This is a genomic window from Microbacterium sp. P5_B6, from assembly GCF_056400345.1.
Map to the genome: position 1 here is coordinate 1 of NZ_JBFULL010000011.1, position 87131 is coordinate 87131.

Consider the following 87131-nt stretch of genomic DNA (forward strand, 5'->3'; position numbering starts at 1 on the left):
CTCCCCGGTGAGGTGAGCGTCGATGAATTCAACGAGTCGATTGAGCGCTGCGATCACGGTTCCCCCTTCGACTTCGATCATGCTGATCCGCCTCGAGCCGCACCCTACTATCGCGGTCCGATCCGATCACCGCTCGGCCCGGTGTCGCGAGCGGCCTCGACCAGGTGCGCCAATCTGTGCGTCGACCTCACTGAGCGGGTACCTTCTTTGCAACATGAGCAGCATCGTCAGCATCGAACTCCTGCTCGACCCCGAGACGGAAGAGTTCGTGCGTGCCGATTGGACGCGACTGGTCGAAGCGGGACTCTCGAGCATGGCCGCGCACACCGGCGCGAGCAACAGGCCGCACATCACGCTGCTCGTCCGCGCCACGCTCGATGCCGTGGACTTCACGCACGCCTCCAGGCTGCTTCCGATACCCGTCCAGCTCGGCGAGCCGATCACCTTCCGGCACGGCGATCGAGCGGTGCTGGCGCGAGGAGTCGCGCCGAGCTCGGAACTCCTTGAGTTCCACCGGATCATCCACGAGCTCGCACCGCTGGGCGATGACCTTCCGCACACCACGCCGGGGGAGTGGGTCCCTCACGTGACGCTCGCGCGCAGGCTCCGGGTCGAGGCCCTMCCTGATGCGCGGGCGCTGCTGGGCCCGCCGCGTTCAGCCTCGGCGACCGGGCTCCGCAGATGGGACTCCCTCACGGCGACCGTCACTCCGCTCAACTAACAGTCCCGAACGGAACGCGAGCGTCAGAGCGCTTTGCGCATCTGCTGAGTGACGAGCTCATAGCCGGACGAGCTGTACAGCGAGATGGCGGCACGATTGCGTCCGAACACATTCAGCTCCAGGCCCATTGCTCCCGCTCGCCTCGTCGCGTCCTCGACTGCCGCAAGGAGCGCCCGTCCGAGTCCATTTCCTCGCCGGCTCTCGATCACCTCGATGTCGTAGAGGAACGCGACATCGGGTGTGCCGCGCGGGTGGTCGAGGGCGACCCACGCCCACCCGACGGGTTGACCGTCGGCATCCACCCCTCGAAGCACCAGCATCCGCTCCGTTTCCAGTCCTCGCGGCAGCAGCTGCTCGTTCTCCTCCCGCGCGCGTTGCACTGCTCCCTCTCGCGGCCAGCGGCCGGCGGCGACCTGCTCCTCCGCATAGCCTTCAGCGAGCGTCGACTGCCAGTCGTCATACTCGTCGGGGGTCATCTGACGCACGGTCACCTTCGTCACGCAGCTATGTTTACACGACCGCGCCGGCTGAGGAGGTTCACTTCCACGGTCGCTCGTGCGGGTTCGTCGCAGGGGAGGATGGGACCATGACTCCGCCTCAGCGCCCTGGCATTCGGGTCACGGCGGGGGTCGTGATCCCTGAGTCCGAGCTCTCGTGGCGCTTCTCGCGATCATCCGGCCCCGGTGGCCAAGGGGTGAACACAGCGGATTCCCGCGTGGAGCTCGTATGGGATGCCGCCGGCTCCGGTGCGCTGTCCCCACTCCAGCGCGAGCGAGTCCTCCACCGACTGAGTGGTCGCCTGGTGAGAGGAGTGCTGACGATCGTCGCATCGGAGCATCGTGCGCAGCTTCGCAATAGGGATGCCGCGCGGGCTCGACTGGCCGCCCTGGTCGCTGACGCCCTGCGCCCGGAGTCTCCGACGCGCAGGCCCACGAGGCGCACTCGAGGCTCGAATGAGCGGCGCCTCAAGGCGAAGCAGCGGCGCACCGACACCAAGGGCCTTCGCCGACCGCCCATCGACTGACGAACCCCCTCCGAGGCGATCTGACGCGGCATCCACGCGCACGCGCGAGGGTGCAGGATGGAGCGGCGACAGCATCCGTCGTTCCCTCTGCCAGAGAAGAAGTGCAGCCATGATCGTGCGATTCGAAGAGCTGGACTGGCAGGAGACGCGGATGGGGGAGCTGACACTTCGCCGGCGGGCTGATCCGGCCACAGGTGAGTTGATCTACGAGGTGAAGCTGAAGGACGAGTACCTCATGTCGAGCCTGTTCACCGTGGCCGAGGAGGAGCTGGCGACGCTGGGCCTCGCCGCCGCTGAAGGCGAAGGACTCTCGGTGCTCGTCGGCGGGCTGGGCCTGGGCTATACGGCGGTGACCGCGCTGAACGACGATCGTGTGGCGCGGCTCGTCGTGATCGATGCGCTCCCCGCAGTGATCGGGTGGCATGAGAAGGAGCTGCTTCCGGTATCGGCGCAGCTGGTCGGCGACCCTCGGACGACCCTCGTGCACGACGACTTCTTCGCGGTGATGCGCCGGACGCCAGAGCGAGAAGACGACCGGTATGACGTCATCCTGCTCGATGTCGATCACTCTCCCCGGCATGCGCTCGATCCGAGCCATGCCGACCTCTACACCCCGACCGGGCTCGAATCCCTGGCCCGCCACCTCCGCCCGCAGGGGGTCTTCGCGCTGTGGTCGGACGATCCCCCCGACACGGACTTCATGACCACGCTCTCCTCGGTGCTCGACGACAGCGCCGCTCATTTGGTGTCGTTCGACAATCGCCTCACCGGCGGTACCTCGTCGAACACGGTCTACGTCGCCACTCGCCGCTGACGAGGGGCCGGTCCGAAAGACGAGGCCTCGACGGCGGCTCTCTTGTTGCGCCGATTCCACGCTGATAATGTTCGCCTTGTCGGACGATGTCGTCCGCAGGGGTGCGTTCGAACTTGGGGAGTCTCTCGAGGGATCCGGCCGTTGATCGGCCATTCTTCGAGCGGGCGAAAGGATGCGGCTGATGTCGCTTATCTCGGTCTTCGTCGATGCCGTCAAGAGAGCGTTCGGCCGTAAGCCCACGATCGACATCGAGGACTTTCGCTCATCCGGCGGCACCCTCGGTTCAACCCCTCCGACCGACGCGTTCGACCCRCTGCGCCCGTCTCAACAGACCGGCGCGAACTCTGACGTCAAACCTTCCAGCATCGACGTGGCAAGCGCCGATCCAGAGGAGGGCGGCGAAGTCTTCGGACCCAAGGGCCCGCTGACAACGGAGGGTCCTCCCGCCGCACCCCCATCCCCGTGAGCACGCTCACTTGACGACCCGAGGAGGTCGTGATGGCTACTCGATCCATGGAGCCGGAGGAGTATCAGTTCGCGCTGAGCATCTTCGAACGTGATTTTCCTGTGCGCGATGACATCGAACTCTGTGACGAGACAGGGATCGACGGTCGTCAGTTCGTGCGCCCCACGGTGGTCGGAGATCCCTACAAGATGTACCTCGGCGAGTGGTACGAGGCGCCGCTCGACTTCCGGTCGCACTTCGCGCACGAGCTTACCCACGTCTGGCAGCTGCACCATTTTCCCGTGACGTGGTACGGCTGGCATGCAGTCGCTGACCACGTTCTGGGCGACGACCACGCTTCTTATCTCATCACGTTCGTGGAYGGCCAGGACTTCGGAGACTACGGACTCGAAGAGCAGGCCTCGATTGTCCAGGCGTCGGTCGCGCACTCTGACCCCGTCGTGCACCAGGCGGCGGTTGAGCTGGTCGACCGCACCTTCAAGAGTGCGACGTGGAAGCTCATGATCGGCTCGTCCGGCGCGGACGTTGCGGTCGGCAACGACGGGATCGATGCGCAGGCCATGTGGCTCATCAACACCGGCGGGAGCATCTATCGGTATGCCGTCGACCGCTGGACACCGATGCCCGGCTCAGACGGAGCCGCGATCGCGGTCGGCGGAGGCCGGGTGCTGCTGGTGAACACCGTGGGGAAGATCTATGAGTTCACGGCGGGTGCCTGGCACCAGCTTCCCGGCAGCAGCGGGAGGGACGTTGCCGTCGCCACCGATGGGACGGCCTGGTTGATCAACTCGGCGGGTCGGATCTACTCCATGGTTCCCGGCGCGTCGAGCTGGCATCAGGAGCCAGGAAGCGATGGTTCCCGCATCAGTGCGGGGGCCGAGGTGTGGTTGGTGAACACAGACGGCGAGATGTACCAGTGGGCCGGCGGTTCATGGCAGCGGATGCCGGGAAGCGACGGCCGCGACATCGCCTCCAGTGACGACGGCCACGTCTTCCTCACCAACACCGTGGGCTCCATCTACCACTTCGCCTCGGGTGCCTGGGAGCAGCTCGACGGTTCCGACGGACGCACCCTTTCCGCCGGCGGGGGCACGCTCGTGCTCGTCAACACGGCCGGGGTCATCTATCAGCGCTCGTATGGTGCCGCGAAGCCGGTGAGCGGTCACCACTTCCCGCACGTTGTCAACGTCAACCTCTTCAACGCGTGACCGATGGCAGCTCGCCCGGGCAGTTCGCAGTCCTGGTCCTCGACGGCGATCGGAGCAGCGCCTTCCGGCCCACCCGCGTTATACGCCGTGTGCGCGACCTCGGCAAGCGGGCGCCCAGAGGGCCTCTGTGCCGCACACTGGAGGCATGTGGAAGTTCCTGAAGGCGATCAAGGATCGGGAGTACCGGATCTCGCCGACGACGATGGTGGTCGCCATCGGCGCCGTCGTCTACACGTTCGTGCCGATCGATCTGATCCCCGAGCTCGTGCTCGGGCCGCTCGGTTTCGCCGACGACCTCGGCGTCTGGGGCATCCTGGCCATCCTGTTCGCCCGCGAGCAGCGGCGCTGGCAGGCCGGCCTCGAGTCGAAGTAGCGCGAGGCCGCGCCGTCAGTTGATGATCTCGCCGCGCTCGTGGTTCTGGAGCACAGCGAGCCGGTCCTTCCAGCCCTGCAGCGCCTCCGGTGTCAGCCGAGGCCAGTCGGTGACCTCGCGCACCACCCTGAGGGGTTCGGTGCTCCGGTATGAACGAGTCGGGTTGCCGGGAAACTTCTTGTCGGTCACGTTCGGGTCGTTCTCGAACCAGCCGGTGGGCTCGACCTCGTAGACACGCGGCTCGCCGTCGCCCGCCGCCAGTTCGGCGGCGAGTCCGGCACCCTCCACACGGGCCGTGAAGTAGATGTGGTTCATGACGATCTCGGGCCGATAGTTCGACCGGAAGCCCGCCGTCAGCAGGTCGCCTTCCCGCAGATCGGCTTTCGTGCCATGGAAGAACGGGCCCTCATCCAGCGGTTCGGTCACCGCGACAGCCTAAAGGGACCATGCTCGAGGTGAAAGCCCTATAGAGAGGAGAGACATGCCTGACCACACCGTTCCCGCGGTGCTGACCCACTTGGCCGCGCTGGAGGATCCGCGCGTGCGCGAGGTCAACGAGCGGCACGGCGACGACCACGGAGTCAACCTCAGCAAGCTCCGCGCGCTCGCGAAGGCGATCAAGACCGACCACGACCTGGCCCTCGCCCTCTGGGCCACGGACGACACCCCCGCTCAGCTCGTCGCTCTCCTGATCTGCCGCCCGAGGTCATTTGCGGCCGCAGACCTGGACCGGATGCTGCGCGAGGCGCGGGCGCGAAAGGTCCACGACTGGCTGATCAGCTACGTCGTGAAGAAGAGCCCCCATGTGGAGACACTGCGCCTCGCGTGGCTCGACGATCCTGACCCGACGGTGGCGAGCGCCGGCTGGGCGCTCACGGCCGACGCCGTGGCGAAGCATCCCGAGCTGCTCGATCTCTCCGCCCTGCTCGACACCATCGAAGCCGAGATGAAGTCGGCGCCCGATCGGCTGCAGTGGGAGATGAACAGCACGCTCGCCGCGATCGGCATCCACCACCCGGAGCTGCGCGATCGCGCGGTCGACATCGGCGAGCGCCTCGAAGTGCTGAAGTACTATCCGACACCCCCCAACTGCACCTCGCCCTTCGCCCCGATCTGGATCGGCGAGATCGTGCGGCGCCAGAGCGAGCGGTAACGAGGTCGCGGCCTGTCAAGGCCATCCCTTCGCGCGGTGATTGGCGCGAAGATCGACCCATCGCACGCCGGTGCGTCCGTCGAGAAGGAGGCCGACATGGTGGATTTCACTCCGGAGGAAGAGGGCTCGCGCCCCGGGGAGGCGGTCGTCTTCTGGTCCTGCCTCGGCTTTCTGGCGGTGGGGCTGCTGTACATGATCGCGCTTCCGCTGATGGGGAGGTGACGGCATGCGTTCCATCCGAGACAACGGGCTGAGCCTCTTCTTCGGCGCTCTCTTCCTTCTCACGCTCGTGGGGCAGGCGATCGCCGGGTACTTCGAGAACAATGAGCAGCTGAGTCAGCACGGGATGCCGCTCGAGACGTTCGGTGCTTTTCTCACGTCGTCCGACTTCACGGTGGACGTCGCCGAGAACTGGCAGTCCGAGTTCCTCCAGTTCTTCCTCTTCATCGCCGCCACCATCTGGTTGGTGCAGCGCGGTTCGCCCGAGTCGAAGAAGCCGGGCGACGAGGGCCCGGGTGATGACGAGGAGCAGATGGTGGGGGAGTATGCCGACTCAGGATCGCCGGCGTGGGCGAGGGCCCGCGGCATCCGTCAGGTCATCTACTCGAACTCGCTGCTCATCGTCATGGGCGTGCTGTTCCTGCTGTCGTGGCTCGCGCAGTCGCTCGGCGGTGTGAACGTCATGAACGAGGAGAACGCAGAGCACGGGATGCCGGCGATGACGTGGCTCGAGTACCTCGCGTCGCCGGACTTCTGGTCGCGCACGCTGCAGAACTGGCAGTCGGAGTTCCTCGCGGTGGGTGCGATGATCGCGCTCTCGATCTATCTGCGCCAGCGGGGATCGAGTGAGTCCAAGCCGGTCGGCGCACCGCACAACGTGTCGTCGATGTCGTCCGAGTGAGACAGGGACCCACCCAGGAGGAACACCTTCACTCAGACGGATGCCGTGGGCTGMAGCCCACGGCATCCGTCGTGTGGTGAGCGCGAGCGCTCCGCTGAATGACTAGTACTCGGAGATCTCGGCGACGGTCTCGCCCACGTCCTGAGCCGCGAGCGAGAGAGCGATGTCGGCCTGGCTGATGATGCCCACCAGGTCGTGGCCGTCGATGACAGGAAGGCGGCGCACCTGATAGCGCTTCATGACTTCGAGCGCCTCTTCGATGTCATCGTCTGCGCCGATGGTGACCGGCTTCCCCTCGGCGAGCGACCCCGCCGTCGTGCTCGCAGGGTCTCCACCCTGGGCGAGGCATTTGACGACGATGTCCCGGTCGGTGACCATGCCCTTCAGCCGCTTGTCCTCGCCGCAGATGGGCAGGGCTCCGACATCCAGCTCTGCCATCAGCCGGGCGGCGTCGACGAGCGTGTCATTCTCACCCACGCAACGCGGACCCGGGGTCATGATGTCCTTTGCGACTGTCATCTTTCCGCTCCAATCAGTTGGGCTGTCGACGCTACGGAGGCGGATGCATCGAACGCAGGGGCTTGACACTGCCGGATGCTCCGCTTATCCCCGCGTTCGCACCGGCCGTCAGCGATTCAGCGTCGAAGGCTCTGCGACGGATGCTCGCCGAACTCTGCGAGGTACTGCTGCGCGAACCGCCCCGAGTGCGCAAAACCCCAGCGCAGGGCAGTATCGCGCACCGTGAGGTTGACGTCCTGGCTGCTGAGCAGCTGCTCGCGGGCGAGGCGAAGCCGCAGTCTGCGGAGGAACTGCATGGGGGTCAGGTCGAACCTGCGCCGGAATGCCGCCTGCAGCGACCGGGTCGTGGTGCCGGCAGCCACGGCGACATCACCGACGGTGATCGGCTCCGCTGCGTGCGCCTCCATGAATGCGACGGCGAGTCGAAGCTGGCGGTGCGCGATCGCGGTGTCGGTGCGCGTCTCGAGATCGACGAGCGGGTAGGTGGCCAGCATCGAGACGGCCGCCTGGCGGATCACCCGTGCTCGAAGGAGGGGAGCTGACTGCACCGCACTCTCGGTGAGCAGAGTGCCCTCGAGCAGCGCGAGCGTCTCCGCCGCCAGCACCGGGCTTCTTCGCCGCGCATTGATTCCGTCGAAGCGGAGGCACTCAGGCGGTTCGCCCGTGAGCGACTCCGCAACGTCGCGCAGGTAGCGCTCGGTGAAGCCGGCCGTGCGCAGGTGGGCGCCCGAGAACTCGACCCGCATCTCGTGGCCGGGCGGAATAAGAAAGGGGACGGACCCTGATCCTCTCTCGTCTCCCACCCGCCACTGGTGTCGGCCGCGCACGGCATGGGCGATCATGACATCGGCGAAAGCATCCGTGCCGGATCGCACTCTTCCGCTGAAGCGCAGCGACGCCACCGACGCCGTGCCATCCGCGAACGCCAGCATCTCGTAGGCGAAGCCGCCCTGCCGCGATGCGGAAAGGTCCATCTCGGCGCCATAGAACTCGCTCATGGCGCGCTGCGCGTCATCGACGTCGTCCGTCCGGGCTCGCCGGCGATTGACCTGCCTGCCGGCGCTCATCGGGGCGTCCCGGCGGTCTTCGGCAACGGGTGGACCCGGCATCCCGTGGATCGCCGGTGGCGCCGGTCAGTCCTCGGCGATGGCCTGGCCCGCGAGTGCCACATCTGCCGGCTCGGGCACGACGTAGAGGCCGCTCGGAGAGTTCGCGCTGAACATGAGCGCGTCCAGCCAGGCCCGGTTGAGGTGGGGCGAGCGACTGCCATGGAATTTGAACACGAGGTGCGCATGCGGATGGACCCACACGCTCGTGCGGCCTCCGCCCGAGCCCAGCTCATCGCGCCAGGTGAAGAAGAACGGCTCGCTGCGGCGCAGCTTCGTTCCCATGACCACCTGCAGATGCGCCAGAACTCTGTCGTCGAATTCGATCCGTGCCGTGTCCTCGTACATGAAACGTCCCATGGAGCCTCCCGCGCTATGTTCACGCACACGTCGCAATCGGGCCCTCGAGCAGTCCACCAAGCGCAAGCGCGATCCACTGCGCGAGGTCGTGAGGCGGTCAGGGCGCTCGCAGGCATCGAAAACACCGGCATGTCCCTCCTCGTTCCGCTCAACGCGCGACCACCGTCTCCCGAGGCCGCGGTTCGGGTCGACGGGGTTGACTTCTCGCGACAGCCGCCCCCTTGTCCTCGTGGACGCGTGAGTTACCCCGACACCCAGTGAGTGTCAAGGGCGTATTGCTCAGGACCGGAGGAGCGGATGCTGGAATCTCACCACCGGTTCAGGATCGGAGAAGCGCGGATGCGGGAACAAGAGCGGATGCCGCAACGGGAAGCCGGTCGGCGGCTCACCCCGAGCGAATCCTGCGCATGGCGCGCTCGCCGTCCTCGTCAGGGAGGACGGTCATGGGAAAGCTGATCTACGAAGGGACCGTCAGGGTCGATTTCGACGACCGGACACTGGCGCATCTGCAGCTGGTGATCGGCTCCAAACTCCGTCGTGGCGAGCCTTTCCATTTCACATGGAAAGACGACGCCAGCATCGGCGACGGCCGCACCTCCGTGTGGCTTCACCCGCGCTGCTCCCTCGTGTACAGGTTCTACGGTGGGCGCAGCCCACGCCTGAACGCCGCGTGGATCGACGCGCTCGCCTACACCGCGAACTCGCCCGGCGGGCTCTATCTCGTGCCCGAACCAGCCCAGATGAGTCGACCCGAGCCGGTCGGCGAGCACGCCTCTTCACTCTGAGCCTTCGCTCGGCCTCCCCGCCCGCAGAGCGAGGATCGGCAGCGGCGGCGGGGTTCCTGGACGGCCGTGTCAGCCCTTCACGCCTCCCGCGCTGATCCCGTGGATGATCTGCTTCTGAGCGAGGAAGAAGACGATGATCATCGGGGCCGTGGCGATGACGCTCGCCGTCACGATGAGCTCCCAGTGCCACTCGCCCCCGAATCCGAAGGCGTCGACGAGTGATTTGAGGCCGCGGGGGATCGTGAACGTCGAACTGTCGCGCAGATAGATGAGCGCCCGCATGAGGTCGGTCCAGACCGCCTGCACCTCGAACACGAACGTCACCGCGAGTGCGGGCTTCGTGAGCGGCAGGGCGATCCGCCAGAACACCGCCCACGCCGATGCCCCGTCGACCTTCGCGGCGTCGAAGAGATCGCGCGGCAGCCCGAGCATGAACTGGCGCAGGAGGAACACGTAGAACGCGCTCGCGAACAGGTTCTGCGCCCAAAGGGGTACCAGCGTTCCGACGAGTCCGAGTGCGTTCCAGATGAGGAACGTGGGGATCATCGTGACGGCACCGGGGAGCATCATGCTCGCCAGCACAAGGCCGAACAGCGCTCCGCGTCCGCGGAACCGGTAGTGGGTGAACGCCCAGGCCACCATCGCACTCGAGAACGTGACGGTCGTCGCCGCGAGGATCGTCACGATCAGGGTGTTGAGCAGCCAGAGGCCGAGTGGCGCTTCCTGCCACACCGTGACGTAGTTCTCCCACGTGAAGGTCTTGGGGATGAGCCGGTTGTCGAAGACCTCACCGCGCGGCTTGAAGGAGGCGCTCAGGAGCCAGATGAACGGGTAGGCGAAGACGACAGCGAGCAGTGACAGCGCCGCGATGATGAGGGCACGGCGCACCCGCCGCCCGCGTGAGCCGGCGCCGCGTGCTCGCACCGCCCGGGCATCGCTGGTCGACGGCGCCTCCGGCGATGCCGATGCCGAGGCTTCGCCGGTCGGGGTCGGCTCGATCGGCTCCTGGTGGTGCGGCGTCTCAGGTGGCAGAACGCGAGTCATCGACGGTCCTCCCCTTCGTAGTAGACCAGTCGCCGCGACACGATCAGCTGCACGGCGGTCACGACCATGACGAGCGCGAAGAGCACCCACGCCATGGCGGACGCGTACCCCATGTGCAGGAACTCGAAGGCCTGCTGGAAGAGATAGATGGCGTAGAAGAGCGCCGCATCGTTGCTGTACGTCGTATTGCCGGCGCCGAAGAAGGCCGTATAGGCCTCGTCGAATGTCTGCAGGCCGGCGATGGTGTTCACGACGATGATGAAGAAGAGCGCGGGGCTGATCATCGGAATAGTCACCGAGACGGACTGCCGCCAGAACCCCGCCCCGTCGAGACGCGCGGATTCGTACAGCTCCTCGGGGACGCCTTGCAGTGCGGCCAGCAGGATGATGACGGATGCCCCGACGGTCCAGAGGCTCATGATGATGAGTCCCGGCTTCACCCAGGCGCCGTCCGTCGTCCATGCCGGGCCGTTGATGCCGAACCATCCGAGCACAGTGTTGACGAGCCCGTTCTGGCCGTTGAACAGGAGCAGGAAGAAGATGCCGACCGCCACCGGCGGTGTCATCTTGGGAAGGTAGAACAGAGTCCGGAACGTGCCCGCGCTGCGCCCCGCGCGGTTGAGCAGCAGTGCCAGCGCGAGCGACACGATCACGTACAGCGGCACCTGAATGGCGGTGAAGAAGAGCGTGTTCCCGAGGGCCAGCGCGATCTTCGGATCCTGGAGGAGCGTGACGTAGTTCTGGGTGCCGACGAACTGCGGGTTGTTGATGACGTCGTAGTCGGTGAGCGACAGATACACGCTGTAGATGAGCGGCCAGGCGGTGAAGACGAGGAAGCCGACGAGCCACGGGCTCAGGAACAGCAGCGCCGCGGTCACCTCCCGGCGCCGCGCCTGCCGCCGCGACCGGCGGCGCTCCGGGGTGGGCTCAGCAGTCGTGGGCCGAGGCTGGACGAGAGCGTGCGCCGACATGGGTCACTTCTTCTCGGATTCCAGCGATGCCCACGCCTTGTCGAGCGCGGATTGAGCGCTCTTCTGCGCCGTGGCAAGAGCGTCTTCGGGGCTCGCCTTGCCGTTGAGCACCGAGTTGACCGCGTCGAACAGTGCGGACTTGAACTCCGCATCGGCGGGGTTCGCGGGGAGCGAGAACGTGCTGTCGTTCGCCTCGTACATCTTGGCGACCGCGGTGTCCCACGGCTCTCCGCCGGACGTCGTCATGTCGCGGATCATCGCGTCCGCCTTCGCGTTGCCCGTGAGGATGCCGGTGAAAGGCTTGCCTTCGTCGTCGCGGGCCTTGATCCGCGCCTCCGCCGCAGCCTGCCAGGCATCGATCGAGGTCATGGCGCGCGCGAACCGGCATGCCGCCTCGGGATTGCCGCTGCCGCTCGGGATCGCCCACGCCGAACCGGCGGCATAGGCCAGGGTCTTCCCCGAGCGATCGCGCACCGTGTCGAACGCCATGGGCGCGTCGGGTGACACGTCGTTGAGCACGTTCACGTACCACTGCTCCATCGGCATCGCGCCGAGCGTTCCCGACGCGAATTGGTTGCCCTCGCCGAAGAAGTCGGCGGAGTCGCGATACGCCTTGACTGCGCTGAAGCCTCCCTGGTCTTCGTAGATGGATGCTGCCCAGGTGAGCGCTTCGACGACTGCGGCGTTGTCGAGCTGCGCCGTGCGGCCGTCCTTCGAGATGAGATCGGCGCCGTTCGCCTTGGCCCACAGCGGCAGGAATTCCGGCATCTTCGAGTCGTAGCCGATGACCTGGATCCCTCCGCCGCTGCTCTTCGCGAGTGCCTTGTTCGCCGCGGTCACAGCATCCCAATCAGAGCCGTTCACGTCGTCGATCGTGAGTCCGGCAGCCGACAGCAGATCGCTGTTGGCCATCGTCAGCTGGATCGTGTTGAACTCCGGGATGCCGAACACGGTTCCGTCGAGCGTCACCTGCTCGAGGGCTGCCGGCACGAAGTCTCCGGTGGGGATGGCCTCGCCGTCGATGCAGCGGTCCAAGGGGACGATCGCACCCCGGGCGGCGAGCGACCCGATCTGATCGCGGTTCGCGTAGACGATGTCGGGCGGCGTGCCTGTCGCGACGGCGGAGAGGAACTGCTGGAGGTCGAGATCGCCTTCGGCGAGTTTCACCTTCACGTCGCCGAGCTGCTGCTTCGCGTAGTCGAGGCGGCTGGTCGCGACTTCGTCGACGCCCGAGAAGCCCATGACCGACAGGTCGCCCGAGAGCTTGGTATCGGTGCTGTAGTCGGCGTTGGTGTCGCCGGCACCTCCCGTGCCGACCGCGCAGCCGGTCGTGCCGAGGACGGCAGCTGCCGTCGCCGCGGCGAGAATCAGTCGATTTCCTTTTCGCATGATGCACCTCCCTCGCCCCCGAGAAGTGGGCGGTGGGAACAAAATACGAAGCGGTTCGCCGAAGAGCCGAGGGCCTTGACCGGTTCAGGTCTTCAGCGTATGTATGGCCTCGCATTCACTCGTGCGGCGCGTTCGGCGTACGTGAGGGGGGCCACGTTGTCAATGCGTGGACGAATGCTTCTGGCCTATGTCAGTCTTCACCGAAGCTGTCCGGGGGGGCATTCAATGAAGCGAATCGACATCTATTACGGCGGAGACCAATACAGCGTAGGAGGCAGAGAGTTGGAGGCGCTCCAGCGCGAGATCGCAACCGGTCTCGCCTCTGGTGTGCACTGGCTCGAGGTCAACCAGGGAGAGGGTCGTCGACGGCAGGCGTTCCTTCTGCTCACCGCCGGCGTGCCGCTGTCCATCGTTCCGATACCCGACCTCCCGTCCGAGGACGGTGACGTCTGGGACCCCGCCGACGTCTTCGAGACGTAGGGCGCACGGCCTCGCAATCAGCGGTTATTGCGCGGCTTCGAAGGCCTCGAGAACGGATGCGGGAATCCTCCCGCGCTCTGAGACCTTGTAGCCGTTCGACTTCGCCCATTCGCGCACGGGGCCGTAATCCTGCTGTCCGTTCCTGCGCCGCTTGCGCTCTGCCGCGGATGCCGCGGCACTCCGGGGACCGCGACTGGTCGAGACGGGGCGGGCTGCGTCGATGTAGGTGGCGAATGCATTGCGCAGTGCCGCAGCATTCTCGTCGCTCACGTCGATCTCGTAGGCGACCCCGTCCAGTGAGAAGAGGACCGTCTCACCTTCTCCGACGTCGAGGACGGTTCCGTCGACATCATCGACGAGCTGGTGCACAATTCTTCGGGCCATGCACCGACAGTACCCGCACAATTGACCGCGGCACTATGCGCACTTCCGATTGCGACAATTCCACTCTGAGAATGAATTCCGGCAGTCGCGGGGGAAGCTCAGGGGAGAAGTCCGGCCCGCCGTGCCGCGAGCACCGCCGCGTGTCGGGTCGAGGCATCCAGCTTCGCCATCGCCGATTGAAGATACGACTTCACCGTCGCCTCTTTGAGCGACAGGCTCGCGGCGACTTCGACATTGGTCCACCCGAGGGCGGCGCCCGCGAGCACGTCGAGCTCGCGGGGCGACAGGCGGGCCTTCACCGCCTGGGTCACCGCCGCGTCGACCTGTGCGAGGGACGACAGCCGGCGCTCGAGACCGCCGAGCCGATCGCGCAGCGCGGGGTCGGCCACCGTCGAGGAGATCGCCCGCAGCTGCGCGTAGGTCTCGCGCAGATCGTCGAGCGCGGCAGTCGAAAGCGTCGCCGACTGCTCGACGGCCGGCACGGCTCGGAGCCGCCGCTCGACCTCGTCACGAACGCGGAGCTCAGTCGCCACCTCTTCGGCTGCCCGGAGTGCCGGTGCGACGGCGGCGTCCGCGACAGGCGACGCCGCAGACCACGACCCGCAGTAGATGACGCCTCGGGACTTGCCCGAGGTGACGATCGGCACGGCGAAGAGCGTCCCGATGCCTTCGCCCAGGATCGGGCCGTCGTAGTCGTGAGTGATGCCGCGGGCCACCCGGTAGTCGAGTGCCAGACGGGGACGAGCTTCGATGAAGGCCTTGCCGCCCAGTCCTCGCCCCGCACGGACGACGAGCCCCTCGAGGTTGTGCGTGCGACTGCCCGTGATCGCCGAGATGTGGATCTCGCCCTCCTGGGCGAGGCCGCCGAACACCACGGGAAATGTGGTGCGGCGCGCGAGGTCGTCTACGGCACGCTCCATCAGGAGAGTGTCCGCTCCATCGCTCATGGGTGGGATCACGCACCACCTGCTTCCATCGAACCGGCACGACGTCGTGATCGGTAGCGATGACATTATCACCGGCCACACGGGCTCGCCTTTACGCAGACCGCGACGGGAACGGACGGATCGATGGCCGCGACCGGAACCTGCTCCGCTGACACGCGGTGCGGCCGTAGAACGCGCCGCGGCCGGCCTACCCGGCCGCGGCGCGTTCCAGATCGAGGAGGTGCCGCTTGACCTCGGGTCGCCCCCCGTATTCACCGAGCGACCCGTCGGCGCGCACCACGCGGTGAACAGGCACGATGATCGAGAACGGCGTCGTCGCGCACGCCGTTCCGACCGCACGCGCTGCCCCTGGGCTTCCTGCCGAGATCGCGACTTCGCCGTAACCGGCCGTCTCGCCGTAGGGGATGCGCCGCACGGCTTCGAGCGCCGCCCGACGGAACCCGGTGACCAATCTCCAGTCGAGGTCGACGTCGAACTCGCGCCGCTCGCCTTCGAAGTACTCGTCGAGCTGACGGGCGATATCGCCGCCAGCCTCGTCGTCGGGTACGGGCATGGCATGCACCTGGAGTGCGACGCGAGTGAGTTCGGGGTCGAGCGGCGCCTCCATTGGGTGCAGCGTGATGATGCCTTCAGGGCCCGCGACGATGAGGATCTCGCCGATGGGGGAGGGGTGGACGCGGAACGAGATGTCGGTCATGCGACCATCCTGGCGAGGAGGTGGCGGCGGCTGAGCGCGGCCGCCGGGAATGCGGATGGGAGGTTCTCCGGGGCCCCTGGGGAGGAACGGCTGATCAACCGGCGTGTCGGCAATCCGGCGAAACTCGGACCTGCCTCCCGCGCAGGGCCGAAGCGCCGCATACGCTGGATCGTGTGCGGCGAGCTGACGGAAGCGCCTTGATGGGCGCGGAGGACCACGTGCCTTCGGCACTCGTGACCCCCGGCGACCTGGGTCTTTCCGAACCAGGAGTGACGGTCATGCACATCGCGGAGCCCGAGCGGGAACGTCTGCGCAGAGAGATCGGGATGCTGGGCGGCGCGTCGACACTGCTGCATTACGCCGACTTTCCCGAGACCGGCATCGAGATCACGAAGGCCCACCCCGGAAGTCTTCCGCAGTTCATCACCGGCCGCTCGACCCTGCTGTCCAATCTCTTCCGCGACGAAGTCGCCCTTCGCACCGCCCGCATGGCCGCGGAGCGCCTGACCGCCAAGAACGTCGAGCTGCGCACCGCCCGCGGGCTGGATGCCGTGCGGCTGGGTGTCGGCCTGGCGTCGTGGCGCATCGGCGGGCTCTCGTGCACGGCGCCGGTGCTGCTGCGTCCTCTCGCGATCCGGCGGCATCACGCGGACTTCGAGCTCAAGCTGCACGGCGCCTTCACGGTCAATCCGGAACTGGTGCGGGCCCTCCGCACCCACTTCGGGATCGAGCTCGACGGCGCGTCCCTCGCGGCCCTCGCCTCGGAGGGCGGCGTCTTCAAGCCGCAGCCCGTCATCGATCACCTGCGAGCGCTCACCGCGTCGATCGAGTCGTTCACGGTCCAGCCGCGGCTGGTCGTGTCGAGCTTCGCCGACGTCGGCGGCCCCATGTCGCGCGATGCCGCGAATCTCGATCACCCCATCCTCAATGCGCTCGCGGGCCACCACGACGACCGAGAGCGGCTGACGACGCGCCGAGACGTGCCGCTGCGGACGAACCCCGACGAGCGGCCGCCGGCATCCGATCTCCTCCTTCTCGACGCCGATGCCGAGCAGGAACGCGTCCTCACCCGCATCGTCGCGGGCCAGTCGCTCGTGATCCACACGCTTCCCGGCACGGGCGGCACCCAGACGGTCATCAACGCCGTCGGAGCTCTCGTCAAGGACGGCAAGCGGGTGCTGATCGTCAGCGCACGCCGATCGACACTCGAGGGGGTGCGCCACCGGCTCGCGAGCATCGGGCTCTCGGGACTGGCCGTCTCCCCGCGCGATCTCCAGCGCGACCTCATCCGGGCGATCACGCGCAATGAGAAGGCGGAGCAGCCCAAGGTCTCCGACATCGACGACGCTCTCGTGCGGCTGCGCGGTGTCCTGCGGGACTACCGCGGCGCCGTCACGCGCCGCCATGAATCGCTCGGGGTGTCGATGCTCGACATCCTCCGCACACTCGCCGGTCTCTCCTCCCGCGAGCCCGCTCTCGAGACGGCCGCCCGCTTCGACCTGGCGACGCTCGAGGGTCTCGCCCGCGGACGAGCGGATGCCGCAGCCACACTCGCCGCGGCGGCTCGGCTCGGCGAGTTCAAGGTCGGGCCCGGCGAGTCGCCCTGGTACGGCGTGAGCTTCGCGACCACCGAGCAGGCTCGCGCCGCCCACGGTCTCGCCGGAGCTCTTCATCGCCGTGATCTTCCCGCACTGCTCGAGCGCGCCTACGAGCTCATCGGGCAGACGCGGATGCGCCCGTTCCGCACGATCACCGAGCTCGGTGCGTATCTGCGTGTCCTGCAGGGCATCCGCGACTCGCTCGACCGCTTCAGCCCGACGGTCTTCGAGCGCCCGCTCGATGAGCTGATCCAGGCGCACGGCCCACGCCGCGAGGCTCCCCACCTCACCGGAACGCGCCGCCGGCACCTCCGCCGTCTCTCTCGGGAGTACGTGCGTCCGGGCGTCCACATCGCCGACATGCACGAAGCCCTGCTGCGTGTGCAGCAGCAGCGCGCCGAGTGGCAGAAGCACGTCGACGTCGGCGTGGTGCCCGAGCTCCCGCTCGGTCTCGGCGACGTGCACGTGGCATGGCAGCGAGTGGAGGCCGACCTCGGCCAGCTCGACGGCATCCTCGGCCGCAAGGACGCGGCCAGGCTCGCGACGCTGCCGATTCCCGCACTCGTCCGCACCCTCGCCGGCCTCGCGGCCCACTCCGACGTGTTCGACAACCTCATGGAGCGCGCCGCCCTGCGCAGCGAGCTCGCCGCGCTCGGGCTCGATCCGCTGCTGACCGAGCTCTCGGTGCGCCACGTGCCCGAAGACCGCGTCGGCGATGAGCTGGACTACGCGTGGTGGCAGTCCGCCCTCGAGCACCTGCTGCGCACCGACCGCGCGCTCCTGGGCGCCAACACCGCCGTGGTGGATCGCCTCGAGCGCGACTTCCGGCTGGTCGACGAAGCCCATGCCGCAGCATCCGGCCCTCTGCTGGCCGCCCAGCTGGCGACCCAATGGCGGATCGGGATCGTCGATCATCCTTCGGAGGCGGCCGCGCTGAAGCGCGCGCTGAAGGAGGGTGTGGCGGACCCCGCGCTGCTGAGCGCCTCGGCTCCGACCCTGCTCCGCGCGCTCGCGCCCGTGTGGCTCGCCTCTCCGTATGATGTGCCCGCCATTCCCGAGGAACCCTCTTTCGACGTCGTCGTGATCGCGGATGCCGGCGCCCTGTGCCTGGCGGAGGCGGTGCCCGCTCTGCGCCGCGCCGAGCAGGTCGTCGTCTTCGGCGATCCCGTCACACAGAAGCCCACCCCGTTCCGGGTCGCGACCAGTGTGAGCCGAACGGATCCGATCGAGGAGGAGGGCGCGGCGTTCGATGAGACGAGTGTTTTCGAGCGCCTCGCGGAGCTGCTTCCGGTGGAGACCCTGACCCGCAGCTACCGGGCCGGCGGGGAGGACCTCGCGCGGCTGGTGAACGACGCCTTCTACGGCGGTGAGCTGGTGTCGCTGCCCTGGGCGGGCTCGTACCTCGGCCGCGGGAGCCTCAGCGTCGACTACGTCGAGGGAGGGGTGGGCGCCCCTGATCCCGTCACGGGCGCGGTCGAGAGCCCGGATGCCGAGGTCAACCGCGTCGTCACCCTCGTCGTCGAGCACGCGATCAACCGCTCCTCCGAGTCGCTCATGGTCGTCACGGCGAGCACGAAGCACGCCGAGCGGGTGCGCGCCGCGGTCGAGACCGCCTTCGCCGGACGATCCGACGTCGCCGACTTCGTCTCGCGCGACACCGCCGAGCCCTTCGCCGTGCTGACGCTCGAGGAGTCCGTCGCCGAGAGCCGCGATCGGGTGATCTTCTCGCTCGGATTCGGCCTCACGCGCCACGGGCGCGTCTTGAGCGACTTCGGCGACCTCTCCACGCCGGACGGCGACAGGCTGCTGACCGTTGGCATGACACGCGCCCGCCGCTCGATGGTGATCGTCTCGTCCATCCGTCCGTCCGCGTTCGACGACGGGCGACTGGACCACGGCGCGGCGACGCTCATGTCGATCCTCGGCGGCGTCGCCTCGCGCTCCCGTGAGGCCCGGCTCGAGGATCTCGCCGATCCGCTCACGCGCGCTCTCGCCCACGAGCTGCGGGCTCTCGGCGTCTCGGTGGATGTGCACTACCGAGGACTCCTGCCTCTCGTCGCGCAGTACGACGGCAAGGCCGTCGTGGCCGAGATCGATCCTGAGACGCAGGGTGAATCGCTCCGCGAGGCGCTGCGCCTTCGGCCCCAGATCCTGCGGCGTCTGGGCTGGCACTACGTCCGGGTGCACGCGTTCGATCTCTACAGCGACCCGGCCGCAGTGGCATCCCGCATCGCGGCGCTTTTGGGAGTGGCGCCCGAGGCGGCCATCGCCGAGACCGACACCCAGCCGTTCGATGTCCGGGAGTGACCGTCAGCGGGTCGAGCGCGTCCCCGGCAGTCGCCGCGCGAAGCTGACACCGGCACCGGGCACGACAGGCGAGCCGGCGCCCGCGGACGAGAACGCTGAGATGCCGGCGACGGACGCCGCATCCGGCTCTGAGAAGGGTCCGAACGACGACCGCATGCGGCGGGACGTGCCGCCGCACTGGTGAGCGATCAGGCCCTGGGCGACTGCTTCTCGAGGAGGTCGCGAATCTGCACGAGCAGTTCGGCCTCGGTCGGCAGCGGCTCCTCCTCCGGCTGAGGGATGCCCTTGCTCGCCGCCTGCCGCTCCTTGAGGCGGTTCATCGGGTGAACGAACACGAAGTAGACGACCACCGCGACCGCGACGAAGTTGATGATCGCCGCGATGATGAGCCCGATCGCGAAGTCGGTCGTGCCGCCGCGGATGTTCGGGATGCCGATCACGACGTCGGTGAGGGCATCCGCCTGGAAGATCAGGGCGATGAGCGGATTGATGAGTCCCGCCACGATCGCGTTGACGATGCCGGTGAACGCCGCGCCGATGACCACGGCTACGGCCAGGTCGATGACGTTGCCGCGGAGGATGAACGCCTTGAAGCCCTGGATCATCTCGTGCCTCTCTTGTCGCGGGCGTCAGCCGGTCAGGAGCCCGAGGGGGCGGGGGAGGACTTCGTCTCGGTCTTCGTCGGCTTCGAAGGCGAGGAGTCTCCGCCGGAAGAGCCGCTCGACGTGGACGTCGAACCCTGCGCGGCCGGACGCGAGTCCGTGCGGTAGAAGCCCGAGCCGTTGAAGGTGACGCCGATCGAGCCGTACTCCTTGCGGAGTGCGCCTCCGCACTCCGGGCACTCGGTCAGCGTCGCGTCGGCGAAGGACTGCACTGCTTCGAAGCGGTGACCGCACTGCTTGCAGGCATACGCGTAGGTGGGCATCTGGCTCTTTTCGTGGGTGTGCTCGAACTCAGCGCCGCGCGGGCGTGAGCGTGAGTGTCTGAGTGGGGGTGACGACGCCGGTCACGCGCTGATCGTGGAGATCTCGCGGCACCTCGTCGAGGATCTCGGTGTCGTAGACGACGGCGTACACGGGAGGGCAGCGTTCCATCGACCCGATGGTCTTGTCGAAGAAGCCGCGGCCCCAGCCGAGGCGCATGCCGGAGCGGTCGACGGCCGCGGCAGGGATCACGAGGAGGTCGACGCTGTTGACGGCGATCGGCCCGAGCAGCTCCCCGACCGGTTCGGGGAGCCCGTACATGCCCTCGGCGATGTCGATGTCAGGCGTGGCGACCGACCAGTCGAGCAGGCCGTCAGCGCGGGTCACCGGCAGGAGCACCCGGATGCCGCGTGCCACTGCACGATCGACGAACTCACGCGTCCCCGGCTCGGTGGTCGTCGAGAGGAAGCATGAGAGAGAGCGCGCGCCGACCTTGGCCACGAGCGCATCGAGCTGTTCCGTCACACCACGAGCGGCGGCATCCCGTGCCGATTCCGACAGGAGCTGCCGGCGTTCGCGAAGCTCGGCGCGCAGGGCGCGCTTCGCGTCGGCAATCGCATCGGACATGCACTGATTCTAGGTGGCGGCACATCTCGCCGGCTTGCGCAAGGCCCTCAATGGGGTTGAGCGGTCGCGAAGTAGGATCGGACAATGCCCCATAAGCCCTTCAAGGCGGTCATCCCCGCCGCCGGACTCGGCACGCGCTTCCTTCCCGCAACGAAGGCGATGCCGAAGGAGATGCTCCCCGTCGTCGACAAGCCGGCGATCCAGTACGTCGTCGAAGAGGCGACGCTGGCCGGCATCCGGGACGTCCTGATCATCATCGGACGCAACAAGAACAACCTGTCCAACCACTTCGACTCCGTCCCCGAGCTCGAGCGCAATCTCGAGAAGAAGGGCGACATGGACAAGCTGGCGAAGGTCCAGCAGTCCAGCGACCTCGCTGACATCCACTTCGTGCGCCAGGGCGAGCCGAAGGGTCTCGGTCACGCCGTTCTGCGGGCCCGTTCGCACGTGGGCGACCACCCCTTCGCCGTCCTCCTCGGCGACGACCTCATCGACGAGCGCGACCCGCTTCTGACGACGATGCTCGAGGAGCACGAGCGCACGGGCGCCGCGATCGTCGCACTCATGGAGGTCGAGCCCGACCACATCCACATGTACGGAGCGGCCGCGATCGAGGAGACCGACCGCGAGGGGGTCGTCAAGGTCACAGGCCTCGTCGAGAAGCCCAAAGCCGAGGACGCTCCCTCCAACTTCGCGGTCATCGGCCGCTACGTGCTCAGCCCCGACGTGTTCGACATCCTCGAGCGCACCGAGCCCGGCAAGGGCGGCGAGATCCAGCTGACCGACGCGCTCCAGGAGATGGCCGCCGACTCCGAGGGCCCCGGCGTGTACGGAGTGATCTTCCGGGGTCGGCGCTATGACACCGGCGATAGAGTGGATTACATCAAGGCCATCGTGCAGCTCGCCGCAGACCGCGAGGATCTCGGACCCGAACTGCGACCCTGGTTCAAGGAGTTCGCTGCGACACTGTGACGACACAGTGAGGCTTTCCGCTGAGGGGGGATCGTGGATCTGACCGCTCCCCGCAGGCATGGGCCGGTGTCGATACGACTCGTTCGTCCTCGCGACGCGCGCGTGCTCCAGCAGGAGCTGCTCTCGAACCGGTCCTGGCTGCGTCCGTGGGAGGCCACGAGCCCCGACGGTCCGGTGTCGTTCGACATGCGGCTCGGCATCCGGCGGCTGCTCCAGCAGTATCGCGACGGGCAGGGTGTGCCCTTCGTCATGGAGTACGACGGCGAGATCGCGGGGCAGCTGAACGTGTGGGGCATCGCCAGGGGCTCGCTCGCCTCGGCCACGATCGGCTACTGGGTCAGCGAGCGGTTCGCCGGGCGCGGCATCACCACCATCTCTGTGGCGATGGCCACCGACATCTGCTTCAGCGAACTGCGCCTGCACCGCATGGAGATCTGCATCCGTCCGGAGAACCGGGCGAGTCTCCGAGTCGTCGAGAAGCTCGGGTTCCGGTACGAGGGCCTCCGCCGTCGATTCATCCACATCGATGGGGATTGGCGCGACCACTACGCCTTCGCCCTCGTGCGCGAAGAGGTGCCGGGGGGCATCCTCGAGCGCTGGGTGCAGGGCCGGGTGCCGCAGGACGCCGCGGCGATTCCGCCTGCGGACCGCCTGCACGCCTGACCCGGTTCGCTCCACTGCGCGCGGTCCCGGCCCGTCTGGGGACGACACGCCGGTATATCACCGGCGTCCGACATCACCTCGCCTACCGTGGACACATGGGCGGGCAGGTGCTGGGCGGGGGAGTCATCGTTCTCGTCGCCGTGCTCCTGTGGCTCGTGTACCTGCTTCCGTCGTGGGCGAGCCGTCGCCAGTACGACGCCGCCGAGCGAAATGCCGTCCGCCTCAACCAGGCGCTCCGCGTGCTCGCCGAGACGAGTGAGACGCCGGACGAGGTCAGGCTCGAGCTCAACGCGCGCACCGCACTGGCGCAGCAGCGGCTCGCACGCCGCGCGCTCGTCGAGCGGGAAGACCTCGCCAAGCGCGCGCAGGCCCAGCAGGACCAGGCCGGTCTCGAAGAAGCGCGGGTCGCTCTCGCCGTCGCTCGCGACCAGCCGGCAGCTCGCCGCGCCCGCGCACGGCGTCGGGCCCGCCTGCTGACCACCATGATCGGGCTCCTGGCGGTCGGGCTGGTGGGATGGGGCGCGTTCTCCGCCGCGTGGGGCCTGCTCGCCGTCGGCGTGGGGCTGAGCGTGGTGTGCGCCGCACTCCTCCGCCGGATGGCGCGAGTGGGTCGCCGCGCGATCTCCGGCGTGACAGTGACGGACGCGGCGGTGCGCACCCGGACCGCGGTTCAGGATGTCGCGCTCGCCGCGGAGGAGCGCTCGTGGGCGCCGCGCGAGCTGCCTCGTCCGCTCACGGCGTCGGCAGGGTCGCGCGCAGCGGCCATGCTGGATGCCGCCGAGGCACGTGATGCCCTTCGCGAGGCCGCGCTCGAAGAGGCTCTGCGGGCCAGAACCGAGGCCGAACGGCCTCCGTCGATCACCGCGGCACGCCGTGCACGGGCCTCCGAAACCGCATTCTCACGCATGGGCTTCGTCGATGATGAGCAGATCGAGGCGCATGTGCGCCAGCTCCTCGAGCGCCGTGCTGTGGGCGGCTGATCGGCCTCTCTCCTCGATTCGGAGGCACCTGGCCAGCGTGCTAATGTAGCGGAGGTTCAAGGGCCTGTAGCGCAGTTGGTAGCGCGCCTCGTTCGCATCGAGGAGGTCAGGGGTTCGATTCCCCTCAGGTCCACAGCACAGAAAGAGCACCCCCTGCGGGTGCTCTTTCTTCGTATGGGCTCGACGATGATGCTCACCCCATTCGGGTTGCGCCTCCCGTGCGCGGGGGTGCGTCAGCGCTAGTGTCGGGCCATGAAGAACCCGCTCGTGATCGTCATCCTCGCCGTCTCGCAGTTCGTGATGGTGCTCGACAGCACCGTGATGAACGTGTCGATCTCACAGGTCGCCAGCGACCTCGGTACGACGATCACGGGCATGCAGGCGGCCATCACCTTCTACACGCTCACCATGGCGGCGTTCATGCTGACCGGCGGCAAGCTCGGCGACAAGCTCGGCCGCGGCCGGGCGTTCAAGATCGGCGCGGTCATCTACGGCATCGGTTCGCTCATCACCGGCCTCAGCCAGAACCTCGGAATGCTGCTGTTCGGGTGGTCACTCGTCGAGGGTCTCGGCGCGGTGCTCGTCATCCCCGCGATCGCCGCGCTCGCCGCGATCAACTACACCGGCAAGGCCAGGGTGGCGGCTTTCTCGATCCTCGGTGCGGCCACCGGCCTCGCCGCCGCAGCCGGTCCGCTGATCGGCGGACTTGCCACGACCTACGCGTCGTGGCGCTTCGTCTTCTTCGGTGAGACCGTGATCATGATCTTCGTCCTCATCTTCGCCGGCCGGATCAAGGACGTTCCCGCCACGCCGTCGATCAAGATCGACATCCCGAGCGTGATCCTCTCGGCGGGCGGCATGGCGCTGCTCGTCTTCGGCGTGCTGCAGTCGAAGACCTGGGGCTGGTTCACGCCGCTCATCTCGCCGGAGATCAACGGCGTCGAGATCGCACCGCTCGGGGTCTCGCTCGTGACGTACCTGATCCTCCTGGGCATCGTCGTACTGTGGCTGTTCCTGCGACGTCAGCGCACGCTCGAGGAGGCCGGCCGCAACCCGCTCCTCAAGGTGAGCCTGCTGGGCATCCCGGCGCTGCGCAGCGGGCTGGCCGGGTTCCTCGTGCAGTACTTCGCGATCGCTGCGCTCTTCTTCGTGATCCCGGTGTACCTGCAGACGATGCTCGGCAACAACGCACTCGAGACGGGGCTGAAGATCCTGCCGCTGTCGGCCGGTCTCGTGCTGTGCTCGATCGTCGGCTCGTGGCTCACCCAGCGCCGCTCCGCGAAGTACATCGCCCGCGCGGGCCAGGCCACGATGGCCGTGGGCCTCTTGATCGTGCTGGTCTCGATTCAGCCCGAGTTGTGGGACTGGGCCTTCGCGATCGGGATGTTCGTGATCGGCGCCGGCTTCGGCCTGCTCGCCTCGCAGCTCGGCAATGTGAACATGTCGGCCGTGTCCAAGGAGGACACCTCGGAGGTCGGCGGACTGCAGGGCACCTTCCAGAACCTCGGGTCGTCGTTCGGCACCGCGATCGTCGGATCGGTGTTCATCCTCCTGCTCGGCTCGGGTTTCTCCGCCGCGGTGCAGTTGAACGACAAGGTGACCCCCGAGGTGCAGAGCCAGGTCACCCAGGTGCTCGCCGAACAGGGCGTGCCGATCATCTCGCAGGCCGAGGCCGAGAAGATCGTGCTCGATGCGGGGGCCGATCCCGAGGTTGCGACCGCGGTCGCTCAGGACTACGCCGACTCACAGGTCGAAGCCCTCAAGCAGGCGCTCTTCATCGTCTTCGCTCTCCTGGCGGTCTCGCTCATGCTCGCGCGAAACCTCCCGGCCGAGGTCGTCGCCAAGCCCGAAGAAGAAGAGGCCGAGCCTGCTGTGGGCACCATCTGACCCTGCCTCTGACGCGCAGAACAGCGGATGCCGCGACCCGGCCGGGTCGCGGCATCCGCTGTTCTGCGACTACGCGGTCGCGTGCTCGCGAGCCCGCAGATCCTTGCGCAGGATCTTGCCCGAGGTGGACTTCGGGATCACGTCGATGAACTCCACGCGCCGCACCTTCTTGTGCGGCGCCACGTGCTCGGCCACGTAGGCCATGACATCCTCCGCCGTCAGTCCCGAGTCGGGCACCGCGACGACGAAGGCCTTGGGGATCTCCTGCTTGTCGTCGTCCAGAACCCCGATCACCGCGGCATCCATCACGTGCGGATGACCGAGGAGAAGCGCCTCGAGCTCGGCGGGGGCGATCTGGTAGCCCTTGTACTTGATGAGCTCCTTCACCCGGTCGACGATCGAGAAGTAGCCGCCCTCGTGGTAGACCGCGATGTCACCGGTGTGGAGGAATCCGTCGTCGTCGAGCGTCTCCGCCGTGGCCTCGGGGTTGTTGAGGTAGCCGAGCATGACGTTGGGTCCCTTGACCCACAGCTCGCCGGGGAGTGTCACCCGGTCGGGGCCGACCTCGGTGATCTCGTCGCCGGTAGCCGGGTCGATGAGCTTGCAGAGCTCGTTCGGCAGCATGGTCCCGACCGAGCTCACCGGGATGTCGGTGCGGTCGTCCGGCATCGCGTGCGAAACCGGGCTCAGCTCACTCATGCCATACCCCTGCATCATGCGTGCGTGGATGCGCCGGCCCGCGAGCTCTGCGGTCTCGCCGTCGAGGGGAGCGGCTCCCGAGAACACGGTGTGCACGCTCGAGATGTCGAACTGATCGACGATCGGATGCTTGGCGAGCGCGACCGCGATGGGCGGCGCGATGTAGAGATAGGTGCAGCCGAAGTTCTGGATGTTGGTGAGGAACTCGACCAGATCGAACTTCGGCATGGTCACGAGGCGCGCGCGCTGACGGAGGGCGAGGTTCAGCAGCACCGTCATCCCGTAGATGTGGAAGAACGGCAGCACCGCCAGCACCCGGTCATCGGCGTGCAGCCGGATGTTCACGCGCGACTGCTGCACGTTCGCGACGAGGTTGCGGTGGCTGAGCATCACGCCCTTGGGGATTCCCGTGGTGCCGGAGGAGTAGGGGAGCACCGCCACGTGAGTCGCCGGATCGAAGGCCACGTCGGGAGCGGCGTGCTGCTCGGTGAGCAGCTCACGGAGGCCCGGGTGCCCGGACGCGCCGTCCAGCACGATCACGCGCTCGTGAGGGATGCCGACGGCTTCGGCTKCCGTCGAGGCCTGCGGGAGCAGCGGCGACACCGTCACGAGCCACGTGGCCCCGGCATCCCTCAGCTGCTTCTCGATCTCGCCTGCGGTGTAGAGGGAGTTCACCGTGGTGACCGTGGCACCGGCGCGGAGGATGCCATGGAAGACGGTGGCGAAAGCCGGGATGTTGGGGCACAGGAGGCCGACGACGGTATGCGTGCCGACGCCGCGGGCCGCCAGAGCACCGGCGAAGGCACCGATCTGGGCCTTGAGTGCGCCGTACGTCGTCTCGACTCCGGTGGCGGGATCCACGAGGGCGATGCGCGCAGCGTCGTCTGCGGTCAGCGAGCCGAACAGGTAGTCGTAGACGCTGACGTCGGGAATCTCGACGTCCGGATACGGGCTTTCGAACACGAGGTTTCTCCCTTGATTCATCGTGCGGTCCTCCGGCGTCCTTGCCGGGTTGCGTCCATCCTCGCATGCCACCCGGAAGGCTGCGACTGAGTGCCGTACGTKACGGAACTCAGTCGCAGCACGGCAGGTCTCAGATGAGGGCGTGGGTGCTGTGGCGACCGGCGTCGAGGCGTTCTGCGGCGAGTCCCTCCGCTGCCTGGAGCGGGGTGATCCCGCGGTGCTCAGCCTCGTCGAAGACACGGCGCACGGTGTCGCCGATGGCGGCGACGCGGTGCATGATCTCGGTCTTCGTGCCGATCTTCTTCGCCTCGAGGTCGAGGTAGATGACGCCGCCCGCGTTGACCACGAAGTCCGGTGCGTACAGGATGCCTCTCTCCGCCAGGCGGGCGGCGCCGTCGTGGGAGGCGAGCGGGTTGTTGGCGGGCCCGCATACCCCGCGCGCCTCGAGGTGATCGATGACGTCATCGGTGAGCACTCCGCCGATTCCTGCGGGCACGAAGACGTCGGCGGCCACGAGATGCTCGGTGCCCGGCTCGATCCACTGCGCGCCGAGCTGGACCGCCAGATCGCGCTTGGCAGTGTTGACATCGGTCAGGGCGAGCTGGGCGCCTTCGGCCGCGAGGCGGACGGCGAGACGACTGCCGACCTGCCCGAGACCCGAGATCGTGACCCGGCGGCCGGAAACCTCACCGGAACCGGTCACGCGCTCGAGTGTCGCGCGCAGCGACTCGTAGACCCCGACACTGGTGGGGCCTGCGGGTTCCCCCGAACCGCCCACGGCGTCGGGCAGTCCGACGACGTGCTCGGTGCGCTCGCTGACGGTCAGCATGTCGTCGGTCGTGGAGCCGACGTCTTCGGCTGTCCGGTAGAGCCCGTGCAGCGATTCGACGGCATCGCCCAGGTCGAGGAAGGCGGCGCGACGACGCTCGGCATCCAGTGACATGCCGGGCTCGAGCCGGATGACGGCCTTGCCGCCCCCGGCATCCAGCCCCGCCGCCGCATTCTTCAATGTCATCGCCGACGACAGACGAAGAGCGTCGCCCAGAGCGTCGCTCCAGTGCGGGTAGCTCCACAGGCGGGCGCCGCCGAGCGCGGAACCCAGCACGGAGGAGTGGAGCGCGACGGCGATGAACAGTCCGCTGCGGCGTCCGGTGATCACCTCCACACGCTCGTGTGTGAAGTCGGGGAGGGGCAGGTCATGCGGAGTGTGCGACATCGCGGTCATCCTTCGGGCGGGCCTTGTGGGCTGTGCTCTGCGGCGCCGCGGCTTTGCGGCATCCGCTCTCCATTCTGCCTCTCACCGGCTGATGACGCGCGGTCGGCGTATATTCCGTTGACCGCATGCCTCGATCGACATATCGGGCCGGGGTGTGACGCGTCACTTGTCCCCTACGGCATTTGAGGTGTAGACAGAGCACGCCGGGACACAGGGGTATCGGCTTTGGGGTCAACAAGGGGCTACACGTGGACCTTCCACGCCGTGGAGAGCCGTCTGCCGACGGTGAGCGATTGTGGGCGCGGAGGCGCGCCCGCTCGCTCCTCCATGCCCTGGTCCTCGTCGTCGTCACCAGCATGGCGATCCAGTTCGCAGCCGCACCGGCAGTGACAGCCGTCTCCAGCGCATCGGCGCTGACGGCTTCGCGTGTGGCGACAGACCACGCCCCGGCACGCTCGCTCACGGGGGACGCTCTCGATCGCGCCCTCGCCCGGGCTCTCGGCGAGTGGCGCGCGGTCGGAGCGGACACGGCCGGCATCTCGGCGCGCGTCGCCGACCTCCCCGGGCGCACGCTCGGCTATGCCAGCGGGCGCGTCATCCGCGTCGATGTCGACGCGGCCGGCTGGGGCTGGCAGCGGATGAGTCTCGCGTCCGTTCTTCGTCACGAGATCGGTCACGCCCTCGGCCTCGCACACGCCCACGGCGGCGTCATGGAGGACGTCCTCGCACCGGGAGCGGAGCTGCGCGTCGCCTCTCGCGATCTTCTTCGCGCCGCCGCAGATCCTGTAGCGGGCGCACTTCTCGCCCCGTTCGAGGTCGTGGAGGACACCCCGCCCGCACCCGCGCAAGAAGTGGCTGCGGCGCCGGCGGAAGAACCGGCCCCCGCTGCTGATCCTGTTGCGGCGCCCGCCGAGCCCGCCGTTGCGGATCCCTCCCCGGCGGCAGACACCGCGCCGCCCGCCGAGACCGCGCCGCCCGTCCAGACCACGGGCCCGGATGCGGCAGCCGCGTCCGATGGGGCGGCGTCGACGCCCGGCGCCTCGGATGCCGCGTCGCCGCTCCCGACGGAATCGGCGGCCACCACGGTGACCGGCCTCGTCGTCTCGGTGGTCGCCGTCGATTTCGGCAAGGTGCATCCCGCCGTCGGCGCTGTTCGCACGTTCATCCTGACCAACACCGGCACGGAAGCGATCACGCTCGGGGATGTGCTCGCTGATCCCTCGGGGTCCTTCGATGTGACCGGATTGCCCAGCGTGCTCCTCCCGGGCGCGAGCGTCACGATCACCGTTATGGTGCGACCCGGGGCTGCCGGCATCCGCACCGCGACCCTGACCCTTCCCGGCGTCGAGCCCATGCCTCTGACGGCGGAGCTCACTCGCTGGTCGCTCGATGGCGACACCGCGGTCGCGACGGCCGGAGATCGCCTCGACCACCAGCTGGTGCTGGGGGCGAACGGTGTCTCGCTGGTGCGCATGACCGACGCCAACGACATCGATGTGGCGCCGGATGCTCTGTCGATCTTCCTCGCCGGCGGCGCCTCGGCCGACCGCGTCGCCATCTCGGGCTCGGCCGGCGGCCGAGCGGTGCGCATCTCGGGCGGAGGCGGTGACGACACGCTCGCCGGTCCTTCCCAGAACGTCACGTGGCACATCACCGGCGACGGAGCAGGAACGGTCGGCGATGTGTGCTTCGACGGGTTCGAGCAGCTCGTCGGCGCCGCAGGCAACCAGGACGTCTTCGACTTCGCGGCAGACGGCCGGATCGCCGGTGTGATCGACGGCGGAGCGGGTGGTTTCGACACGCTGGTGCTGGATGCCGCCGGCCGGGCTGTCCGCTCGGTCGCGTACGACCCGCACTCCGGGGTCATCACCGTCGGCGGCGTGGCATACACCTACGCCGGCCTGGAGCCCATCACGATCAGCGGAGTGGCAGACCTCATCGTCGCGGGCACGGCGTCCGGTGAGGTCATCACGCTCGCGCCTTCCACGCCGGGAAAGCTGGTGGCGAGCTCGTCGAGCATGGAGTCGATCGAATTCGACATCCCCAGCGCGTCACTCACGATCGACGGTCTCGGCGGGATCGACAAGGTGCTCATCACCGGGGCGATCAACCTCGGCGCGGCACTCTTCTCGGCGCTGGCCGAGACGATCGAACTCCTCGCCGGTGCCTCGCTCATCACCACGAGCGACGTGACACTGGCTGCCTTCGCAGAATCGGCCGCGCCGAGCGCGACTGCCGGCGCTCACGCCCGGGTCGCCGGAAAGGTGGTCGGTCGCAACGTGGTCATCAGCGCCACGGCCCAGCAGCACGTCACACGCAGTGGCGCAGCCGAGACCGCGACCTACACGCTGAATTCTTCGGCACTCGCCGAGATCGTCGCTGGAGCCGACATCCATGCCGCGACCCTTCAGGTCATCGCGGCGACGAACGTCGAGTTCGAGTACGACGCCACGGCCACCTCGGTGATCCCGTTCGGCCCCGGGGTCGTCTCCTTCTCCGACGCCCGCGTGGACGTCGACGCGACCAGCTCCACGCAGGCACACATACGCTCGGGTGCGATCGTCACCCTGACAGGGGGCGGGCCCGCGTCGGCGACGGTGCCCCAGACCGTGCTCGTGTCTGCGAGCGACTCGATCCACCTCGTCGTCGTCCTCCATGACGACACTGCGCCCGCCGTTCACGCCCTGCTGATCGATCCGGTCAAGGGGCCGCAGAACGCCGGGCGCACCTTCCAGTTCGACGATCTGCAGGCCCACGTGACCCTGCAGCGCGATACGGCGGCATCGATCGCCACGGAGATCGTCACCGGGGGCCTCGTCGCCGTCCGCGCCGAGAACACCGGCGACGTCGCCGGGGACGTTCCCTCCACCCTCATCGGACTCGTCCACATCGTCGCCACCAAGGACGACGCCCGAGCGAGCGTCGCGGGCACCAGCCTTCAGGTGGGCGGCCTCGAGGTGCTTGCCACGACGACGGGCGGCTACAGCGCGACCGCCAAGGATGCCCTCGTCAGCGTGACGGGGAATACCGAAGCGTCGATCACGGATGCCGACGTCACGAGCACGTCCGATGTGACCGTGTCGGCGCGCGACGCGAGCTCGCTCAACGTCGAGGCGGGCGAGCAGGTGCTGATGCCCGGCACGCCGCTCATCACCGCGACCGGCGTGATGGCCTGGAACCTCCTTCACCGGACGGTCCTTGCCCAGATCTCGGCCTCCGACGTCACGGCGGACGGTGCGATCGACGTCCTCGCGGTGGGGGAGCCGATCCTCATCGCCACCACGACCGCCGCCTCGATCGCCCAGCGCGACACGGCGGTCGTCACCTCCGACCTCTCCGCCCTCGCGGGGCTGCTCGCGGTCAACGTCCTCACCGGCTCGGTCGTCGCGAATGTCGTGGGCGGCTCGCTCGACGCAGACTCCATCCTCATCTCGGCCGACAGCAGCGGTGCGCGGATCGACGCCACCTCCGGTGTCTCGGCGGTCGCAGCCACCGGGACGATCTCGGTCGACAATCTTCCGAAGCTGACCTTGAGCGCCGCCATGGCGATCAACCTGATCGGCTGGTCGGTGCAGCCCGTCGCGCTCGGCGCGGTGCTCGCCTTCGCTGAGGCGCTGCTCGGTGTCGACTTCGCCGTCGCCGCCCCCTGGCGGATCGCGGCGACGTCGACGGATGCCCGGCTCACGGCCGTACACGACATCGTCGTCACGGCGCTCTCGGCCGAGGCCATCAACGCCACCGTCAGCAACTCCGCGCAGTCGACGTCGAACGGCATCGCCTTCACGTTCAGCGCCGGGGCCGGGATCATCGTGGCGAGCAACAAGATCCTCGGTGAGACCCGTGCCGTCATCGAGTCGACGACTTCCGCTCGCATCCCGGTCGCCGCAGGAGGCCTGCTGCGCATCGCGGCCGACCACGCCGCCGGCATCTACTCGAACGTCCAGCTCACGACCGGCTCACTCACGACCAACGATGGCGGCTTCCACGCCGTGAGCGGGCTGCTCGCCCTCCCCGCACACGATCACCTCTCCACCGAGACCGGCGTTGTCACCCTCGACCGCGGCGACACCGTGCTCATCCCGATCGGCGCCGTGGAGGACGACTACACCGCGCAGCACGAGATCTTCGACCAGCCGGTCGCGCTCGTCGAAGGAGACGTCGTCCGCCTTGCCGACGACTACGGTACGACGCGGCACAGCACGTCTCTCGGCATCCGCTACGTCCTGCATGGAGATGTGGTGCTCGTCGAGGCAGGTCACGACGCGGGCGGCGATTGGGACACCCTCTATCGCTACCTCGGCAGCAGCCAGCGCATCGACCTGTCGGAGGAGGACTTCACGGTCGCGAGCCGCTGGGCCGTCATCGGCGGCGACGCCGGCAGCGCCTACCGCTACCTCGGTGCCGACGAACAGGTCGATCTCAATTCGGTCGACTACTCCGACACGGATCTGTGGGTCAGGGTCGCCGACAGCCCCCTCAGCGTCTACACCTGGATGGGGCCGGACGATTTTCAGGTCAACTTCCTCACGACGGACTTCCTCGACCTCGGGTGGTGGAAGCCGGTGCGGCCGAGCACCGTGTTCCCGTCCGGGTTCAACCTGACGAATTCGCACGCGGTCGCCATCGCGGCGGCGATCGTGCTCAACGATCTGCGCAGCGACGTGACTGCGACCCTCTCGTATGCCGATGCCACGGCCGATTCGCTCATGGTCGAGGCGATCGAGCAGGCGATCATCCGGGCGGACGCCGACGTGACGGCCTCGGCTTCGGGGGGCAACAGCATCACCGGGGTAGGCACGGCGCTCGCCGCCGGAGGAATCATCGCCACCAACCGCGTGCTCGGCGGCGCGACGGCCAGCGTGCTGTGGAGCACCGTTGTGGCCGTGACCGACATCACGGTGCGCGCCCTGCTCCGCGCCGAGATCGAGGCGTCTGCCCGCGCCGCGCTGACGTCCGGGGCTCAGACCTTCTCCGTGGTTCTGGCTTTCAACACCATCGGCTGGCAGCCCACCGCGACGTTCTTCGAGACGCTGCAGGCGATCCTCGGCTCACCGGTCATCGGCGGGCACACGGCGTATGGCAACGAGAGCGCCGCCATCGCCCGGGCCTTCGTTCAGCAGAGCGCCCTCCAGGCAGGAGGAGCCGTCGCCGTTGTGGCCGATGCGTCGTCCACCATCTCGGCATACCTCGGCAACGACGCGACGTCGTACCCGGCTGCGCTGTTCGGGGCTGAGGGCCTCGCAATGAACGGGGTCGTCGCCTCGAACCGGGTGTCGGCCGGGGCCTTCGCGCAGATCGAGGGCATCACCCCCGCCAGCTGGACGCTCGCGAATCCGTCCGCGCCGATCAAGCCGGGCGACGTCGTGCTCACCGCGGGGGGCAGATTCCAGTGGACCGGACTCGAGCGCGGGCCCCCGGCATCCAACGAGAACTTCCTGGCCCCCGGCTGGCGCCAGATCGGCGACATCGCGGCCACCGTCTTCGCCGGCTCCCTCACGGTCGATGCCCTCAGCGCAGCGGTGATCGGGGCCACGACCACCCTCTTCTCCGAAATCGCCCCCAACAACGATGCGGGCTCGGGCCTGATCAACCGCTATCTCGGCGATCAGCTCGACGACTACCTGTACACCAGCAATTCCGGCACTGTGACGCTTGATCTGGGAGATCGCGTCTGGGCCGACGATCAGGTCTTCGAGTGGATGGGTCTGGAGAACGCCTCGGAAGACCTGGGTTCGACCAACTTCGCCGACCCGGATCTGTGGAAGCTTCTCAGCCCCACGAACCTCTTCACGAGCTCGCTCGCCTACGCCCTGCTCGGGGAGATCGGCACGCGGCTCAACAGGCCGAAGGTCGGCGCATCCGCCGGCTACTTCGGCCTCGTCGTCACCAACGATCTGCGCTCGAGCACGCTCGCCTCGATCGTCGACACCGGCATCGACGTAGACGGCGACGTCACCGTGCGGGCGACGGATGTCACCTCCCTCACCGCTCAGGACTCCAGCACGATCCTGGCCTGGGGTGGCGGCGGCGGCGTGCTGGCCATGAATGCGATCCTCGGGAGCGCGCAGGCCCTCGTCACGCGCAGCCCGATCACCGCGAACGGCGACCTGCTCGTGCAGGCGTCGCAGTCCGGCGACGCGGTGGCGGCGACGCAGACGCACATGGAGGCCTGGGACGCCTTCACCGTGATCCTCGCGTTCAACTCACTGGGCTGGACCTCGCAGAACCTGCTCTCGTATCTCGTGGAGGCGATCCTCGGGGTCTCGGCCGCCGACATCGCCGACCGGTTCGGCCTGGGGAGCAACCCGGTCATCACAGCGATCTTCGGCGACCAGCAGCCCTCGCTCGCCCGCGCGGTCGTCACCGACTCGTCCCTGCAGGTCGCCGGCTCGGTCACCGTCAACGCCATCTCGTCCACGATCCTCACCGCGCTGGGCAGCAACGAGAACATCGTCTCGGCCGCCGTGGACATCACGTTCGGCGCCGCGGGCCAGGAGGCCGACAAGAAGACCGGCAAGGTCGCCGGCTACGGCGCCACCGGCACGGCCGCGGGCATCCTCGTCGCGACGAACAAGGTGAACAGCCTCGCCCACGCCGAGGTCGTCTTCACCGGCGCGGCGCGCGGCACGGTGGAGGCCGGCGGCGATGTCACGATCAGCGCGGCCGACACCGCCGGTGTGATGGCCACCGCGACAGTGATCCAGGATGTCGCCACCTCGAACACCCTCGCCGGAATCGCCGACATCCTGAACCAGGTCGTCATCCCGGGCGACTACGACTTCACGACCCGGTCCGGGATCCGCACAGTGGGCAAGGGATCGCATGTGCGCCTGGGCCAGGGCTGGATCGATGCCTGGACGGCCGCGCATCCGGGTCAGCCCGTGCTCTTCGTGGCCGGCGACATCTACGAGTACCAGGGCACCACGAGCGCTCTCATCGACCTCGCGAGCATCACCGCGGCGAACTTCGCAGACGCCGCGAAATGGGTGCGGATGGTCGCCGGGCAGGACAACCTCCGGCGCTTCTACCCCAACATCGGCAACCTGACGAGCTCGGACGCCCGGTCTGTCGGCATCCTGGTCATGCTCAACGATGTACGCAGCTCGGTCACGGCGAAGGTCAGCAACGCCAGGGTCACCGCGCCGAGCCTCTCGGTCACGGCGACGGAGGACGCGTGGCTCATCGCGGATGTGCTGCTGAATGTGTCGGCAACCGGCGGCAGCTTCTACGGAACCGGKGACGTGCTCAGCGTCGCGGCGCAGATCGCGACGAACCGTGTGCTCGGGTCAGCCACCGCGCTGGTGCAGAATTCCGTCGTCGACCTCGGCGGGGATCTGGTCGTCACGGCGACGAACAGCGCTCTGATCGACGCGACCCTGCTGACATCGGCGTACAGCGGTGCCGATTCCGTCGGCGTCGTGCTCGCGTTCAACACGGTGGGCTGGAAGCCGACGAACGTCCGGTTCAACGCGATCGACACCATCCTGGGCCAGCCGCTGATCAGCGGGCTTCTCGGCGATGGTGAGCCGTCCATCGCGAGGGCCAAGGTGCTCGACACGGTCGTCGACGCAGACGGAGATGTGAAGGTCACCGCGATCAACGCCGCCGGCATCAACGCGACGGTGAGCAACGCGGCGACGAGTGAGGCATCCGCGCTCATCGATGCGAAGAGCAGCGCGGTCGGCGTGCTCATCGCGAGCAACAAGGTGAATGCGGGAGCAGAGGCGAGCATCGAGAACACGCCGGGCTCGGCCGCCGAAGCAGTGACCGCGGGCGGCTCCGTCGAGATCGTGGCGAAGGACGCCACGGGGATCTTCGCCAACACCCTGCTGCTCACGTCGTCGAGCACCCTCAACGACGGCGGGCTCTCTGTCGCGCAGGGCTACTTCAACGACAACGCGGTGTCGTCGATCTACACCTCCGCCGAAGGCACGCGGGTCCTGAATCGCGGCACCACGGTGCGCGTGGCCGCGATCGAAGAGGACTTCACGAGCTCGGACAGTGACGTGGACGTCGACAACGGCATGATCGTGCGCGTCGACGACGGGTACGCCGACGCTCGCTTCACGACCTCGTCGGGCGTGCGGATCGTCGTCACCGGTGACGTCGTCGAGGTTGAGGACGGTTACGCCGGGGGTGGGGATGCCGGCACCTACCGCTACATCGGGGGGAACGCCCGCCTCGACCTCGGTGCCCAGGACTACAGCGACACCGCTCTCTGGGTGCTGATCGCGGGCGAGGGGGGCCGCGCCTACCGGTACATCGGCACCGGCTCGCTGACGGACGCAGACCTCGGACTGATCGACTACACGGACGCCTCCTCGTGGGTCGCGCTCGGCGGCGACGAGGGCGTCGTCTACGAGTGGATGGGGCCCGACAACGAGTCGCGCGACCTCGGAAACGAGGACTACAGCGACCTGGGCTGGTGGAAGCCGCTGCCGCAGACCGGCATCCTGCCCCAGGGGCTGAACGTCACGGGCTCGGACGCGATCGCCGTCGGCGGAATCGTCGTGCTCAACGACGTCCGCACCCACGCCTGGGCGAGCATCAAGGGCGTCACCGTGACCGCGGCAGGCGTTCTCGTTCAAGCGATCGAAGAGGCGCTGCTGCGGGCGATCACCGATGCGACCGTCGTCTCGTCGGGCGGCGCATCCTTCCCCGACATCGAGGGCGACTCCATCGCCGTCGGTGGCGTCATCGCCACGAACGTCGTCCTGTCCGAGGCGCGGGCCACGATCACCGGCGGCGCCGTCACCACGACGGGCGACGTGCTGGTCGATGCTGAGAACGTCGCGCAGCTCGACGCCGTGACCCGCGCTGCGGTCGCCTCGGCATCCCAGAACGCCGGAGTCACACTGGCCTTCAACTCGATCGGGTGGAAGTCGCAGAACTTCCTGTTCAACCTCATCGACGCGATCATCGGAACGCCGGCGCTCGCCGGTGCGCTCGGCGGAGCCCAGCCCGCGATCGTCGAGGCCCGCATCGCCGGCACCACCGTGACGGCGGGCGGCGACGTCGCCGTGATCGCCGTCAACGCGGGAGTGATCAACGCCGAGGTCTCGAACGAAGCCGCCGCCGTCGTCGTCATGGTGTGGGGATCCAACGCCACCTCGGTGGGCATCGCCGTCGCGAAGAACATGGTCAATGTCCAGACCACGGCCGTGCTCGACGCCGCCGGTACCGCCATGACGGTCACCGCCGGCGGAGATGTCGCCGTCACCGCCGACGAGGTCGCCGAGATCTCGGCCGACATCACCCTCGACGTCCTGGCCCAGTCCGTGAACGACCCGACTCTGCTCGTCGCCGGTCTGATCGAAGCGGCGCTGCTCGACTACACGCACACCTCGAACTCCGGAACAGTCGACCTCCACCACGGCGACACCGTCCGGGTCGCGGACGACTACACAGGATGCTCAGCCGAATGCGCCGGGATGGTCTGGGAGTACGTCGGCGGCGCCGCTCCCCACGTCAACCTGGGCACAGTGGACTACAAGGGCCCGCTCTGGAAGCGCCTCCTGGTGGACACGATCTGGGAGATCCCGTTCATCGACCGCGTGCTCCAGTTCGTGCAGACGCTCGAGACGGTCTCGACGGCGGGCGGCGGCCTGGTGGCCCTCAACGACGTCCGTGGGGCAGTCACCGCCGCCATCACGAATGTGGACATCGACGCCGCGGGCGCGCTCACGGTCGCTGCGACGGAACGAGCCGCAATCACCGCCATCATCACGAGCAGCATGATCGCCTCCGGCGGCACCGGCTCCGCGGCCCTCGGCGTGGTGATCGCGACCAACCTCGTGCTCAGCAGTGCACACGCGACGGTGACGGATGCCGCGCTCCTCGCGGGCGATTCGGTCACCGTGACGGCGAGCAACACGTCGGCGATCATCGCGACGATCTCGGCGGTGACCGAGACCGCGGGCGCAGGGATCGGCATCACGCTCGCGTTCAACACGATCGGGTGGGGCTCGCAGAACATCTTCTTCAACATCGCGGATGCCGTCGCGGGAACCGACATCGGCACGCAGATCCCCGCCGAAACCGTGGCCTCCGTGACCGGATCGACCATCGACGCGGGGGGCGACATCTTCGTGACGGCTACCGGCGACTCGAGCGTCGTCGCGCACATCCGCAACGCGATCGTCTCCGTGAACATCGACGTTCCGACCGGTGGAGAGGGGGGCGGTGACGCCGCCTCGATCGTGATCGGCGCCGTCATCGCGATGAACAAGGTCAACGCGGTGACGCGTGCCGAGATCCTCTCCGCCCCGGTCGTCGACGCGGCGCCCTCGGTGAGCGCGGGCGGAGCCCTGACGGTGACCGCCGACGACCTCGCTTCGATCGATGCCTGGGTGGAGGCGCCGGTCACCGCCGTGACGATCGGCCTGACCGACGGACAGACCGCGAGCATCGGGGTCGGCCTGAGCCTCGCCCGCAACGACATCCGCACCAAGACCGACGCGCAGATCCAGAACGTGCCGCTGGCGCGGGCCGCGGGCGCGGTCAGAGTCGCCACCACCGGCGCCTCGGTCATCCACGCGACATCGGCGGCATCCGCGATCACTGTGGCCCTCGGCATCAAGGGCTCCGCGGCCTTCAGCGGCGGCGGTGCCGTCGCGATCAACCTCATCCAGGGACGCACGAATGCGACGATCGACCACAGCCGCGTCGACGCGACAGCGGGCAGCCTGACACTCGCCAGTGACTTCTCATCCCAGATCACGGCGGTCGTCGCCGCGATCGCCGTGGCGGTCGGTGTGGGGGCCAAGACGAGCGCAGCCGTCGCGATCGGTATCGCGGTGGCCCGGAATCTCATCGGCTGGGAGCAGTACGCGAACCCGACGACGTTCGATGTCACAGGGTCGGCCCTTCCGATTGAGGTGAAGGCTCGCGCGATCGCCGGCGACCTTCACGCCGGCGGGCACGTGATCCTCCGGGCGACAAACGCGTCCACCATCGTCGCGACGATCAGCGCGACCTCCGTCGCCGTCGCGGCCTCACCCGAGTCGTCGCTCGCCGTCGCGATCGGCGGGGTGTGGGCCGACAACATGATCGGGGCCCGGGTCGAAGCATCCGCCACCGGCACCGCTGTGCACGCCGGCGGAAGACTCGACGTCACGGCGACGGACACCTCCTCGATCACGGCCGACGCCCAGGGCGTCTCGGTCGCCGCAAGCCTCGGGGGGAAAGGCGCGATATCGGGCTCGGTCGGGATGTCGCTCGCCCACAACACCATCGACTCGCAGGTGCTCGCCATTCTCTACAGCCCCGGCGTCATCGTGGCGCCGGGAGGCATCCACATCTCGGCGACGAACGATGCGGAGATCCTCGTCAAGGCGATCGCCGTGGCGGTTTCGGTCAGCGTCGCCGGGGGGTCGCCGGCCCTCGCGCTGGCGGGCGGCGGTGCCGAATCCACCAACCGGATCCTCGCGACGACACGGGCGGGCGTCGTGGGCGGGTCGCTCGGGACAGCCGCGCTTCCTGTGAGTGAGGTCATCGTCGACGCGAAGTCGACCGGCAGCATCCACGCCCTCGTCCTGGGCATCGCGGGCTCCATCGCAGCCGGCGGTGGCACCTCGATCGGTCTCGCGCTCGGCATCTCGGTCGCGCGGAACATGATCGGCTGGGACGACACGGCAGTCAACACGACCTACACGTCCAACCAGACGGTGGCGGGGCTGAACTACGGCGACACGGTTCGCGTCAGCGGGGGCGTGCTGGACGGCGAGGCGTACTCGTACCGCGGTCCTCCGGTCACGCACTCGGTCGCCCTCTTCTCGGTCGACTTCACGGATCCCTCCTCGTGGGAGCGCATCGGACTCACCCCGGGCGCGGCGGCCACCGAGGCGGTCATCTCCGGCGCCGACGTCTACTCGACGGGCGCGGTGTCTCTCTCCGCCACCTCTTCTCAGACCATCGATGCCCTCGTCATCGCGGCAGCCGCCGCCATCAGCGCCGGATCCACGGCCGGGCTCGGGCTCGCCGCGGCCGGATCGTTCGCCGAGAACCGCATCCACGCATCGACTCGGGCGGCCATCGACGGCGGCAGCGCGGCAAGTCCGCGCATCATCCGTGCCGCGTCCCTCAGCGTCATCGCCGACGACAGCTCATCGATGCGGATCGTCGCGGTCGGGGCCGCAGTATCGGCGAACTTCGGCGGCAACCTCGGCATCTCAATCGCGATCGGCCTGTCCATCGCCCTCAACCGCATCGATGTGGATGTCGCCGCCGCCGTGATCTCGGCGAAGGTGACGACGACGGGCACGGGCGGAGTCACGATCACGGCCACCTCGCGGGGATCGGAGCTCTTCGATCTCACCGGCGTGACACAGGCCGGCCTCGGGGATGCGTCGGCGAACGATGAGGACGACGCCACGGACCCTGCAGGGGATGCAGCCATCCTCCAGGCCATCGAGAACCAGTTCGCCGCCCACGGCATTCGACTCGTCGTCGGGCAGGTGCGCTCGGACACGCGGGTCGCGCCGTCGATCTCATCGCTGAACACCTCTGCAAACCTGAAGCGCGGCGTCGCGGTGCTGGTCGCCGATGGCCACTCGGCCGGCGGCGCGGCGGGCGCGGTGTACGTGTGGAACGGCGCCGACATGGTCGATGTCGATCTCACCGGCGTCGACTTCGACGCCGTCGCGGGCGAGTGGCTCAAGGGTGACCGGTGGATCCTCGTCACGAAGGGCGACATCCTCTACGACGCCGTCAACGGCAGGTCCTACCGCTATGCGGGAACCACCGGCATCCTGAACCTCGACCTGGTGACGTTCACCGGTCCGAGCTGGATCTACGCACCGCCCACGCTGACAGTCGTCGAGACCGGCCGCGTGTGGCAGCTGACCGCAGGGACCGACGTGTTCCTCATCACCCGCACGGACACCGGTGACTATGCCGTGTCGCGTCCGACGATCGGTGCCGTCGCGGTCGCCGCCGCCATCGCGATCGGCGGCGGGGGTGATGTCGGCGCCGGAGTCGCGGGTGCAGGTGCCTACGCCCGCAACGAGGTGCTCGGCTCGGCGCGCGCCTGGGCACAGGACAGCTCGCTCGATGTGACGGGAGCCGTCTCGCTCGCCGCAGCAGGAAGCGCGACCATCGTCTCGACGATCGTCGCGGCTTCGGCGGCGATCGGCGCCGGGGGAACCGCGGGCATCGGAGTGTCGATCGGCATCGCGATCGCCGAGAACCTCATCGGCGGCACCAGGACCGACGGCACCCGCGCTGCCTACCGCGTCGCGGCCGAGCTCGTGAACACATCGGTGCTCGCCACGGGCGCGCTCACCCAGACGGCCACATCGCACCAGACCATCAGCGCCCTCGTCGTCGCGGCCTCGGCAGCGATCGCCGGGGCCGGGGTCGTGGGCATCGGCGTCAGCGGCGCCGGTGTCTGGGCGACGAACACGATCGCGTCGGATGTCGCGGCCACCGCGACCGGGCAGCCGAACGCCCAGCACACCGTCCGCGGCATCACGGCCGCCGGCATCACCCAGACAGCGACCGACGAGTCGGCCGTCCGCGCCCTCGCGATCGGGGCGTCGCTCGCCGCCGCCTTCGCCGGCACCGCCGCCATCGCCGTCTCGGTCGGCATCACGATCGCGCAGAACACGATCGACACCGCGGTCAGCGCGGGGCTCGCCTCGGTGGGCGAGGTTCACGCGGCTTCAGTCACCATCGCCGCGAAGAGCGATGCGAGCATCGATGCACTCGCGGTCGCGGCATCCTTCGCGGTCGCCGTCGGAATCGTCGGCATCGCCGTCAGCGGAGCCGGCGCCTTCGCCTCGAACGTCATCCTGAGCCGCACCAACGCGTTCATCACGGGCAGCACCGTCACCACGACCGGCGCGGTCTCGGTCACCTCCGAGAACACCTCGTCCATCTCCGCAGTCATCGTGGCGGCCTCCGCGGCCATCGGCGGCGGCGTCGTCGGCATCGGCGCATCGCTCGGCGTCTCGATCGCCCGCAACCTCATCGGCTACCGCGTCTCGGGCCTCGGCGTGACCCCAGCGCCCGCCGAAGTGCGCGCCTACATCACGAATTCGACCGTCCACGCCGGCGGCAACCTGACGGTCAGGGCCACCAACGAAGCGACCATCGACGCGATCGTGCTCGCCATCTCGGTGGCCGTCTCGGGTGGCGGCGTCGGCGTCTCGGCGACGGCGGCGGCCTCTGATGTGCAGAACCGCATCCAGACGCTCGTCCAGGCCTTCATCTCGAGCACCGTCGCGGCGAGCATCCATGCGCATGACCTCGCGATCGTGGCGATCGACACCGCGCGCATCCGCGCCGTCGCGGTCGGCGCCTCTCTCGCCGTCGCCGGAGCAGGCGTCGCGGTCGCCGGCTCGATCGGCATCTCCCTCGCCCGCAACGAAGTGGCCGACACCGTGGCCGCCTACCTCGCGGGGATCGCCGACGTCGATGTCGCGTCGCTGCGGATCGCCGCGACGAGCGCGGCATCCGAGCCGGTGGCCACGGGGCCGCTCTCGGCATCGACGCTGGACGGCGCGGTCGACGACACGAACGACCTCACCGGCAGCGGCAAGGGGAAGCTCACCTCTGGGCGGCTCATTGCCCTGCGCGAAGCACTGCCTGGTCTCGGGCTCTCGGATCAGCTCGCCGTGACTGAGCTCGTCGAGGGCAGCCAGTGGGTGCTGCGGGATGCCGCGACCGGCCGAGGCTGGATCGTCCGCGCGGTGGGTGGCGGCTTCGAGGTCGTCGCCCTGACCATCGACGCCGTCTCGGTGGCAGCATCGGTCTCTGCGGGCTTCGGTCCCGGTGCGGCCGCGGTCAGCGGCGGGGGAGCGCTCGCCACCAACATCGTCACCACGACCGTCAACGCCTCCGTGTCGGGCAGCACCGTCCTGAGCGACGGCGCGGTCGACATCACCGCGGACGGCCGTGCGGCGATCGTCGCGACCGTGATCGGCGCCTCTGTGGCGATTGCCGGAGGCTTCGTGGCCGGCGCGCTGTCGATCGGCGTCTCCATCGCACGCAACGTCATCGGCTTCGACGCCGGCGACGGCACTGCGGCAGACCACAGGCTGAGCGCCGGGCTGGGCGCCGGTCAGACCGTCGCGACCGGCGACACCGTTCTCGTCGATGTGGGCCCGCACAGCGGCCGCGTCTACCAGTACGTCGGAACGGTGCCCCTCGCCGGCTACACGAATGTCGACTTCACCAACCCCGACCTCTGGCGCGAGCTGTTCACCCGCAACGCGGCCGAGGTGCGCGCCTACACCACCGGATCGACCATCACCACGGACGGCGCGCTGACGGTCCGCGCGACGTCTGCGCAGACAATCGCCGCCTTCGTGCTCGCGGCGTCGGTGGGGATCGGCGCGGGCATGATCGGCATCGGCGCGGCGGGAGCCGGCGCGAGCGCCGAGAACCGCATCGCGGTGGACGTCGCCGCGTTCCTGGCGGGGGCCGGAACGATCACCGCGGGTGTGATCACGCTTTCGGCGAGCGACGTCTCGATCATCAAGGCGGATGTCGCGGCCGCGGCGCTCGCTGCAGGCGCGGGTCTCGTCGGCGGTGCCGCCTCGATCGGGGTGGCACTGGCTCGCAACGTGATCGCGAACCAGGTCGAGGCGTACGTCAACGGCGTGACCGTCGATGCGGCCTCGCTCACTGCGACGGCGACCGACGACACGACGATCCTCGCCTTCTCGATCGCGGCTGCCGTCACCGCCGGCATCGGCGCCCTCGGCGGCCTCGCGATCGCAGGTGCCGGTGCCCTCGCCGAGAACGTCATTCTCAGCGCGGTGCGTGCGTACGGTGAGGGCTCGTCCATCGGGACGTCGGGTGGCGTCAGCTTCAGTGCGACGGCGCGGCCCACGATCGTCGCCACCATCGTCGGCGTTGCGGGGGCGGTATCGGGCGGCCTGGTGGGATCCGGAGCCGTCGCGGTAGGCGTGGCGGTCGCGCGCAACCACCTGGGACTCGACTACGACTTCCTCAGCACCGACGGAACTCCGACGCTCCGCAACGGCGACAGCGTGCTCGTCGCCGACGGACACACGGCGGGCGGGACGGCCGGCGCTGTCTACCGCTACCTCGGCTCGAACGCGCTCGTCGATCTGGCGATCGCGGACTACTCGGCAGTCCTGCTCTGGACCCTTGAGGAGCCGAACCGGGTCGAGGCGTTCCTCAGCAACACGAGCGTGAATGCGGGCGGGGCTCTCAGCCTCACGGCATCCGACACCTCATCGATCACCGCCACGGTCGCCGCCGGCTCCATCGCGCTCGCGCTGTCGGCTGTCGCGATCACCGGGGCAGCCTCCGGCGCGACGGCCACCAACCGCATCGGCACGCATGTGCACGCCTACATCGACGGCGGAACCGGGGTGAGTGCCGCATCGGTGACGATTCGCGCCACGGAGTCGGCCACGATCAGGGCGAAGGTCTTCGGCATCTCGGTCGCGGTGTCGGTCGGTCTCGGCGCGGCCTCGGCGAACTCGATCGTGCTGTCGGACAACCTGATCGCGACAGATACGGCCGCTTACATCGACGGCGCCGCGGTGACCGCGACGGCCGGCGATGTCATCGTGGCCGCCGTCGCGAGCAGCAATGCCGATGCCCAGACGCTGAGCGTCGCCGTCGGCATCGCGGTCGCAGGACTCGCCGTCTCCGTCACTGTCGCCACCGTGGCGAACCGGGCCCACACCGTCGCACGGCTCGGAGCCGGTGCTCACGTGACGGCATCCGGTGATGTCGATGTCTCGGCGACCACCACTCAGATCGCGACGGCGACACTCAAGGGCGGCAGCGGATCCACCGGTGTCTCCGTCACCACGATCGGTGCGACCGTCACGATCGACGACGTACTCGTCGCGGACGTCGCCGATGGCGCTCGCGTGAACGCCCGCAGCCTGGTCGTCCGGGTCGGCGACGGCGTCGCAGCGCCCGCGACCCGCACGGCGACGGCCACGGTCGAGGCGGGCACCGGCGGTCTCATCGCCGTCTCGGCCATCTCTGCCCGCACCACGATCACGGGGCGCGCGCTCGCCCGCATCGGCGCGGCAACGATCACCACGCCGGTCGCGACCCTCGTGGGCGCGTATGTGACGATGCGCAGTGACACGACGACGACCGGCGGCGCGGGTGGTCTCGTCGCCGTCGAGAGCTACTCGCCCACCGCGGAGATCGGCACCACGGCGGCCGCCGCCATCGTGTCGGCGATCGTCGACGGCGGGGCGAACCTGACGGTCGGAGATCTCACGGTCGAGGCGAAGGTGCATGCCGACGCGACCGCGAAGATGCCCTCGGGCGGCGGCGGAGCCATCGCGATCGGCACCGGCAAGGCACTGAGCTTCGTCGACGCGCGGGCTCTCGCCCGGCTCGGCGGCGCCCTCTCCACGTCGGCGGCCACGACGGTCTCGGCCACCGGCAACCTCGCGGTGACCGCCGAGCTCACCGAATCGGCGATGGCGACCGCCGACCGCGGCTCCGGGGGGCTCCTCACGGTCGACGCCCTCTCGGCGGAGGCGACGCTCGCGGGCGTCGCGGGTGCCGAGATCGGGCAGAAGGTGACCGCATCGGCCCGCAACGTGACCGTCACGGCCACGATCCTGGGCGGAGCCGCCAGCGCCTCTATGGTGATCTCGAGCGGTGCGGCGATCAACGTCGCGGCGCCGTCCGCCAAGGCGACGGCCAAGACGACGACGACCGCAGGGATCGGCGCGGACTCCACGATCACCGCCACGAGCGCGGGTCAAGCCGGCGGGAACGTCGTCGTCCGCGCCACCGGCCGTGCCGAGTCCGACGCGTACGCGGCGGCGTGGGGCGGCGGTGCCATCCGCGCCGGTGGGGCGACCGCGACATCGACGGTCGACCCGACGGTGACGGTGACGATCGGCACGGGAACGCGCATCAGTGCGACCGGCGATGTCAGCGTGTCCGGCATCGTGTCGCGCACGCCGGCCTCGGCGGGGCACGTGCAGGACGGCGCGATCATCCTTCCCGTGAACGAGGCCGACGACACCCTGACCGTCGACTTCCCGCTGCAGACGGGCGACCAGGTCACTTACACCGCCACGGGCGGCACGATCGGCGGCCTGTCGGTGTGCACGGGGACGAGCACCGGATGCCGCGCCTACACCGTCACGGTCCTGCAGCCCTCGGTGAACAACGGGCCCGCGGTCATTGCGTTCGATCAGTCGTTCACGCTGGGCTCCGTGGACGGCGCGCGCAACGTGATCACCTTCTCGTCGCCGCATCACTTCCAGTCCGGCGATGCGGTCCGGTTCCTGGGCGACGGCGTGATCGAAGCGTGGCAGGGTCCGCTCGGCGCCGGCGTGCTCTACGTCAAGGTCGTCGATCCGAACACCATCCGGCTGGTCACGACCCAGGCCGCGGCGATCGCGACCGACGCGAGCCTGCTACGCAGCTTCGCCCTCGTCGCGGGCGGCACGTATCTCACGATGGGCGCCCAGTTCGCGGTCGGGGATGCCGTCACCTACGAATCCGACGGGCACGCCGGTTTCACTCAGGACGACGTCGATGTCACGGTGACGACGTTCAGCTGGTGCGGCGTCTCCGTCACGGGACCGCAGCGCACCGGAAGCCTCTGCAAGACCGGCACCACCGCGCTGAACCCCGACGCGCCCGTCCTGCACAACGACGCGGCGAACAACATCTACCTCAAGGACCACGGATTCACGACGGGCGACGCCGTCGTGTACCACGGCTCAGGACTGAACCTGACCAACGGCACGACCTACTTCGTCTACGTCGTCGACGCGAACACGATTCGGCTCGCCGGGAGCTACTACGAGGCGGTCGGCCACGCAGGGGTGGACGCGAACGGCGACGGCGACACAGCGGATACCACCGACGTCGCGCCGATCACCGCGGGAACGTCCATCGCGATCACACGTGACGACCTGTCCGACGCCGCGCGCAAGAGCCCCCACAGCCTCACCCGCGCACTCTTCGGGCTCGAGCAGGGCAAGACCTACTACGTCGTCGCCGGCAGCTCGTCGGCGAACCGCGCGCTGTCCGAGACACGGGGCGGTGCGGCGATCGCCATCCGCAACACGGACACCGTCACCCTCTACCGGCGGAACGGCGCCGTGTACTCGTCGACGGACGTGGTCACCCGGGGCGGCACCCACCGCCTGGGCATCCTGGGACTCGACCTGGCCCCGTGCGCCGGAGGAACGTGCGGCGACCTCGAGACGCTGCGACTCGTGCTCGCGGCGCCGAGCGGCGGGACCCACTCGCTGCATGGCCTCGGGGGCGCCTCCCTCGCCTCGACGGTCGCGGTCCCCGGCAACGGCGAGTCGACCTCCATCGCGCGCGGCGGCGGCGGGGGAGCGTTCAGCTTCGCATTCCCCTCCGCGACGCTGTACTACTCCGCCGACGTCACCGTGACGATCTCGGCGACCGAGGTCCGGTCGGGCGGCAGCATCACGATCACCGCGGAGTCCAAGACGAGCCAGTCCGCGACGGCCTCGGCCGCCGGCGGCGGGGGTCTCGAGGTGGGCGAAGCGCACGCCGACGTGTGGGTGCTGAACGGCGACGAGCTCGAGACCTCGGTCACGATCTCCGGCAGCACGCACCTCACCGCCGGCGACGACCTGACTCTCGGCGCCAGTTCCGACCACATCGCCTCGGCCTCGGCATCCGCCCCTGGCGGCGGCGCGATCAGCGGCAAGATCGCAGAGACGACGGCCCGCCTCGACTTCCTCACGCGCGTCGTGATCCAGAGCGGGGCGACGCTGCAGGCACGTGACGCGCTCATCGTCGAGGCGCGCTCGCGGTCCGATGTCCAGACCTACAGCGACACCTACTCGGTCGGCGTGGGCGCCGGCGCCGACAGCGACGGGACCAACGGCGATCGCGGTGTCCACGTCGACGCCGACACCATCGTGACCGTCGGCGCGGGCTCCACGCTCACGGGCGAATCAGTCGCGATCGGCGCCTTCGTCGACCGGCTCTACGCACGAGCCCGGGCCTATGCGACCGCCTTCAGCCCGATCTTCCTCGGCGTGGCCGTCGCCCTGGCACACGCCAAGGTCGAAGTGGACTCCGTGACGAAGGTGGAGATCTCCGGTACGGCGGCGGGGCCGACCCGGATCACCGGAGAGCGGGGCGTCGACCTCCGAGCGGTCGGGGCCGGCATCCAGATCATCCGCGATCCCGATGCTCTCGCCGTCGCGCTCTTCCCCTACTGGGAGGAGCCGGAGGAGGGCGGGACCAGCATCCCGACGACCGTCACCACGAGCCGGTACGTCACCGTGACGGCCGGCGCCCGCGACAACCAGCGCATCGGCCAGACGCACCTCGTCGGCGGCACGACCCTGGCCCTCAACAAGGCGCAGCCGGCGCTCGCGCTCCTGGTCGAGGCCTACACGAGCATCGACAACGGCACAGCCGACTCCATCGTGTGGGGCGCCGACGTGATCATCCTCGGCGGTCTGTCCGGCCAGCCGGAACTCGTCATCGACGAGACGGGCACGATCAAGGCCCTCAACGGCATGACCGTCTGGGACGACTTCTCGCAGGTCGGCACAGGCGCCACGCTCGGCGTCGGCGGCCAGATCACCGACGGCGACTACTACGTCAAGGTCGAGAACCTCGGCTATGGCGACGTCGCCTTCGTGGCCGACGCGAGCCGGAACCCCGCCGGCGTCCTGCCCGTCTTCACATTCCGCGACTCGCTGGAGTCCGTCACGATCATCGACCGCTCCAGTCAGGAGCTGCAGATCGTCGGCATCGACATGATCTATCGCGGGACGGATAAGCCGCTCGTCGAGTTCGTCCGCAGAACGACCGGGAGCAGCGTCCTCTCGGAAGGCCGCGCCGACGACGGTGTCATGGAGTTCGACCTGTGGCGCAACCTCGCACCCACCGGTGCCATCGTCGACGTGCAGAAGCTCGGCCCGTCGGCGTCGGACGTCGTCGTGCGAGGCGCCATCGTCAACCCCGCCGGATGGACCCGCATCCTTGCCCAGTCCGGAGACATCCGCTCGGTGGGCGACTCCTGGATCGACACGTGGGTCGCGGAGCTCGAGGCGACCGCGGGCTCGATCGGCACCGCGGCGGATCGCCTCGAGGTGCGCCTCGTGAAGTCGGTCAACCGCGGCGATCGGCCGGCGGCGACGGATGACTCGTGCCGCGACTTCTCGATGTTCGTGACGGCGGGAGGCGACGCCTTCCTCCGCCTGCAGGCGGTCGAGCGCGGGCCGCTCTGCCCCGGAGAGGAGCCCTCCTCCGCACTCAGCGTCGGAATCGACCGCATCGTCACGGGCGGGCACGCCGACATCGTGATCCTCGACAGCCTCCGCCAGAACGGCGACGGCGATACCGGCTGGGTGCGAGTGCGCGTCGAGGGCGAGCCCGGCGGCGTCCACGACCAGGACTACTCGCAGCACTTCCGTCCCGACCCCTCGGGCTCCGCTCTGCAGCGCGACCCGGCCGCCTACCCCGACGCTGGAACGACGATCGCATCGGTCTGGACGTTCGAGCGCACGCGCGCCCTCGTGGCCCGCCAGCCTCTCGTGCATCCGACCGGGGTGGCGGGGTACACCCTTCCGCGACAGACCACCTCCGCCGCCACGGTGCCGCGCAGCGCCGGGGTCATCGCGGGCGGCGACATCCGCATCGCCGATGTCGAGGGTGCGACTTTCCTCACGAGCGCGAGCGCCGGGCTTGTCGGCCCGACCGTGACGATCCTCGGCTTCACCGACGTGCTCGGCACGGGCCACATCGACGTCAGCGTCGACGGCGGTGTGGCGCTCGAAGAGGTCGCGGGCGACCTGCGGGCAGGCATGATCCGCTCTCGCGGCGGAGACGTCCGCCTGACCTCGCGTGCGGCGTCGATCGTCGACGCTCCGACGGGGGCGGATGCCGCTGCCACGGCGGGCGACGACGATGCCGACGTCGTGGGGGTCCGCGTCAGTCTCTTCGCGGTGAACGGCGGCATCGGCTCGACCACGAACTTCGTCGAGATCGACTCGTCCAACCACGACGGCGGGCTGGCAGACGGCTGGTTGCTCGCTCGCGCCGGCGAAAGCATCTTCATCACCGAGATCGATGGGATCGCGGCAGAAGTCGATGATCTCCGGGTGTTGCTGGTGTTCTCGGACGCCGATGTCACCCTGACCACGCGAGCCGGATCGATCCTCGACGCATTCGGGGGCGCCTTCGCCGATGTCTTCGGCAACTCGATCGACCTGGACGCGAACGGCGGCAGCATCGGCATCGCCGGCGATGACCTCGAGATCGACTCGCAGTTCTCGGGCACCGGGGATGTCGGGCTCGAGGCATCCGTCTCGATCTGGCTCACCGAGGTCGACGGCACCCTGCTCCTCGTGCTCGCCGAGGCGCTCGGCGGAGACGTCACCCTCACCGTCCGGGAGTCGGCAGACCTCGACGAGGATCTCGACCTGCTGCGCAACGGCTCGGTGCGGTTCGCCGAAGCAGTGCTGCCGCGAGACGTGCCGCGGGGCCGCATCGCGGCGACCGGGTTCATCCGGCTGCAGGTCGGCGATGACATCACGACCGACTCCAACAGCGTGATCATCGCCGGCGGCGGGATCGACATCTTCGGCGACTGGCTGAACCTCGACGCCCACTACGGCACGACGATGGTCCTGCGCGGCGACATCACGCCGGGTGCGGCATCCGTCACCAACGTGTGGGGCGACACGGACGTCGACACCATCCAGCTCGGTGACCCCAGCGGGATCGACCCCAGCAACACCAAGACCACGTACGGATCGGCCGGATACATCCACCTCGGCGGCGACACGCGTATCCACGGCGGCCAGAACTCCTCTGCCACCGACGGCCCCGACGGCGAGGACAGCTTCACGGTCTACTACCTGCAGACCATGGATGTCGCAGCCGGCCACACCCTCATGCTCGACGGCCAGGCAGAGACAGATCACTACACCTTCTACACGACAGGCAGCCGGGGGAGCCCGCGCAACTACATCGCGAACGTGCTCGACACCGGTGCACCGGGCGACGGCGTCGATGAGCTGTGGGTCTACGGCGCCGACAGCAGTCTCAACGGCTATCTGAACGCGACGACGCCGTACCCGATCGACGACCTCTTCCTGCTGCGCCGCGTGACCGGCATCGACGGCGAGACCGCGGACCGCCCCGGCATCGTGGCGCTGCTGCACACGACACTCGCCTCCGCGGCACCGGGCGGAGTGGCCCTCCTGGCGGAGAACGCCTTTGCCGTCGAGCGGATCGGATACGACACGGGCCTGAACGGCCGACTGTTCGTCCTCGGGCAGGGCGGCAACGACTACTTCGCGAGCGACGACACGACAGTGCTCGTGACGCTCGACGGCGGGGCAGGCAACGACACCTTCCAGATCGGGCAGCTCTACGGCCTGCAGCGCGACGCCACAGAACGCACGGGGGCCACCGGCTTGACGACCGGCGGTTCGCTGCACCCCAACGACGTCTTCGCGACCATCGCGACGACCCGAGGCTGGCTGTCGGCCGGTGCGAGCGCGCCGCTGGTCGTACAGGGCGGTGCGGGTGACGACTCGTTCACCGTCTACGCCAACCAGGCGCCGCTGCGGCTCGAGGGCGACGACGGCAACGACCTGTTCGTGGTCCGAGCCTTCGCGCTCGCCGAGACTGATGCGCAGGGCGAGATCGTCTGGTTCGGCGACCCCGCCAACCAGGTCGCCAGGCCGAAGCTCGGCGCGAGCCTTTTCTCCACCGCCGCGACGACCGAGGTCCGCACCGGTGCGGGGCAGAACCAGGTGCAGTACAACATCAACGCCCMCGTGTCGATCGAGGGTGGCGCCGGGGTCGACAAGGTCGTCGTGCTCGGCACCGAATTCGCCGACCACATCGTCGTGACCGCCCTCGCGATCTACGGCGCCGGTCTCGCAGTCACGTACGCGGGCGTCGAGCTGCTCGAAATCGATGGGCTCGAAGGCGACGACATCTTCGACGTGCTCTCCACGAAGCCGGGTGTCGCCACCCGTGTCATCGGGGGACTGGGTTCCGATGTCGTCAACGTCGCAGGTGATGTCGCCGGCGCCGTCGTGTCGCGCGAGGTCGAGGGCACGTCGGGCGTCGTCAACCACGACATCACCTCCGCGGACCCGGATTACGCGGGCCTGCCGGCTCCGGGCGTCGACGTCACGGTCGTCCGCGGAGCGCAGAGCCCCGTKATCATCGAGGAGACCAGCGGCTCCACCGGCGTGCGCGAGGGCGGGATCGCTGACACGTATCTCGTCTACCTCGCGCAGCGGCCCACCGACGACGTCTACGTCACGGTTTCGGCGGCTCACCCGAGCAAGGCCACGAGCGGCGACAGCGTGTGGCTGTCGCGCGTCATCGCAGATGCCGTCGACTATGACCGCAACATCTGGATCAACGGCGTCCTGACCCCCGTGCCCGCGCACGCGATCGTCCTCCTCTTCACGCCCGACGCCTGGGACAAGGCTCACGCGCAGATCGTCTCGGTGATCGCCCCGGCCGACGGGGTCTCGGAGGGCGAGAAGACCGTCGTCCTGGGACACTCCGTCATCAGCGCCGACGCATACTTCGACCACGTGCTGGTGCGCGATGTCGCCGTCACCGTGCGCGACGCCGACCGTCCGGCGATCGAGGTCATCCCGATCGGAGCGAACGGCAATCCCGATCTGGGGACGACCGTCATCGAGGGCACCGCGATCACGCAGCTGACCGACCGTGTCATCGTCCGCCTTGCCACGAACCCCGGCGGTGCGGTCACCGTCCGGGTCACGTTGAGCGACCTGCGCGCAACCCTCTCGGGCGTGGGCGTGCACCTCATCTCGACCGGGGTCTACGACATCGACATCCCTGCCGGGCAGTGGAGCACCGGAGTCACCGTGACGCTGCAGGCCGACAACGACACCACTCGGCAGGACCCGCGCTACACGACACTCACCTTCGCGGTGCTTCTCGGATACGCCGCCGCGCCGGTGACGATCGATGCTCTCGTCTATGACGATGAGACTCCCGGCGTCGTCGTCACCGAGACGGACGGCAGCACACGGGTCGTCACGGGCGCCAATGCGGCAGGGGACCAGTACGACATCCGCCTCACCCGTCAGCCCATCGCCGACGTGACGGTGGCGATCGAGACGGATGGACAGACGGATGTCCAGCCCGGTGCCGGCGTGACCTACCAGGCGCACGGAGCCCGGTTCACCGGCACCGTCACGTACACCGCCGGCACCGGCATCCTGGAGCGCGACGACCACCGCAGCTGGCTGGACGCGGGCTTCCTCGAGGGTCAGCTCGTGCGGCTCGGGTCCGGATCGGCGATCTACAAGATCCAGGCGATCACGGGGTCCGCCTTCGACCGCCTCGTGCTCATCGCCACCGGCTTCACCGCCGGCACGGCAGCTGGCGCCGGTGTCACCGTGCAGCAGTGGGCGGCGACGGTGACCTTCACCGCGACCAACTGGTACGTGCCCGTCATTGTCAAGCTCGTCGCCGACGAGGGCTTCGGCGTCACGGGACGAGAGAACCTCAAGACCTTCGCGAAGCAGCTGCATCTGCTCGGCGGCATCCGCGGTCCCCTCGCTGTGGAAGGTGGCACGACCGCCGCTGACCGGTCGCTGCGTCCCGCGGTCCTGCTGCCGGGCGAGGGCAATGCGCCGCTCTTCCAGATCGCTGTGCAGCCGCCTGAGGCCCAGCAGGTCGACGTGCTGAACGTCTTCGCCGACTCCAGCCAGGCGGACCTCGTGGGCGAGCTCACCTCCACCACCATTACGGGGCTCGGCATGAGCACGACCCCGCTCAACCTCGGCGCGCTCCTCGGCGCCGGCGAGACGATGCCGTTCGGCGAGCCGGCGATCTTCCCGGCGGGGATCAGCTACGGCACCATCGTCTACAACCCGGTGACCGGCAGCTACAGCCAGAATGCGGCGTTCAGCACCATCGAGGTCCTCAACATCCTGCTCGGCGAGGGCAATGACTTCCTGACGATCAAGAGCACGCTCAAGCCCGGGCCCGACGGCAGCGGCCCCGGTGCCGTGCCGGCGGTGCACGGCGGGATCACCACGGTGCACGGCGGCGGCAACTGGTACCTCCCGACCGGTGCGATCGGCGGCGACTACATCAAGATCACGGGTGGCGCGGGCCCCGCCTCACCCCTGGTCGTCTACGGCGACACCTCGCAGGACGGGCTCTGGTACAGCGGTKACACGAGTGTCATCTCGGTGCGCGATTTCGGAAGCAAGCCTTACCCCACCGAGCTCGGCGGCGGCGACGCCCACTTCGTCTTCCCTGTGGCCAACGCCTTCACGAATGCGGGCAACGACGAGATCGACGCGAGCGAGCTGACCTTCGCCGACCCCCTGTCGACCATCGGGTTCACCGCCTTCGGCGGCGCGGGCAATGACAGGATCATCGGCAGCGCTGCACCGGATTACCTGGTCGGCGGTTCGGGGAACGACACGATCTCGGGCGGCCGCGGATCCGACCAGATCTACGGCGACAACGGCGTCAACGTCAACGTCATCACCCGTGAGCTCACGATCCCGTGGCTGGACGGGAGCACGTTCGTCAACCGCGATCTCCTCACGCCGGGCGACGACATCCTGCATGGCGACGCGGAGAGCTCGACCGCCAGCACCCCCGACGAGTACGACGACATCGTGTTCGGCGACTACGGCACGGTGCGCCAGGATGTCGAGTCGGCGAGCCTCGGCTCCGGGACGCCGTCCGGCAAGGGATATCTGAACCCCGTTCAGCTGGAGAAGATCGAGACCGCCGGCCGCGTCCGCGAGATCCGGACCACGCGCCCCGCTGAAGGCGGCGCCGACACGCTCTTCGGCGACGGCGGTCGCGACCGGCTCTTCGGCGGCAACGGCGCCGACACCATCGCGGGCGGCGACCAGTCCAACGTCATCTTCGGCGACCACGGGCACCTGCTCTACATCGACGGCACCGCGAACGTGACGATCCTCCACCTGGTGGAGTCGATCGACGAGAGCTTCGGCGGAGTGGACATCATCACCGCCGGCATCCACGACGACATCATCGCCGGCGGGTTCGGCGGGGACACGATCGACAGTGGGCTCGGCGCGAGCGTGGTGTTCGGAGACCACGGCCGGATCACCGGCATCGAGGCGCAGGGTCGGAACCGTCCGATCGACACGGTGACGGCACTCGATGACTTCCAGGTGCCCACCTTCGCCCTGGTCGAGACGATCAACCCGGCGCGCACGGGCGGGTCCGAAGACGGCGGCGACGACACGATCACCACCGGCACGGGCCGTGACATCGTCTTCGGCGGCGCCGGTGCCGACATCATCGTCGCGAACGCGGGGGAGACGCCGGGAGGTCGCGACGGCAACAACGTCGTCTTCGGCGACTACGGCTTCCTCGACTACGTCGCCGGCTACAACCCGAGCCCGAGCAGCCTCGACCGCGTGTGGACGACCGACGAGGCCTACGGCGGGGCCGACCGCATCACGACCGGCACGCGAAACGACTTCGTCTTCGGTGGCAACGGCGCCGACGTCATCGATGCCGGCACCGGCGAGAACATCGTCTTCGGCGACTACGGCCGCATCACGGGCATCGAGTCCCCGGTCTTCAACCGGCCGATTCCTTCCGCGCTGCCAGGCAGCGCGATCGGCTACGCGCCCGACGACTACCCGGTCGCCGTCCTCCAGCTCGTCGAGGGATATGTCCCGGTCGGCGGCGAGTTCGGCGGCGACGACAACCTGACGACCGGCGTCGGCCGCGACATGATCTTCGGCGGCGCGGGCGCTGACCGCATCGTTTCGAACAACGGCCAGGATGCCACCCACCCGGATGGCAACGGCATCGTCTTCGGCGACTACGGCTTCGTGGACTACCTGCTGCGCGGCGCGGTGGGCGCGAGCACCGCCGACGACGCGCACGACATCGAGGTGATCTCGTCGTTCGAGTCGTCGACAGCCCTGGGCGGCGCCGACACGATCACGGCGGGTGGCGCCAACGACATCATCATCGGCGGGGCCGGCGCCGATGTGCTGACGGCGGGCGAGGGCAAGAACCTCGTCTTCGGCGACAGCGCGCGGCTCGCCACGAACCCCGACATTGCAGACACCCACGTCTCGAGCTTCTCGGTGCACGAGTTCCTCATCTGCATAATCGAGACCCTCGGCTTCGCCGACAGCGATGGCGGCGGCGACACGATCTACGGCAGCGACGAGCGCGACATCCTCTTCGGCGGTGCGGGCAACGATGTGATCTACGGCCGTGGGGGCGACGACCTGATCTTCGGCGACCAGGGCAGGGTCACCTGCACGACCACGCCCTACGACCCCGACGACCCCCGCAACGGGGTGTGCGTCGACCTCGGCGGCACGATCGACTTCCGGGCCACCAACGTCACGCAGAAGACCGGGGCGGGCGATGACCTGATCTACGCTGGCTCGGGCAACGACATCGTCATGGGGCAGCAGGGCGACGACATCATCTACGGCGAGGACGGCGCGGACCTCCTCATCGGCGGATCGAACGTCTCCGGCGCCCTCGACGGCAACGACATCATCGACGGCGGCATGGGCAACGACCTGATCGCCGGCGACAATGCCGACTGCTGCCGCCGCCTTGACACTCTCGACCCGCGCATGCAGGTCCTGGGCGGGAGCACCATCTATGGCACCAGCATCCCGAATGGCACCGACGGCCACGCACAGGTCACCGGCGCGATGCAGCGCGATCCCAACGGCGGTGCCCAGTACCGCATCACCCTGCTCGACCACAACGATCAGCTCGAGCACAGTCGCGACGCCGGATCGACGCTGCCGCAGCTGTGGGGCGACGACTACCTCGCCGGCGGTGCGGGCGACGATGAGATCTTCGGCGAGCTCGGCGACGACGTGATCCAGGGCGACGGGTACGTCGACGGACTCGTCCTCGTGGCGTACGCGCACACCCTCACCGCCGCCAACCCCCGTCCTGTGCTCCTGGCCGGCGGGCCGGCCGGGACCAGGATCGGCGCGTGGCGGAGCGCGGACCAGACCATGGCCGACACCCTCGTCGTCCACCCCTCGGTCGAGGCCGGCACCGACGGCGACGACTACATCGAGGGCAACGGCGGCGACGACACGATCTTCGGAAACCTGGGTCAGGACGACATCATCGGCGACTCGTCCGACCTCTACGGCCTCGGCGACAATCAGCGAGTCACTCTGTCGTACAAGGCGCAGGGGATGACCACGTTCTATCGCGACGCGACGGGCAACGTCGTGCAGTGGCGGGTCACGGGCATCTCGGCCGACGGAAAGACGCTCACTCTCACAGGGTCTGCGGTGGGTATCGCAGCCGGGAGCGTGAAGCTCACGCTGTACGGCCCTGGCGTCGCAGAGCCCATCGATGTGACGATCGCCATCGGTGCGGGCGGTGCCATCACCCTGACCGCTGCCGTCGCCTGGCGCACCATCGGCTCGTTCTGCCTGGACGCGACGTGCCGTCCGGCGGGTGCCGACATGATCTTCGGCGGGGCGGGCACCGACATCACCCGCAACGACGTCGGGGATGCGACCACGGGCCCGGATGGCTCGATCAACACGATCGCGACCGGTCACGCCCGCGACGCCGACGTCATCGCCGGCGACAACGCACGCATCCTGCGGTTGGTCGGCACGAACGGCGTCGACTCGGGGAGCTACCTGACGTTCGCCTACGACACCTACGGGACTCTCAAGATCGTCGTCCGGGCCGTCGAGATGCTCGACTACACCTTCGGCGGACCCGCCTACCGGCCAACGCTCCCGGTGACCGACCGGGGTCAGGGCGACGAGATCCACGGCGAGTCCGGCGACGACACGGTCTACGGCATGACCAGCAATGACGTCATCTACGGCGACGGCCAGGACGACGATCTCATCGGCGGGTACGGCGACGACTGGATCTCGGGCGGCACCGGCGATGACGGCATCCTGGGCGACGACGGACGGATCTCGACGAGCCGGAACGGGTCGCCCCCACGCACGGCAGACGGGGCCACCTGTACGGCGAACGGCACGACCTGCTACAGCGAACCGCTCTACGGCATCCTGGCGCTCTTCGGGACCGACCCCGACACCCGCACCACCCAGGGCGATGTCCTCGACGAAGTCATCTACACCCCGGGCCACGTGCAGGAGGAGACGATCAACGTCCGCGGGGTGCTCAACAAGACGGTGAACCTGACGCCGTTCTTCGCCGACCCGAACGACCTCGACCCGCTCTACCGGCCCGCCGGCGGGTACAACGACATCATCTTCGGCGGTCTCGGCAACGACGCGATCCACGGCGGCGTCGGCGACGATGCGATGACCGGAGCCGAGGCTCTCGTCGCCGGCTATGCGCCGAATTACGTCGAGAGCTGCCCGAGCGCCGGGCTGTCGATCAACTGCCCTGCTGTGCGGTCGGGCCTCGTCCGCATCGACTTCGGCCACCCGAACAACCCGGGCGATATCCTCCGCTACAACCCGGACGACATCGACGGCTGGCACTACGACCGCACCCGCCGTGCCGGAGAGTTCGACCTCTACGACGAGTACGAGCCGCGCCGTGCGATCCTCTTCAACCAGACCGGCGAGGTGTGGACCTGCACGGCCTACACGCCCAGCGGACACACCTGCACCGGAAGCACCGGAGGGAGCAATCCCTATCAGGCGGGCTACAGCCTGGAGTGGTTCCTCAACAACGTCACGACCGAGKGTCCCGTCGTCATCGGCTGCGTGTCGTTCGCGAACAACGGCGACTGCCTGAACCCGAATGGGCGCGCGAACAACGACGGTGCGGATGTGCTCTTCGGCGACCTGGGCAACGACTGKATCGTCGGCGGCACCGGACACGACACGCTCTGGGGCGGCTGGGGCAACGACCTGCTCCAGGCCGATGATGACCTGCATTCCGGATGCCTCGCCTCCACGCCCAACGGCACCTGCACCTTGACCGGCGATTCGTGGGTGAACGACGGCCCCGACACGCACCCGATCTACGAGGACCGCGCCTTCGGCGGCGCCGGGCGCGACATCCTGATCGGCAACACCGGCGGCGACCGGCTGATCGACTGGACCGGCGAGTTCAACAGCTACATCGTGCCGTTCGCGCCGTTCGGCATCGCCACCGTCAGTCGCCAGGTGCCCCCGGCGCTGTTCGAGTTCCTCTACGCGCTCTCGGCCGCGCAGGGCGCCGATGCGACCCGCGCCTTCGACTGGAACGCCGACTTCGCTGTCCGCAACGGCGAGCCGTACGGTGAGATCGGTCTGATCACCCAGCAGGACCACGGACTTTGGCAGGACCAGAGCGGCGCCCCGGCGGACCCCCAGGCCGGCAACATCCCGGGCGGCAAGCGTGACGTCCTGCGCAGCGCGAGCTTCGATGACGGCAAGCTGAGCGCCGTCGCCGTCGACAGCGGAGTGTGGGCGGTGTCGGGCGGTGCGCTGTCGGTCTCGGCCGCGTCGCTCGGAAAGGATGCGGCGGCGGTGTTCGTCGTCGATGACACGCTGCCCGTGTACTTCGAGCTGAGCGCATCGGTGAAGGTCACCAAGCCCACCGCCGGCTGGAAGGCGAACGCCTACGTCATCTTCGACTACTACTCGCCGACGGACTTCAAGTTCGCCGGGCTCGACCAGTCGACGAACAAGATCGTGATGGGGCATCGCGACGCGAGCGGGTGGGTGGTCGACGTGCAGGCCGCCGTCGGCAGCATCTTCGCCGATCGGTACTACGCGCTGCTCGTGTCGGTATCGGGGATCTTCGTCACGGTCTCGCTCGATGGAGTGGCGAAGCTCACCTACCAATTCGCGCCGCGGTACGTCGACGGCGTCGCGCGCGGGCTTAACACCGGGTTGGTCGGCGTCGGTTCGGACAACTCGCGGGGCGTGTACGACAGCTTCGTCGTCCAGACCGTTCCTCCCCAGACCACCTTCGACACCACCGAGGACTTCAGCGACGGCATCGCCGACGGCTACACCAGCGCGGGGTCGTGGAGCGTCATCAACGGCGCGCTGAGGGGCACCGGGGGTTCCACCCCGGGCATGAGCATGATGGCGCTGCCGGCGCGGGCCACGGGCGGGACCACCACGACGGTCGCTGCCAGCGTGAATCTCGCTGCGGGTGCGTCGGGTGGATTCGTCGTCGACGGCTACGGCGACACCGATTACAAGTTCGTGCGGCTCGACCAGGCGACCGGAACGGTGGTGCTGGGTCACCGAATCCGCAGCAAGACGGTGGTCGACGCGACCTTCGCCGTCGCTCTGGCGGCCGGAGTCGCCCACCAGGTCGTCCTCACCCTCTTCGGAACCACCGTGACGGTCAGCGTCGACGGCGTCACGGTGGGATCCTTCGCCTACAACGGTGCGGTCGCCGACGGACAGCTCGGCCTCCTGGCGGTGAACGGAGCGACGACCATCGACACCGTGCATGTGACGTACGGCGTGCCCCTCACCTTCTCGCCCGACCCCGTCGCTCCGACACTGAACGTGCCCCCCGCGATCACCCGCCCGACGATCGGCGGCGAGAGCACCCTCGTCATCAGCGACGCCACCCTCGGGACGGCGACTGCCACCGACAACGTGGCGGGAGTGACCATCACGCGCACCGGAGTGCCGGCAGGGAACGTCTTCTCCATCGGCGTCACCACGATCACCTGGACGGCGACGGACGTGTTCGGCAACACGACGGTCGGCACCCAGCTCGTGACGGTGGTCGCCTCGCTCCCCATCGTCTCGGTGGCAGTGACCGACGCCGCAGGCGCCGAGACAGGGAACGACCCCATCGTCTTCACCGTCACCCGGACGGGACCGACGGCGGCCGCCCTCGCCGTCCAGCTGGCATTCGGCGGCGCGGCGTCCGCGGGCGACTACACGGTGACCGTGACCGGCGGATCGTACAGCGGCGGCGTGCTCACGATCGCGGCAGGCGTCGCGACCGCCACCGTCACCGTTCGTCCGGTCGACGATGCCGTCGTGGAGTCCCCGGAGTCGGTGGCGCTCAGCATCCTCGCGGCGGCGGCGTACACCCGCGGTGCCGTGACATCCGCGAGTGGCACGATCGCCGACAACGACATCGCGCCTCCGTCCCCGCCACAGGTCACGGTGACGGCGACAGACAGTGCGGGCGCCGAAGCCGCTGCGAACCCTCTGGTGTTCCAGATCATCCGTACGACTGCGCTGGCCGCGGTGTCGATCGCGCTGACCTGGTCGGGTGCCGCATCCTTCGGGGTGGACTACGCGGTGCAGGTCGCCGGCGGGAGCCTCTCGGCGGACGGGAAGACGCTGACGCTCGCCACGGGCGCGCTGCAAGCGACGCTCACCGTCGTCCCCATCGATGACACGCTTGTGGAAGGTGCGGAGGCCGTCACGCTGACCGTGGGCGCCGGCGCCGGATACACCCTGGGCGCCACCGTAAGCGCGGGCGGCACGATCGCCGACAACGACACGGCGCCTCCGCCGCCGACGGTCTCCTACGTCACGGTCACCGCGCTCGACGCGGCGGGGGCGGAGAACCCGACCGACACGATCCGCTACGTCATCTCCCGCACGGGCAAGACCGATACGAAGATCACGGTCCTCCTCGCGTGGTCGGGTACCGCCGCATACGGCAAGGACTATACGATCACGGCGGTCGGCGGCACGCTCAACGCGAAGGGCACGAGCATCACGCTCAACGCCGGAGTCACCTCCGCCACCATCACGGTCACTCCGCTGCGCGACTCGATCACCGAGGCTGCAGAATCGGTCATCCTGACCCTGGCCGCCGATACGGGGTACACGCTGCCCGGCCAGAAGAGCGTCACGGGAAGCATCACCGAGGCGCCCCTCCCCGTGCCGGCCGCGCTCGCCTCGTTCGCCGTCGAGTCGCTCTCGGCCGAGCCGACCTCCGGCGGGATCGTCATCGCCATGGAGCCGACGGTCATCGCGGTGGTCTCCGCCGCCCAGTTGACGTCCGCGGCTTCCAGCTCGACCGCTGATGGGCGAGCACCTCGTGCGCCCGCACCCCGTGAGTCGATTCCCGCCACCGTGCCACCTCGCGTGAGGCGCCCGCTGCGACGCCCCTGACGACCGTTCTCCGTAGCCGCCGACGCAGGGGGAGCATCACCGATCAGGCGCGGGCGAGAACACTCCGCATCGATAGGCTGGCCGTCGTGAGCGCCCATCTCCCCACCCGAAGCCGGCTCGTCCACGACTCTCTGCGTGCTGCCGGCATCTCCGGTGAGATCGTCGTGCTCCCGGATGCCGCGTCCACTGCGGTGCTCGCGGCCGGCGCCCTCGGCATCGAGGTGGGGGCGATCGCGAACAGCCTGGTGTTCTGGTCGGATGACGCACCGCTCCTGGTGATGACGAGCGGCGCCCATCGTGTCGACACGGCCGCGCTTGCGCAGCGCCTCGGTCGCTCGGCGATCACCCGGGCAACTCCCGACCAGGTCCGTGGGGCCACGGGGCAGGCCATCGGGGGAGTGGCGCCGACCGGGCATCCGGAGCTGCTCACGACCATCGTCGACGAGGCTCTCGCCGGCTACCCCGAGATCTGGGCCGCCGGCGGCACGCCGCACACGGTGTTCCCGCTCACGTTCGACGAACTCGTGCGGCTGACCGACGGTACGGTCGCAAAAGTCGACTGACGGGATCAGCCGCGAAGGATCTCGCTGCACACCAGAGCTGCCGCCGCCGACCACGCCTGGGGGCGGCAGGCGGCTGGATACGGAGCCGGGACCGGCGTGTCCGCTCGCGCATCGCCGGAGTAGAGCTCCGGCATGCGGAAGCTGAACGACTCTGCCGCCGCGAGAAGCTCCTCGACCACACGGAGCGACTGCTCCTGCAGCCCGGCGCGGTGCATGCCGCGCGCGATGATGGCCGTGTCATGCGCCCAGACGCTGCCKCCGTGGTAGCTGAGCGGCCAGTAGCCCCCGGCATCCGTCGACATCGTCCGGATGCCGAACCCCGACGACATCGTKGGGCCGACGAGCAGATCGGCGACGGCCGCTTCCTCAGCCGGCTCGAGGATCCCCGTGCCGAGCAGATGGCCGATGTTGGACGTCAGCGTGTCGACCGGCCGCCCCTCGCGGTCCAGCGCGATCCCGGGGTAACGGCCCTCCGGGGTCGTGACCCAGAACCTCTCCGCGAATCGCGCCTTCAGATCGGCCGCCCATTCGCGCAGGCGATCCCCACCTTCGCGCCCGAACCGGTCCAGGAGATCGGCGCCGACTGTCGCCGCTTCGTGGGCGTATCCCTGCACTTCGCACAGTGCGATGGGGCCCTCCGCCAGCGTGCCGTCGCGCCACTGAATCGAGTCGCCGGAGTCCTTCCAGCCCTGATTCGACAGGCCGTGCCCGGTCTCGTCGACGTAGTCGAGGAAACCATCGCCCGCGCTCGCGAGCATCCAGTGCAGCGCGCGTTCGAGGTTGGGCAGGAGCGCCTGGACCTCGGCTTCGGGCATCCCCGCCTCCGATGCCTCGGCGAGCAGGGTCACCCAGAGCGGAGTCGCGTCCACGGTGCCGTAATAGAGGGGCGGGAGCACGATGCCTTCACCGGGCAGCGTCAGCTGACCCGATCTGACCTCGTGGAGGATCTTGCCGGGCTGCTGCGCGGTCGCGCGGTCGGTCGTGGTTCCCTGCAGACGGGCGAGGACGCGAAGAGTGGCTGCTGCAACCCCGGCGTCCATCGGCAGCGCGAGCCGCGCCGTCCAGAGCGAATCGCGCCCGAAGAGCGTGAAGAACCAGGGGGCGCCGGCCGCGAAGAACTCGTCTTCCGGGTGGTCGGGGAGAGACAGGCGGAGCGCATCGAGGTCGGACACGGCGGCACCCAGCCAGCGGCGGACCCGCGAGTCGGCAGCGGGAGCGGCATCCGTCCCCCCGCCCCACGCGCTCGATGAGACGCCCGCGACCACGAGCGCCGGATCGTAGAGGTGCGAAGACCATTCGACGGTCGTCTCGCCGAGCGGGGGGCACGTGAGCGTCCACGAGAGGGTGACGACGTCGTCTGCCTCGATGCGCGCCTCGGGGGCTGCGAGGGTGAGCACGGGTCCGTCCGCGTCGATGCGCACGGCATCGCCCTTGTCGGTCGCCGTCCAGCCGCGGCCGCGGGAGTGTCCGGACTTGACCTCCTGCATGGGCGTGAAGTCGGGTGCGAGCCGCAGTCGAAGGGTGGTGGTGAGCGGCTCGCTCAGATGCGAGGAGACGGTGATCACCTCTCGCACGAAGCCGTCCCCGACCGTCCGGCGTCGCCGCAGGCGCACCTTGGGATCGGGCCACCGGTCATCCACTCCGCGCAGCAGGGCGCCGAACTCCACCTCCGACGCCGAGCGCTCGGAGACCACCACCCATTCGGGCGAGACCACCGTGCCGCCCGACTCGGTGTACGCCAGCGTCGCCGCCCGTACGAAGCGGGTATCGCCGTGGTAGATCCCGTCGATCGGCTGATCGCCCATGTCGCCTGATCGCCCCGACCAGACCTGCGTCGGCGCGCGCAGCGCGACGATCGAATCGGACAGGAACGGCTGCCGTCCCTGGGTCATTCCTTCACCGCGCCTTCTGAGGCGTTGAGGATCCGCCGTTGGAAGATGAAGAACATCACGGCGACGGGAATCGTCATGATGGCCGCCGCGGCGAGCTTCAGCGGGTACTGCGTTCCCTGGCTGAGCTGACCAGACGCCAGCGCCGCGACGCCCTTGGTGAGGGTCGTAAGCTCAGGCGACTGCGTGGCGACGATGAAGTGCGACAGCTCGTTCCATGATCCCTGGAACGACAGGATGATGATCGTGATGAGGGCGGGACGCGCCATCGGCAGCACGACAGACCAGAAGGTCCGGAATGTGCCGGCGCCGTCGATGCGCGCCTGCTCCTCGACGCTGACGGGGATGGACTCGAAGAAGTTCTTCATGATGAAGACGCCGGCGGCGTCGACAAGCAGAGGCAGGATCATGCCGGGGTACGAGTCATAGATGCCGAGCTGGTTGATCACGAGGAACTTGGGGATCAGGAGCACGACCGCGGGCACCGCCATCACGGCGATGAGCGCAGCGAACACGACGCCCCGCCCTCGGAAATTGAGACGGGCGAGCGCGTAGCCCGCCAGCGAGTCGAAGAAGACGCGCCCTGCGGTGACGAACACGGTGACGATCGCCGAGTTCATGAACCAGAGCGGGAAATCCGATCTGAGGAACAGGCGCTCGTAGGCCGCGGTGGTCCACACCTGGGGGATCAGGCTGATCGGATCCACGGCGGCTTCGGCATCCGTCTTGAAGGAAGTCGCCACCTGCACCAGGAACGGATAGATGTAGACGAGCGCTATCGCGATGAGGATCACGTAGAGCACGAGCTGGGAGATCAGTCGCCGACGAGGGAGCCGTTCGCGCGGGGGGTTCGCATTGCGCTGGGGCTCCTTCTCCTTGGTCAGGACCTGAGCCTCGGGGAGGGTGGTGCCGGTCATGAGGCGGCCTCCTTCTTCGTCGGACGACCGCCCTTGGCTGCGGCGGGAGGGCGAGTCGGGGGAGCGGCCGTCGAGCTCACCTGGTATTCCCGGATGCGGCGCTTCGAGACCGGCCGGTCTCGCAACACCCATCTCTGGAGGATCGTGAAGAGGACGATGATCCCGAAGAGAATGAAGGCGATCGCCGCACCCTCGCCCCAGTCCTGGTTGGTGAACGCCGACTGGTACGACAGATAAGCCGGGGTGAGGGTGGTCTTGCCCGGCCCGCCTTTCGTGCCCGTGTAGATCTGCTCGAACACCTGCCAGCACCCGATGAGYCCCAGCGTCAGGACGGTGAAGAGGGTGGGTCGCAGTTGCGGCAGCGTGACGCGCCAGAAGCGCTGCCAGCCGTTGGCGCCGTCCATCATGGCGGCCTCGTCGACGTCGCCCCCGATGTTCTGCAGACCCGCGAGGAACAGCAGCATGAAGGTGCCGCTCGTCGTGAAGATCGCCATGAGGATGAAGGCCGACATGGCCACCGACGGGCCGGCGATCCACCCCCACCAGGTGACCCCCAGGGCGCCCCCGGACACCAGCGCCGCAGGCGGCGAGTCCACGCCGAACCAACCGAGGAAGATGTGGACGACGCCGCGCGGGTCCCTGAACCAATTCGGGCCGTTGATTCCCACCCAGGACAGGATCTCGTTGACCACTCCCGTGGCCGAGAAGAGGAACAGCCACAGGACGGTTATCGCCACGGAACTCGTCACGGAGGGGAAGTAGTACGCGGTGCGGAAGAATCCCCGACCGCGCAGGATGGCGCGGTTCACGAGAACCGCCAGCAGCAGGGACAGCGCCGTCTGCAGTGGGACGACGAGCAGCACGTACCACGCGTTGTTGCGGAGCGAGATGCCGAAATCTCGAGTCTTGAGTCCACCATCCGTCGTGATGGCGGCATAGTTCTCGAGGCCGACGAAGCTGACTCTCGGGGAGAGAGGGCTGCCCCTGCCGCTCCAGTCCGACACGCTCACCCACAGCGCCATCAAGACAGGGATGAGCAGGAAGACACCGAGGATGATCAGCACCGGGGCGGTGAAGAGCCACCCGGCCAGGCCCTCGCCGCGCCGGAGCCCCGAGCGGGGGCTCCGAGCGCGGGGAGGCACCACGGTCGCAACGGACATGTCGCTAGCCGATGATCGCTTCGATGTTCGACTGCGTCGTGGACAGCATCTCCTGCGGGTCGCCGGTCTTGAGCGACTCGAGTTCGGAGTTGAAGTCCGTGATCACCGAGGCGATGCCGTCCGTCGTCGGGACCCCCTTCGCGTAGTCGGCTCCGGCCAAGAAGGCGACGTACTGCGGGTTGTCGGCACTCCACTGTTCAGCGGCCGACTGGATCGATGGCATCGGCCCGAAGGCCTTCGAGAACGCGAGCTGCTGCTCGGTGCTCGTCAGATACTCGACGAGGTCGAGTGCGGCCTTCTGGTTCGGGCTGTCGGCGGCCATGCCCCAGCAGTTCGTGAACTGCATGGTGCCCTTGCCCGCCGGGCCCTCCGGAAGCTCAGCCACGATGTAGTCGACATCGGGGTAGTCGTTCGTCATGGCCCCCGAGATCCAGTTGCCCTCGATCGTCATGGCGGACTGCTGCTTTCCGAACGCCTCGCCACCCCATCCCGCGCCCAGATCGACCGTCGCGTACGCGAACGAACCGGCGTTTAGCTGCTCCTGTACGTAAGTGAGGGCTTCGAGGTTCTCGGGGCTGTCGGCGACCGCTGTCGTGCCGTCATCGCTCACGAGCTGACCGCCCGCCTGCGCCATGAAAGAGCCGAGTCGCTGGTACTCCGCTCCGAAGGAGAGCCCGACCACTCCGTCCTTCGTGAGCTTGGCAGCAACGTCGGCGAGCTGATCCCACGTGGTCGGGATATCGGCCTCCGTCAGGCCGGCGGCATCCCACAGCCCCTTGTTGATCACGAGGCCGAGCGTCGAGAAATCCTTCGGAGCGCAGTAGAAGTCGCCGTCGACGGTGAAGTTCTGCACGAGAGAGGGGTAGAAGTCGTCCTTGTTGGCCAACTGGTCACCGTAGGGCTTGAGCGATCCATTGCCGGCGTACCCCGCGACCAGTTCGCTGGCGAGGTAGAAGAGGTCCGGCGGTTCGCCCCCGGCGAAGCCCTGCGAGAGCTGCTGTGAGAGGTCGCTCGCGACGACCACCTCAGCGTCGACGCCGGATTCCTTGGACCAGGCCGCCACCGCCTCATTGACGGCGTCCGTCTCAGCGTCGCCGCTGGATCCGATGAGGACCGTGAGCGAGTCCTCGGAGCTCGTCAGCTCGCCGTCGGGCGCGCCTCCGCTTCCCCCTCCGCCGTCGTCGAAACCCTGCCCGCACCCGGCCAGGACCAGTGCGGTGCTTGCTGTGAGCGCGCCGACCGTGAGGGCCCGCGCTGCTGTGTGGCGCTTCATGACATCTCCTTCGATGCTCGGATGAGATTTGATCGTTCAAACCTCGGTCGCGGGTGCCAAACTATTCACCGGTCGGCCACAGTGTCAAGGGGGATGCGACGGGTCGGAAAGGTGGTAGTCGATGGGTGATCGGCAGCCGACGGTCGAGGATGTCGCGCGGCTCGCGGGCGTGTCGCGACAGACCGTGTCGAACGTGCTCAACGCGCCCGACATCGTCCGGGCTCCGACGAGGGCGCGCGTCGAGGCGGCCATCCTCCAGCTGCGGTACGCGCCGTCGATGGCCGCTCGCCGGCTGCGCACCAGACGCAGCGCAACCATCGGGATCCACCTGGATCCGTACGCCGGAGGCATCTCGGGCATCGTTCTGGACCGCTTCATCCACGCTCTCACCGAGCGAGCGACTCCGCGTGGGCTCCGCCTGCTCGTCTATGCGGCCGCGGACCCCGAGGAGGAGATTCGCCGGATCAGGCAGCTGCGCGAGGGAGCCGAGATCGACAGCATCGTCTTGACGGGGACCTTCAAGGGGGATCCGCGGGCCGAATGGTTGGTGGAGCACGGCGTGCCCTTCGTCGCGTTCGGCAGGCCGTGGGGCGAGCCAGGAGACGGAATTCAGATGGGCGACCCTGCTCGGCCATGGGTGGATGTGGACGGTGCAGCGGGCACACGGGCTGCGACCCTGCACGCGCTGCAGTCGGGACGCGACGTCGCCTTCCTCGGCTGGCCGTCGGGATCCGGAACCGGGGACGACCGCGAGCGCGGGTGGCACGAGACCATGGCATTCGGTGTCCAGGACCGCACCGACCTGCGCTGGACGTCCCTCGACAACGTGGCCGAGGCGCGCGCGGTCACCGAGCGGGCGCTCGATGCGGCATCCGTCGATGCCATCGTGTGCGCGAGTGACACCCTTGCTCTCGGCGCACACCTGGCCGCTTCGCATGCCGGCAGATCCGACCTCGTCGTGGTGGGCTTCGACAACACCCCCGTCGCCGAAGCGCTGGGCATCCCGAGTGTGGAGCAGCGGCCCGAGCGCGTGGCCGAGGCGGTGCTCGACCTGCTTGTGGAGGAGCCGGGGGCGGATGCTGCTCCCCGCCATCGTCTGATCGAGCCACAGCTCGTCCTGCGGGCGGCCGCTGCGGTCTAGCCGCCGTTTCCGGCACCCGCGAGGTCAGCCGGCGTCCCGGCCTCCCGGTCGGCCACGGCGCGGGCGGCCTCAGGCGGCGCGGCCCGGCCTCCGGGTCTCAACCGGCGGCCTCAGGCGGCGCGCCCGGCTTCGGCCGGCGGCCCGGACTCCGCGGTCTCAACCGGCGGCGGCCTCGGCGAGCCCGGCTTCAGCCGGCGTCGGCCGCGGCGAGCCCGGCTTCAGCTGGCGGCGACCCGGCCCCCGGGTCTCAAACCGGCGGCGGCCGCGCGCGGCTTCAGCTGGCGGCGGCCGACGCGTACAGGCGGCGGGAGAGGTCCGCGGCGGCGCGCGCAACTGCCTCGGCGAGGGGAGCGGCATCCCGATCCGAATCGGCCGGCCAGGTGACCGCGATCGCCGCCGTCGGCCAGCCCACGTGATCGAGCACGGCGGTGGCCACGGACCGGAGTCCCCGAGTGACCTCGCCGTCCTCGGTCGCCCACCCCGTCGCGCGCACGTCGCGGAGAAGCTCCCGCAGTTCGGCGCGAGTGCGCGGACCGCTGCCCGTGCGGTCGGCGAAGGCCGAGGCATCCGGGAACAGCGCGCGCACCTGCTCGCGGGGGAGCGCCGCGAGCATCGCCCGGCCCGTCGCGGTGAGGTGCGCGGGGAGGCGCACCCCGACGTCCGTGACGAGAGCCGGCCGGCGCGCCGCGCGCTCCTCCACGATGTAGACGACGTCGCGTCCGCTCATGACGGCGAGGTGGGCGCTCTCGCCGACGCGGTCGACGAGGTCGGCGAGCAGGGGGCGCCCCAGGCGCGCGAGCGGCGCTTGGCGCGCGTAGCCGCCTGCCAGCTCGAAGGCCGAGACGCCCAGACCCCAGCGGCGCTCTCCCGGAACGTGCACGACGAAGTGGTGCTCCTCGAGCGCGCCGAGCAGGTGGTACACGCTGGACCGCGGGATGCCGAGCTGCGTTGCGATCGTGAGGGCGGCGACCGGGCCGCGCTGGCGGCCGAGGAACGACAGGATGCGCAGCGTCTGGTCCGCGGCCGGCACCTGCGGCTTCGCGGCGGCAGGGCGGGAAGGTTTGTCTGGCATGGCAGACAAAGGATGCCACGCGCGCCTGTCGAGCGACAGTCCTGAGGTGTGGAATCGACGCATGACCACCGTCACCGCCTCCCCGCGCGTCGTCACGGTCGGCGCGCACCCGCTGCATCCGGACGACGTCGTCGCGGTCGCCCGTGACGGCGCGCACGTCGCGATCGAGCCGGATGCCCTGTCGCGCGTCGCCGCCACGCGCACCCTCATCGAGGCCCTGGCCGACGATCCCGCGCCGCACTACGGCGTCTCGACCGGCTTCGGGGCCCTCGCGACGACCTTCATCCCGCTCGAGCGCCGGATGCAGCTGCAGGCATCGCTGATCCGCTCGCATGCGGCGGGCACCGGCGACGAGGTCGAGAGCGAGGTCGTGCGCGCGCTTCAGCTGCTGCGGCTGCAGACGCTCGCCTCGGGTCGCACGGGCGTTCGTCCCGTCGTGGTCGAGACCTACGCGGCCATGCTCAACGCCGGGATCACCCCGATCGTGCGCGAATACGGCTCGCTCGGCTGCTCGGGCGACCTCGCACCGCTGTCGCACGTGGCCCTCGCCGCGATGGGCGAGGGGCAGGTGCGGGTGGGCGGCGACGCGATGCCGGCCGCCGAGGCGCTGGCCGCAGCATCCATCGCTCCGCTCGAATTGCGCGAGAAGGAGGGTCTCGCCCTCATCAACGGCACCGACGGCATGCTCGGGATGCTGCTCCTCGCGCTGCACGACCTGCAGGTGCTGCTCGACACCGCCGACATCGCCGCCGCGATGTCGATCGAGTCGCAGCTCGGCACGGACGCGGTGTTCGCCGCCGACCTCATGGCGCTCCGGCCTCAGCTCGGCCAGGCCGCCTCCGCGGCCAACCTGCGGACGCTGCTCGGGGGCTCGGAGATCATGGCGTCGCACCGTGACCCCGCGGTGTGCACGCGGGTGCAGGACGCGTACTCGCTGCGCTGCTCGCCGCAGGTGCACGGGGCGGCCCGCGACACTCTCGCGCACGCCGCGCTGATCGCCGGGCGCGAGCTCGCGGCATCCGTCGACAATCCCGTCGTGACCCCAGACGGCCGGGTCGAGTCCAACGGCAACTTCCACGGCGCGCCCGTGGGCTACGTGCTGGACTTCCTCGCGATCGCGGTGGCCGATGTGGCGTCGATCTCGGAGCGGCGCACCGATCGCGCCCTCGATGTGGCGCGCAGCCACGGGCTGCCTCCGTTCCTCGCCGACGAGGTCGGCGTGGACTCGGGCTTGATGATCGCGCAGTACGCGGCGGCCGGGATCGTCTCCGAGCTGAAGCGGCTCGCGGTGCCGGCATCCGTTGACTCGATCCCGTCGTCCGCGATGCAGGAGGACCACGTGTCGATGGGCTGGGCGGCCGCACGCAAGCTGCGCCGCGCGATCGACGGCCTCGCCCGCGTGCTCGCGATCGAGGTGCTCACCGCGGCGCGGGCGATCGACCTGCGCGCGCCGCTTGAGCCGGGGCCCGCCACCGGCGCGGTGCGTGACCTCGTGCGGACGGTGGCGGCCGGTCCTGGCCGTGATCGCTTCGTCTCGCCCGACATCGAGGCCGTGACCGGGCTCGTGATCTTGGGCGCCGTGGCGGAGGCGGGCCTCGGCGAGGCATCCGTCACCCACCGTCCTTCGCCCGCCACAACCTCGGAGAAACCCACGATGTCGGAGGGAACCCGATGAAAACGTCCGAAGAACTGCAGATCTCCGGAGATACGGCGGGCAGCGGGGGCACGGTGGCAGCAACGCGGGTGGTGCGGGACGCGAAGCTCGGAGTGCGTGATGACGGGCTCGGAGTGCGCGATGCGGGGCTCGGAGCGCGCGATGACGGGCTCGGAGTGCGCGATGCGGGGCTCGGAGTGCGGGATGCGGGGCTCGGAGTGCGCGAAAGCGAGGAGATCCGCAAAAGCGAGGAGCCGGGAGCGTGATCCGGTCCTCGGAATCGCGGATCTCCTCTGGAACGAACGGAGAAGTCATGTCTGAAACCACGATGGCCCGGGTCGTGCGTGCGCCGCGCGGCAACGAGCGCACCGCGAAGAGCTGGGGCGCCGAGGCCGCAAAGCGGATGCTGATGAACAACCTCGACCCCGAGGTAGCCGAGCACCCTGAAGACCTCGTCGTCTACGGCGGCACCGGCAAGGCCGCACGCAGCTGGGAGGCGTTCGACGCCATCGTGCGCACCCTCGACGAGCTCGAGCCCGACGAGACGCTGCTCGTGCAGTCCGGCAAGCCGGTCGGTGTGTTCCGCACCCACGAGTGGGCGCCCCGTGTGCTGATCGCCAACTCGAACCTCGTGGGTGACTGGGCGACGTGGCCCGAGTTCCGCCGGCTCGAGCAGCTCGGGCTCACGATGTACGGGCAGATGACCGCCGGCTCCTGGATCTACATCGGCACGCAGGGCATCCTGCAGGGGACGTACGAGACCTTTGCGGCCGTCGCCCGCTCGCTCGGTCGAGACGACCTCGCCGGAACCCTGACCCTGACGGGCGGATGCGGCGGCATGGGCGGCGCGCAGCCGCTCGCTGTCACCCTGAACGGCGGCGCGGTGCTGATCGTCGATGTCGACGAGTCGCGGCTCGCCCGCCGGGTCGAGCACGGGTATCTCGACCAGTACACGACCGATCTCGACGAAGCGATCGCGCGGGTCGTCGCCGCGAAGGCCGAAGGTCGCGCGCTGAGCGTCGGCGTGGTCGGCAACGCGGCGCTGGTGTTTCCGGAGCTGCTGCAGCGCGGCATCCCGATCGACATCGTGACCGACCAGACGAGCGCGCACGATCCGCTCGCGTACCTGCCCGTCGGGGTCGCCGTCGAGGACTGGGCAGTCGAGGCCGAACGCGATCCCGAGGCCTTCACCGAACGCGCGCGGGGGAGCATGGCCAAGCAGGTGGCGGCGATGGTGGGATTCCAGGATGCCGGGGCCACCGTCTTCGACTACGGAAACTCGATCCGCGCCGAGGCGCAGCTGGGCGGCTTCACGCGGGCCTTCGAGTTTCCGGGCTTCGTACCCGCGTACATCCGGCCGCAGTTCGCCGAAGGCCGCGGGCCCTTCCGGTGGGTGGCGCTCTCGGGCGACCCCGAGGACATCCGCAAGACCGACCGCGCGATGATGGAGCTCTTCCCCGACAACGCCGGGCTCGTCCGCTGGCTGCAGAAGGCCGGCGATGCCGTGCACTTCGAGGGGCTTCCGGCCCGCATCTGCTGGCTCGGCTACAAGGAGCGCCACCTCGCGGGGCTGAAGTTCAACGAGATGGTCGCATCGGGCGAGTTGTCCGCGCCGATCGTCATCGGGCGCGACCACCTCGACGCGGGCTCCGTCGCCTCGCCCTATCGCGAGACCGAGGCCATGGCCGACGGCTCCGATGCGATCGCGGACTGGCCGCTGCTCAACGCCCTGCTCAATACCGCCAGCGGTGCGGCCTGGGTATCGATCCACCACGGCGGCGGGGTCGGCATCGGCCGCAGCATCCATGCCGGGCAGGTCACCGTCGCCGACGGGACGGCGCTCGCCGCCGAGAAGCTCGAGCGCGTGCTGACCAACGACCCCGGCACGGGTGTGATGCGGCACGTCGATGCGGGCTACGACCGCGCCAAGGAGGTCGCGCGCGAGCGCGGGCTGAAGGTCCCGATGCTGGACCAGGCATAGGGCCCCGGCATCCGTGTCCCACTTTCTGCATGCTGCATCCGTATCAACGGCGAGAAAGTGGGACATGCCGGAGAGGACGGGGCGGGAGAGGACGGGGCGGGAGAGGACGGGGCGGGAGAGGAAGGGGCCGGAGAGGACGGGGCCGGAGAGGACGGGGCAGGAGAGGACGGGCGCCGGTCAGTGGGATGCTGCCGGGTGGATGCAGAGGCGGGGCTTGCTGGGCCCGGTGGGTGTCGAATGGGACGCAAGGGGAAGGATGCTGTGAGCGCCACGCTGATCACGAACATCGGCGAACTGACGACGAACGTCGCAGCCGACGGGGATCTGTGCGGGACGATGCGCGACGCGGCCATCCTGCTCGATCACGGACGGATCGCGTGGATCGGACCGGCCGCCGAGGCCTCGGGGTCCACCGGGATCGAGTTCCCGCGTCAGGGCCGACACACGGCGCCTTCCGCGGTGGCAGCTCGCCATGACGGTGTATCGCGCGCGACCGGAGCCGACGAAGAGATCGTGGTGGTGGATGCCGGGGGGAGAGCCGTCATCCCCGGCTTCGTCGACTCGCACACGCACCTCGTCTTCGGCGGGGACAGGGCCGACGAGTTCGAGGCGCGCATGGCGGGCACGCCGTATGCCGCGGGAGGCATACGGCGCACGGTGGCGGCGACGCGCGCGGCGACCGAGGATGAGCTGCGCGCTCACCTGGCCGGTCTCGTCGCGGAGTTGCGGGCCCAGGGCACGACGACGTTCGAGGTGAAGACGGGGTACGGCCTCAGCGTGCACGACGAGGCGCGCCTCGCGCGGCTTGCCGCCGAGGTCACGCCCGAGGTCACCTACCTCGGGGCGCACGTCGTGCCGGCGGAGTACGCCGACCGGCGCGACGAGTACGTCGACCTCGTCTGCGGCGACATGCTCCGCGCCTGCGCTCCCTCCGCACGCTGGATCGACGTCTTCTGCGAGCAGGGAGCATTCACGCCGGAAGAGTCGCGGCGAGTGCTGACAGCGGGCCTCGCCCAGGGCCTGCTGCCCCGCGTGCACGGCAATCAGCTCGGGCCGGGCGACGGTGTGCAGCTCGCCGTGGCGGTGGGGGCGGCATCCGTCGACCACTGCACCTATCTCGACGACGCGGACGTGGCCGCGCTCGCAGCGAGCGACACGGTCGCGACGCTGCTTCCCGGCGTGGAGTTCTCCACGCGGCAGCCCTACCCCGATGCGCGCCGGCTGATCGACGCGGGAGTGACGGTCGCTCTGGCGAGCGACTGCAATCCGGGGTCGAGCTTCACCAGCTCGATGCCCCTCATGGTCGCGCTCGCGGTGCGCGAGATGGGCATGACCCCCGATGAGGCCGTCTGGGCGGCGACGGCGGGCGGGGCTCGCGCGCTGCGTCGAGACGATGTCGGCGTCGTCGCGCCGGGCGCACGCGGCGACCTCGTCCTGCTCGACGCGCCCACCCGCGTCCATCTGGCGTACCGCCCCGGCGTCCCGCTGGTGAAGGCGGTCTGGAAGGACGGCGTACGGCTGCGGCCGGCTGCGCAACTCCTCTGAACCGCATCGCGACGCTGCCGACGCGCCGCGAATGACCCGGTCCGCTCGCAGGATCGGAGGAGTTGTGCAGGCGCCGGTCTGTCAGTGCGGTGCCGAGAACGTCCAGGAGTCGGGGTCTAGGGCAGTCGCGACCGCCCAGTCGTCGGCGTCCCACGTGAACGTCGCGACAGCGCAGGTCGGCATGTGCTCGATCTCGCCGGAGAGGCGCCCGGCGAGCACCGACATGCCGGGATCGTGGGCGACGACCATGACGGACGACACGCCGGAGTCCGCGGCCGCCTGCAGCAGCGCCGAGGCCGGAGCGCCGTACAGCGCTTCGTCGAGGCGGACCTCCAGGCCGAGCGCCTGCCCGAAGTAGGCCGCCGTCGTGCGGGCCCGCAGGGCGGTGCTCGCGAGGATCGCCTCGACCGGGAAGCCGGAGTCGGCCAGGCGCTGCGCCATGATCGGCGCATCCCGCAGGCCGCGCTCGTTGAGCGGACGGTCGTGATCGTCGAGCGAGGCGTCGCCCCAGTCCGATTTGGCGTGCCGGACGAGTACGAGCGATGTCATGGGGTGACCCTTCCTGCCAGGAGTTCCAGCACACAGAGAGCAGCGAGCCGCACGGTCCGGCCATCGGGCGCGTCCGCCGTCGCGTCGACTTCGACGATGTCGGCGCTCGTCACCCGCGGGTCGGCTGCGGCGGCTCGGACGAGCGAACGCAGCTCCCACGCGGCGAGGCCGCCCGGGACGGACGCCGGGCAGCCCGGTGCCACCGACCGGTCGCACACGTCCACGTCGATGTCGAGGTGCACGCGCGGGGCGGCATCCGATCCCGCGATCTCGAGCGCTTCGCTCGTGACATCCGGGATGCCGCGGCGGCGCACGTCGTCGAGGGTCACCACGGTGATGCCGAGGTCGGCGGCGCGGCGCGCATAGGCCGCCGAGTTGGCGAAGTCCGCGATGCCAACCTGAACGATGCGCCGCGGGTCGAGGCCGTCCGCCACGAGCCTGCGCACGGGCGAGCCGTTGGACACGCCGTCGCGCAGGTCGAAGTGCGCGTCCAGCGTGATGAGCCCGGTGGCACCCGCACCCTGGGCGACGGCGTAGGTGGCCGAGTTGTCGCCGCCGAGCGCGATGACGAGTCCGGCTCGCGCGGCGAGCGACCGGACCGACTCGCGCACCCGCCCCTCGCCCTCGGGACCGTCGGGATCCGCGACGTCACCCGCGTCCGCGATCGCGAGCACCGCGTCGAGATCCCGCGGGGGAGAGCCCATCAGGGTCGCGCTGTAGCGCTGGAGCGCCTCGCGCACAGCAGCGGGCGTCGCGTGCGCCCCGGTGGGCGAGAGCGACGTCTTCCAGGCGGGCACGCCGAGGATGACAGCATCCGCTCGCCCTTTGACGTCCGAGAGCGGCGGCCAGCCACCTGCACGGGGCCAGAGGGGATCGTGCGCGAGCGCCATCAGATCGACACGTACGCCCAGGCGATGTGGCCGCTCGCGAGGGTCACCGAGATGCGACGGTAGAGCGAGACCTCGTACTCGTCTGCCGCGTCGAGCTCGTCTTCGGTGACCAGCAGGGCGACCCCGACGACTTTGTCTCGGGGATTTCCGGTCGGCCGCACGATGGGATGGGTGCCGAGGCCGGACAGGTCGACGATGCGGTGATCGTCGATGTCGGCGTAGTCGACGGTGTAGCCCGGCAGAACGTCGGGCGCGCCCTCGATCAGCCGTCCGAAGGTGTCGAGCTGCACTTCGGGATGCTGCAGGGTGCCATAACTGAAGAGGAGCTGGTCTGCGACCTCGGGCATGCGCCCAGGCTATCCGAGCAGAGCGTTCGCGATGGTGAAGATCGCCAAGCCGGCGAGCGCTCCGACGATCGTGCCGTTGAGGCGGATGTACTGCAGGTCGCGTCCGACCATGAGCTCGATCTTCTCGGTCGTCTCGGCGGGGTCCCAGCGTTCGACCGTCTCGGTGATGATCGAGGCGATGTCATGGCGGTACCGATCCACGACGAACACGGCGGCATCCGTCACCCAGGTGTCGACGCGGTGCTGCAGCGCCGGGTCCGTCGTCAGTCGATCGCCGATCTCCGCGATCGCCGTCGCCGCCCTGCGCCTGAGCCCGCTCTCGGGGTCGGCAAGCGAGGTGAGAAGGCCCGACTTGGCCGTGTTCCACACCTCGGCCGCGAGCTCGCGGACCCGCGGGCTGTCGAACACCTTGACCTTCGCGTCTTCGAGGCGACCGATCGTCGCGGGGTCGTGCTGCAGGTTCTCCGCGAGGCGGACGAGGTACCCGTCGATCGCCTTGCGTGCGGGGTGCTGCTGGTCGGCCCGCACGGCCGCCACGAACTTCAGGGCCTCGTTGTAGACCGTGTCGTCGACGAGCCTCTGTGCCACAGAGGGGAGCCATGGGGGCAGCCGGCGGGAGACCAGTCCCGTGAAGGCCGCCTGATTGCCCGCCAGCCAGGTGCCGATATTGTCCACGCCGAGATCGACCGCGCCGTGGTGTGCGCCGGACTCGACCAGCCGGCCGAGCCATGCGCCGAGCGGGGGTCCCCATTCGGGGGCGATGAGGTGCTCGCGGGCGAGCTCCTCGATCACGTCCTGCACATCGTCGTCGCTCAGGGCTTTCAGGATCCCCGATGCCATCGCCGACCCCTCGGCCGCGACGCGTTCGGCGTGTGCGGGAACTCGGAGCCACTCACCGCCGCGCGCGGCGATGGCGGTGGCCTGAAGCTTGGTGCGCACGACGTCGCCACGCAGGAACTCGGTCTCGACGAACTCGCCCAGCGTGCGGCCGATCTCGTCCTTGCGGTTGGGGATGATCGCCGTGTGCGGGATCGGGATGCCGAGCGGATGCCGGAACAGGGCCGTGACGGCGAACCAGTCGGCGAGTGCACCGACCATGCCGCCCTCGCCCGCTGCCCGCAGGTACGCCAGTGCGGGGACCTGCTCCTCGAACGCGAATGAGACGAGGAACACCAGCGCCATGGCGATGAGCGCGCCGAGCGCCACGCCCTTCATCTGCTGAAGCCCGCGGCGGCGCTCCTGATCCGCCGGGCTCAGGAGGGTCGTCTTGGTGACGGTCATCGCGCCAGCATCCCATGCCGGGGCGGCGCGGTCGCCGACGATTGCCGGAAAGTGCTCAGGATGATAGGTGGGTTCGGCGTTGCCCGGGAGTGTCGACGGCTTGCAGCGGAAACTGCTCAGGCTCAGGTGTCACCGTGCGCAATGCTCAGGTGCAGCAACTGCCGCTGGGCCTGAGCACTTTCCTCCCAAGGCCTCCCACACGCCGATCGGCCCACAGACTGTGCCAGTGCGACGGTGATCTTCCTCGCTGGATCTCAGCATTTCGGGATGGAAGAACTTCACATCCTCAATCGTCAGGAAATCCACGCGTTCGGCCTGTCGAATCGGCAGATCGCGCGGGCCGTCACGGAGCGAACGCTTCTGCGGCCCCGGAAAGGCCGGTACCTGCTCGGAGGTGCCCCGGCCGATGTGGTCGCTGCAGTGGGCGTCGGCGGTCGGCTTACGTGCGTGTCCGAGCTGAGGAAGCGAGGCGTGTTCCTGATTGAGGCGCCGGATCGCGTGCACGTTCATCTGGAGAGGAACGCAAGCCGCCTGGGCGGGAGCAAGGACTCACGGCCGAAGCTGCACTGGCAGTCGCTCTCCCGCGAGCCGCACCCGCACGCTCCGTCCGTGCTCATGGTGGATGCCCTCATCCACGCCGTTCAGTGTCTCGATGCGCAGGCAGCCGTGGTCGCGCTCGACTCCGCGCTCAACAAGCGGCTGATCCGCGAGGAGGACCTCGGGGAGATCTTCCGGGCGCTTCCCCGCGGGTACCGCCGGCTGCGCCGTCGCGTCGACGGCAGAGCCGAGTCAGGAACGGAGACCATCGTGCGCCTCATGATTCGGTCGCTCGGCTCCCGCGTCAAGCTTCAAGTCGCCATCTCGGGCGTGGGCCGGGTCGACATGGTCGTCGATGGCTGGCTGGTCGTCGAGTGCGACAGCAAGGCTCATCACAGCGACTGGGAGACCCAGCGGGCGGACCGGCGGCGCGACCAGCAGTTGGCGCAGCGGGGATATGCCGTTTACCGCCCGATCGCCGAGGACATCCTCTACCACCCGGAGGAGGTCCTGCGAGCGCTTCGCGGGATGATCGACGCGTGGCGGTCGAGGGGTCGCCCGCGCTGACCGGGCGGCGGGTGCTCGGCCGCGCTGGGTGCGGGGCGGCGCGCTCGCCGGCGGCGCGCTCGCCGGCGGCGCGCTGAGGGCAGGTGCGCTGAGGGCAGGTGCGCTTTTGCGGGGTGGCGCGCTGAGGGCAGGTGCGCTTTTGCGGGGCGGCGCGCTGAGGGCAGGTGCGCTTTTGCCGGGCGGCGCGCTGAGGGCAGGCGCCGGAAAGTGCTCAGGTTCAGGGGGCGACTCTGGGGGCTGCGCCCGTCGAGCGGGCCATCCAGCCTGAGCAGTTCTCGGTTCTGCCCGTGAAGCATGCGGTTCCGGAGCCGGGTGGTTGAGGATCGTCGGACGCGGGGCGCTGGTGGACGAGCGGAAAGTGCTCAGGATGATAGGTGCGTTCGTGGTGCTCGGCGGGCGTGGCGTGCCGCTGGGCCTGAGCAGTTCCCGCTCAGCCGTCGAGCGGCCCCAGCCACGCGGTCGCTACGGTCGAGTGCGCGGACTCCGGATCGGACGGATGGAAGAGGCCCGCGAGCACATCGCGGTACAGGCGGCTGAGCTCGGACCCGGCGAAGTACGACGACCCTCCGGCGACGAGCACGGCGTCGTCCACGATGCCCTTGGCCGCCGTGACCGCGCGGTGCTTGACCCCCGCCAGCAGGGAGAACCACCGTGCACCGTGGTCGGCCAGGTCGTCCACGTCGCGGCTGAGCGATTCCAGCTGCGGCGGGAGGGCGTCGTATGCGAGGGCCATGTCGGCGATGCGCCAGCGGATGTCGGGGTCCTGGCTGTAGGTCGTGCCGGAGCGCTTGGAGGTGCGCTTCCGGGCTGTTTCGACCGCGATATCGAGCGCCCGGCGGGCGATCCCGGTGTACACCGAAGCCAGGAGCAGCTCGAAGACGCTGAAGATGCCGAACACGAGGGGATCCGGGTTGGGCCCCGCATCAAGGCGCCGGACGACGCGATCGGCGGGTGCGACGGCACCGTGCAGCTCGGTCGTCCGGCTCTGCGTCGCCCGCATGCCCAACGTGTCCCAATCGTCCCGGGTGACGACCTCGGCTGATCGCGGCACGAACGCGTAGACCATCTTGGGAGCGTCGGGACTTGTCGTGTCGAGCCCGTGCAGGCCGAGCTGCGTCCAGACGGGGGCGAGCGAAGTGAAGATCTTGGTGCCGGTGAACTCGTACGCTCCGTCCGCCCGGGGCGCGGCATCCGTGTCGCTTCCGAACAGGACGAGGTCATTGCCGGCCTCGCTGATGCCGAAGGCGAACACCTCGCCGGCCGCAGCCCCCTCCTGCACGAACCGCAGGCTGTCGCTTCCGCGGTCGGCGAGGACCTTCGCGACGCCGGTCCACACGAGATGCATGTTGACGGCGAGGGCCGTCGCGGGTGCGGCGCCGGCCAGGCGCTGCTGGAGCACGGATGCCTCGGCAAGGCCGAGCCCGCCGCCGCCGAGTTCGCGGGGAACGAGGATCGCCAGATAGCCCGCGGCCGTGAGCTCGGCGAGATCGGCCTCGGGGAACGTGTTCTCACGATCGTGCACCGCCGCGCGCTCGCGGAAGCGCCCGATCAGCTCATCGGGCAGGAGGACGGTCGGGTCGAACGGCGTCGCGGTCACGTCCTCATTCTGCCGTCGGATGCCGAGGCCGGCGCGGTGCCGCTGGTGCCGAGCCGGGGCCGTGCCGTCTCGGCGGATGCCGAAGTCGGCGCCGTGCCGCCGGATGCCGAGCCCGGCACCGTGCCGCCGGATGCCGGGGCCGGCGCGGTGCCGCCGGATGCCGAGCCCGGCGCGATGCCGCCGGATGCCGAGCCCGGCGCGGTGCCGCTGGATGCCGAGCCCGGCGCGGTGCCGCCGGATGCCGAGCCCGGCGCCGTGCCGCCGGATGCCGAGCCCGGCGCTGTGCGCAGCGGGCCCATCGACGCTCCCGTACGTCCCTGAGCCTCGACACGGTGCGCCACCGCCACCCGCGGAGCTCGCCGGGTGGGACGATGATCGCAACCTCGCCGCAAGGGAGCCCTCATGTCCCGCCTCACCCAGACTCTGATCCCGCCGTCGCAGAGACAGTCGGCCGAAGCCCTCAGCGAGGCCCTCGACCTCAGTCATGGCGACACCGTCAGCAAGCGCACCGGCTTCCTCATCATGCTGACGCTCGCGGGCACGATCGCGATCGCCGGTGTGCTCACCGACTCCACCGCGACCGTCATCGGCGCGATGATCATCGCGCCGCTCGGCACCCCCATTCTCGGGATCGCGCTCGGCATCGTCACCGGGCACCTGAGCCTCGTGGTGCGATCGATCCTGTGGGTGCTCTCCGGGGTGGTGATCGTCGTCGTGCTCGGACTGTTCTTCTCCGTCTTCGTCGCGACGCCCGAGAGCCTGGCCACGAACTCGCAGGTGCTCGGGCGCACCTCGCCGAGCCTCATGGACCTGGTGGCCGCCGTGGCGACCGGCTTTGCGGGCGGCTTCGCGATGTGCCGGAAGGACCTGAGCGCGGTGCTGCCCGGAGTCGCCATCGCCATCTCGCTCGTGCCCCCGCTCGGGGTCGTCGGAGTCTGCGCCGGTCAAGGTCAGTGGAGCGACGCCCTGGGTGCGCTGATCCTCTTCCTGTCGAACGTCGTCGCCCTCGTGATCGCCGGCAGCATCGTCTTCACCATGGGCGGGTACGCGCGCGACCCCGGCTCGTCTCCCGACGCGAACCGTCGCCGCGCCTACATCGTCGTCACGGTCCTCGGGCTGATCATCGCGGTGCCGCTCGCGGCCAACTCGATCGTCTCGGTCGCGCTCGCCCGCTGGTCGGTGTCGATCCAGCAGACGGCGGTGACGTGGCTGGAGGACGATCCGGGCGCGCGCGTGTATGACGTGGACTGGTCGGGGCTGGTGGCCACCGTCGATGTCACCACAGACGACGGGTCGATACCGCCGATCGAAGACTTGAGAAGCAGCCTCGCCGAACGGCTGCCCGACTATGTGGGCGTCATCGTCGACGCCGGTCTCGGCGTCGAGCACGTCGTCCGCTGACGGACGTCCTTCACGGCGAGGGTCAGCCCTTCAGCGCCTGATGCAGGTGGCGGATCGTGTCGTCGGGCAGATCGCGGTGGGGGGAGTGGCCTGCCCCGGTGACGACAGACACCGTGACGCGGGGATTCGCGCGCACCTGGTCGACGAGGGCGCCTTTGAAGATCGAGTAGACCTTCGGGTCGGACGCGATCACATGGGTCGACACCAAGAGGCGGGATGCGGCATCCCGAACGTCCCAATGGATGTTCTGCGCGCTCGTCTGCTCGACCGCCCACCGGCTCGCCTGCTGCGCGGAGAGGGCCTTGAGCTCGATGTCGTTCTCGTGCCAGTGCGGGTGCTCGGCGCGCACGGCGCGCTGAGTGGGGTCGGCGAACGACCGCTCCTGCGAGTCGCGGACGACGTCGCGGTCGTGGTCGCTCAGATGGATCGCCGGGTCGACGAGGATCAGCCGGCGCGTCCAGCCGAAGTGCTCGGCGGCGGCCAATGTGGCGGCGGCGCCGCCGAGCGAGTGCGCGACGACGAGCTCCCAGTGGTCGCGGCCGTCCGGCCGGGTGATGGCAAGGTCGGCGGCGTAGGCCTCGAGCGTGTAGTCCAGGGCGCGCGGAGCGCTGCCGTGACCGCGCAGATCGACGGCGACCGCGTGCCAGCCCGCTTCGGCCAGAGCGACGCCGTAGCGCCACATCAGCGCGGCGTTGGACCCGAGTCCGTGGACGAGCAGAGCGTGACGCGACGAGGAAGGGTCGCCCCACGCGAGACGAGGGAGGATCACCGGAGCGGGCATGCGCAAAAGCCTATTGCGCGGCCAGGGCCGTGCTGGCCGCGAGAGGATGGTCGCCATGATCTCATCCGAGCTGGCAGTGGCGTTGAAAGAAGCGGGCCTCATCTGGCATCCGGCCTCCGGTGACAGGTTCCAGCTCAACGAGCCGGAGTTCGAGGCCGACATCTTCACGGTCAGCGACATGACGATCGAGCCGCGGACATATCCGACGGGCCAGATCCTGGCGTTCAACGGCACGACGGAGTGGGCGCTGGATTCGGTCGCCCTCGAGGATGCGCTGTGGCTGCCGCGCGAGGACCAGCTGCGGGAACTGCTGCGCGGAACCTTCCGATCGCTACGGCGCCTCGCCGACACGCACGAGGTCGAGATCGTGGTGGGTGACGAGCACCGGGTGTTCCCGCATCCCGAACCTGCCGATGCCTACGCCCTCGCGCTGCTGGCGCTGCTGGAGCGGCTCGCCTGAGTCAGACGCCGATCGCGAGCGCCGCCGTGTAGCCGTTCGTCGAGCCCGTCATCGTCGCGATCTGGTGGATCCCCCCGTCGTCGCGGAAGACGGTGTCGGTCTGCAGCGAGGTCTGTGAGAGGTTCCGGACGCTCTGCTCGTAGCCGGAGGTCGCGTACACCTCAGCGCTCGTCTCCGCCGGCAGGGCGATCTGGCTGGTCTTGACGATTGGGCCGGACGCCACAGCTGTGGCGACATCCTGATACACCTCGAAATGGATGTGGGGCCACCGACCCGAATAGCACGCGGGGTAGATCGAGGTGAAGGTGACCGTGCCGTTCGCATCGGTCTCCTGCACCCCTCGAAGGTAGTTCTCGTTCTCGGCGCCCGCGCTGTAGAGGGAGTACCGGCCCTCACGGTCGCAATGCCACAGGTAGACGCCTCGACCGGCCAGGGCGGCGCCGGTTGCGGCATCCCGCACCGTCAGTGCGATCGTGAGCGGGATGCCGCCGGCCACGGCGCTCGAGGCTCCGAAGCTCGACCGGATGTCGGTGCGGACGATCCCCGAGTCGTCGAGAATGTTCACACCGTTCGAGCCGTCGCCCGGATAGGGCCCGCCTGTCTCATCCGGCACTTCGGCGAGGGGAGCGGATGCCTCGGCCGAGGTGGTGGCGGAGGGACTCGGGGTCGCAGGGGGAGTCGCCGACCCCGAGCCCGAGGGAGTGGCCGCGGCATCCTCCGTCGTCGCTCCGCACGCTGCCAGCAGGCTCGTGAGCGCGAGTCCGCCGAAGATGCCGAGGGCGCGACGCCGATTGATGAGCGTCTGGACGTCGTACACGAGCCCGCGATGGTCTTCGTCGATGCGGCGGCCATTGTCGTCCAGCCAGCGATCTTCTGTCATGGTTCCACTCCACAGTCCCCGACTATGCGATCGCTATGGATGCCGCCTGAGGCGGTCAGGTGATGGTCTGGACCGGCTCGGTGTCGGGGATGGGGCTCGCGTCGCGGCCGCGGAGGTCGGGGAACGACCGCACGAAGACCGCCGAGACGATCAGGCCGACGACGGCGAAGCCGGTCGCCGCCCAGTACGCGCCCTGCGGGCCGCTGCCGTCGATGAGGAAGCCGGCGATGGCCGATCCCGCCGCGGCGCCGATGAGCTGCCCGGTGGCGACCCATCCGAACGATTCCGCCGTCTCGCTGAACTTGACGCTCGCCGACGTCATGGCGAACATCACCGCGAGCGCGGGCGCGATGCCGACCCCCGCGAGGACCAGCGATCCCCCCAGCCACCAGATGTTGAGCGAGACGGTCGTGAGCGCCAGGCCGCCGGCGACGACGGCGAAGCGCCGCGCCATCGCCCACGGCCCGATCGGGATATGCCCGAACGTCAGGCCCCCCGCGAGGCTGCCGATCGAGAAGACGGCCAGGACGATGCCGGCCTCGAGCCCCTCGTGGCCGAAGGTGGCGACCACGCCGGCCTCGACGGCGGCGCAGGCGCCGATCAGGAGGAACCCGGTGATCGTGGCGAGCAGCACCGGAGGCTTCGCGAGCACCTTGCCGATGCTTCGCCGGCTGCGGGGGATGCGGACGCGCCCGACCTCGGGGGAGAGGATGAACCACGCGCCGCCGCCCAGCAGGATCACGACGATCAGGAGGAGCGCCTGCACGGTGCCCACCTGAGTCGCGACGAAGGTGATGAGCACCGGCGCCACGATCCAGATGATCTCCTGCAGTGAGGCGTCGAGCGAGAACAGCGGCGTGAGCTGCCGCGAGTTGACCATCTTCGGGTAGATCGTGCGCACCGCGGACTGGACCGGCGGGGTGGAGAGCCCGGCGACGATGCCCAGCGCCATGTAGCCGGGAAGCGGAAGTTCGAGCAGGGCCAGTGCGGTGATGGCGGCCGCGCAGATGAGGAGGGTGGTCGTCAGCACCCGACGCATGCCCCAGGCGCCCATCCAGCGGCTGGTCACGGGACCGGCCACCGCCTGACCGACCGACGTTGCGGCCAGCACCAGTCCGGCAGCGGCGTACGAGCCGGTGATCTGCTGGATATGGAGCAGGATGCCGAGGCTCGTCATCCCGTTGGGGAAGCGTGCGACCAGCTGGGCCGCGATGATGCGCGCGACGCCCGGTGTGCGCAGCAGCTCCCGGTATCCCGCCATCCCTTCAGGCTATCGCGCCCCTTCTGATGGATGAGGGCACGCTCGGGCCGAAGGGCGGGCCGCCGACACGCCGTCCGCGCGGACTCGCCCGAAACGGATGTCGGAACCCCCGCGTAGCGTCTGAACCTGTGGATGAATCGCGCTCCGGCGATCGAAACGACCCCGATCCAGGCGTTTTCCCAGGGTTCTGACCAATGTGCCCGGCTGTGGATGAAACGGTGGAGAACCTGTGTTGTACATGGGGAGAACGGTGGAAAACTACACGGATGTAACTACTAGCCCTTGTGGTGCTACCCAATGTCGGTACCCATATGTAGTATTGGACTCCCGGTGGGGGGACCGCCGGTCACGACACCGGCTGTGAGGGGAGAAACGATCTATATGGCGATCACGGTTTACACGAAGCCCGCCTGCGTGCAGTGCAACGCGACGTACCGCGCACTCGACTCCAAGGGAATCGACTACGAGGTCCTCGACCTCACGCAGGATCCCGMTGCGCTCGAGCAGGTGAAGGCACTCGGCTACCTGCAGGCTCCCGTCGTCATCACCGACGAAGACCACTGGTCGGGCTTCCGTCCCGACAAGATCGACGAGCTCGCCACCCGTCTGGCATGACCGCAATGGCAACCGCGGTCGCTCAGGCGAGCAGCGCGGTTGCCGAGACAGCCGCGCCGCTCCTGGTCTACTTCTCGAGCACATCGGGCAACACCGCCCGTTTCGTCGAGAAGCTGGGGCTGCCGGCTGTCCGCATCCCCCTTCACCCCACCGAACGTCCGCTCGTCGTCGATGAGCCGTTCGTCCTGGTCACTCCCACCTACGGGGGYGGCCAGGGAAGAGGCGAGGAGAAGGGCGCTGTTCCGAGGCAGGTCATCAGGTTCCTCAACGACGAGGCCAACAGACGCCTGATCCGCGGAGTCATCTCCGCGGGCAACACGAACTTCGGCGAGCATTTCTGCATCGCCGGCGACATCATCAGCCGCAAGTGCCACGTGCCCCACTTGTACCGGCTAGAACTCTTCGGCACACCAGAAGATGTTGATCGCGTGAGCGACGGATTGGAACGATGGTGGAAGCAGCATTGAAGGAGACCGACTTCGCGTCGGATCAGCGGTTCGAGGGTCTCGACTACCACTCGCTGAACGCGATGCTCAATCTCTACGGTCCGGACGGCAAGATCCAGTTCGACGCAGACAAGCGGGCCGCCCGC

58 protein-coding genes and 1 tRNA gene are annotated in these 87131 nt (G+C 69.0%); 30 read left to right on the forward strand and 29 right to left on the reverse strand.

Annotated features, from left to right (window positions below; all coding sequences use genetic code 11):
• The first annotated feature begins 214 nt into the window (after nt 1–214).
• Nucleotides 215–721 (forward strand): 2'-5' RNA ligase family protein, encoded by a 507-nt coding sequence (locus AC1DP3_RS14335; protein WP_477294389.1) that lies wholly within the window; start codon nt 215–217, stop codon nt 719–721.
• 23 nt (nt 722–744) lie between these two features.
• Here AC1DP3_RS14335 and AC1DP3_RS14340 read toward each other — a convergent pair whose 3' ends face one another.
• A complete protein-coding gene (locus tag AC1DP3_RS14340; RefSeq protein WP_477294391.1) occupies nt 745–1221 on the reverse strand; it encodes an N-acetyltransferase family protein in 477 nt (158 codons plus the stop codon).
• An 86-nt stretch (nt 1222–1307) separates the two neighbouring features.
• Here AC1DP3_RS14340 and arfB point away from each other — a divergent pair, with 86 nt between their 5' ends.
• The 4 genes from arfB to AC1DP3_RS14360 all read left to right on the forward strand — a co-directional run bounded on the left by arfB (nt 1308) and on the right by AC1DP3_RS14360 (nt 4606).
• Nucleotides 1308–1745, forward strand: coding sequence for an alternative ribosome rescue aminoacyl-tRNA hydrolase ArfB (gene arfB, locus AC1DP3_RS14345; RefSeq protein ID WP_477294393.1), 438 nt, complete (start codon nt 1308–1310; stop codon nt 1743–1745).
• Nucleotides 1746–1854: 109 nt separating this feature from the next.
• Complete coding sequence (locus tag AC1DP3_RS14350; protein ID WP_477294396.1) at nt 1855–2559, forward strand: spermidine synthase; 705 nt, start codon at nt 1855–1857, stop codon at nt 2557–2559.
• 498 nt (nt 2560–3057) lie between these two features.
• On the forward strand, nt 3058–4233 hold the full coding sequence (locus AC1DP3_RS14355; RefSeq protein ID WP_477294398.1) for a tectonin domain-containing protein: 1176 nt from the start codon (nt 3058–3060) through the stop codon (nt 4231–4233).
• A 145-nt stretch (nt 4234–4378) separates the two neighbouring features.
• Nucleotides 4379–4606, forward strand: coding sequence for a DUF1232 domain-containing protein (locus AC1DP3_RS14360; protein WP_477294400.1), 228 nt, complete (start codon nt 4379–4381; stop codon nt 4604–4606).
• Nucleotides 4607–4621: 15 nt separating this feature from the next.
• Here AC1DP3_RS14360 and arr read toward each other — a convergent pair whose 3' ends face one another.
• Nucleotides 4622–5032, reverse strand: a complete 411-nt coding sequence (arr, locus tag AC1DP3_RS14365; RefSeq protein WP_477294402.1) for an NAD(+)--rifampin ADP-ribosyltransferase — start codon at nt 5030–5032, stop codon at nt 4622–4624.
• A gap of 55 nt (nt 5033–5087) precedes the next feature.
• Here arr and AC1DP3_RS14370 point away from each other — a divergent pair, with 55 nt between their 5' ends.
• The 3 genes from AC1DP3_RS14370 (at nt 5088) to AC1DP3_RS14380 (ending at nt 6660) form a co-directional block, all read left to right on the forward strand.
• The gene (locus AC1DP3_RS14370; protein ID WP_477294404.1) at nt 5088–5759 is read left to right on the forward strand and encodes a DNA alkylation repair protein; all 672 of its coding nucleotides are present in this window, start codon (nt 5088–5090) and stop codon (nt 5757–5759) included.
• Nucleotides 5760–5855: 96 nt separating this feature from the next.
• Complete coding sequence (locus tag AC1DP3_RS14375) at nt 5856–5981, forward strand: hypothetical protein (protein ID WP_477294406.1); 126 nt, start codon at nt 5856–5858, stop codon at nt 5979–5981.
• Between the two features lie 4 nt (nt 5982–5985).
• Nucleotides 5986–6660: a DUF6766 family protein gene (locus AC1DP3_RS14380; RefSeq protein ID WP_477294408.1), complete on the forward strand. Its 675-nt coding sequence runs from the start codon at nt 5986–5988 to the stop codon at nt 6658–6660.
• Between the two features lie 102 nt (nt 6661–6762).
• On the opposite strand, the gene AC1DP3_RS14385 is transcribed toward AC1DP3_RS14380, so the two are convergent.
• The 3 genes from AC1DP3_RS14385 to AC1DP3_RS14395 form a co-directional block, all read right to left on the reverse strand.
• Entirely contained in the window at nt 6763–7179 is a 417-nt protein-coding gene (locus AC1DP3_RS14385) for a CBS domain-containing protein (protein ID WP_477294410.1), read from the reverse strand.
• Nucleotides 7180–7295: 116 nt separating this feature from the next.
• Nucleotides 7296–8246, reverse strand: coding sequence for a helix-turn-helix domain-containing protein (locus AC1DP3_RS14390; RefSeq protein WP_477294412.1), 951 nt, complete (start codon nt 8244–8246; stop codon nt 7296–7298).
• Nucleotides 8247–8312: 66 nt separating this feature from the next.
• Nucleotides 8313–8645 carry a DUF7882 family protein gene (locus AC1DP3_RS14395; protein ID WP_477294414.1) on the reverse strand — a complete coding sequence of 111 codons (333 nt, stop codon included), beginning with the start codon at nt 8643–8645 and terminating at the stop codon, nt 8313–8315.
• Nucleotides 8646–9088: 443 nt separating this feature from the next.
• On the opposite strand from AC1DP3_RS14395, the gene AC1DP3_RS14400 reads away from it, so the two are divergent.
• Nucleotides 9089–9430, forward strand: coding sequence for a DUF7882 family protein (locus AC1DP3_RS14400; protein WP_477294416.1), 342 nt, complete (start codon nt 9089–9091; stop codon nt 9428–9430).
• A 69-nt stretch (nt 9431–9499) separates the two neighbouring features.
• Here the strand turns inward: AC1DP3_RS14400 and AC1DP3_RS14405 are convergent, their stop codons facing one another.
• From AC1DP3_RS14405 to AC1DP3_RS14415, 3 genes are read right to left on the reverse strand one after another with little or no spacing between them, the layout of a single operon-like run.
• Nucleotides 9500–10474, reverse strand: a complete 975-nt coding sequence (locus AC1DP3_RS14405; RefSeq protein ID WP_477294418.1) for a carbohydrate ABC transporter permease — start codon at nt 10472–10474, stop codon at nt 9500–9502.
• Nucleotides 10471–11445, reverse strand: a complete 975-nt coding sequence (locus AC1DP3_RS14410; protein WP_477294420.1) for a carbohydrate ABC transporter permease — start codon at nt 11443–11445, stop codon at nt 10471–10473. Before AC1DP3_RS14410 ends, AC1DP3_RS14405 begins: the two co-directional genes overlap by 4 nt.
• Nucleotides 11446–11448: 3 nt before the next feature.
• A complete protein-coding gene (locus AC1DP3_RS14415; protein WP_477294422.1) occupies nt 11449–12834 on the reverse strand; it encodes an extracellular solute-binding protein in 1386 nt (461 codons plus the stop codon).
• A 225-nt stretch (nt 12835–13059) separates the two neighbouring features.
• Here AC1DP3_RS14415 and AC1DP3_RS14420 point away from each other — a divergent pair, with 225 nt between their 5' ends.
• Complete coding sequence (locus tag AC1DP3_RS14420) at nt 13060–13314, forward strand: hypothetical protein (RefSeq protein ID WP_477294424.1); 255 nt, start codon at nt 13060–13062, stop codon at nt 13312–13314.
• Between the two features lie 24 nt (nt 13315–13338).
• Here AC1DP3_RS14420 and AC1DP3_RS14425 read toward each other — a convergent pair whose 3' ends face one another.
• From AC1DP3_RS14425 to AC1DP3_RS14435, 3 genes are all read right to left on the reverse strand, one after another.
• The gene (locus AC1DP3_RS14425) at nt 13339–13698 is read right to left on the reverse strand and encodes a histone-like nucleoid-structuring protein Lsr2 (RefSeq protein WP_477294426.1); all 360 of its coding nucleotides are present in this window, start codon (nt 13696–13698) and stop codon (nt 13339–13341) included.
• Nucleotides 13699–13796: 98 nt separating this feature from the next.
• On the reverse strand, nt 13797–14618 hold the full coding sequence (locus AC1DP3_RS14430; protein WP_477294428.1) for a helix-turn-helix transcriptional regulator: 822 nt from the start codon (nt 14616–14618) through the stop codon (nt 13797–13799).
• A gap of 214 nt (nt 14619–14832) precedes the next feature.
• Nucleotides 14833–15342 (reverse strand): methylated-DNA--[protein]-cysteine S-methyltransferase, encoded by a 510-nt coding sequence (locus AC1DP3_RS14435; protein WP_477294430.1) that lies wholly within the window; start codon nt 15340–15342, stop codon nt 14833–14835.
• A 200-nt stretch (nt 15343–15542) separates the two neighbouring features.
• Here AC1DP3_RS14435 and AC1DP3_RS14440 point away from each other — a divergent pair, with 200 nt between their 5' ends.
• Nucleotides 15543–19247: an AAA family ATPase gene (locus AC1DP3_RS14440; protein ID WP_477294493.1), complete on the forward strand. Its 3705-nt coding sequence runs from the start codon at nt 15543–15545 to the stop codon at nt 19245–19247.
• Nucleotides 19234–19431 carry a hypothetical protein gene (locus AC1DP3_RS14445; protein WP_477294432.1) on the forward strand — a complete coding sequence of 66 codons (198 nt, stop codon included), beginning with the start codon at nt 19234–19236 and terminating at the stop codon, nt 19429–19431. Before AC1DP3_RS14440 ends, AC1DP3_RS14445 begins: the two co-directional genes overlap by 14 nt.
• Before the next feature lie 4 nt (nt 19432–19435).
• On the opposite strand, the gene mscL is transcribed toward AC1DP3_RS14445, so the two are convergent.
• Genes mscL through AC1DP3_RS14460 form a run of 3 tightly spaced genes read right to left on the reverse strand, consistent with a single transcriptional unit; the run spans nt 19436 to nt 20797 of the window.
• The gene (mscL, locus tag AC1DP3_RS14450) at nt 19436–19852 is read right to left on the reverse strand and encodes a large conductance mechanosensitive channel protein MscL (RefSeq protein ID WP_477294434.1); all 417 of its coding nucleotides are present in this window, start codon (nt 19850–19852) and stop codon (nt 19436–19438) included.
• 32 nt (nt 19853–19884) lie between these two features.
• Nucleotides 19885–20172, reverse strand: a complete 288-nt coding sequence (locus AC1DP3_RS14455; protein WP_477294436.1) for an FmdB family zinc ribbon protein — start codon at nt 20170–20172, stop codon at nt 19885–19887.
• A 28-nt stretch (nt 20173–20200) separates the two neighbouring features.
• On the reverse strand, nt 20201–20797 hold the full coding sequence (locus AC1DP3_RS14460; protein ID WP_477294438.1) for a 5-formyltetrahydrofolate cyclo-ligase: 597 nt from the start codon (nt 20795–20797) through the stop codon (nt 20201–20203).
• Nucleotides 20798–20881: 84 nt separating this feature from the next.
• On the opposite strand from AC1DP3_RS14460, the gene galU reads away from it, so the two are divergent.
• The 5 genes from galU to AC1DP3_RS14485 all read left to right on the forward strand — a co-directional run bounded on the left by galU (nt 20882) and on the right by AC1DP3_RS14485 (nt 25299).
• Nucleotides 20882–21769: a UTP--glucose-1-phosphate uridylyltransferase GalU gene (gene galU / locus AC1DP3_RS14465; protein WP_477294440.1), complete on the forward strand. Its 888-nt coding sequence runs from the start codon at nt 20882–20884 to the stop codon at nt 21767–21769.
• A 33-nt stretch (nt 21770–21802) separates the two neighbouring features.
• Nucleotides 21803–22432 (forward strand): GNAT family N-acetyltransferase, encoded by a 630-nt coding sequence (locus AC1DP3_RS14470; RefSeq protein WP_477294442.1) that lies wholly within the window; start codon nt 21803–21805, stop codon nt 22430–22432.
• A gap of 95 nt (nt 22433–22527) precedes the next feature.
• A complete protein-coding gene (locus AC1DP3_RS14475; protein ID WP_477294444.1) occupies nt 22528–23412 on the forward strand; it encodes an AAA family ATPase in 885 nt (294 codons plus the stop codon).
• Between the two features lie 60 nt (nt 23413–23472).
• Nucleotides 23473–23545 (forward strand) — tRNA-Ala (locus tag AC1DP3_RS14480).
• 119 nt (nt 23546–23664) lie between these two features.
• Complete coding sequence (locus tag AC1DP3_RS14485) at nt 23665–25299, forward strand: MFS transporter (RefSeq protein WP_477294445.1); 1635 nt, start codon at nt 23665–23667, stop codon at nt 25297–25299.
• Nucleotides 25300–25368: 69 nt separating this feature from the next.
• Here the strand turns inward: AC1DP3_RS14485 and AC1DP3_RS14490 are convergent, their stop codons facing one another.
• Both AC1DP3_RS14490 and AC1DP3_RS14495 read right to left on the reverse strand, forming a co-directional pair.
• On the reverse strand, nt 25369–26961 hold the full coding sequence (locus AC1DP3_RS14490) for an AMP-binding protein (protein ID WP_477294495.1): 1593 nt from the start codon (nt 26959–26961) through the stop codon (nt 25369–25371).
• A gap of 130 nt (nt 26962–27091) precedes the next feature.
• Nucleotides 27092–28177 (reverse strand): Glu/Leu/Phe/Val dehydrogenase family protein, encoded by a 1086-nt coding sequence (locus AC1DP3_RS14495; protein ID WP_477294447.1) that lies wholly within the window; start codon nt 28175–28177, stop codon nt 27092–27094.
• 248 nt (nt 28178–28425) lie between these two features.
• Between AC1DP3_RS14495 and AC1DP3_RS14500 the strand changes: the two genes are divergently transcribed.
• Together AC1DP3_RS14500 and AC1DP3_RS14505 are read left to right on the forward strand one after the other, a co-directional pair.
• Nucleotides 28426–62178, forward strand: coding sequence for a hypothetical protein (locus tag AC1DP3_RS14500; RefSeq protein WP_477294449.1), 33753 nt, complete (start codon nt 28426–28428; stop codon nt 62176–62178).
• 86 nt (nt 62179–62264) lie between these two features.
• Nucleotides 62265–62741, forward strand: a complete 477-nt coding sequence (locus tag AC1DP3_RS14505; protein WP_477294451.1) for a YbaK/EbsC family protein — start codon at nt 62265–62267, stop codon at nt 62739–62741.
• Nucleotides 62742–62746: 5 nt separating this feature from the next.
• Here the strand turns inward: AC1DP3_RS14505 and AC1DP3_RS14510 are convergent, their stop codons facing one another.
• Genes AC1DP3_RS14510 through AC1DP3_RS14525 form a run of 4 tightly spaced genes read right to left on the reverse strand, consistent with a single transcriptional unit; the run spans nt 62747 to nt 67980 of the window.
• On the reverse strand, nt 62747–64633 hold the full coding sequence (locus AC1DP3_RS14510; RefSeq protein WP_477294453.1) for a glycogen debranching N-terminal domain-containing protein: 1887 nt from the start codon (nt 64631–64633) through the stop codon (nt 62747–62749).
• Nucleotides 64630–65547 carry a carbohydrate ABC transporter permease gene (locus tag AC1DP3_RS14515; RefSeq protein WP_477294455.1) on the reverse strand — a complete coding sequence of 306 codons (918 nt, stop codon included), beginning with the start codon at nt 65545–65547 and terminating at the stop codon, nt 64630–64632. Before AC1DP3_RS14515 ends, AC1DP3_RS14510 begins: the two co-directional genes overlap by 4 nt.
• Nucleotides 65544–66707, reverse strand: a complete 1164-nt coding sequence (locus AC1DP3_RS14520) for a carbohydrate ABC transporter permease (RefSeq protein WP_477294457.1) — start codon at nt 66705–66707, stop codon at nt 65544–65546. The genes AC1DP3_RS14515 and AC1DP3_RS14520 overlap by 4 nt, the downstream gene beginning before the upstream one ends.
• Nucleotides 66708–66711: 4 nt before the next feature.
• On the reverse strand, nt 66712–67980 hold the full coding sequence (locus AC1DP3_RS14525) for a sugar ABC transporter substrate-binding protein (protein WP_477294458.1): 1269 nt from the start codon (nt 67978–67980) through the stop codon (nt 66712–66714).
• Between the two features lie 121 nt (nt 67981–68101).
• On the opposite strand from AC1DP3_RS14525, the gene AC1DP3_RS14530 reads away from it, so the two are divergent.
• The gene (locus tag AC1DP3_RS14530; RefSeq protein WP_477294460.1) at nt 68102–69121 is read left to right on the forward strand and encodes a LacI family DNA-binding transcriptional regulator; all 1020 of its coding nucleotides are present in this window, start codon (nt 68102–68104) and stop codon (nt 69119–69121) included.
• Between the two features lie 274 nt (nt 69122–69395).
• Here AC1DP3_RS14530 and AC1DP3_RS14535 read toward each other — a convergent pair whose 3' ends face one another.
• Complete coding sequence (locus AC1DP3_RS14535) at nt 69396–70193, reverse strand: IclR family transcriptional regulator (RefSeq protein WP_477294462.1); 798 nt, start codon at nt 70191–70193, stop codon at nt 69396–69398.
• A gap of 61 nt (nt 70194–70254) precedes the next feature.
• Here AC1DP3_RS14535 and hutH point away from each other — a divergent pair, with 61 nt between their 5' ends.
• From hutH to hutI, 4 genes are all read left to right on the forward strand, one after another.
• Nucleotides 70255–71868: a histidine ammonia-lyase gene (gene hutH / locus AC1DP3_RS14540; protein WP_477294464.1), complete on the forward strand. Its 1614-nt coding sequence runs from the start codon at nt 70255–70257 to the stop codon at nt 71866–71868.
• Entirely contained in the window at nt 71865–72113 is a 249-nt protein-coding gene (locus tag AC1DP3_RS14545; protein ID WP_477294466.1) for a hypothetical protein, read from the forward strand. Before hutH ends, AC1DP3_RS14545 begins: the two co-directional genes overlap by 4 nt.
• A 47-nt stretch (nt 72114–72160) precedes the next feature.
• The gene (gene hutU / locus AC1DP3_RS14550) at nt 72161–73828 is read left to right on the forward strand and encodes a urocanate hydratase (RefSeq protein WP_477294467.1); all 1668 of its coding nucleotides are present in this window, start codon (nt 72161–72163) and stop codon (nt 73826–73828) included.
• Nucleotides 73829–74089: 261 nt separating this feature from the next.
• Nucleotides 74090–75373, forward strand: coding sequence for an imidazolonepropionase (hutI, locus tag AC1DP3_RS14555; protein ID WP_477294469.1), 1284 nt, complete (start codon nt 74090–74092; stop codon nt 75371–75373).
• Nucleotides 75374–75454: 81 nt separating this feature from the next.
• Here hutI and AC1DP3_RS14560 read toward each other — a convergent pair whose 3' ends face one another.
• Genes AC1DP3_RS14560 through AC1DP3_RS14575 form a run of 4 tightly spaced genes read right to left on the reverse strand, consistent with a single transcriptional unit; the run spans nt 75455 to nt 78440 of the window.
• The gene (locus AC1DP3_RS14560) at nt 75455–75922 is read right to left on the reverse strand and encodes a SixA phosphatase family protein (protein WP_477294471.1); all 468 of its coding nucleotides are present in this window, start codon (nt 75920–75922) and stop codon (nt 75455–75457) included.
• Nucleotides 75919–76812 carry an arginase family protein gene (locus AC1DP3_RS14565; protein WP_477294472.1) on the reverse strand — a complete coding sequence of 298 codons (894 nt, stop codon included), beginning with the start codon at nt 76810–76812 and terminating at the stop codon, nt 75919–75921. Before AC1DP3_RS14565 ends, AC1DP3_RS14560 begins: the two co-directional genes overlap by 4 nt.
• Nucleotides 76812–77159 (reverse strand): gamma-glutamylcyclotransferase family protein, encoded by a 348-nt coding sequence (locus AC1DP3_RS14570; RefSeq protein ID WP_477294474.1) that lies wholly within the window; start codon nt 77157–77159, stop codon nt 76812–76814. The genes AC1DP3_RS14565 and AC1DP3_RS14570 overlap by 1 nt, the downstream gene beginning before the upstream one ends.
• A 9-nt stretch (nt 77160–77168) precedes the next feature.
• Nucleotides 77169–78440: a DUF445 domain-containing protein gene (locus tag AC1DP3_RS14575; protein WP_477294476.1), complete on the reverse strand. Its 1272-nt coding sequence runs from the start codon at nt 78438–78440 to the stop codon at nt 77169–77171.
• 471 nt (nt 78441–78911) lie between these two features.
• Here AC1DP3_RS14575 and AC1DP3_RS14580 point away from each other — a divergent pair, with 471 nt between their 5' ends.
• Complete coding sequence (locus AC1DP3_RS14580; RefSeq protein WP_477294477.1) at nt 78912–79544, forward strand: endonuclease domain-containing protein; 633 nt, start codon at nt 78912–78914, stop codon at nt 79542–79544.
• A 430-nt stretch (nt 79545–79974) separates the two neighbouring features.
• Here the strand turns inward: AC1DP3_RS14580 and AC1DP3_RS14585 are convergent, their stop codons facing one another.
• Nucleotides 79975–81141: an acyl-CoA dehydrogenase family protein gene (locus tag AC1DP3_RS14585; protein WP_477294479.1), complete on the reverse strand. Its 1167-nt coding sequence runs from the start codon at nt 81139–81141 to the stop codon at nt 79975–79977.
• 36 nt (nt 81142–81177) lie between these two features.
• On the opposite strand from AC1DP3_RS14585, the gene AC1DP3_RS14590 reads away from it, so the two are divergent.
• Together AC1DP3_RS14590 and AC1DP3_RS14595 are read left to right on the forward strand one after the other, a co-directional pair.
• Nucleotides 81178–81462, forward strand: coding sequence for a hypothetical protein (locus AC1DP3_RS14590; protein ID WP_477294481.1), 285 nt, complete (start codon nt 81178–81180; stop codon nt 81460–81462).
• 81 nt (nt 81463–81543) lie between these two features.
• Nucleotides 81544–82542, forward strand: a complete 999-nt coding sequence (locus AC1DP3_RS14595) for a TIGR00341 family protein (protein ID WP_477294482.1) — start codon at nt 81544–81546, stop codon at nt 82540–82542.
• 22 nt (nt 82543–82564) lie between these two features.
• Here AC1DP3_RS14595 and AC1DP3_RS14600 read toward each other — a convergent pair whose 3' ends face one another.
• Nucleotides 82565–83323 carry an alpha/beta fold hydrolase gene (locus tag AC1DP3_RS14600; RefSeq protein WP_477294484.1) on the reverse strand — a complete coding sequence of 253 codons (759 nt, stop codon included), beginning with the start codon at nt 83321–83323 and terminating at the stop codon, nt 82565–82567.
• Nucleotides 83324–83378: 55 nt separating this feature from the next.
• On the opposite strand from AC1DP3_RS14600, the gene AC1DP3_RS14605 reads away from it, so the two are divergent.
• Nucleotides 83379–83783, forward strand: coding sequence for a pilus assembly protein CpaE (locus AC1DP3_RS14605; RefSeq protein WP_477294486.1), 405 nt, complete (start codon nt 83379–83381; stop codon nt 83781–83783).
• Between the two features lies 1 nt (nt 83784).
• Here the strand turns inward: AC1DP3_RS14605 and AC1DP3_RS14610 are convergent, their stop codons facing one another.
• Nucleotides 83785–84663, reverse strand: a complete 879-nt coding sequence (locus AC1DP3_RS14610) for an intradiol ring-cleavage dioxygenase (protein ID WP_477294487.1) — start codon at nt 84661–84663, stop codon at nt 83785–83787.
• Between the two features lie 55 nt (nt 84664–84718).
• Nucleotides 84719–85924, reverse strand: a complete 1206-nt coding sequence (locus AC1DP3_RS14615; protein WP_477294489.1) for an MFS transporter — start codon at nt 85922–85924, stop codon at nt 84719–84721.
• 381 nt (nt 85925–86305) lie between these two features.
• On the opposite strand from AC1DP3_RS14615, the gene nrdH reads away from it, so the two are divergent.
• Together nrdH and nrdI are read left to right on the forward strand one after the other, a co-directional pair.
• Nucleotides 86306–86539, forward strand: coding sequence for a glutaredoxin-like protein NrdH (nrdH, locus tag AC1DP3_RS14620; RefSeq protein WP_477294491.1), 234 nt, complete (start codon nt 86306–86308; stop codon nt 86537–86539).
• A gap of 5 nt (nt 86540–86544) precedes the next feature.
• Nucleotides 86545–87006 (forward strand): class Ib ribonucleoside-diphosphate reductase assembly flavoprotein NrdI, encoded by a 462-nt coding sequence (gene nrdI / locus AC1DP3_RS14625; RefSeq protein WP_477294497.1) that lies wholly within the window; start codon nt 86545–86547, stop codon nt 87004–87006.
• Nucleotides 87007–87131 lie beyond the last annotated feature (125 nt).

What these genes read in the sequence shown, in the direction of transcription:
- arfB (WP_477294393.1), top strand. Translation starts at nt 1,308, where the DNA reads ATGACTCCGCCTCAGCGCCCTGGCATTCGGGTCACGGCGGGGGTCGTG.
- AC1DP3_RS14350 (WP_477294396.1), top strand. Translation starts at nt 1,855, where the DNA reads ATGATCGTGCGATTCGAAGAGCTGGACTGGCAGGAGACGCGGATGGGG.
- AC1DP3_RS14360 (WP_477294400.1), top strand. Translation starts at nt 4,379, where the DNA reads ATGTGGAAGTTCCTGAAGGCGATCAAGGATCGGGAGTACCGGATCTCG.
- AC1DP3_RS14370 (WP_477294404.1), top strand. Translation starts at nt 5,088, where the DNA reads ATGCCTGACCACACCGTTCCCGCGGTGCTGACCCACTTGGCCGCGCTG.
- AC1DP3_RS14375 (WP_477294406.1), top strand. Translation starts at nt 5,856, where the DNA reads ATGGTGGATTTCACTCCGGAGGAAGAGGGCTCGCGCCCCGGGGAGGCG.
- AC1DP3_RS14380 (WP_477294408.1), top strand. Translation starts at nt 5,986, where the DNA reads ATGCGTTCCATCCGAGACAACGGGCTGAGCCTCTTCTTCGGCGCTCTC.
- AC1DP3_RS14385 (WP_477294410.1), bottom strand. Translation starts at nt 7,179, where the DNA reads ATGACAGTCGCAAAGGACATCATGACCCCGGGTCCGCGTTGCGTGGGT.
- AC1DP3_RS14390 (WP_477294412.1), bottom strand. Translation starts at nt 8,246, where the DNA reads ATGAGCGCCGGCAGGCAGGTCAATCGCCGGCGAGCCCGGACGGACGAC.
- AC1DP3_RS14395 (WP_477294414.1), bottom strand. Translation starts at nt 8,645, where the DNA reads ATGGGACGTTTCATGTACGAGGACACGGCACGGATCGAATTCGACGAC.
- AC1DP3_RS14400 (WP_477294416.1), top strand. Translation starts at nt 9,089, where the DNA reads ATGGGAAAGCTGATCTACGAAGGGACCGTCAGGGTCGATTTCGACGAC.
- AC1DP3_RS14405 (WP_477294418.1), bottom strand. Translation starts at nt 10,474, where the DNA reads ATGACTCGCGTTCTGCCACCTGAGACGCCGCACCACCAGGAGCCGATC.
- AC1DP3_RS14410 (WP_477294420.1), bottom strand. Translation starts at nt 11,445, where the DNA reads ATGTCGGCGCACGCTCTCGTCCAGCCTCGGCCCACGACTGCTGAGCCC.
- AC1DP3_RS14415 (WP_477294422.1), bottom strand. Translation starts at nt 12,834, where the DNA reads ATGCGAAAAGGAAATCGACTGATTCTCGCCGCGGCGACGGCAGCTGCC.
- AC1DP3_RS14420 (WP_477294424.1), top strand. Translation starts at nt 13,060, where the DNA reads ATGAAGCGAATCGACATCTATTACGGCGGAGACCAATACAGCGTAGGA.
- AC1DP3_RS14425 (WP_477294426.1), bottom strand. Translation starts at nt 13,698, where the DNA reads ATGGCCCGAAGAATTGTGCACCAGCTCGTCGATGATGTCGACGGAACC.
- AC1DP3_RS14430 (WP_477294428.1), bottom strand. Translation starts at nt 14,618, where the DNA reads ATGGAGCGTGCCGTAGACGACCTCGCGCGCCGCACCACATTTCCCGTG.
- AC1DP3_RS14435 (WP_477294430.1), bottom strand. Translation starts at nt 15,342, where the DNA reads ATGACCGACATCTCGTTCCGCGTCCACCCCTCCCCCATCGGCGAGATC.
- AC1DP3_RS14440 (WP_477294493.1), top strand. Translation starts at nt 15,543, where the DNA reads ATGGGCGCGGAGGACCACGTGCCTTCGGCACTCGTGACCCCCGGCGAC.
- AC1DP3_RS14445 (WP_477294432.1), top strand. Translation starts at nt 19,234, where the DNA reads ATGTCCGGGAGTGACCGTCAGCGGGTCGAGCGCGTCCCCGGCAGTCGC.
- mscL (WP_477294434.1), bottom strand. Translation starts at nt 19,852, where the DNA reads ATGATCCAGGGCTTCAAGGCGTTCATCCTCCGCGGCAACGTCATCGAC.
- AC1DP3_RS14455 (WP_477294436.1), bottom strand. Translation starts at nt 20,172, where the DNA reads ATGCCCACCTACGCGTATGCCTGCAAGCAGTGCGGTCACCGCTTCGAA.
- AC1DP3_RS14460 (WP_477294438.1), bottom strand. Translation starts at nt 20,797, where the DNA reads ATGTCCGATGCGATTGCCGACGCGAAGCGCGCCCTGCGCGCCGAGCTT.
- galU (WP_477294440.1), top strand. Translation starts at nt 20,882, where the DNA reads ATGCCCCATAAGCCCTTCAAGGCGGTCATCCCCGCCGCCGGACTCGGC.
- AC1DP3_RS14475 (WP_477294444.1), top strand. Translation starts at nt 22,528, where the DNA reads ATGGGCGGGCAGGTGCTGGGCGGGGGAGTCATCGTTCTCGTCGCCGTG.
- AC1DP3_RS14485 (WP_477294445.1), top strand. Translation starts at nt 23,665, where the DNA reads ATGAAGAACCCGCTCGTGATCGTCATCCTCGCCGTCTCGCAGTTCGTG.
- AC1DP3_RS14495 (WP_477294447.1), bottom strand. Translation starts at nt 28,177, where the DNA reads ATGTCGCACACTCCGCATGACCTGCCCCTCCCCGACTTCACACACGAG.
- AC1DP3_RS14515 (WP_477294455.1), bottom strand. Translation starts at nt 65,547, where the DNA reads ATGACCGGCACCACCCTCCCCGAGGCTCAGGTCCTGACCAAGGAGAAG.
- AC1DP3_RS14525 (WP_477294458.1), bottom strand. Translation starts at nt 67,980, where the DNA reads ATGAAGCGCCACACAGCAGCGCGGGCCCTCACGGTCGGCGCGCTCACA.
- AC1DP3_RS14530 (WP_477294460.1), top strand. Translation starts at nt 68,102, where the DNA reads ATGGGTGATCGGCAGCCGACGGTCGAGGATGTCGCGCGGCTCGCGGGC.
- AC1DP3_RS14535 (WP_477294462.1), bottom strand. Translation starts at nt 70,193, where the DNA reads ATGCCAGACAAACCTTCCCGCCCTGCCGCCGCGAAGCCGCAGGTGCCG.
- hutH (WP_477294464.1), top strand. Translation starts at nt 70,255, where the DNA reads ATGACCACCGTCACCGCCTCCCCGCGCGTCGTCACGGTCGGCGCGCAC.
- AC1DP3_RS14545 (WP_477294466.1), top strand. Translation starts at nt 71,865, where the DNA reads ATGAAAACGTCCGAAGAACTGCAGATCTCCGGAGATACGGCGGGCAGC.
- hutU (WP_477294467.1), top strand. Translation starts at nt 72,161, where the DNA reads ATGTCTGAAACCACGATGGCCCGGGTCGTGCGTGCGCCGCGCGGCAAC.
- AC1DP3_RS14560 (WP_477294471.1), bottom strand. Translation starts at nt 75,922, where the DNA reads ATGACATCGCTCGTACTCGTCCGGCACGCCAAATCGGACTGGGGCGAC.
- AC1DP3_RS14565 (WP_477294472.1), bottom strand. Translation starts at nt 76,812, where the DNA reads ATGGCGCTCGCGCACGATCCCCTCTGGCCCCGTGCAGGTGGCTGGCCG.
- AC1DP3_RS14570 (WP_477294474.1), bottom strand. Translation starts at nt 77,159, where the DNA reads ATGCCCGAGGTCGCAGACCAGCTCCTCTTCAGTTATGGCACCCTGCAG.
- AC1DP3_RS14575 (WP_477294476.1), bottom strand. Translation starts at nt 78,440, where the DNA reads ATGACCGTCACCAAGACGACCCTCCTGAGCCCGGCGGATCAGGAGCGC.
- AC1DP3_RS14595 (WP_477294482.1), top strand. Translation starts at nt 81,544, where the DNA reads ATGTCCCGCCTCACCCAGACTCTGATCCCGCCGTCGCAGAGACAGTCG.
- AC1DP3_RS14600 (WP_477294484.1), bottom strand. Translation starts at nt 83,323, where the DNA reads ATGCCCGCTCCGGTGATCCTCCCTCGTCTCGCGTGGGGCGACCCTTCC.
- AC1DP3_RS14605 (WP_477294486.1), top strand. Translation starts at nt 83,379, where the DNA reads ATGATCTCATCCGAGCTGGCAGTGGCGTTGAAAGAAGCGGGCCTCATC.
- AC1DP3_RS14610 (WP_477294487.1), bottom strand. Translation starts at nt 84,663, where the DNA reads ATGACAGAAGATCGCTGGCTGGACGACAATGGCCGCCGCATCGACGAA.
- AC1DP3_RS14615 (WP_477294489.1), bottom strand. Translation starts at nt 85,924, where the DNA reads ATGGCGGGATACCGGGAGCTGCTGCGCACACCGGGCGTCGCGCGCATC.